Source organism: Streptomyces sp. NPDC001315, from assembly GCF_042896175.1.
GTDB lineage: Bacteria > Actinomycetota > Actinomycetes > Streptomycetales > Streptomycetaceae > Streptomyces.
Map to the genome: position 1 here is coordinate 283,548 of NZ_JBIAWZ010000006.1, position 107,887 is coordinate 391,434.

At 70.4% G+C, this 107,887-nt stretch carries 135 protein-coding genes and 2 pseudogenes (2 of these 137 only partly in view); 95 read left to right on the forward strand and 42 right to left on the reverse strand.

All coding sequences use genetic code 11. The features are described from left to right. The 3 genes from ACFY16_RS19930 to ACFY16_RS19940 all read right to left on the reverse strand — a co-directional run. Nucleotides 1-166: the beginning of a response regulator gene (locus ACFY16_RS19930; RefSeq protein ID WP_390648441.1), read on the reverse strand. The gene continues 500 nt to the left of window position 1, outside the view; 166 of the gene's 666 nt are visible here — the first part of the coding sequence; it begins with the start codon at nt 164-166; the stop codon falls past the left edge of the window. Continuing rightward, on the reverse strand, nt 163-1,389 hold the full coding sequence (locus ACFY16_RS19935; protein ID WP_390648442.1) for a sensor histidine kinase: 1,227 nt from the start codon (nt 1,387-1,389) through the stop codon (nt 163-165). The genes ACFY16_RS19930 and ACFY16_RS19935 overlap by 4 nt, the downstream gene beginning before the upstream one ends. Nucleotides 1,390-1,556: 167 nt before the next feature. Continuing rightward, entirely contained in the window at nt 1,557-2,282 is a 726-nt protein-coding gene (locus ACFY16_RS19940) for a TetR/AcrR family transcriptional regulator (RefSeq protein WP_390648443.1), read from the reverse strand. A gap of 201 nt (nt 2,283-2,483) precedes the next feature. Here ACFY16_RS19940 and ACFY16_RS19945 point away from each other — a divergent pair, with 201 nt between their 5' ends. After that, entirely contained in the window at nt 2,484-2,933 is a 450-nt protein-coding gene (locus tag ACFY16_RS19945; RefSeq protein WP_390648444.1) for a nitroreductase family deazaflavin-dependent oxidoreductase, read from the forward strand. Nucleotides 2,934-2,940: 7 nt separating this feature from the next. Here ACFY16_RS19945 and ACFY16_RS19950 read toward each other — a convergent pair whose 3' ends face one another. After that, the gene (locus ACFY16_RS19950) at nt 2,941-4,221 is read right to left on the reverse strand and encodes a geranylgeranyl reductase family protein (protein ID WP_390648445.1); all 1,281 of its coding nucleotides are present in this window, start codon (nt 4,219-4,221) and stop codon (nt 2,941-2,943) included. Between the two features lie 181 nt (nt 4,222-4,402). Here ACFY16_RS19950 and ACFY16_RS19955 point away from each other — a divergent pair, with 181 nt between their 5' ends. Next, nucleotides 4,403-5,758, forward strand: coding sequence for a dipeptidase (locus ACFY16_RS19955; RefSeq protein WP_390648446.1), 1,356 nt, complete (start codon nt 4,403-4,405; stop codon nt 5,756-5,758). A gap of 407 nt (nt 5,759-6,165) precedes the next feature. On the opposite strand, the gene ACFY16_RS19960 is transcribed toward ACFY16_RS19955, so the two are convergent. The 3 genes from ACFY16_RS19960 to ACFY16_RS19970 all read right to left on the reverse strand — a co-directional run bounded on the left by ACFY16_RS19960 (nt 6,166) and on the right by ACFY16_RS19970 (nt 9,457). After that, nucleotides 6,166-7,209 carry an NUDIX domain-containing protein gene (locus ACFY16_RS19960; RefSeq protein WP_390648447.1) on the reverse strand — a complete coding sequence of 348 codons (1,044 nt, stop codon included), beginning with the start codon at nt 7,207-7,209 and terminating at the stop codon, nt 6,166-6,168. Next, on the reverse strand, nt 7,206-8,579 hold the full coding sequence (locus ACFY16_RS19965) for an integrase (RefSeq protein WP_390648448.1): 1,374 nt from the start codon (nt 8,577-8,579) through the stop codon (nt 7,206-7,208). The genes ACFY16_RS19960 and ACFY16_RS19965 overlap by 4 nt, the downstream gene beginning before the upstream one ends. Before the next feature lie 449 nt (nt 8,580-9,028). Further along, complete coding sequence (locus tag ACFY16_RS19970) at nt 9,029-9,457, reverse strand: helix-turn-helix domain-containing protein (RefSeq protein ID WP_390648449.1); 429 nt, start codon at nt 9,455-9,457, stop codon at nt 9,029-9,031. A gap of 175 nt (nt 9,458-9,632) precedes the next feature. Between ACFY16_RS19970 and ACFY16_RS19975 the strand changes: the two genes are divergently transcribed. From ACFY16_RS19975 to ACFY16_RS20135, 33 genes are all read left to right on the forward strand, one after another. Continuing rightward, a complete protein-coding gene (locus ACFY16_RS19975) occupies nt 9,633-9,878 on the forward strand; it encodes a helix-turn-helix domain-containing protein (RefSeq protein ID WP_390648450.1) in 246 nt (81 codons plus the stop codon). A gap of 3 nt (nt 9,879-9,881) precedes the next feature. Then, the gene (locus ACFY16_RS19980; RefSeq protein ID WP_390648451.1) at nt 9,882-10,181 is read left to right on the forward strand and encodes a DNA-binding protein; all 300 of its coding nucleotides are present in this window, start codon (nt 9,882-9,884) and stop codon (nt 10,179-10,181) included. Between the two features lie 84 nt (nt 10,182-10,265). Next, nucleotides 10,266-10,661, forward strand: a complete 396-nt coding sequence (locus ACFY16_RS19985) for a hypothetical protein (protein WP_390648452.1) — start codon at nt 10,266-10,268, stop codon at nt 10,659-10,661. Then, complete coding sequence (locus ACFY16_RS19990; protein ID WP_390648453.1) at nt 10,658-11,056, forward strand: hypothetical protein; 399 nt, start codon at nt 10,658-10,660, stop codon at nt 11,054-11,056. The genes ACFY16_RS19985 and ACFY16_RS19990 overlap by 4 nt, the downstream gene beginning before the upstream one ends. Then, the gene (locus ACFY16_RS19995) at nt 11,053-11,400 is read left to right on the forward strand and encodes a hypothetical protein (protein WP_390648454.1); all 348 of its coding nucleotides are present in this window, start codon (nt 11,053-11,055) and stop codon (nt 11,398-11,400) included. The genes ACFY16_RS19990 and ACFY16_RS19995 overlap by 4 nt, the downstream gene beginning before the upstream one ends. Before the next feature lie 8 nt (nt 11,401-11,408). After that, nucleotides 11,409-11,696, forward strand: a complete 288-nt coding sequence (locus ACFY16_RS20000; protein ID WP_390648455.1) for a hypothetical protein — start codon at nt 11,409-11,411, stop codon at nt 11,694-11,696. Next, nucleotides 11,693-12,136, forward strand: a complete 444-nt coding sequence (locus ACFY16_RS20005; RefSeq protein ID WP_390648456.1) for a hypothetical protein — start codon at nt 11,693-11,695, stop codon at nt 12,134-12,136. Before ACFY16_RS20000 ends, ACFY16_RS20005 begins: the two co-directional genes overlap by 4 nt. Further along, nucleotides 12,133-12,525, forward strand: a complete 393-nt coding sequence (locus ACFY16_RS20010) for a hypothetical protein (RefSeq protein ID WP_390648457.1) — start codon at nt 12,133-12,135, stop codon at nt 12,523-12,525. Before ACFY16_RS20005 ends, ACFY16_RS20010 begins: the two co-directional genes overlap by 4 nt. Next, nucleotides 12,522-12,719, forward strand: a complete 198-nt coding sequence (locus ACFY16_RS20015; RefSeq protein WP_390648458.1) for a hypothetical protein — start codon at nt 12,522-12,524, stop codon at nt 12,717-12,719. Before ACFY16_RS20010 ends, ACFY16_RS20015 begins: the two co-directional genes overlap by 4 nt. Then, on the forward strand, nt 12,719-13,261 hold the full coding sequence (locus ACFY16_RS20020; RefSeq protein WP_390648459.1) for a hypothetical protein: 543 nt from the start codon (nt 12,719-12,721) through the stop codon (nt 13,259-13,261). Before ACFY16_RS20015 ends, ACFY16_RS20020 begins: the two co-directional genes overlap by 1 nt. Continuing rightward, entirely contained in the window at nt 13,258-13,599 is a 342-nt protein-coding gene (locus ACFY16_RS20025; protein WP_390648460.1) for a hypothetical protein, read from the forward strand. The genes ACFY16_RS20020 and ACFY16_RS20025 overlap by 4 nt, the downstream gene beginning before the upstream one ends. Beyond that, nucleotides 13,596-14,402 (forward strand): hypothetical protein, encoded by an 807-nt coding sequence (locus ACFY16_RS20030; RefSeq protein WP_390648461.1) that lies wholly within the window; start codon nt 13,596-13,598, stop codon nt 14,400-14,402. Before ACFY16_RS20025 ends, ACFY16_RS20030 begins: the two co-directional genes overlap by 4 nt. Before the next feature lie 72 nt (nt 14,403-14,474). Next, complete coding sequence (locus ACFY16_RS20035) at nt 14,475-15,155, forward strand: hypothetical protein (RefSeq protein WP_390648462.1); 681 nt, start codon at nt 14,475-14,477, stop codon at nt 15,153-15,155. 94 nt (nt 15,156-15,249) lie between these two features. Continuing rightward, on the forward strand, nt 15,250-15,609 hold the full coding sequence (locus tag ACFY16_RS20040) for a hypothetical protein (protein WP_390648463.1): 360 nt from the start codon (nt 15,250-15,252) through the stop codon (nt 15,607-15,609). A gap of 2 nt (nt 15,610-15,611) precedes the next feature. Next, nucleotides 15,612-16,427 carry a DUF2303 family protein gene (locus ACFY16_RS20045; RefSeq protein ID WP_390648464.1) on the forward strand — a complete coding sequence of 272 codons (816 nt, stop codon included), beginning with the start codon at nt 15,612-15,614 and terminating at the stop codon, nt 16,425-16,427. A 102-nt stretch (nt 16,428-16,529) separates the two neighbouring features. Then, entirely contained in the window at nt 16,530-19,049 is a 2,520-nt protein-coding gene (locus tag ACFY16_RS20050) for a phage/plasmid primase, P4 family (protein WP_390648465.1), read from the forward strand. Next, entirely contained in the window at nt 19,046-19,321 is a 276-nt protein-coding gene (locus tag ACFY16_RS20055; protein ID WP_390648466.1) for a hypothetical protein, read from the forward strand. The genes ACFY16_RS20050 and ACFY16_RS20055 overlap by 4 nt, the downstream gene beginning before the upstream one ends. Then, entirely contained in the window at nt 19,318-19,662 is a 345-nt protein-coding gene (locus tag ACFY16_RS20060) for a hypothetical protein (RefSeq protein ID WP_390648467.1), read from the forward strand. Before ACFY16_RS20055 ends, ACFY16_RS20060 begins: the two co-directional genes overlap by 4 nt. Beyond that, nucleotides 19,659-20,135: a hypothetical protein gene (locus ACFY16_RS20065; RefSeq protein WP_390648468.1), complete on the forward strand. Its 477-nt coding sequence runs from the start codon at nt 19,659-19,661 to the stop codon at nt 20,133-20,135. Before ACFY16_RS20060 ends, ACFY16_RS20065 begins: the two co-directional genes overlap by 4 nt. Beyond that, entirely contained in the window at nt 20,132-20,845 is a 714-nt protein-coding gene (locus tag ACFY16_RS20070) for a WhiB family transcriptional regulator (protein ID WP_390648469.1), read from the forward strand. Before ACFY16_RS20065 ends, ACFY16_RS20070 begins: the two co-directional genes overlap by 4 nt. Further along, nucleotides 20,842-21,093, forward strand: coding sequence for a transcription factor WhiB (locus tag ACFY16_RS20075; protein ID WP_390648470.1), 252 nt, complete (start codon nt 20,842-20,844; stop codon nt 21,091-21,093). Before ACFY16_RS20070 ends, ACFY16_RS20075 begins: the two co-directional genes overlap by 4 nt. Next, nucleotides 21,093-22,835 carry a DNA cytosine methyltransferase gene (locus ACFY16_RS20080; RefSeq protein WP_390648471.1) on the forward strand — a complete coding sequence of 581 codons (1,743 nt, stop codon included), beginning with the start codon at nt 21,093-21,095 and terminating at the stop codon, nt 22,833-22,835. Before ACFY16_RS20075 ends, ACFY16_RS20080 begins: the two co-directional genes overlap by 1 nt. A 57-nt stretch (nt 22,836-22,892) precedes the next feature. Further along, on the forward strand, nt 22,893-23,279 hold the full coding sequence (locus tag ACFY16_RS20085; RefSeq protein WP_390648472.1) for a hypothetical protein: 387 nt from the start codon (nt 22,893-22,895) through the stop codon (nt 23,277-23,279). Further along, complete coding sequence (locus ACFY16_RS20090) at nt 23,276-24,019, forward strand: hypothetical protein (RefSeq protein WP_390648473.1); 744 nt, start codon at nt 23,276-23,278, stop codon at nt 24,017-24,019. The genes ACFY16_RS20085 and ACFY16_RS20090 overlap by 4 nt, the downstream gene beginning before the upstream one ends. A 77-nt stretch (nt 24,020-24,096) precedes the next feature. Further along, nucleotides 24,097-25,317: a hypothetical protein gene (locus ACFY16_RS20095; protein WP_390648474.1), complete on the forward strand. Its 1,221-nt coding sequence runs from the start codon at nt 24,097-24,099 to the stop codon at nt 25,315-25,317. Nucleotides 25,318-25,320: 3 nt separating this feature from the next. Next, a complete protein-coding gene (locus ACFY16_RS20100; protein ID WP_390648475.1) occupies nt 25,321-25,494 on the forward strand; it encodes a hypothetical protein in 174 nt (57 codons plus the stop codon). Beyond that, nucleotides 25,491-25,757, forward strand: coding sequence for a hypothetical protein (locus tag ACFY16_RS20105; RefSeq protein WP_390648476.1), 267 nt, complete (start codon nt 25,491-25,493; stop codon nt 25,755-25,757). Before ACFY16_RS20100 ends, ACFY16_RS20105 begins: the two co-directional genes overlap by 4 nt. Next, nucleotides 25,754-26,005, forward strand: a complete 252-nt coding sequence (locus ACFY16_RS20110; protein WP_390648477.1) for a hypothetical protein — start codon at nt 25,754-25,756, stop codon at nt 26,003-26,005. Before ACFY16_RS20105 ends, ACFY16_RS20110 begins: the two co-directional genes overlap by 4 nt. Before the next feature lie 57 nt (nt 26,006-26,062). Then, nucleotides 26,063-26,275: a hypothetical protein gene (locus ACFY16_RS20115; protein WP_390648478.1), complete on the forward strand. Its 213-nt coding sequence runs from the start codon at nt 26,063-26,065 to the stop codon at nt 26,273-26,275. After that, complete coding sequence (locus ACFY16_RS20120) at nt 26,272-26,619, forward strand: hypothetical protein (RefSeq protein ID WP_390648479.1); 348 nt, start codon at nt 26,272-26,274, stop codon at nt 26,617-26,619. The genes ACFY16_RS20115 and ACFY16_RS20120 overlap by 4 nt, the downstream gene beginning before the upstream one ends. Then, nucleotides 26,616-26,786 carry a hypothetical protein gene (locus tag ACFY16_RS20125; protein WP_390648480.1) on the forward strand — a complete coding sequence of 57 codons (171 nt, stop codon included), beginning with the start codon at nt 26,616-26,618 and terminating at the stop codon, nt 26,784-26,786. The genes ACFY16_RS20120 and ACFY16_RS20125 overlap by 4 nt, the downstream gene beginning before the upstream one ends. Further along, a complete protein-coding gene (locus ACFY16_RS20130; RefSeq protein WP_390648481.1) occupies nt 26,783-27,184 on the forward strand; it encodes a hypothetical protein in 402 nt (133 codons plus the stop codon). Before ACFY16_RS20125 ends, ACFY16_RS20130 begins: the two co-directional genes overlap by 4 nt. After that, the gene (locus tag ACFY16_RS20135) at nt 27,177-27,761 is read left to right on the forward strand and encodes a DUF6221 family protein (RefSeq protein WP_390648482.1); all 585 of its coding nucleotides are present in this window, start codon (nt 27,177-27,179) and stop codon (nt 27,759-27,761) included. The genes ACFY16_RS20130 and ACFY16_RS20135 overlap by 8 nt, the downstream gene beginning before the upstream one ends. Before the next feature lie 128 nt (nt 27,762-27,889). On the opposite strand, the gene ACFY16_RS20140 is transcribed toward ACFY16_RS20135, so the two are convergent. The 4 genes from ACFY16_RS20140 to ACFY16_RS20155 all read right to left on the reverse strand — a co-directional run bounded on the left by ACFY16_RS20140 (nt 27,890) and on the right by ACFY16_RS20155 (nt 29,336). After that, nucleotides 27,890-28,240 (reverse strand): hypothetical protein, encoded by a 351-nt coding sequence (locus ACFY16_RS20140; RefSeq protein WP_390648483.1) that lies wholly within the window; start codon nt 28,238-28,240, stop codon nt 27,890-27,892. 94 nt (nt 28,241-28,334) lie between these two features. After that, nucleotides 28,335-28,580: a helix-turn-helix domain-containing protein gene (locus ACFY16_RS20145; RefSeq protein WP_390648484.1), complete on the reverse strand. Its 246-nt coding sequence runs from the start codon at nt 28,578-28,580 to the stop codon at nt 28,335-28,337. Beyond that, nucleotides 28,577-29,044: a DUF6221 family protein gene (locus ACFY16_RS20150; RefSeq protein ID WP_390648485.1), complete on the reverse strand. Its 468-nt coding sequence runs from the start codon at nt 29,042-29,044 to the stop codon at nt 28,577-28,579. The genes ACFY16_RS20145 and ACFY16_RS20150 overlap by 4 nt, the downstream gene beginning before the upstream one ends. Then, nucleotides 29,037-29,336 carry a helix-turn-helix domain-containing protein gene (locus tag ACFY16_RS20155; RefSeq protein WP_390648486.1) on the reverse strand — a complete coding sequence of 100 codons (300 nt, stop codon included), beginning with the start codon at nt 29,334-29,336 and terminating at the stop codon, nt 29,037-29,039. The genes ACFY16_RS20150 and ACFY16_RS20155 overlap by 8 nt, the downstream gene beginning before the upstream one ends. A 196-nt stretch (nt 29,337-29,532) precedes the next feature. Between ACFY16_RS20155 and ACFY16_RS20160 the strand changes: the two genes are divergently transcribed. From ACFY16_RS20160 to ACFY16_RS20205, 10 genes are all read left to right on the forward strand, one after another. After that, entirely contained in the window at nt 29,533-29,727 is a 195-nt protein-coding gene (locus ACFY16_RS20160) for a hypothetical protein (protein ID WP_390648487.1), read from the forward strand. Further along, nucleotides 29,724-29,957 carry a hypothetical protein gene (locus ACFY16_RS20165; protein WP_390648488.1) on the forward strand — a complete coding sequence of 78 codons (234 nt, stop codon included), beginning with the start codon at nt 29,724-29,726 and terminating at the stop codon, nt 29,955-29,957. Before ACFY16_RS20160 ends, ACFY16_RS20165 begins: the two co-directional genes overlap by 4 nt. Beyond that, on the forward strand, nt 29,957-30,193 hold the full coding sequence (locus ACFY16_RS20170; RefSeq protein ID WP_390648489.1) for a hypothetical protein: 237 nt from the start codon (nt 29,957-29,959) through the stop codon (nt 30,191-30,193). Before ACFY16_RS20165 ends, ACFY16_RS20170 begins: the two co-directional genes overlap by 1 nt. Before the next feature lie 97 nt (nt 30,194-30,290). Beyond that, nucleotides 30,291-30,500 (forward strand): hypothetical protein, encoded by a 210-nt coding sequence (locus ACFY16_RS20175; protein WP_390648490.1) that lies wholly within the window; start codon nt 30,291-30,293, stop codon nt 30,498-30,500. A gap of 281 nt (nt 30,501-30,781) precedes the next feature. After that, entirely contained in the window at nt 30,782-31,621 is an 840-nt protein-coding gene (locus ACFY16_RS20180) for a protein transporter Sec31 (RefSeq protein WP_390648491.1), read from the forward strand. Next, nucleotides 31,621-32,136 (forward strand): hypothetical protein, encoded by a 516-nt coding sequence (locus ACFY16_RS20185; RefSeq protein WP_390648492.1) that lies wholly within the window; start codon nt 31,621-31,623, stop codon nt 32,134-32,136. The genes ACFY16_RS20180 and ACFY16_RS20185 overlap by 1 nt, the downstream gene beginning before the upstream one ends. Before the next feature lie 14 nt (nt 32,137-32,150). Next, a complete protein-coding gene (locus tag ACFY16_RS20190) occupies nt 32,151-32,678 on the forward strand; it encodes a hypothetical protein (protein WP_390648493.1) in 528 nt (175 codons plus the stop codon). After that, nucleotides 32,678-33,373 carry a hypothetical protein gene (locus tag ACFY16_RS20195; protein WP_390648494.1) on the forward strand — a complete coding sequence of 232 codons (696 nt, stop codon included), beginning with the start codon at nt 32,678-32,680 and terminating at the stop codon, nt 33,371-33,373. The genes ACFY16_RS20190 and ACFY16_RS20195 overlap by 1 nt, the downstream gene beginning before the upstream one ends. A 13-nt stretch (nt 33,374-33,386) precedes the next feature. After that, a complete protein-coding gene (locus ACFY16_RS20200) occupies nt 33,387-33,638 on the forward strand; it encodes a hypothetical protein (RefSeq protein ID WP_390648495.1) in 252 nt (83 codons plus the stop codon). A gap of 159 nt (nt 33,639-33,797) precedes the next feature. Next, nucleotides 33,798-34,286 (forward strand): hypothetical protein, encoded by a 489-nt coding sequence (locus tag ACFY16_RS20205; RefSeq protein ID WP_390648496.1) that lies wholly within the window; start codon nt 33,798-33,800, stop codon nt 34,284-34,286. Between the two features lie 49 nt (nt 34,287-34,335). Here the strand turns inward: ACFY16_RS20205 and ACFY16_RS20210 are convergent, their stop codons facing one another. The 4 genes from ACFY16_RS20210 to ACFY16_RS20225 are packed head-to-tail and all read right to left on the reverse strand — an operon-like array spanning nt 34,336 to nt 35,187. Continuing rightward, the gene (locus tag ACFY16_RS20210) at nt 34,336-34,620 is read right to left on the reverse strand and encodes a hypothetical protein (RefSeq protein WP_390648497.1); all 285 of its coding nucleotides are present in this window, start codon (nt 34,618-34,620) and stop codon (nt 34,336-34,338) included. After that, nucleotides 34,617-34,793 carry a hypothetical protein gene (locus tag ACFY16_RS20215; protein ID WP_390648498.1) on the reverse strand — a complete coding sequence of 59 codons (177 nt, stop codon included), beginning with the start codon at nt 34,791-34,793 and terminating at the stop codon, nt 34,617-34,619. Before ACFY16_RS20215 ends, ACFY16_RS20210 begins: the two co-directional genes overlap by 4 nt. After that, the gene (locus ACFY16_RS20220) at nt 34,790-35,011 is read right to left on the reverse strand and encodes a hypothetical protein (protein WP_390648499.1); all 222 of its coding nucleotides are present in this window, start codon (nt 35,009-35,011) and stop codon (nt 34,790-34,792) included. Before ACFY16_RS20220 ends, ACFY16_RS20215 begins: the two co-directional genes overlap by 4 nt. Beyond that, on the reverse strand, nt 35,008-35,187 hold the full coding sequence (locus tag ACFY16_RS20225; RefSeq protein ID WP_390648500.1) for a hypothetical protein: 180 nt from the start codon (nt 35,185-35,187) through the stop codon (nt 35,008-35,010). The genes ACFY16_RS20220 and ACFY16_RS20225 overlap by 4 nt, the downstream gene beginning before the upstream one ends. A gap of 106 nt (nt 35,188-35,293) precedes the next feature. Between ACFY16_RS20225 and ACFY16_RS20230 the strand changes: the two genes are divergently transcribed. The 29 genes from ACFY16_RS20230 to ACFY16_RS20370 all read left to right on the forward strand — a co-directional run bounded on the left by ACFY16_RS20230 (nt 35,294) and on the right by ACFY16_RS20370 (nt 59,683). Beyond that, complete coding sequence (locus tag ACFY16_RS20230) at nt 35,294-35,638, forward strand: DUF6011 domain-containing protein (protein WP_390648501.1); 345 nt, start codon at nt 35,294-35,296, stop codon at nt 35,636-35,638. Nucleotides 35,639-35,669: 31 nt separating this feature from the next. Then, complete coding sequence (locus ACFY16_RS20235; RefSeq protein WP_390648502.1) at nt 35,670-36,047, forward strand: hypothetical protein; 378 nt, start codon at nt 35,670-35,672, stop codon at nt 36,045-36,047. A gap of 162 nt (nt 36,048-36,209) precedes the next feature. Beyond that, nucleotides 36,210-36,758 (forward strand): hypothetical protein, encoded by a 549-nt coding sequence (locus tag ACFY16_RS20240; RefSeq protein WP_390648503.1) that lies wholly within the window; start codon nt 36,210-36,212, stop codon nt 36,756-36,758. Beyond that, entirely contained in the window at nt 36,755-38,092 is a 1,338-nt protein-coding gene (locus tag ACFY16_RS20245) for a phage terminase large subunit (protein ID WP_390648504.1), read from the forward strand. The genes ACFY16_RS20240 and ACFY16_RS20245 overlap by 4 nt, the downstream gene beginning before the upstream one ends. 257 nt (nt 38,093-38,349) lie before the next feature. Next, entirely contained in the window at nt 38,350-39,840 is a 1,491-nt protein-coding gene (locus tag ACFY16_RS20250; RefSeq protein WP_390648505.1) for a phage portal protein, read from the forward strand. Next, nucleotides 39,837-40,106 carry a hypothetical protein gene (locus tag ACFY16_RS20255; protein WP_390648506.1) on the forward strand — a complete coding sequence of 90 codons (270 nt, stop codon included), beginning with the start codon at nt 39,837-39,839 and terminating at the stop codon, nt 40,104-40,106. Before ACFY16_RS20250 ends, ACFY16_RS20255 begins: the two co-directional genes overlap by 4 nt. Then, nucleotides 40,103-41,185, forward strand: a complete 1,083-nt coding sequence (locus ACFY16_RS20260; RefSeq protein ID WP_390648507.1) for a head maturation protease, ClpP-related — start codon at nt 40,103-40,105, stop codon at nt 41,183-41,185. The genes ACFY16_RS20255 and ACFY16_RS20260 overlap by 4 nt, the downstream gene beginning before the upstream one ends. Before the next feature lie 11 nt (nt 41,186-41,196). Further along, nucleotides 41,197-42,558, forward strand: a complete 1,362-nt coding sequence (locus ACFY16_RS20265; protein ID WP_390648508.1) for a phage major capsid protein — start codon at nt 41,197-41,199, stop codon at nt 42,556-42,558. A 98-nt stretch (nt 42,559-42,656) separates the two neighbouring features. Continuing rightward, nucleotides 42,657-43,097 (forward strand): hypothetical protein, encoded by a 441-nt coding sequence (locus ACFY16_RS20270; RefSeq protein ID WP_390648509.1) that lies wholly within the window; start codon nt 42,657-42,659, stop codon nt 43,095-43,097. 1 nt (nt 43,098) lies between these two features. Continuing rightward, entirely contained in the window at nt 43,099-43,476 is a 378-nt protein-coding gene (locus tag ACFY16_RS20275) for a hypothetical protein (RefSeq protein WP_390648510.1), read from the forward strand. Between the two features lie 38 nt (nt 43,477-43,514). Continuing rightward, nucleotides 43,515-44,228 carry a hypothetical protein gene (locus tag ACFY16_RS20280; protein ID WP_390648511.1) on the forward strand — a complete coding sequence of 238 codons (714 nt, stop codon included), beginning with the start codon at nt 43,515-43,517 and terminating at the stop codon, nt 44,226-44,228. 11 nt (nt 44,229-44,239) lie between these two features. Then, entirely contained in the window at nt 44,240-45,619 is a 1,380-nt protein-coding gene (locus ACFY16_RS20285; RefSeq protein ID WP_390648512.1) for a hypothetical protein, read from the forward strand. A 2-nt stretch (nt 45,620-45,621) separates the two neighbouring features. Next, nucleotides 45,622-45,996, forward strand: a complete 375-nt coding sequence (locus ACFY16_RS20290) for a hypothetical protein (protein WP_390648513.1) — start codon at nt 45,622-45,624, stop codon at nt 45,994-45,996. A gap of 6 nt (nt 45,997-46,002) precedes the next feature. Continuing rightward, nucleotides 46,003-46,461 (forward strand): hypothetical protein, encoded by a 459-nt coding sequence (locus tag ACFY16_RS20295; RefSeq protein ID WP_390648514.1) that lies wholly within the window; start codon nt 46,003-46,005, stop codon nt 46,459-46,461. Nucleotide 46,462: 1 nt separating this feature from the next. Further along, nucleotides 46,463-47,221, forward strand: a complete 759-nt coding sequence (locus ACFY16_RS20300) for a hypothetical protein (RefSeq protein ID WP_390648515.1) — start codon at nt 46,463-46,465, stop codon at nt 47,219-47,221. After that, nucleotides 47,221-47,670, forward strand: a complete 450-nt coding sequence (locus ACFY16_RS20305) for a hypothetical protein (protein WP_390648516.1) — start codon at nt 47,221-47,223, stop codon at nt 47,668-47,670. The genes ACFY16_RS20300 and ACFY16_RS20305 overlap by 1 nt, the downstream gene beginning before the upstream one ends. A 6-nt stretch (nt 47,671-47,676) precedes the next feature. After that, nucleotides 47,677-48,078 (forward strand): hypothetical protein, encoded by a 402-nt coding sequence (locus ACFY16_RS20310; protein WP_390648517.1) that lies wholly within the window; start codon nt 47,677-47,679, stop codon nt 48,076-48,078. Between the two features lie 64 nt (nt 48,079-48,142). Then, complete coding sequence (locus tag ACFY16_RS20315; RefSeq protein ID WP_390648518.1) at nt 48,143-48,520, forward strand: hypothetical protein; 378 nt, start codon at nt 48,143-48,145, stop codon at nt 48,518-48,520. 144 nt (nt 48,521-48,664) lie between these two features. Next, nucleotides 48,665-52,480, forward strand: coding sequence for a phage tail protein (locus ACFY16_RS20320; protein WP_390648519.1), 3,816 nt, complete (start codon nt 48,665-48,667; stop codon nt 52,478-52,480). 9 nt (nt 52,481-52,489) lie between these two features. Beyond that, nucleotides 52,490-53,002: a hypothetical protein gene (locus tag ACFY16_RS20325; RefSeq protein WP_390648520.1), complete on the forward strand. Its 513-nt coding sequence runs from the start codon at nt 52,490-52,492 to the stop codon at nt 53,000-53,002. Between the two features lie 3 nt (nt 53,003-53,005). Next, nucleotides 53,006-55,861 carry a hypothetical protein gene (locus ACFY16_RS20330; RefSeq protein WP_390648521.1) on the forward strand — a complete coding sequence of 952 codons (2,856 nt, stop codon included), beginning with the start codon at nt 53,006-53,008 and terminating at the stop codon, nt 55,859-55,861. Nucleotides 55,862-55,876: 15 nt separating this feature from the next. Beyond that, on the forward strand, nt 55,877-56,434 hold the full coding sequence (locus ACFY16_RS20335) for a hypothetical protein (RefSeq protein WP_390648522.1): 558 nt from the start codon (nt 55,877-55,879) through the stop codon (nt 56,432-56,434). A gap of 10 nt (nt 56,435-56,444) precedes the next feature. Then, complete coding sequence (locus tag ACFY16_RS20340) at nt 56,445-56,876, forward strand: hypothetical protein (protein ID WP_390648523.1); 432 nt, start codon at nt 56,445-56,447, stop codon at nt 56,874-56,876. A 2-nt stretch (nt 56,877-56,878) separates the two neighbouring features. After that, nucleotides 56,879-57,142, forward strand: coding sequence for a hypothetical protein (locus tag ACFY16_RS20345; protein ID WP_390648524.1), 264 nt, complete (start codon nt 56,879-56,881; stop codon nt 57,140-57,142). After that, on the forward strand, nt 57,142-57,522 hold the full coding sequence (locus tag ACFY16_RS20350; RefSeq protein WP_390648525.1) for a hypothetical protein: 381 nt from the start codon (nt 57,142-57,144) through the stop codon (nt 57,520-57,522). The genes ACFY16_RS20345 and ACFY16_RS20350 overlap by 1 nt, the downstream gene beginning before the upstream one ends. A 13-nt stretch (nt 57,523-57,535) precedes the next feature. Continuing rightward, on the forward strand, nt 57,536-58,453 hold the full coding sequence (locus tag ACFY16_RS20355) for an N-acetylmuramoyl-L-alanine amidase (RefSeq protein WP_390648526.1): 918 nt from the start codon (nt 57,536-57,538) through the stop codon (nt 58,451-58,453). A 19-nt stretch (nt 58,454-58,472) separates the two neighbouring features. After that, nucleotides 58,473-58,730: a hypothetical protein gene (locus ACFY16_RS20360; protein WP_390648527.1), complete on the forward strand. Its 258-nt coding sequence runs from the start codon at nt 58,473-58,475 to the stop codon at nt 58,728-58,730. Between the two features lie 33 nt (nt 58,731-58,763). Beyond that, the gene (locus ACFY16_RS20365; protein WP_390648528.1) at nt 58,764-59,030 is read left to right on the forward strand and encodes a hypothetical protein; all 267 of its coding nucleotides are present in this window, start codon (nt 58,764-58,766) and stop codon (nt 59,028-59,030) included. Further along, nucleotides 59,027-59,683, forward strand: coding sequence for a collagen-like protein (locus ACFY16_RS20370; RefSeq protein WP_390648529.1), 657 nt, complete (start codon nt 59,027-59,029; stop codon nt 59,681-59,683). The genes ACFY16_RS20365 and ACFY16_RS20370 overlap by 4 nt, the downstream gene beginning before the upstream one ends. A gap of 51 nt (nt 59,684-59,734) precedes the next feature. Here ACFY16_RS20370 and ACFY16_RS20375 read toward each other — a convergent pair whose 3' ends face one another. Then, nucleotides 59,735-59,869, reverse strand: a complete 135-nt coding sequence (locus ACFY16_RS20375; RefSeq protein WP_390648530.1) for a hypothetical protein — start codon at nt 59,867-59,869, stop codon at nt 59,735-59,737. Between the two features lie 109 nt (nt 59,870-59,978). Here ACFY16_RS20375 and ACFY16_RS20380 point away from each other — a divergent pair, with 109 nt between their 5' ends. Then, nucleotides 59,979-60,641, forward strand: coding sequence for an HAD family hydrolase (locus ACFY16_RS20380; RefSeq protein WP_390648531.1), 663 nt, complete (start codon nt 59,979-59,981; stop codon nt 60,639-60,641). Here ACFY16_RS20380 and ACFY16_RS20385 read toward each other — a convergent pair. After that, nucleotides 60,622-61,857, reverse strand: coding sequence for a helix-turn-helix domain-containing protein (locus ACFY16_RS20385; RefSeq protein WP_390648532.1), 1,236 nt, complete (start codon nt 61,855-61,857; stop codon nt 60,622-60,624). The two genes, ACFY16_RS20380 and ACFY16_RS20385, sit on opposite strands and share 20 nt — an antisense overlap. 191 nt (nt 61,858-62,048) lie before the next feature. Between ACFY16_RS20385 and ACFY16_RS20390 the strand changes: the two genes are divergently transcribed. Beyond that, entirely contained in the window at nt 62,049-62,438 is a 390-nt protein-coding gene (locus ACFY16_RS20390; RefSeq protein ID WP_390648533.1) for a hypothetical protein, read from the forward strand. 446 nt (nt 62,439-62,884) lie between these two features. Here ACFY16_RS20390 and ACFY16_RS20395 read toward each other — a convergent pair whose 3' ends face one another. The 3 genes from ACFY16_RS20395 to ACFY16_RS20405 all read right to left on the reverse strand — a co-directional run bounded on the left by ACFY16_RS20395 (nt 62,885) and on the right by ACFY16_RS20405 (nt 65,171). Next, nucleotides 62,885-63,103, reverse strand: coding sequence for a helix-turn-helix domain-containing protein (locus tag ACFY16_RS20395; protein WP_390648534.1), 219 nt, complete (start codon nt 63,101-63,103; stop codon nt 62,885-62,887). An 805-nt stretch (nt 63,104-63,908) separates the two neighbouring features. Next, on the reverse strand, nt 63,909-64,103 hold the full coding sequence (locus tag ACFY16_RS20400; protein ID WP_390648535.1) for a hypothetical protein: 195 nt from the start codon (nt 64,101-64,103) through the stop codon (nt 63,909-63,911). A gap of 114 nt (nt 64,104-64,217) precedes the next feature. Then, entirely contained in the window at nt 64,218-65,171 is a 954-nt protein-coding gene (locus ACFY16_RS20405) for an ROK family protein (RefSeq protein ID WP_390648536.1), read from the reverse strand. A 167-nt stretch (nt 65,172-65,338) separates the two neighbouring features. Here ACFY16_RS20405 and ACFY16_RS20410 point away from each other — a divergent pair, with 167 nt between their 5' ends. Together ACFY16_RS20410 and ACFY16_RS20415 are read left to right on the forward strand one after the other, a co-directional pair. After that, entirely contained in the window at nt 65,339-66,403 is a 1,065-nt protein-coding gene (locus ACFY16_RS20410; protein WP_390648537.1) for a LacI family DNA-binding transcriptional regulator, read from the forward strand. Between the two features lie 7 nt (nt 66,404-66,410). Continuing rightward, entirely contained in the window at nt 66,411-67,205 is a 795-nt protein-coding gene (locus ACFY16_RS20415; protein WP_390648538.1) for a hypothetical protein, read from the forward strand. Between the two features lie 316 nt (nt 67,206-67,521). On the opposite strand, the gene ACFY16_RS20420 is transcribed toward ACFY16_RS20415, so the two are convergent. Then, nucleotides 67,522-68,826, reverse strand: coding sequence for a DUF6986 family protein (locus ACFY16_RS20420; protein ID WP_390648539.1), 1,305 nt, complete (start codon nt 68,824-68,826; stop codon nt 67,522-67,524). Nucleotides 68,827-69,008: 182 nt separating this feature from the next. Here ACFY16_RS20420 and ACFY16_RS20425 point away from each other — a divergent pair, with 182 nt between their 5' ends. Further along, nucleotides 69,009-69,923 (forward strand): endonuclease/exonuclease/phosphatase family protein, encoded by a 915-nt coding sequence (locus ACFY16_RS20425; protein WP_390648540.1) that lies wholly within the window; start codon nt 69,009-69,011, stop codon nt 69,921-69,923. Nucleotides 69,924-69,978: 55 nt separating this feature from the next. Here the strand turns inward: ACFY16_RS20425 and ACFY16_RS20430 are convergent, their stop codons facing one another. The 4 genes from ACFY16_RS20430 to ACFY16_RS20445 form a co-directional block, all read right to left on the reverse strand. Next, nucleotides 69,979-70,941 (reverse strand): electron transfer flavoprotein subunit alpha/FixB family protein, encoded by a 963-nt coding sequence (locus ACFY16_RS20430; RefSeq protein ID WP_390648541.1) that lies wholly within the window; start codon nt 70,939-70,941, stop codon nt 69,979-69,981. Nucleotides 70,942-70,993: 52 nt separating this feature from the next. Further along, complete coding sequence (locus ACFY16_RS20435) at nt 70,994-71,782, reverse strand: electron transfer flavoprotein subunit beta/FixA family protein (protein ID WP_390648542.1); 789 nt, start codon at nt 71,780-71,782, stop codon at nt 70,994-70,996. A gap of 219 nt (nt 71,783-72,001) precedes the next feature. After that, nucleotides 72,002-72,511, reverse strand: coding sequence for a flavin reductase family protein (locus ACFY16_RS20440; protein ID WP_390648543.1), 510 nt, complete (start codon nt 72,509-72,511; stop codon nt 72,002-72,004). A 208-nt stretch (nt 72,512-72,719) separates the two neighbouring features. After that, entirely contained in the window at nt 72,720-73,133 is a 414-nt protein-coding gene (locus ACFY16_RS20445; protein WP_390648613.1) for a thioredoxin family protein, read from the reverse strand. A 76-nt stretch (nt 73,134-73,209) separates the two neighbouring features. Between ACFY16_RS20445 and ACFY16_RS20450 the strand changes: the two genes are divergently transcribed. Beyond that, entirely contained in the window at nt 73,210-73,626 is a 417-nt protein-coding gene (locus ACFY16_RS20450) for a DUF4395 domain-containing protein (RefSeq protein WP_390648544.1), read from the forward strand. Between the two features lie 187 nt (nt 73,627-73,813). After that, the gene (locus ACFY16_RS20455) at nt 73,814-74,542 is read left to right on the forward strand and encodes a lysophospholipid acyltransferase family protein (RefSeq protein WP_390648545.1); all 729 of its coding nucleotides are present in this window, start codon (nt 73,814-73,816) and stop codon (nt 74,540-74,542) included. Nucleotides 74,543-75,074: 532 nt separating this feature from the next. Here ACFY16_RS20455 and ACFY16_RS20460 read toward each other — a convergent pair. The 5 genes from ACFY16_RS20460 to ACFY16_RS20480 all read right to left on the reverse strand — a co-directional run bounded on the left by ACFY16_RS20460 (nt 75,075) and on the right by ACFY16_RS20480 (nt 79,690). Continuing rightward, the gene (locus ACFY16_RS20460) at nt 75,075-75,770 is read right to left on the reverse strand and encodes a B3/4 domain-containing protein (RefSeq protein ID WP_390648546.1); all 696 of its coding nucleotides are present in this window, start codon (nt 75,768-75,770) and stop codon (nt 75,075-75,077) included. A gap of 8 nt (nt 75,771-75,778) precedes the next feature. Beyond that, nucleotides 75,779-76,351, reverse strand: a complete 573-nt coding sequence (locus tag ACFY16_RS20465) for a transglutaminase family protein (RefSeq protein ID WP_390648547.1) — start codon at nt 76,349-76,351, stop codon at nt 75,779-75,781. Between the two features lie 83 nt (nt 76,352-76,434). Continuing rightward, nucleotides 76,435-77,505 (reverse strand): threonine aldolase family protein, encoded by a 1,071-nt coding sequence (locus ACFY16_RS20470; RefSeq protein ID WP_390648548.1) that lies wholly within the window; start codon nt 77,503-77,505, stop codon nt 76,435-76,437. Further along, nucleotides 77,502-78,251: an SDR family NAD(P)-dependent oxidoreductase gene (locus ACFY16_RS20475; protein WP_390648549.1), complete on the reverse strand. Its 750-nt coding sequence runs from the start codon at nt 78,249-78,251 to the stop codon at nt 77,502-77,504. Before ACFY16_RS20475 ends, ACFY16_RS20470 begins: the two co-directional genes overlap by 4 nt. Before the next feature lie 41 nt (nt 78,252-78,292). Then, complete coding sequence (locus ACFY16_RS20480) at nt 78,293-79,690, reverse strand: DUF6421 family protein (RefSeq protein WP_390648550.1); 1,398 nt, start codon at nt 79,688-79,690, stop codon at nt 78,293-78,295. A gap of 429 nt (nt 79,691-80,119) precedes the next feature. On the opposite strand from ACFY16_RS20480, the gene ACFY16_RS20485 reads away from it, so the two are divergent. Next, entirely contained in the window at nt 80,120-80,803 is a 684-nt protein-coding gene (locus ACFY16_RS20485; RefSeq protein WP_390648551.1) for a glycerophosphodiester phosphodiesterase, read from the forward strand. Between the two features lie 29 nt (nt 80,804-80,832). On the opposite strand, the gene ACFY16_RS20490 is transcribed toward ACFY16_RS20485, so the two are convergent. Beyond that, nucleotides 80,833-81,372 (reverse strand): GNAT family N-acetyltransferase, encoded by a 540-nt coding sequence (locus ACFY16_RS20490; RefSeq protein WP_390648552.1) that lies wholly within the window; start codon nt 81,370-81,372, stop codon nt 80,833-80,835. Between the two features lie 71 nt (nt 81,373-81,443). Here ACFY16_RS20490 and ACFY16_RS20495 point away from each other — a divergent pair, with 71 nt between their 5' ends. Further along, complete coding sequence (locus ACFY16_RS20495) at nt 81,444-81,836, forward strand: VOC family protein (protein WP_390648553.1); 393 nt, start codon at nt 81,444-81,446, stop codon at nt 81,834-81,836. Nucleotides 81,837-81,925: 89 nt separating this feature from the next. Then, a complete protein-coding gene (locus ACFY16_RS20500; protein WP_390648554.1) occupies nt 81,926-82,690 on the forward strand; it encodes a VOC family protein in 765 nt (254 codons plus the stop codon). Nucleotides 82,691-82,833: 143 nt separating this feature from the next. Here the strand turns inward: ACFY16_RS20500 and ACFY16_RS20505 are convergent, their stop codons facing one another. Together ACFY16_RS20505 and ACFY16_RS20510 are read right to left on the reverse strand one after the other, a co-directional pair. After that, nucleotides 82,834-83,787 carry a M56 family metallopeptidase gene (locus ACFY16_RS20505; RefSeq protein ID WP_390648555.1) on the reverse strand — a complete coding sequence of 318 codons (954 nt, stop codon included), beginning with the start codon at nt 83,785-83,787 and terminating at the stop codon, nt 82,834-82,836. Nucleotides 83,788-83,935: 148 nt separating this feature from the next. Beyond that, nucleotides 83,936-84,475: a DUF5134 domain-containing protein gene (locus ACFY16_RS20510; RefSeq protein ID WP_390648556.1), complete on the reverse strand. Its 540-nt coding sequence runs from the start codon at nt 84,473-84,475 to the stop codon at nt 83,936-83,938. 201 nt (nt 84,476-84,676) lie between these two features. On the opposite strand from ACFY16_RS20510, the gene ACFY16_RS20515 reads away from it, so the two are divergent. The 5 genes from ACFY16_RS20515 (at nt 84,677) to ACFY16_RS20535 (ending at nt 89,441) form a co-directional block, all read left to right on the forward strand. Continuing rightward, nucleotides 84,677-86,350, forward strand: coding sequence for an FUSC family protein (locus ACFY16_RS20515; protein ID WP_390648557.1), 1,674 nt, complete (start codon nt 84,677-84,679; stop codon nt 86,348-86,350). Next, complete coding sequence (locus tag ACFY16_RS20520) at nt 86,347-86,919, forward strand: MarR family winged helix-turn-helix transcriptional regulator (RefSeq protein ID WP_390648558.1); 573 nt, start codon at nt 86,347-86,349, stop codon at nt 86,917-86,919. Before ACFY16_RS20515 ends, ACFY16_RS20520 begins: the two co-directional genes overlap by 4 nt. 90 nt (nt 86,920-87,009) lie before the next feature. After that, nucleotides 87,010-87,702 carry a phosphatase PAP2 family protein gene (locus ACFY16_RS20525; protein ID WP_390648559.1) on the forward strand — a complete coding sequence of 231 codons (693 nt, stop codon included), beginning with the start codon at nt 87,010-87,012 and terminating at the stop codon, nt 87,700-87,702. A gap of 179 nt (nt 87,703-87,881) precedes the next feature. Next, nucleotides 87,882-88,571 (forward strand): HAD family hydrolase, encoded by a 690-nt coding sequence (locus ACFY16_RS20530; RefSeq protein ID WP_390648560.1) that lies wholly within the window; start codon nt 87,882-87,884, stop codon nt 88,569-88,571. A 195-nt stretch (nt 88,572-88,766) separates the two neighbouring features. After that, nucleotides 88,767-89,441 (forward strand): TetR/AcrR family transcriptional regulator, encoded by a 675-nt coding sequence (locus ACFY16_RS20535; RefSeq protein WP_390648561.1) that lies wholly within the window; start codon nt 88,767-88,769, stop codon nt 89,439-89,441. On the opposite strand, the gene ACFY16_RS20540 is transcribed toward ACFY16_RS20535, so the two are convergent. Further along, nucleotides 89,429-90,931, reverse strand: coding sequence for an LVIVD repeat-containing protein (locus ACFY16_RS20540; RefSeq protein ID WP_390648562.1), 1,503 nt, complete (start codon nt 90,929-90,931; stop codon nt 89,429-89,431). The two genes, ACFY16_RS20535 and ACFY16_RS20540, sit on opposite strands and share 13 nt — an antisense overlap. A 203-nt stretch (nt 90,932-91,134) precedes the next feature. On the opposite strand from ACFY16_RS20540, the gene ACFY16_RS20545 reads away from it, so the two are divergent. Next, the gene (locus tag ACFY16_RS20545) at nt 91,135-91,794 is read left to right on the forward strand and encodes a DUF305 domain-containing protein (protein ID WP_390648563.1); all 660 of its coding nucleotides are present in this window, start codon (nt 91,135-91,137) and stop codon (nt 91,792-91,794) included. 9 nt (nt 91,795-91,803) lie between these two features. Here the strand turns inward: ACFY16_RS20545 and ACFY16_RS20550 are convergent, their stop codons facing one another. Continuing rightward, nucleotides 91,804-92,388 (reverse strand): DUF6214 family protein, encoded by a 585-nt coding sequence (locus tag ACFY16_RS20550; protein ID WP_390648614.1) that lies wholly within the window; start codon nt 92,386-92,388, stop codon nt 91,804-91,806. Nucleotides 92,389-92,597: 209 nt separating this feature from the next. On the opposite strand from ACFY16_RS20550, the gene ACFY16_RS20555 reads away from it, so the two are divergent. Both ACFY16_RS20555 and ACFY16_RS20560 read left to right on the forward strand, forming a co-directional pair. Continuing rightward, nucleotides 92,598-93,992, forward strand: a complete 1,395-nt coding sequence (locus tag ACFY16_RS20555; RefSeq protein ID WP_390648564.1) for an FAD-dependent oxidoreductase — start codon at nt 92,598-92,600, stop codon at nt 93,990-93,992. A 122-nt stretch (nt 93,993-94,114) separates the two neighbouring features. Next, entirely contained in the window at nt 94,115-95,503 is a 1,389-nt protein-coding gene (locus tag ACFY16_RS20560; protein WP_390648565.1) for a nucleobase:cation symporter-2 family protein, read from the forward strand. On the opposite strand, the gene ACFY16_RS20565 is transcribed toward ACFY16_RS20560, so the two are convergent. Beyond that, nucleotides 95,423-95,785, reverse strand: a complete 363-nt coding sequence (locus ACFY16_RS20565; protein WP_390648566.1) for an ArsR/SmtB family transcription factor — start codon at nt 95,783-95,785, stop codon at nt 95,423-95,425. The genes ACFY16_RS20560 and ACFY16_RS20565 overlap by 81 nt on opposite strands. 119 nt (nt 95,786-95,904) lie before the next feature. Here ACFY16_RS20565 and ACFY16_RS20570 point away from each other — a divergent pair, with 119 nt between their 5' ends. Next, a complete protein-coding gene (locus ACFY16_RS20570) occupies nt 95,905-96,984 on the forward strand; it encodes an NADH:flavin oxidoreductase/NADH oxidase (RefSeq protein WP_390648567.1) in 1,080 nt (359 codons plus the stop codon). Between the two features lie 20 nt (nt 96,985-97,004). Here ACFY16_RS20570 and ACFY16_RS20575 read toward each other — a convergent pair whose 3' ends face one another. The 4 genes and pseudogenes from ACFY16_RS20575 to ACFY16_RS20590 form a co-directional block, all read right to left on the reverse strand. Further along, nucleotides 97,005-101,315 carry an HAD-IC family P-type ATPase gene (locus ACFY16_RS20575; protein ID WP_390648568.1) on the reverse strand — a complete coding sequence of 1,437 codons (4,311 nt, stop codon included), beginning with the start codon at nt 101,313-101,315 and terminating at the stop codon, nt 97,005-97,007. Between the two features lie 13 nt (nt 101,316-101,328). Then, nucleotides 101,329-101,880 (reverse strand): hypothetical protein, encoded by a 552-nt coding sequence (locus ACFY16_RS20580; RefSeq protein WP_390648569.1) that lies wholly within the window; start codon nt 101,878-101,880, stop codon nt 101,329-101,331. Between the two features lie 280 nt (nt 101,881-102,160). Beyond that, a pseudogene (locus ACFY16_RS20585) lies at nt 102,161-103,224 on the reverse strand (alpha/beta hydrolase family esterase); the annotation flags it as partial. Between the two features lie 285 nt (nt 103,225-103,509). Next, a pseudogene (locus ACFY16_RS20590) lies at nt 103,510-104,085 on the reverse strand (non-reducing end alpha-L-arabinofuranosidase family hydrolase); the annotation flags it as partial. A gap of 206 nt (nt 104,086-104,291) precedes the next feature. Between ACFY16_RS20590 and ACFY16_RS20595 the strand changes: the two are divergent. Further along, nucleotides 104,292-105,098: a pectate lyase gene (locus tag ACFY16_RS20595; protein WP_390648570.1), complete on the forward strand. Its 807-nt coding sequence runs from the start codon at nt 104,292-104,294 to the stop codon at nt 105,096-105,098. A gap of 58 nt (nt 105,099-105,156) precedes the next feature. On the opposite strand, the gene ACFY16_RS20600 is transcribed toward ACFY16_RS20595, so the two are convergent. After that, the gene (locus ACFY16_RS20600; RefSeq protein WP_390648615.1) at nt 105,157-105,921 is read right to left on the reverse strand and encodes a PaaX family transcriptional regulator C-terminal domain-containing protein; all 765 of its coding nucleotides are present in this window, start codon (nt 105,919-105,921) and stop codon (nt 105,157-105,159) included. An 82-nt stretch (nt 105,922-106,003) separates the two neighbouring features. Here ACFY16_RS20600 and ACFY16_RS20605 point away from each other — a divergent pair, with 82 nt between their 5' ends. Continuing rightward, nucleotides 106,004-107,674, forward strand: a complete 1,671-nt coding sequence (locus tag ACFY16_RS20605) for an acyl-CoA dehydrogenase family protein (RefSeq protein WP_390648571.1) — start codon at nt 106,004-106,006, stop codon at nt 107,672-107,674. 59 nt (nt 107,675-107,733) lie between these two features. Here the strand turns inward: ACFY16_RS20605 and ACFY16_RS20610 are convergent, their stop codons facing one another. Further along, a protein-coding gene (locus ACFY16_RS20610; RefSeq protein ID WP_390648572.1) for a hypothetical protein crosses the window boundary here: on the reverse strand, nt 107,734-107,887 show its 3' portion. It continues 431 nt past the right edge of the window; the window shows 154 of its 585 coding nt (coding positions 432-585); its start codon lies off the right edge, out of view; its stop codon occupies nt 107,734-107,736.

The following is a 107,887-nucleotide window of genomic DNA, read 5'->3' on the forward strand; positions in this document are numbered from 1 at the left end:
GGATGTCCATCAGGACGACGTCGGGGCGCAGTTCACGCACCGCGTGCAGCGCCTCCTCGCCGTCGGCGGCCTCCCCGGCCACCTCGATGTCCGACTGCGCGTCGAGCAACGCCCGGAAACCGGCCCGGACCAGGGACTGGTCGTCGGCGAGCAGTACACGGATCACCGGTCCTCCTCGGCCTTCAGCGGCAGTACGGCGAGCACCCGGAAGCCGCCGTCCGGGCGCCGCCCCGCCTCGATCGTGCCGCCCAGCGCGGCCGCCCGCTCCCGCATTCCGGCCAGGCCGTTGCCACTGCCTCCCACGTCGGCGCCGGTCGCGGGCCCGTCGTCGTCGATGCACAGTCGCAGCGCCCCTCCACCGTGCTCGAGGTGCACGCGCGCGTGCCGCGAACCCGAGTGCCGTACGACGTTGGTGAGGGCCTCCTGGACGATGCGGAACGCGGCGAGATCCGCGCCGGGCGGAAGCCCTGGCGGCTGCCCCTCGACCTCGACCGTGAGGCCCGCGCCCGCCGCCTGTTCGACCAGCTCGGGCAGCCCCTCGAGGCCGGGCGCCGGCGCGCGCGGCACGTCACCCGGTGTACGCAACGTGTCGAGCACCTGACGGACCTCCCCGAGCGCCTCTTTGCTCGCGGCCTTGATGGTGCTGAGCGCCGTGCGCGCCTGCTCCGGGTCCGTGTCCAGGAGCGCGAGGCCGACGCCCGCCTGGACGTTGATCACGGAGATGCTGTGCGCGAGGACGTCGTGCAGTTCCCGGGCGATCCGCAACCGCTCCTCGTCGGCGCGCCGACGTGCGGCCTGCCCGCGCTCGGCCCGTTCCCGGGCCCACTGCTCACGTCGTACCCGGGCCAGTTCGGACACCGCCACGATCGCCACCACCCAAGTGGCGCCGCCGACCTCCTGCCACCAGGAGGCGGACGAGTCACCGGACGGCGGCAACCACCGGTAGAGCCAGTGGGCCGCCAGCACGTGCCCGGCCCAGAGCATTCCCACCGCCGACCAGGCGGCCCGGCGGTGCCCCGCGACGACCGCGCTGAAGCACGCGACGGCGACGGTCAGGAAGACCGGTCCGTACGCGTATCCGGCGCCCAGATAGATCATCGCGGCCGCGGCCGTGCCGAACGCGACGGCCACCGGATACCGTTTCCGCCACAGCAGCAGGGCTGAGCCCACGAGCAGCAACACGCGCGCGAAGACGTCGAGAGAGGCCCGCCCGCTTTCCTGTGCGTGGGCCGCGAAGTTCGACCCGACGAGCACGAACACGGTGACCAGCACGGTGGAGCGCCACGGCCACCGGGCGCCCCACTGGCCGCCGTCCCGGAGGTTCCCCCACGGAGGCCCGTGCCACCACCACCGGGGCGGGCCACCGCCGGGTACGCGCTGCTCGTCCATGCCCGCCACGCTAGACGCCGCGAACGGCGGCGGGCGTCCGCCGGGCGGGGCGATCACGCGTACTCCCCGCGGAGTACATCCCGTGTTCCGACTTGTGTGCCGCCCTACCCCAGGCCGGAGACAAGGGGAGAAGGCGACAAGGCGACAAGGCGACCTAAGGCACGTTCTTAATCAGCCCGCCCCTGCTGCGGGTACACCAGCCCCACACCATGCGCGAGCTGGGTCACGGCGTGCCGGAAGAACGGCTCCCTGTCCTCCACGACCCGGTTGAACTGCCCGAACAACTCGAATCCGATCAGCCCGAACAGCTGAGCCCAGGCCGCGGCCAGTGCTGTGACCACCCCCGGGGGCAGATCTGGCGCGAGGTCGGCCGCCATCCGCTCGGCCTCGGCGCGCAGCTCGGCCGGCAGCGGCGGCTTGGCCACACCGAGTCCCCGGTGCGCGTCCCGCACGATGCCGATGAAAACGGTGCCGACACGGGCGGCGGCCGGAACGGTCGTCTCGGGCGCGGAGTATCCGGGCACCGGAGATCCGTAGATCAGCGCGTACTCGTGCGGGTGTGCGAGCGCCCACCCGCGTACGGCCTCGCAGACCGCGGTCCACCGGTGCGCCGGACCGGCCTCGGCAGCCCCGGCCTCCGCCGCCTCCGCACTCTGGCCCAGGGAGTTGTAGGCGTCGATGATGAGTGCGGTGAGCAGGTCGTCACGGCTGGGGAAATAGCGGTACAGCGCGGAGGAGACCATTCCGAGCTCGCGGGCCACGGCCCGCAGCGAGAGCTTGGCGGCACCCTCCGCCGCGAGCTGTCTGCGCGCCTCGTCCTTGATGGCCGCTGTCACTTCGATCCTGGCGCGGGCTCGGGCTCCGTGCGTGGCGCTGCGTGCGGTGTTGCTCATACGGGCGAGTGTCCCACGCTTTGGGAGCAGTGCACACATTCAAGAGCAGCGGACACAATCAAGAGCATCGCCCAAAAAAGAGAGCGGTGCTCTTGATTTGGGTCGCCGATCTCCATCACACTGTTCTCAAGCGAGAGCACTGCTCACACAGTCCGCATCCCGGGCCCTCTGCGCGCCCAGGACTTCCAGGAGGAAGTTGCCATGTCCACGCACGTCAAGAAGCCCGGCTGGTTCACCGTCAACGTCTTCAACCGTGCCGTGGCCTGGATGACCCGCCGCGGCATCAGCATCTGGGGCTCCCGGGTCCTGGCGGTCCGCGGCCGCAAGAGCGGCGAGTGGCGGACCACCCCCGTGAACCTCCTGACGGTGGACGGCCTGCAGTACCTGGTCGCCCCCCGCGGTCACGTCCAGTGGACACACAACATGCGCGCGGCGGGCGGCGGCGAACTGCGCCTCGGCAAGAACGTGGACACGTTCACCGCGACCGAGGTCGCCGACGACGACAAGGTCCCGCTGCTGCGCGCCTACCTCAAGCGCTGGAAGGCCGAGGTCGGCGCCTTCTTCAACGGAGTCGGCCCCGACTCCCCCGACGACGACCTGCGCCGGATCGCCCCGGACCACCCGGTCTTCCGCATCAGCGTCAAGAACTGAACCAGCATCAAGAACCGGCCTCGCCAGCCTCGCGGACCTCGGCGACCCCACCGTCCGAGGCACCCGCGGCCGCCGCGGCGGGCCGACGGTCCAGCGCGGTCAGGGCGCGCTGGGCGAAGGGGCGGCTGCGCACGAGCTCACCCAGCGACGTCGCACCTCGCGTGATGTCCGTGAACGCCCGCCAGGCGGGCCGGAACCCCGTAAGAGCCGCGTGGAAGACACCCGGACGCCGCTCGAACGCCGTCAGCAGCCGCTTGCCGACGCTCATCTCCACACCCAGCCCGGCCTTGATCGCGAACGCGTAGTTCAGGGCCTGCCGACGTGCGTCCACGGCGTCGTGCGCCTCGGCGATCCGGACCGCCCACTCCCCCGCGAGCCGCCCCGAGCGCAGCGCGAACGAGATGCCCTCGCGCGTCCACGGCTCGAGGAGCCCCGCCGCGTCTCCACACACGAGGACCCGCCCGCGCGACAGCGGCGAGTCGTCGGCCCGGCAGCGGGTCAAGTGGCCGGAGGAGATGCTCGGTTCGAAGCCGGCGAGGCCGAGCCGGGCGACGAAGTCCTCCAAGTAGCGCTTGGTCGCCGCGCCTTCACCACGGGCCGAGATCACCCCGACCGTCAGCGTGTCCCCCTTGGGGAACACCCAGCCGTAGCTGCCGGGCATCGGCCCCCAGTCGATGAGGACCCGCCCCTGCCAGTCCTCGGCGACCGTTTCCGGCACCGGGATCTCCGCCTCCAGGCCGAGGTCCACCTGGTCGAGCTTCACCCCGACGTGCGCCCCTATGCGGCTGGCGCTGCCGTCCGCGCCGACGACCGCCCGCGCGAAGAGCGTCTCGCCGCCCTGCAGCACGACGGCGACCGTGCGCCGGTCCGGCACGGCCGACCCGTGCTGCTCCACCCGCTGCACGGTGACGCCCGTACGCAGTTCGGCGCCCGCCTTCTGCGCGTGCTCGACCAGCTGCTGGTCGAACTCGGGCCGGTTGATCAGCCCGAACAGCATCTGCTTGGAGCGGCGGGTACGGGTGAAACGGCCGTTGTTCGAGAAGGTCACCGCGTGCACACGGTCCCGCAGCGGCAGCTCGAAGCCGGGCGGCAGGGAGTCACGCGACGGACCGATGATGCCGCCGCCGCACGTTTTGTAGCGGGGCAGCTCCGCTTTCTCCAGCAACAGGACGCGGCGCCCCGCGACCGCCGCCGCGTAGGCGGCCGAGGCCCCCGCGGGTCCCGCGCCCACCACGACGACGTCCCACACCTGCCGCACGTCGTCCGCCGAAGAGTTCTCGCTGCTCACGATGGTCTTATGCTCCCGATCAAGCCGCTGCCGCACCTGTCCCCCGCATCCTACGGCTGCTGTCGCCGCAGGCCACTGTGGGAGGATCGGCAGCGTATGCGCCCTGTACACCAGGCGCGCATAAGCTGACACGATCATCCGTACTCACCAGTACAACGTCGCACCTACAAGGAGCGTGCCCATGTCGTCGAATCCGGTCGCCGAGACCGTCGCCTCGCTGATGCCCAGGGCGAAGGCGGAGCTCACCGAGTTGGTGGCCTTCAAGTCGGTGGCGGACTTCGACCAGTTCCCGAAGAGCGAGAGCGAGGGCGCCGCGAACTGGGTCGCCGACGCGCTGCGCGCCGAGGGCTTCACGGACGTGGCGCTGCTCGACACCCCCGACGGCACGCAGTCGGTGTACGGCTACCTGCCCGGCCCGGAGGGCGCCAAGACCGTCCTGCTCTACGCCCACTACGACGTGCAGCCGCCGCTGGACGAGGCCGCGTGGACCACGCCGCCCTTCGAGCTGACCGAGCGCGACGGCCGTTGGTACGGCCGCGGGGCCGCGGACTGCAAGGGCGGCGTGATCATGCACCTGCTCGCCCTGCGCGCGCTGAAGGCGAACGGCGGCGTCCCGGTGCACGTCAAGGTGATCGCCGAGGGTTCGGAGGAGATGGGCACGGGCGGCCTGGAGCGGTACGCCGAGGATCACCCGGACCTCCTGGCGGCCGACACGATCGTCATCGGCGACGCCGGCAACTTCCGCGTGGGCCTGCCGACCGTCACCTCCACGCTGCGCGGCATGACGCTGGTCCGCGTGCAGGTCGACACGCTCGAAGGCAACCTGCACTCGGGCCAGTTCGGCGGTGCCGCACCCGACGCGCTGGCCGCCCTGATCCGCGTACTGGACTCGCTGCGTGCCGAGGACGGTTCGACGACGGTCGACGGGCTCGCCCCCGAGACCCGGTGGGACGGACTCCAGTACGACGAGGAGCAGTTCCGCAAGGACGCCAAGGTGCTCGACGGCGTCGGACTGATCGGCTCCGGCACGGTCGCGGACCGCATATGGGCCCGCCCGGCCGTCACGGTCCTCGGCATCGACTGCCCGCCGGTCGTCGGCGCGACCCCCTCCGTGCAGGCGGGCGCCCGCGCGCTGGTGAGCCTGCGGGTGCCGCCGGGTGTCGACGCGATCGAGGCGACGAAGCTGCTCCAGGCCCACCTGGAGGCGCACACGCCGTGGGGTGCGCGGGTGCGGACCGAGCAGATCGGCCAGGGGCAGGCGTTCAGCGCCGACACCACCAGCCCGGCGTACGCGGCGATGGCCGAGGCGATGGCGGTGGCGTACCCGGGTCAGGAGATGCAGTACGCCGGCCAGGGCGGCTCCATCCCCCTGTGCAACACCCTGGCGTCGCTCTACCCGCGCGCGGAGATCCTCCTCATCGGCCTGAGCGAGCCGGAGGCGCAGATCCACGCGGTGAACGAGAGCGTGTCACCCGAGGAACTGGAGCGGCTGTCGGTGGCGGAGGCCCTGTTCCTGCGCAACTACGCCGGCGGCTGATCCGTTCCGCCCGCAGCAGAGGGCCCCTCGTCACACGGTGGGGGGCCTCCCGCGGCACGATGTGCTGTTCACCGGCGACACGGTGGCCGCGTCCCGGTCGACGGCAGCATGATGCCCGGCGTGTTCAACCTCGACCGCCTTCGAGGCGCGCGCCGCGGGTCAGATGAACCGGCTGGTCACCGCCCTCACCGGCTGCGGTCGCAAGGACCGCGAGGCCTTCGTCCACGTGTGCGCCGACGGCGCGCGGCCGAAGGGATCCCGCGGGCCGCGGCCGGGATCATCACGCGGAACGCGCCGGTCACCGCCAGGACGGCGGGGTTCGTCCGGCAGCTGGAACAGGGGAGCGAACTGACGCGCCTACCCGTTCGAGACGCTCCGCGCTGCCGCACGGTTCATCCCGTCAGGTGTCAGCCGCCTACCGGTGTGCCCGCCTCCAGATACAGCGCCGCCCCGCGTTCCTTCGCCCGCAGAGCCCAGCGCAGACGTTCGTAGCGGACGGGCGGAAGCAGGTCGGCGGCCTCCTGTTCGGTGACGAAGCGCCACTCGCGCAGTTCGGGTCCGGGCAGCAGCAGCCCGGCGGTCCGCGCGGAGTCGAGGCGTCCGCCGTCGAAGAGGAGCCGCAGGCCGCCGAAACCGGGCGGTACGGGCCGCTCCCAGTCGACGACGAGCATGCGCGGTATGTCGTCGAGGCGTATCCCGGTCTCCTCCGCCACCTCGCGCATGCCCGCCTGCGCGGGGGCCTCGCCGGGTTCGACGACACCGCCGGGAAACTCCCAGCCGGCCTTGTAGGTCGGGTCGACGAGCAGCACCCGGTCCTGCTCGTCGAAGAGCAGCACCCCGGCGGCGACCGTCTCGGCCGTCGGCTCCGGGGTCTGCACGATGTCGCAGGTGGCCACGGCACCGCTGCCGACGGCCTCGGCGATACGGACGGCCGTCTCGTACGGGGTGAGAGCGCTGGTGTCGACGGGGTGCGCGTCGGCGGTCAGCCAGGAGGCGAGGGCGGTGCGGTACGGCTCGATGTGGTCGTACGACCACTGGCGTACCCGCATTTCCCCGTCAGGCAGGTCGGGCGGGATCTCCCGCCCGGCTATCCGCTCGCGCAGGATCGTTTCCGCCGGGGCGAGAAGTACATGGCGCACGGCGATCCGACGGGCGGCGAGGCCACCGAAGATCTCGTCGCGGTACTCCTGGCGCAGCAGGGTCATCGGCACCACCAGGGTGCCGCCCAGCTCGGCGAGCATCGCGGCCGTGGTGTCGATCACGAGCCGTCGCCAGATCGGCAGGTCCTGGAAGTCGCCGACCTCGGCGAGGTGTTTGGGCGGCAGCAGGTGCGTGAGTGCCGCGCCGATGACCTCGGGGTCGAAGAGCGTGCTGTTCGGGATCAGTTCGATCAGTTCCCGTGCGGTGGTGGTCTTCCCCGCACCGAACGCACCGTTGATCCAGACGATCATTCATACTCCAGAACAGGAAGGCCGCTGAACAGCGGCGGAGCCGCTTTCACAAGGTCATCTGGGAGAGGGATGGGAAAAACAGGAGTCCACAACCCGGCACCCACTACTTCCTTCTCCCACACGCCCTGGAGGTACTCCACGATCCGCTCCTCCATCGCGACCGTTACCTCGCTGTACACCCCCTCCACCCCAGGCAGCTCATGCCCCAATCGACCCTCAACCGCCACACGCGGGATATCCCCCGCCTCATCCAGCTTCGCCTTGTGCCAATGCCGCAGGCGGTAGATGTCCTCCCCCGCCATCTCAGGAACGGCCGGCATCGCAGGCCGCGCCCATCGCGCGTACCGCGGCCCTGAGTTCCGCTCCTTCGCGCCGTCGCGGATGGGATACCAGTAGTCGCGGTCGAAGTCCGTCCCCAGCAGCGGCTTGCCCATCACGGACAGGAACGCCCACGGCTTGTCGTGAGAGGCGAGCAGCGCCCCATGCATCTCATGGAGGAACGGCGGCATCACCAGTGTCCTCCAGCTGTCGTACTTCGGCGCCGCCAGGACCGGCTTCTGATCCGCCACGTAGGTCTGGTACTGGACCCGCATCGCGTGCAGCGCCTCATACCGCTGCATCGCTTCCTCGCGCAGCTCCTCATCCGGTTCGGACTGCGGCCAGTACGGAGAGCAGTAGCCCCTCTGCAGGCCGAACATCTCCCCAGGCGGACGGGCCCCGGTGAAGGCGATGGTCCAGATGTACGTCCAGCCCGTGAACCCCCACACCGTGTGCGCGTTCACGGCCACCTGGTGCACGGCCTCGATAGGAAGCCGCTTCTTGACCCGCCGCGTCTGCCGCTTCTTGTACAGACCCCGGCGCCGCTGCTCGACGATCGGGCTCTCCTCGCGGAGCTTGTACTTCACCACGGCGTCGTCCATCAACATCTTGAACAGGCCGAGGACGTTCTTGCTGTAGTTGTGCGAGTACTTCCCCGTCACGTACCTGCGGAAGGCGTCGTAGTCGACGGGAGTGATCTCCTCCACCGTCCACTGCGCCCAGTACGGCTTGATCACCGAGTTGAGGCGAGACTTGTTGGTGCGGTTCGAGTTGACCCGCAGCCCCGCTTCCTCGAACCACCGGTCGACGTAGTCGACCATGCCCAACGGGGCATCAGGCTTACGCCGGTTCCGCTTGTTGCGGACATCGGACTCACGGTCCAGACCGTAGGTGTACGCCTCGCCCTCGTCGGCGAAGGGGACACCAGGCTCGGGGCCTGATGCAGATTCGTAGCGCTTCTTCTTCGTCGGCTTACCGTCGGCGTCGAGCTTGTATTCGCCACTCCACCACTTGACGCGGATCGAGTTGCCCCGGACTTCAACGTAGGGCATGTAGTCATCCCCCCAGATGATCGGTGAGTTGGTGCGGGGGCGCCGGCGGGTACCCCTACCGCCGACTCCTCCTCAGGCTGCTTCACCTACTACAACGATGCCCGTCCAACCGGGCAACCGCGGCAGGTTCTGCAGTCCCGGCCCTGGCCCTTCATGAACCGCCTCACGCGTGCCTGAATACGCGCTTCTGTAGCGGCCCTTGGGGTCAGGACACACACCATTTCGCCGTTTACCTGGGTCGGGTATCCGAGGAATTCGGACTGCGGCCCAAGATCAAGAGTGATGACATGACTCACCGGTCCACCTCTTGTCGCCTGTGGAACCTCCCTGGGTGGATCGTTAGCGTTACATGCCGAACGTTTGGACGGGAGGGGGTTACTGAGGTTTCGTCAGTACCGGAAGGTCACAATCAGATTACGGCGAAAAGGTTGTACGGCGATCGCTGCTGATCAGTCCCCGTTACCAACCTCCCCCGCCCTTCGCAAAACCTCCACAAGTTCGTCCACGAAGGCGTCCGCCTCACCGATCGGCGCGCTCGGCATCGTCGAGCGAACCGCCTCATAAGCCGCCTTCCGCACCGCCTCCGCACTCAGTCGCCCAGTCGGCGCGGGCGTGAGCGCAGGAGAAGCATCGTCGGCGGCATCAACAAGCACAGGCTCGCCGCCCTCGGCAATCGCGACGCAACTGCCGACCGCCCAGCCGAGCGCACGGTCGATCCCCGCGTACGACACCTCGCGGGCCGGCCTGCCCTCCTCGACGCGCTGCCAGGTGTCCTTGGTGACGCCCGCCACGTCGGCCGCAGCCTTGCGCGACGGATACAGCTGCAGGCGATGCGCTTTGACGCGCCGCCCGAGCCGGTCGAGATCACGAGTAGCCATGTCGACATGGTGCCAGGACCCGCCAGTTCCCAACAGTTCCACCGAGGTAAACGGCCGGTTTTTGTTGAGGTAGGGCTAACTAAGACGATCTTGTTCCGACGTCTCTAGGCGAACTCGCGCGAACTAAAGCGAACCAGTACTAGACATGAGGACGAACTAAGGCTAACTTCGAAGCATGCACCAACCCCAGACCTTCGTGGTCGACGGGGACGCGATCCGCGAGGAACGCATGCAAGCGGGGCTCACACGAACCGAGCTGGCCAGACAAGCGGGAATCACCCGCCGCTACCTCTGCCACCTCGAAAGAGGCACCCGCAAGCGTCCGAGCCCCCCGGTCTACATCGCACTCCGCCAGGCCTTGAAAGCGACCGACGCACGTCTCCTCGCCCCACCGAGGCCGAATCCCCCGGAAAGGAACTAACCCGTGCTCACCAAGTCCCAGCGGTACGGAACTCCCGTCCCCCCTGCCGACCCGGACCAGGAGTACATGAACGCCCAGGAAACGGCCTACGTCCTGCGCTGCAGCCTCACCTGGCTGCGTCGGCTTCTGGCCGACCAACCCGAGCTCTGCGGCCGCAACGGCAGCCGCGGCCGGATCGTGACGGACCGCGAGCAGCGGGCCGCGATCCACAAGGCCCGCAGCGCCGGCGACCCGCGCACGGGTCGGACCATGCCGCGCCAGCGCCGCCGGACCGCCTCGCGGCCGGCCCGCGCCGCCGCCTGAGCAAACGAAGCGGGGCCGCCCGGACGGCCAGGTCCGAGACAGCCCCTCGCAACCCACTGAAGCAAGAAGCAAGGAGTGGATCACGTGAGCAACAACCCTACCGGCCTTCCCGGCGCAAGCGTCCTCGTGATGACGCTGCCGAAGGCCCCCCTGCCGTCGCCCCTGGCGATGATCCGCGACAACCGCGACGCCGTGCAGGTCCTCATCGACCGCACCGGGCTGCCGGCGCCGACCGTGGTGCCGACGCCGGACTACGTGCACGTGATGCTCGCGGACATCGACGACATGGCGCCGTGGCTGGCTGAGTTGGACGGCCGGGTGACGATCGACTCCACGCCGGGGATGCGGACGTGGACGCTGCACACGGAGCTCGCGGCGACGCGGCGCCGGGGTGCGGTACGTATCGAGGTCCACGCGCTCGCGGTGCAGGGGCAGGACGTCCTGCCGTCCCTGCGTGATGCGGCAGGGGTGGCGGCGTGAGCGCCCCGGTGTCGAGCGACCCGCTGGTCGTGAACACGCAGGACGGATCCTGCTGGCGGCAGTTCGGGGTGAACCCGAAGGGTCGCGGGCTGTACGGGCTGGCCGACGTCAAGGGCCCGGTGCCGGAGCTGGTGCTGTGGACGCTGCGGGAGTTGGCGGACGGGCACGGCGGGTTGTCGTCGATGGTGATGGACGCGCTGCCGATGCCGGTGGGCCCGGAGCCGAAGGCTCTCCGGGAGGACGCTGCTGAGGATGCGGTGCGCCGGTCGGTGGATGCCCGCTTCCCCAAGGTCGCCGAGTTCCTGCGTGAGGCGGTGGACGGCGAGCACTACGCGTCGACGCATCACGACTACCGCGTGGGCCGGGACCAGCCCGAGACGGGCGGTGCCCGATGAAGAAGACGATCCGTGAGAACTACCGCGTCGAGATCACCCCGGACCCGTGGCGTAGTGGGCGGAGCCACGAGCAGATGCGTGGCCTGCTGGCCGATCTGGAGAAGGCGGTACGGCGGCACGTCGACGGCGTCGGCGACATGGTGCAGCGCTGGGACACCCGCGAGGAGTGCTCGCACTGCGGTTACGCCTGGGAGGTGCTGACCGCCAGGGAGGCGGCGGACCCGCGTAACCAGCAGGACGAGCACAGCGTCGAGGGCGAGCCGGTCTGCTGCGAGAAGGCGATCGCCGAGTTCCGCGCTGAGCGTGGCATCCCGGCGCTGGCTGAGACGGGCGGTGCCAAGTGACCGGGCACGTGACGTCCCCGCAGGAGTGGGCGCAGATGGCCTCCCTCGCCATCGGGATGTACGGGGCGGCGTCGGCCGTCTGGTTCCTCACCGTCGACGCCGACCTCGCCGACTTCGACCCGCGGCCGGCCGTGTCGCGGGTGGTGGAGTCCGGGGCCGCCGATCGGCTGCTGGTGGCGGTGGCCAACGCGAAGTGGGACGTCTGCGCGTTCGTCCTTTCCTCCCTGCGTGATGCCGCGCTGACCGCGGCCGCGCTCCTCGCTCTTCTCCTTCCCGCCCACGGAGGCACCCGATGAACGACAACCGCAGCGTGCGCGGTCCGATGCACATCGACGCCACGCCCCTGATGGTCACCGCGGACGTCGAGCCCCTCGTTCACGCGAACGTGGGTGAGCTCCTCGACCTGCTCTGCTCCGACGAGTTCTTCCAGGACTTCATGGAGATCGCCGACCCCGCCGAGAACGGCGGGCAGCCCGCCGACCGGTACGCGTTCGAGCAGCTGCAGGCCCGCCTCGTCGAGCGCATGTCGACCCGGGTGTCGCTGACCGGGCCGGAGGCGATGCGGGTCGCTGGGCGGATGGCGAAGTTGGCGAAGCCGCTGGCGGACCGGTCGGCGCAGACGGCGGCGGTGGTGATGCGGGGCGCGTCGCTGATCAAGCACCCGTCGCACGCGTCGACACGCCGTCACCTCGCGGCCAACCCGCTGCCGGAGCAGGACGGGAGGCGCACCGCATGAGCGCCCGCACCGTCATTGAGCACGCGCTCCGCAGCTACTACGCGGACAGCGTCGACCCGCAGCGCGTCGCCGCGCAGGTGCTCGCGAACTACGACGCCGAGCGCGACGAGGAGAAGGCCACCGCTGCGGCGGCGACGGCCACTCCCGACTTCTTCCAGCCCGGCCACACCTACGCAGCCCGCGCCGGCTGGCCCGGTGGCCGCGAGCGCTTCCGCTTCCTCTGCGAGTCCGTCACCACGGACCCGGAGACCGGAAAGCCTCGCGCGATCGGCCAGCACGGCAGGCGTGGTACCGCCGACGGCGAGTGGATCTGGACGCCGAACCCCCGCACATACGACGACTGGCGCAGTGGCGCCTGGACCGACATCACCAGCGAGGTGACCGCATGAGCGCCCGCCGTACCGCCTCCGCCATCCACACCCTCACCGTCCTCGCCCTCGCACTCGCCGCGACCTGGACAACCAGCCTCCTCTACCTCCCCCCGGCACTCAGGCAGCCCGTCGCCATCGCGGTCGGTGTGACCGCCGCGTTCCTGGCGCTCCTGCTGCCCTGCCCCTGCCACCGAAAGGACCGCTCCCGTTGATGTTCGTCACCCGCCGCCGCTACCGCGAAGAACTCGCCGCCGCGAACGCCGAGGCCAACCGGCAGCGCGAGCGCGCTGAGAAAGCCATCGCCGACCAGGCCACCGCCGCGTTCAACCGAGAGCAGGTCGTCCGACAGTTCGCCGAGGCTGACAAGCAGCTCACCGCGGCCCGCAAGCAGATCGCCGACCCCGACGTCCACCGCAAGGCCCTCGCCATCGCGCTCGGCGCCGGCCCCGACCGGACGTGGGAGCAGCTCCTCGACGACACGGCCCGCCTCACCAAGACCGCAGCCCAGCGGGCGGCCGAGATCGCCGGACTGAACACGCATCTCGCCCGGGCCCGCGCGGACGTGGTCGCCCTGTCCGGGGAACTGGCCGATGGGCGGGAGGCCCGCCGCCCGATTGACGGCGGCAGCAGCAAGCCCCGCACCGAGTCGGACGAGTTGCGCCAGGCCAAGGCGCACGCGAGCGCTCTGGCGGCGCAGCTCGCCACGATCACCACCGCGAACCTGGCCTGCACGTGTGGTGGGGGGAAGAAGTGATTCCCGAGATCACCATCGGCGCCGCCTCCGTGATGGGCGCCCTCGTTCTGGCCGTGGCGACCATCCGCTGGGCCATCACCCCGCCCGCGGCCGCCGGACGACACCGCGCCCGCAGATGCACGGTCCTCGAGGACGCGTCCCTCGACGAACTCCTCGGTTCCTGGCCGCAGCCGGCGCATGGCGCCGCGGTTGTGCAGGCGTGGCGGGACTGCCCCACCTGCGAGCACGCCACCCCCGGAGTCGTCACGGAGACAGGCGTCTGGTGGTGCGGCGAATGCCTCACCGCGCACGACCACACACCCGTCCACACCACCACCACGGGGGAGGTTCTCGCATGATCGCCACCGGGAACGACGAGTTCAGCCAGGTCCTCGCCGAACGCATCGGCCAGTTCATCATCGACGCGGACAAGAACTCCGACCGCACCATGCAGAAGGCCATCGGCCCGTCCGAGGTCGGGGAGCCGTGCGAGCGGCAACTCGCCTACAAGATCCACGACTGGCCCGAATCCAACGACGCACGCGACCCGATCGCCGCGATCATCGGCACCGGATTCCATCTCTGGATCGGCGAGAAGTTCGAGGCCCGCAACACCGCGCTCGGCGGTCAGCCCTCCCGCTACAAGGTCGAAACCCGCGTCACCGTCCGCGACAGCCCCATCGAGACCGCCCGCCTCACCGGAAGCGCGGACCTGTACGACCGGCTGATCCGCGCCAACCTCGACTGGAAACTCGTCGGGACGTCCAGCCACGACAAGTACCGCAGGCAAGGCCCCGGGGAGAAGTACAGGGTGCAGGCCCACCTCTACGGGCTCGGCCAGGAGAACGCCGGCGAACACGTCGACCGCGTCGTCATCGTCTTCATCGCTCGGTATCACGAGCTGAAGGTCCACGTCTGGTCCGAGCCGTACGACCGGACCATCGCCGAGACCGCGCTCGCCCGACTGGACCGCATCCGCGACCGTGTGCTCGAGCTCGACCCGGAATCCCACCCCGAACGGTGGGCCGAGTTCCCCACCCCGGACAAGCCCAACTGCCGCTTCTGCGCCTACCTCAACCCGGGCAGCAGCGATCTCTCCCAGGGATGCCCCGGAGTGCAGTCCTCGAACGCGGGCGCCTCCCTTCAGGCACTCATCGCCTGACACCCCATAGACCCGCCGCTCAACCGCAGTCGGCGTGAACCACCAAGCAACCAAGCAGAAAGCAGTCAGCAGATGACCACTCCGCAGCAGCAGGACCCGACCGCCGACCAGTTCCTCATGGGTGGTGGTGGAGCTCCCACCGCCAAGTTCCCGTCGATCGGCGCATCCATCAGCGGCCGGATCACGGAGAAGCCCGTCGTCGAGCAGCAGCGCGACATCAAGGACGGATCGCTCAAGTTCTGGAAGGACGGCGGCAAGATGATGCAGCTCGTCGTCACCGTCCAGACCGACCAGCGTGACCCGTCCATTGAAGAGGACGACGGCCGCCGCCGGATCTTCGTCAAGGGCGCGATGAAGAACTCAATCGCCGACGCGGTCCGCGCCGTCGGTGCCCGCGGACTCGAGGTCGGCGGCATCCTCACCGTCACCTACACCCACGACGGGCAGAAGACCAACCCGGCGTTCGACCCGCCGAAGCAGTACTCGGCGCAGTACATCGCCGCAGCCGTCGCGGAACTCAACACCCCGGACCCGACGCCCCAGCAGCAGTACATGCCGCAGGCTCCGGCACCGCAGCAGTACGCGCAGCCGGCCCCGGCCCCGGTGCCGCAGATCCCGGGCCTCACCGCGGAGCAGATCCAGGCGGCCATGGCGAACCCGGCGACCGCGGCGCTCCTCCAGCAGCAGCAGGCCGCGGCCGCCGCGGGCCACGCGCCGGCGCCCGCGGCTCCGGCTGACGTCCCGCAGTTCTAACCGGCCGCAACCCACCAGCACCGCCCGCGGCCACTCGCACTTCCCCCCTGGGGGTGGCCGCGGGCGGGCCAACCGACCAAGACAGGAACAGCACATGAGCAGCACCGAGGCGCAGCCCGCGGAGTTCGCCGCGTTCTTCGTCCAGCACTCCCGCGGCGAAGCCCACGAGCAGACCAGCGAGGAGTTCCACCAGCTCCTCGCCGCCGTCAACGAGCACGGCAAGAAGGGGACGCTCACCATCACCGTCACCGTGGAACCGCCGAAGGGCGGCATGGACGGGGCACCCGTCGCGATCTCCATCGACAGCGCCCTCAAGGCCCCCAAGGCCTCCGCCCCTCCGTCCATCTACTTCGTCGACGAGCAGGGCAACGCCACCCGCAACGACCCGAGGCAGACGTCCGCCTTCGACGTCCGCGACCTGCCCACCACCAAGACCGAGATCAAGGACATCTGACCGTGACCAACACCGACACCAACGTCCAGGCCGTCGCCGCCCTCGCACAGCAGGCCGTCGCCCCCAAGGACGTCGAACCCGGCGGGATCTACCTCGTCGCCACCGCCGACGGTGGCGTCCAGACCATCGACCTCACCAGCTCCCGCTACACCGGCCACCTCGACCGCAAGACCGGCACCACCACCGTCCGCGACGCCGCCTCGTTCCTCACCTACTACGCCAAGCACCACGACGACGCCAGCGAGGTCTACTCCGACGTCGAGGCCCTGACCGTCACCGCTGTCCTCAACGCCCACTCCGCCGACGAGCCCGACTTCGGCGACCACCGCCTCGTCCTCGGCCTGCGCCGCACCAAGGCCTGGACCGAATGGCTCGCCCTCGACGGGAAGCTCGTCGACCAGGACCGGTTCGCGAACTTCCTCGAGGACCAACTCCCCTACCTGGAGACCCCGGACGCGGCGACCATGCTCGAGATCGCCCAGTCCATCAAGGCGACCACGAAGGCCGAGTTCCAGAGCAGCAGCCGACTCCAGTCCGGAGAGCGGAAGTTCGCCTTCGTCGAGGACACCAAGGCCTCGGCCGGGGCAAAGGGCGATCTCGCCATCCCCGAGACGTTCATCATCGCCGTCCCCCCGTTCGAGGGCGCGGGCGCCTACCGGATGACGGCCCGCTTCAAGTACCGGCTCGGCGGCGGACAGCTCGCCCTCGGCTTCAAGCTCGAGCAGCCCGAGGAACGAGCGCGCGCCGCGTTCGCCGACGTCCTCAACGCGATCGCGGAGGGCATCGACACACCGATCCTCAACGGCACCCCCGCGTAGCACACCTGCCCGTCTCGGTACCCACGCCGGCGGCCCTGGTGCAACGCCAGGGCACGGGCCTCCACCCCAGCTTCACCGCAGGTCCCAGAACAAGGAGCGACATTGGAAGCCACCACGGACACCCTCGCCGCAGCACTCGAGTTGCACGCGGCTGGCTGCTCCGTCGTCGCAGTCCGCGCCGACGGAAGCAAGCGCCCCCAGGGGTCCTGGCAGGCCCTCCAGACCGAACGCGCCACCAAGGAGCAGCTGCACGCCTGGCTCGCAAACGGACACCCCGGGATCGGCATCATCTGCGGCGCCGTCTCCGGGAACCTCGAGATGCTCGAGCTCGAAGGCCGCGCCGTCGACGAGGGCGTCCTCAACCAGCTCGCAGAAATCTTCCTCGGATCCGGGCTCGGAGAGCTGTGGCAGCGCCTCGCCACCGGGTGGCTCGAGCGCAGCCCGAGCGGCGGCCTCCACTTCCACTACAGAGTCGACGAGACCCCCGTCCCGGGCAACACGAAGCTGGCCTCGCGTCTCGCGTTCGAGCACGAGCTCACCGACGCCGAGCGGGAGCTGAAGGCCAAGCACCCGAACAAGAAGATCGTCCGCCCGCTCATCGAAACCCGCGGCGAAGGCGGCTTCGTCGTCACCGCGCCCAGCCACGGCCCCGTCCACTCGAGCGGCAAGCCCTACGAGCTGCTCTCCGGCGGCCCGGACACCATGCCCATCCTCACCGCGGAAGAGCACCAGGCCCTGCACGCGATCTGCCGCATGGTCGACGCGATCCCCGTAGACGAACCCATGCAGCCGGCCGCCCGCGCCGACCCCACCCCCCTCGACGACGCGGACGCGTTCCTCATGGGCGGCGCCAGCGACTTCCCCGAGGGCGGAATCAGCCCCCTCGACGACTACGAGGCCAAGACCTCGTGGGCAGACATCCTCACCCCGCACGGGTGGAAGCTCATGTTCGTCTCCGGGCAGACCCACTACTGGCAGCGCCCCGGGAAAGACGGGCGCGAGCCCTCGGCCACCACGGGCCGGGCGATGGACCGCGACCGCCTGTACGTGTTCACCACCAGCACCGAGTTCACGCCCGAGACCCCCTACACCAAGGCCGGGGCATACGCGCTCCTCAACCACGGCGGCAACCACTCCGCAGCTGCGAGCGCCCTACGCAGGCAGGGCTACGGAGCCCCCGCGCCGGAACCCGTGCGCCACCTCACCGCCGTCCCCAACCCGGCCCCGCTTGTGGACGGAACCGCCGCCCTCAACATCGCCCAACACCCCACCGCGCAGCAGGACAACGGGCCCGAGACGTACACCCGCACCGACGACGGGAACGCACTGCGCCTCGTCGACCTCCACGAGGACGAGATCCGCTACGTCCCCCAGCGCGGCCGCTGGCTCCACTGGAACGGGCACCGCTGGGAATGGGACGAAGCCGGGCACGTCCGTGAGATGTGCCGCGCCATCGCCCGCGCCCTGCCCAACGGAGAAGGCGAAGCCAAGCACCGCGCCCGCAGCCTCTCCACCGCGGGCATGGCAGCGATGGTCACCATGGCCCAGACCGACCCGCGGATCGTCGCCCACGCGGCCGAGCTCGACGCGCACCGCATGCTCCTCAACACCCCGGCCGGCGCCGTCGACCTCACCGACGGATCCGTCATCGCTCCCGACCCCGCGCAGATGCACACCCGATCCACCAGCGTCGCCCCCAATGCCGAGGCTCCGACCCCGCGGTGGGACCGCTTCCTCGAGCAGACCTTCGGCGGAGACGAAGAACTCCTGCGCTACGTCCAGCGCATGGCCGGATACTCCGCAAGCGGCAGCGTGAAATGGCACGTCCTGCCCTTCCTCCACGGGCCCGGCGGCAACGGCAAAGGCGTCTTCCTCAACGTCCTGCGCAACCTCCTCGGCGACTACGCGGCCACCGCACCGAACGCCTTCCTCATGGCCGGCGGACAACGCCACGAGACCGAGATCGCACGCCTGCACGGGCTGCGCCTCGTCATCGCATCCGAGGTCAACCAGGACGCGAAGTTCGACGAGGCCAAGGTCAAGGAACTCACCGGAGGCGACGGACTCACCGCGCGCTTCATGCGACAGGACCACTTCACGTTCGAGCCCACGCACAAGCTGTGGCTGATGGGCAACCACCAGCCCCGCGTCTCCGCGGGCGGCCAGTCGTTCTGGCGGCGCCTGCGCCTCATGCCCTTCACCCGCACCCCGGATGAGGTCATCGAAGACCTCGACCTCCTCCTCATCTCCGAGGAAGGCCCCGGGATCCTCGCATGGGTCGTCGCCGGAGCAGTCGACGTGTTCCGCGACGGGCTGCGCGACCCGGACTCCGTGAAGGCCGCGACCGCGCAGTACGCGGCCGAGGAAGACGCGCTCGCACGGTTCCTCGAGGAGGCGTGCACGGTCGGCGGCGGCGCCCAGGTCCGCACCGTGACCGAGGTGTTCCGCAGCGCCTACGAGAAGTGGTGCCGCGGCGAGGGTGAAGAGCCGATGCCGAGCCGCCAGTTGGGCCGGGAGTTGAAGGACCGCTTCAACATCATCCGCAAGGGATCGAACGGGACGTACTCGTACATCAACGTCGCGCTGATCGCGCCTGCTGATGATCGGTGGGACGACCAATGACCAAGATCAAAGTGCCGTTGCAGTTCCATCAAAGTGCCGTTGAAAGTGCCGTTAAAAACACTCGTCTTCGCAGGTCAGGCAACGTCAGTTCCATCAGTGCCGTTGAAATCCAACTTCCAGCTCCACACGCGCACACGCACACGCGCTTTGACGCTCATATGCAGGAAACGGCACTGACGGAACTGCACCCCATCAATAGCGCGCTGACCTGCAAGTTCGTCAGTTTCATCAACGGCACTGCAACGGAACTGCCCATGCGAGGCACGCGATGACAGACGCCACACGCCCCGCATGGCTCACCGAGCTCATCAACGAACGCAGCGACCACGCGAAGCCAGGCACCTGCACCCGCTGCCACGCACCCGTCCTCCGTGCTCGAGCCGGTCGCATCGCAGCCCTCGACGTGGTTGCCGACCCGCAACCGCTCGACGCGGTCGAGGAACTCCTCGCCCGCCTCGAAGGCCGCCTCACCTGGCACCTCGTCACCAACCGCTTCGGCACCCAACGCATCACCTGGCGAGACCAATTCCACATCCGCGCCGGACCCGCGAAACACCCCGTCATCGGCGACCACCACTGCCCACCACACCCCACGCAAGGAGTGCTCCTGTGACCACACCCGCCCGCGTCTTCACCCTGGCCCTCCCGCCAGGGCTGAAGCTCCTCAACGCAAATCAGCGCATCCACCACCGAGTCCGCGCGGAACTCACCAGCGCCATCCGGGGCGCCGCGCAGGCCGCCTGCTCGGAGAACGAGCACATGCGAGCAGCGCTCGCCGCGGCCAACCCCGGCGTTGTCCTGCAGAAGGCGTACATCCTCGGCGTGCTGAACCCGGGGAGCCGCCGCCGGCTCGACCCCGCGAACTTCTACCCGTCCTTCAAAGCCTTCGTGGACGGGCTCGTTGACGCCGGAGTCCTCGAGGACGACGACCACACCCGCGTCATCGGACCCGACATGCGCCTCGGCCCCGTCATCAAGGGCGGGCGCCTCGTCCTCATCGTCCAAGAACTCACCACGGAACAGCACGAAGCGTTCCAGATCAGCACAGAGCAGTGGACGCAGCCCCTCACGGCGGTGACCGCATGAGCCACTATCAAGGCTCCGTCCCCGAGACTCTCCGCCCCATCGACTGGCGTGCAACCGCAGCATGCGTGGGCGCTGGCGAGGACATGTTCCCGGGCGGCGACGAGAGTGAGATCGAGCGCGCCAAGAGGTACTGCCGAGCCTGCCCGGTGACCGCAGCCTGCCTCGAGCAGGCCCTCGACAACCGCGAACCGCATGGCGTCTGGGGCGGCACCACCGACGCCGAACGCCGAAGCATCCTCCGACGCCGCGGCACCCGACTGCCCGTCCCAGAGGAGGAGCAGACCCCAGAGCGCACCCTCGAAGGCGTCTGGGCACAGCGCGTCGTCCCGCTCGACGACGGCCACCTCGGCTGGAGCGGCTCCATCCCCGTCTCCATCGGCGGCAAGTACTACACCCCCACACAGCTCGGCTTCCGCATCGACCGCAACCGACCGCCAGTCGGAAAGATCAAGCGAACCTGCGACGTCGTGGGCTGTGTCCTCCCGGCGCACATCGCGGACCAAGAGGAGCGAGACCAGAAGCGGGCCGCAGCCGCGCCTCCCGCCATCGTGTACGCCGCGAACGGGCGCGCCCTCGCCCCATGCGGCACCCGCTCCGCCTACCAGCGGCACGTGAACCGCGGCGAGCCCATCGACGCAGCGTGCCGACAGGCAAACACGGACGCGAGCGGCCAGTGGCGTCAGACCGACACCACCAAGGAGCTCGTATGACCAGCCCGTGGACCGCAGGCCTCCAAATCCGCGGCCTCGACGACACCCCGATCGCCGACTTCCTCTGCGGCCACTGCGGCGCCCACAAACGCGTCACCGGGCGCATCGAGGTCGCCAAGTTCACCGCAACGAACCCCGCTGTGGATCACGCGACGCGCTGCAACCCGAGCGCCGAAAGCCACCCCGAACCGCCAGCCGCCACCGCATCCGCCGCCCGCCACGCCGCCACCGAGAAAGCAGCCGCCTGATGTCCCGCCCGTCCAAGAAGCTGCCCCGTACCGCCACGCACCGGCCGGCCACCAGGCGCCGCAGGTTCCGCCACGACACGCTGACCGCGGTCGACCTGTTCACCGGGTTCGGTGGCTTCACCCTCGCCGCCGAGATCGCCGGGTTCACCGCAATCTCGTGCGCCAACCACAACCCCTACAAGATCGAGGTCCACGAGGCGAACCACCCCCACGCCGAGCACTGGATCGCCGACCTCGTCGACCCCGAGGCAGCCGACTACCACTCCGCCCGCGACCTCCCCGCCGCCGATCTGCTGCTCGCAGGCGTGAGCTGCGTCAACCACAGCCAGGCCAACACGATCAAGGCCTACGAGCAGGGCAGCACCCTGTTCGACCTGGAGGACCCCGACTACGAGGCACGGGTGACCCGCTCCGAGCGCGACCGGGCCACCGCGAACTGCGTCCTCCACTACGCGGCGGCACACCACCCCCGCCTGATCCTCGTCGAATGCACCACTCAGCTCACTTCATGGGGGCCAGCGCTTCCGAACAAGCCGAAGGTCGGCGACGGCAGCACATACCGGTGGTGGCTCAAGCAGTTCGACCTCCTCGGCTACGACCACAAGGTGCTGTACCTGAACTCGCAGTTCTTCGGCGTGCCGCAGTCACGGGACCGGGGCTTCTGGGCGTTCTGGAAGAAGTCCCTGCCTGCCCCCGACCTGGAGCACCGGCCGGTGTCGCGCTGCCACCACTGCGACAAGGACGTCGAGGCCGTGTGGACCTGGAAGACCGGGATCCCGGACACCGGGTTGGTGACCTACGGCAAGCAGTACAACTACCGGTGCCCCAGCTGCCGCCGCGAGGTCATCCCGCCGATGACTCCGTCGCTCGCCGCACTCGACCTCAGCGACCTCGGCATCCGCATCGGTGACAAGCCGATCAAGACCTTCGCGGACGGCTTCGTGGGGCCGCTCGCCCGCTCGTCGATGGCCCGTGCGGAGCGCTGCCGCCAGAGGTTCGCCGAGTTCCCCGCGGTGCTCATGCCGGCGAAGGGCGTGCACGGTTCGGAGCGGCTTCTGCTGCAGCCGATGGCGACGCAGACCAGCCGGCAGGAGACCGCGATCCTGTCGACCGGCCCGGTCGTCGAGCCGCTGTGGACCCAGCCCGCAGGCCAGACCATGGCGCCGGCCGCGCTCGCGGTGGCCAACTATCAGGGCGCACCGCGCAGTGCGCACGAGCCGCTGCCCACCCAGGTCGGCTCGGAGACCCTCGCGGTGGTGTCCTCTGGTGTCATCCCGTACCGGAAGAACACGGTGCCCACGGTGCACGGCGAGGCGATGCCGACGTTCACCTCGGAGCAGATCCCGGGGCTGCTGACGGCCGCCGGGTGGTACAAGCAGAACGGAACCAGCCCCAACCACGGGACCGCGCCTCACCCGGTCACGGACCCGCTCGGGACCCTCACCGCCACCGACACGACCGCGCTGCTCATGGCCCAGTGGCGGGCCACGCTCGCCGAACTGCCGCTCGAAGACTGCTTCTACCGAATGATGGCCGCGCACGAGATCGGCCGCGGCTGCGGCTTCGACGTCCCCTTCCTCGACCACAAGGGCACCTTCAAGGTCTGGGGCAGCAACCGCAACCAGGTCGACGGATTCGGCAACGCCGTATCCCCGCAGGTCGGCGCCTGGATCGGCGCCCGCCTCCGAGCCGTCATCCACACCCACCAGGACCGCGGCCCCGAGCTCGCCGCAGCCGCGTAACGGCCCCGGCACCACCCACACCCAACCCGAACCACCCCAACCCGCCAGGAGCAGACCATGACCGACCAGCCCAACCACCTCGAAGCCGCCGCCCGCCGAGCACTCCAAGCCCTCGGCGATCTCATCCTCGACAGCTCAGACCCCGGCGTCGAAGCCCTCGGCGCACAGTACGAACTCCGGCAAGCGCTGCTCGGCACGACCCCGGAGATCCCGACCGAGCGCGTCTGGAAGATCGAAGTTCGGCGGGCCAGCGGCGTGTGGACGACGTGGCTCGGAGCCACCGTCGACGGAGACGACGCCCGTGCCGACTACGAGGAGACCGTCGCCCAGTACGGCGAGAAGCGCCCGCACCGCCTTGTCTGCGCGGTCACCACTCACGTCATCGAGGCTCAGCACCAGCCCGAGCCCGAGGACGCCGCCGCCAACGACAAGGCCGACCAGTGAACGCGCCGACCGTCGTGGCCCACGGCTACACGCTCCGCGACCTTGACCGCCTCGCCGCATCCGCCTGCACCTACGACCGGTCGATGGCCTCCGACGCCACCACCCGCTACAACGTCGCCTGGTCCGCGATCGCCGAAGCCCTGTGCGCGGCCACCGAACCGCCCGAGTGGCACGACCTGTTCACCATCGGCTGGCGCGCCATCTACGCCGAAGTCCGCGAGATGCGGCACCTGTACGGCCACCGCGACAAGGACGGCACCAACGAGGTTGCCTCCTCGCAGCGGTTCCGCCAGTACTGGACGCTGCCCCCGGAGCGGCCCGAGGAGGGCATCGCGGAGCGCATGGCCGTGCCACAGGTGCTGGCTGTGCTGACGGAGACGGAGCGTGCTGCGGTCGTGGCGCTCGCCGTACACGGCGACTATCAGGCCGCCGCGGACGCGCTCGGCCTGAAGTACTCGGCGTTCACCGTCCGCATGAGCAGCGCTCGTAAGAGGTTCCGTGCCCACTGGTACGCCCCTGAGACGGCCCCGCCGATCAAGGGCACCGACCGCCGTATCGGATCCCGCACACAGGAGCTGTCGAAGTTCTGCCGCGGCGGCAAGGGTCCGCACGAGATGACGCCGGAGAACACCTACCGCCGGCCGAACCCGAAGCCCGGGAAGCGCGGCGAACGCGTGTGCCGGGCCTGTGAAGCCGAGCGCAGCAAGGCTCGCTGGGCTGAGAAGCAAGCCGCCGCGTGACCACCCGACGCGGGACCGGCTGCCCCTGTCGCAATCAGGGGCAGCCAGCCCGCTCACCTCACCACGGAAGGACCACCATGACCAACACCCCTGACCCGCAGGCCCTCCGCTACCGTCAGCGCCCCATCGAGTGCGACGCGATCCAATGGACCGGCAGCAACGCCGACGCCCTGCGCGCGTTCGCCGGGCCCGACTTCGACACCATCGACCCTGAGGACCGCATCGACGACCCGGACCAGGACGCGCAGCTCCTCGTCGAGGCCAGCCACTGGGTGGGCATCCGGCCCACGGACTGGGTGCTGAAGTTCGAGGGCTACTTCGTGGCCAAGCGCGATGAGACGTTCCGCGCCGTGTGGGAGCCCGTGCCTGCCGCCGAGACCACCAACCGGGCCGCGCTGCGAGAGCAGATCGCCGAGACCCTCGCCCGCGCCGACGGCTGGGAGTACGGGCCCGGTCTCGGGCTGCGCGACATGGCCCCGTCCACGGTCGAGCACTACGACAAGCTCGCCGACGCGGTGCTGGCCGTGCTGCCCGCGGCCGCCGACCGGGCCGCGATCCTGCGGGAGGCCGCCGACGCGGTGATGCGGCTGGACTACATGGAGCTGCGCGCCGACTTCGAGTACGACAGCCAGCGCGACGCCTGGGATGGCGGCACCATCGACGCTGCCGCGCTGCTGCGCCGCATGGCCGACGATGCGCCCGCCCCGAGCCGTGTGGCCGCCGAGGAACAGCCCGAGACGCAGGCCGTCGACCGCCCGTCATGCACGTGCCAGTACATCGCCGAGTCGTGGATCAAGATGGATCACGCCTCCGACTGCCCGGTCCGGCCTGTGACGCCGATGGACCCGGTGCACATCCTCGGTATCGGGGCCACGACGGAGCGGCCTGTTGTTGGGGAGCAGCCCGACACCCACACGCACGCCACCGCCGACACCACCATCCGGGCCGCCGAACTCGACGACACCGCCCGCCTCCTGTATGCGGCCGGCAACCCGGACGGCGCTGAGATCCTGCAACGGCGGGCGGAACTGATCCGCGCCGTCGGGAAGCCGCGGCCCGAGGTTCCCCGCCGTGGCGACCCGGTGGAGGCGTGGCTGAAGACCCAGCGGGACCGGTACGACCGCGACGGCGAGAGCAGCGAGTTCTGGCACGAGTTCGACGCCGCACTGGACCTGTACCGGCTGCACGCCGGCACCGGCACCCCGCTGACGCAGCACGTGTGCGAGGGCCAAGCGGTCGGGGACTGCGAGTGCCTGGAGCAGCCCGCCGCCGTGTCCCAGCCCGGCAAGGAGGCCTGACCCATGGCCACGAGTAGCGGCGGCTTCACCGGGATCAGCCTGGCGGGCCAATGGGAGTGCGGCAACTGCGGAGCGTCCGGCGATGGCTGGTACGACGAGGACGACGGCCTCGTCCTGCACGACGAGGACGGACAGCCCTTCGCACCCGGCGAGCACGTGTGCGGGGACCCGTCGTGATCGGGGAGGCGGTGGACACGCTGCGCGCCCTCGGCTGGGCGCTCGCCGTGTGGATCGTCCTGCTCGCGCTGACGGGCGCGCTCGCCCTGCATGCGGTGGTGGTGGTCGTCGCGTGGGCACCACTGGCCGCACGGGAGGCCCTCAGCGCCGCTCTCGCAGCCTCACGGGCCCTCAGGGCACTCCCGGAGGTTCGCGCCGCTCTCAGCGCCGCACACGCCCGCACGCGCCCCTCGTGGGCACAGGCCGAACAGGAAGCCGCATGACTCACACCCGAGTTCACGTCTACGTCGAGTTCGCCAACCCCTACCTCGTCTGCGACCTCTGTCGACAGCCCGTACCCCGCTGGCACAACAACGACAAGTGCGGCTGCGACGAGGAGTGCTGGAACGACCCGTGCAGCCACAACGCCGGGATCACCAGCGTCTGCCCGTCCTGGAACCCGGTCGACAGCTGCTGCTGCCAGGAAGCCCTCGGCACGGTCGACCACGGCCCAGCACCCACACCCGCCTGACCCCGTCCCTTCGGCCGCCCCGCACCCCGGGGCGGCCCCCACCACCAGGAGCAACACATGACCAACATCCACGCCATCCTCGTCGGGCTCCTCTCCGTGGCCCACACCCCCGAACAGGCAGACCACGCGGCGCGAACGGTTCTGGACCAGCACGCCCACGAACTCGCCGAACAGATCCGCAACTCGGAACAGCTCCGCGACGCAACCGACGACCACATGAGCGACTGCCTCATGGCCGCCGACCTCATCGACCCGAAGGCGCAGCGATGACCCGCACCCTGCACTACGCCCACGCCTGCACCACCGGCGCCCTCATCCTCACCGCCGGCGCCTGCTACACCGCCATCGACCACCCGTGGCTGGCCGGGTCCGGCCTGTACACCGCCTGCTTCCTCGCCTGGTGCGCCGGCAGGTTGCGGGCCGACCACCGCCGCACCGTCGCCGAGTGCGAGTGGGCCAGACGCCGCGCGCTCGGCGAGGTGCCACCGCCGCTCACCCCGTGCTGCCGACTCAGCGAACACGCCAACGGCACTGTCCACGACCACCGGTGCACGGACCCGTTCCACGGGATCGTCGCCCAGCTGCACGCCGAACCCGAAGAGCACACGTCGTGACGGGGCCGAGCAGCGGACCCCGCGGTGAGCACGCGCCCGCCCCGGGCGTCACCTGGCAGACCGAACTCGTCCGCACCGAGCAGCTGGTGAACGACGACGCACCCGACCCCCAGCCGAACCGCGCCACCCGACGCGCCCTCAAACGCGCAGCACGGAGGAACCGATGACCAGCGACAACGCCCCGATCCTTAACAAACCCCGTGAAGAAATCACGGACGGAATTAAGGCTCCCGACCAGCGCCAGCCCGCCACCGAGATCGACCTGCGCCGCCAACTCGCCACCGCCACCTACGCGCTCGAACATTCCGAGGCCGCGCTCGCCCGCATGCGCGCCCGGGCCGAGACCGCCAACGCCCGCCTGGAACGCGTACAGGCCCTCACCGCCGAGCACCCCGTGACCATCGACACCGCACTCATCTCGGAAGCACTCGACATACCGCCCGCCCCGGCAGCGACCCAAGCGACCGAGGCCCGGAAATCCCGGTGCGACTGCCCACCCACGAATGCCGGACTGGAACTCTGCCCCGCCTGCCCCGGCCGCATCAAGGAGCAGCACGGTGCCTGACCTGCACGGCTGGATCACCCAACAGATCGACGCCACCGAGACCACCGCACGCAAAGCCGCAGCCCTGTGCGGCTGCCACCCGCCCGCCCCGTCCTGGTCCTTCCGCGACGGAGACGAGCCGACGGACGGGCGGATCCTCATCGTCAACGACCCGCACCCCACCCTGAAGCGGAAGATCGGCCGACGCTGGAACAGCTCCTACGAGGGCCTGTTCATGGCCGAACACATCGTCCGCCACGACCCGGACGCCGTCCTCCGCCGCTGCGAAGCCGACCGCCGCATCCTCGCCCGCCACACCCTCGACCCCGACGCCATCTGGTACGAGGCCCCCATGTGCAAGGGCTGCGGCACCTACGGCTACGACGACACCCCCAACGTCGACAACCTCAACGACTGCCCCGAGCTGCTCGACCTCGGCCACGCACACGGCCTCACACCAGAGATCCTCGCCACGCTGGACCGGCCGCAGGAAGGCGAACGCCCCGAGCCCCGCGCCTTCCGCATCGGACCGCCCGCGAGGCCGACGTCCAGCGTCCCGCCTGCGTTGCGCGGCCCCAACTGGCCCGGCCCGACCTGACTGCTGTGGCATCCTGGCCGTGGCAGTGCGGTCCCCTGGGGCCGACCGATCGGCTGCCACAGTGCCGGCCTCATGACCCGGCGCAATCGTCGTCCGCCCGCCCTCGCTGATGGGGGCGGGCGGTCGTGCTACCAGTCGTAGCTCACCGACTTCAGCAAGATGTCCTGCCCCGGGAACATGACCTTCAGCCGGCGCTCCAAGCGCGTCTCCATATCCCGGGCAGCGTCCGAAGCTGCGGCATCGCCCGACCCCAGCAGGTGCGCGACGAACAGCAACGCGCGTGCTTCCCCGAACGTCAGCAGCGGCAGCAAGTCGCCGCGCTCGTCGAGCAGCTCCGACAGTTCCTCGTCTACCGGTTCCATGCCGTGCCAACGCTGGGCCATCCGCAACGGCACGGAGGTGGTGGGCATGTCACCCGCTCGGCGCACCGTGCTGTCGGTGCCGGCGCGTACGATTCGTGTGCGGGTTGTGGTTTCCATGCTGCTGGACCACCGGCCCGTGTGCTGAAGTCTTCTTGATCAGCAAAACGCCCCGCCGGACCAGGATGCCGGCGGGGCGCTGCTGTGTGCGGGGCTAGTCGCTGGCCACCGCTTGGCGCGCGGCGAACGCAGCCTCTCCCTCGATGCGGTACCGGCTCACCGTCTGCTGCGACATGCCCAGCTCGGCGGCAACCTCCCGTGTAGTGAGGCCCTGCTCAACGGCGATATAGATCCGAATCTTGAAGAGGGTTTCCGCGTGTTGCGCTGCTTCGTAGGTGAGCCGCAGGTCCGCTTGCAGGGCTGCACGCACCTCTGGTGACCACTCGGCCTTCCGCGTCACGGCCGCCACTCCTCGCGGTAGCCGGGTCGGTCGGCGTAGATCGCGGCGAAACAGAGGACGCAGGATTGGAGAGCGCCCGCCACCTGCACCCGCGTCTCACGCTCCTCCTCGCTGATGCCGAGGACGGCAGCTTCCCCGCACGCGAACTCGTACCGGGCAACGATGCCCCGCTTCGCTTCGGTCTCCTGCAGCACCCGAGCCGGATCGTGCGCCGCGATGAACGCCGCGTCCTTCATCCCCTGCATGTTGCTCGCCGGGCCTGTCGATGCGACGGCGCCCGTGAACGGGTGCGGCCCGCCGTAGCCCACGAACTCCTCGCCCTGGCGCAGGTCGTACTTCTCGAACGCATCGGGCCCGAGCCACTGCTTGCCCGGGTTGTGCCACCACGGGCCGGGCGTGGCTGCACGTGCCTGCTCCTCCTCAGCGTCGAGGATCGCGCCGAGCCACCGCAGCAGATCATCCATCGCCAGCCTCCTCCGCGCGCGGCCGGTCCTTGCCCGATCCCTTGTAGCCGCGCAGCAGATCTTGAACGGTGCTCGGCTTGACACCCAGACGCTTAGCGATCCCCCGGACCGACTCCCCCTCGGCCTTCATCTGGTGAGCCAACTCGGCCCGCTCCGCCGTCCACTTGGCCGCTCGCTCCCTGGTCGCTGCCGTGATCTGGACTTGAGCACGCGACCGCGCCTCCGGGTCCGCGATGCGCTCCACGTCGTCAAGGGCGTCGAACACTCGCTGCACCTCCTCGTCGTCTGCCATGCCCGCACCTTCCTGATTCAGGCGGGCTATTTCCCCGAGGGCGTATGGTGACCGCACAACATGGGGTATGGTCACCATACAGCCCCGGGTGAACACCCGCGCTGCGCTCAACAAAACAGCCCCCGGCCCGGCGCTGGAACGCCATATGGGCCGGGGGCGGACCCACCCACAACCGTGACGAAGGAGCAGGTCCGCCATGGAGCGTACCGATCAGCAGCCCACGCAGCCCAGCCCGCGCGCCATCGCGGTCCGCAACGCCGCCGACGCCGCCGACGCTTACCAGGCCGCGCCGGACACGTACACGCTGCACCGCATGCAGTCCGCCGTGCAGTCGGCGCAAAACCTCGGCGCCAGCCTCCAGGACATCCGCGCCGCGAGGGGGCAGCAGTGAGCAAGCAGCCCAGCCCCGCCACCGAGCCGTGGGAGCCGGGCATCATCGCCCGCTACCTCACCGTCGCCGGCGCCACCGTCGACGTCCGAGGCGGCGGCGACCACGCCTCCATGACGTGCCTCGGCTGCTCCCTGCACTACTCCGCGTTCGGCGAGCAGCGCACTCGCGAGCTGGCCCAAGGCCACGCGGAGAAGTGCCGCGCCCTGCCCCGCCCGGCGGTGACCCCCTGATGGCCCGCATGTCACGCCGCGAGATGAACGAACTCGCCGACGACCGCGAGAAGTGCGCCGCCCGCGCCGAGCGGAACGCCCAGTCCGGACGCGAAGCCGCCGCCGACGTCACGCTCCCGGACACAACCCGCAAGCAGGCCGCAACCGCCGCCCAGTTCGCCACGAGCCACGCCCGCGAGTACCGCGAGGAAGCCGCCGCCCTCCGCGAGGGCCGGATCCCCGGGGAGGACTGGTGACCCGGCCCAGCCGCTGGCCCGTCCGCATCCTGTTTGTCGCCGGCCTCGCGCTCAGCCTCCTCGCCCTCGCCCTCACCATGCACACCGGGGGGCACTGATGGCCTGGAACCCGTTCCGCTCCGGTGGCGACCGGCAGCTGGCCGAGACGCGATACGCCGGCCGCGAGTCTGCAAGCGAGACCGCCGCCAAAGCCCGCCGCCAGGCCTACAAGCGCAACGTCACCAAGACCGCCCGCAAGGGCCAGGCATGGGAAGACCGCGACCGTCAGCAAGACCGACGCGGCCGCTGGTACCGGCCCGCCAACTGAGGAGAACGCCATGGAGCGCTTCCTGTACGCCCTCGGTATCGCCGCCAGCATCGCGTCCGGTGTCTTCGCCGTCGTGTGGATGTCCACCCACTGACCCAGGAGCAGCCATGCCCGACAACCTCGCCGTCGGCCTCGTCATCGCCGGAGCCGTCGGCCTCGTCCTCGCCGCCTGGCACGGCTGGAAAGCCCGCCGCCGATAACCCCACCCGAGACCGCCGGCCCCCTCGCGCTTCCGCCCCCACGGCCGCGAGGGGGTCGGCTTCCGCTCCCGGAGGAGCACCGTGAAGACCCGTCGCATCACCCGCGAGCGCCTCGTACCCCACACCCTCGACGGCAAGACCCGCATGGTCCCCGACGAGGAGACCATCGACATCCCCCTGCCGCCCCGCGACTGGGACCAGATCGGCATCAACGTCGTCACCGGCATCGTCGCCCTCGCCCTCCTCGGCTGCATGGGCTTCTCCACCGCCTCCATCGGCGACCTCCTCAGCCGAGTCACACCCGCCCCCGCCGCATACGGCGCCGCCGCCCTCTTCGACCTCGCATGGATCGGCTGCTCCATCATCGAATGGCTCGCCCGCTACACCCCCGACCGAGCCACGAAGGCCCGCGCCGGCGGATACGTCGCGCTCGCCGTGGCCATGGGCGCGGTTGCCGCACACGGCTGGATCGCAGGAGGCGTCGCCACAGGTCTCGTGGGCGCAGCCGCGTCCGGTCTCGCGAAGGGCCTGTGGGCGGTCGCCCTCGACTACCAGGCCGCGCCCCTGAGCAAGCGCGACGCCGCGTTCTTCGATCAGGAACTCTCCGAGGCCGCGGTCGAGCTGGCCCGCATCCCCGTTCGGCGCCGCGTGAACCGTGCCCGCGCGCTCGCGGAAGGGGAGCGCCGCGCCCTGGAGGTGGACTCCGGATCCGCGGATCCGGACCAGTCCGGACCGGATCCGCAGTCCGGATCCGCGGATCCGCTCCCGACCCTCACGGGGCCGATGACCGTGAAGGACGCGGTCCGGACCGCCAAGGATTCCGGGATCACCGATCCGGATGCCGTCCTGCGGTACGTCCACAAGGTCGCTGACGCCAACGCCAAGCCGGACACCGTCAACCGCTACCTGCGGGGGGCGTGATGACGGAGCAGCCCGGAGCCGACGAGCTCCGCATGCGCGCGATCCTCCGCAAGCGCCACGTCGGCCCCAACGCCGACCCCCCGCCCGCGGAGGAGTGGTGGACCGAGCCGGCCGACGACGAGACCGAGGAGCCGGAGCAGTCGGACCGGCCCGCCCCGTTCGCGGCGCAGCCCGACTACTGGCCCCGCCCCCACATGCCCGCAGTCCTCACCAGCGTTCCGGACCGGGCCGCCGCCGCGATCAGCCCCGGCACCCGACGGCTCCTGTACAACGCGTCCGCGGCCGGTGCCGGTTGGGGTCTCGGCCTGTACGACCAGCTCGCCGGGGCGATCGCTGACTGCGGGCAGACCAGCATCGGTGGCGCCTTGGTCCTCGGTGTCGGCGGCTGCCTGCTGATCGCTCACGTGTGGGACCGCCGCACCCGTCACTGGTGGCCCGGCATTGCCTGGGTTGCCCGTATCCCCCTTGCCACCGCCGTCGTTGCGCTTGCCCTCTGGGCACCCGCGTCCACCTGACCAGGAGATTCACCGTGATCACGCAGTTCATGGCCGCCGCCCCCGCGATCAGTGTCGAGGGTGGCCGCATCCTCGGCAGTGTCGGCGCCGGAGCCATCGCTACCGTCCTCACCCTCATCCTGTGGATCGGCATCCGCGAACCCAAAGGCAGCGGAGGCGGAAGCGGCGGCAAGGACGGCGCAGGCGGCGGAGGCGGAGGAGGCAAGAAGAGCCGCATCCGCAAGCGCCTCACCAGCGACCAAGCACAGTGGACCGGCGTCGCCGCAGGCACCTTCTACATGGTTGCCGGATCGATCTGGACCGTCGGCGAGAACCTGAGCACCGCGTTCGCCAGCGTCTTCACCAACGGCGGCTTCGGCGCAGCAGGGATGGGCGGGGTCAGCCTGCTCCTTGCCGCGCTCATGTACTTCCGGGAGCTGGCCCCGGGCAAGGCCGCGCTGACGGGGATCATCGCGGCGGGGGTGTGGGCGCAGGCAGGCGGGATCTGGGGCCTGCCGCAGGCGCTGATCCTGACCGGGGCGCACGCGGTCGGAGCAGCCTGATGCGGCCGCGCCTGCCCGCGTGGCTTGTCGCGGAGGTGCGCCCGGTCCTCGCCGTCGCGGGGGCCGGGGCCTCCCTCGTTTCAGGGTCGGTCGTCCTTGCGGCCCGCGGCTGGGCGTGGCTCAGCGAACGCCTCAGCCTGGGGGAGCGCCTCGCTGCCCTCGCGGCCGGCGGGTATCTCGCCGTGTACGGGTGCGCGCACGCCCCACACACGGCCCGGTTCGCGGTCCCGGGGGCGGTCGTTGCCTGGTGCGTGGCCGCATGGTGGGTTGCCCCCAACACGGTGGACGAGGAGGAGGGCGAGCCTGCCGAGGACGAGCCCAGCGAGCCCGATCCGCAGGACGTCGCCGACCTCGTTCGCGACCTCATCGGCGACGACCGAGGCGTCCTCCTCACCGCCCTCCGCGCACCGTTCCACGCCGCTGACACGCGGGCCGTGAGGGAGCTGCTGGCGGGGGCCAGCATCGCGGTGCGGCCGGGGGTGCGCACGGCGGCCGGGAATGGGCCGGGCGTGCACCGCGACGATCTGCCCGCCGCGCCCCCACCCCCTGTCGCCCCCTCTGCTGAGGTTGTTGCCGCAGGTGAGGACGCCAACACCAACACCAACAACAAGCTGCGCGTGCATTCCCGAGAGGGGATGACGATCATCAATGATCCGGCCGACCGGCACCGCACACACTCGCTGAAGAAGCCCTGAGCCGGAGGCCCTGATGCCGTACGTCTACCGCTGCCGCCGATGCCGCGCGAGCAGCCCGCCCGACACCAGACGGACCGCTGAAGCGTACCGGCAGCAGCACCGCGACACCGAGCATGGAGGCCTCGCCCCGGACGGTGAGTCGATCGTGCGAGTGCCCGGGAGTACCCCGGATCCGGACGGCCGGTACGTCAGCACGGGTGCGATGCTTGGCGGCCTGGCGCTGCTCGCTGTTGCGGAGTTCGTGGTCCGCCTGTGGGGGCGCTGACGCCCTGCCACACTGGAGTCTCGCGCCGGGTGGTGACCGGCACGGCCCTGAAGAAGCCCCGCCGCGTTCCCCCGTCGCGGCGGGGTTTCGCCGTTTCCGCCCCGTGTTGTCGGTGGCCGGCGCTACGATCCGGCGCACCGATCCACGCTGGGGGGAACCATGCGTCGTACCGCCACCACTGCCGTCCTGCTCGCCACTGCCGCACTCGCGCTCGCCAGCTGCTCCAACGGAAGCAGCACCGCAGACGCAAAGCCTGAAGCCAAGACCACGGCGCCGACAGCCTCGGCGAGCCCCGAGAAGCTGGAACCCATCTGGGGTCCCAAGCTTGAGGCGGCCGGCGGCAACGAGGGCGAGGGCACATCCGCATGTCAGATGCCGTCGAGCAACGCCTGTGCCAGGTACGTCAACGACATCATGGAAGTCGTCGCTGGCCTGGAGAATGCGATCAAGGAGACGGGGCGGGAGTACCCCAAGGCTGAGGCTCAGATCGCGTCGATGAGAGACGCCGAGTCGGAGTACGTGGCCAACGGATGTCAGGGAGACATCACGGCGGACGACCCGAACTCGCAGTGCCACGGCGTGGTGGGCGTGACCATTGGGACGATGACGCTGGACATGACGCTGATGACTGACGAGTACGCCTTCTAGTTGGGCACAGCACAGCCCCGCTCGGATCTCGGTCCGGGCGGGGCCTTCGTCATGCGGTGGGGAGTTCAGCCTCGGGCGTGAGCTGGAGTCCGGTGCGCTCACAGAACTCAGCGAGATCCATGTCGCCGTCCAGGCGGTCGCCAGTGTCGAAGCGGGCGACGGCGCCGTCCGGAATACGCGTCCACTGTTCCGAGTCGTGGGTGTCGTAGGCGTCGACGGTGCCGATGCCGGACCGGTATCGCAGGTAGAGGTACTGGCCGTCGGTGGTCCAGGCGGACCATTGGGAGGGGCAGGCGCAGCAGGTCTCGACCACGCGCGCGAGCGTCAGGCTCATGTGGTGGGCTCCTCGCCCGGGCGCACCGGGCCCACGTCCGGGAGCAGCCCCGCGAACGGGCGGCCGATCGGCCGGACTTGCTCCCTCGGCTCCAGCGGCCGCGTCTCGGCGGTGAGCGCGAAGTGTTCGGCATCCAGGTACAGCGCGTCGACGGCGGTCGGCTGCTCGCTCATGCGCTCGGCTCCTCGCTGCTCGCCGGGCGCTCCGAGGCAGCGCGCACCCTGTTGAGCGAAGCAGCAAGAGACGAACCGAACTCCTGCACAGCAGCAGCGACACCAGCGAACAGCTGCGCAGTGGCGGGCGACGCGAAGTGCAGCGGCCGAGGCGCGGCGGTGTGTCGGTCGATCTGGTGCAGGGCGCGTTCGGCGTTCGGGTACGGGCGGTAGGTCATGCGCTCTTCTCCTCAGGCCTGTCCGGCAGTTCTGCGTCCGGGCGCCGCAGGTACCAGCGCACCAGGTCCTTGATGATGGCGGACCGGTCGCCAGCGGGTGCCTGTTTGGCGAGGTCTGCCCAGTCTTGATCGTCGATGCGGACAGATCGGTGCTTGGTCTTGGGGGCGTTCGGCATGGGTCCACGGTATCGCGGGTGTACGGACACCGGTAGTGCCAAACCCCTTGCGGTGTACGTACACCTAGGGCTACGGTGTACGTACACCAGGAACGAGGGGGACCACATGAACGCCGCAGCCACCACCGCAGACCACACCAACTGCCTTCGCTGCGGCAGGGCTCTTCGGTCCGCCAAGTCGAGGGCCACCGGATATGGAGCGAAGTGCGCCGCCAAGGTCCGCAACGCCCCCGTCGACCTCACCGACTACAAGCCCCACCAGATCGCCAGCGCCCAGGAACTCATCGAAGACGGCGCCATCATCCTCATCCGCGGCAACGTCTTCGCCGCCGTCTCCACCGACGGCACCGAAACCCACCTCGTCCACCCCGCCGCCTGCAACTGCAAGGCCGGCCTGAAGGGCACCCGCTGCTACCACCAGCTCGCCGCCCGCCTGCTGCTCGCCGCCTGACCGCCCGCCGACACCCGTACAAGGAGAGACCATGGACTACGGCATCCGCTCGCCCCAGGGACAGATCTGGTCCTGCGACAGCCTGGAGACCGCGAAGGAGAACGTCGCCGAGGCGCCGCACATGGAGATCGTCGCCCGCGAGGCTGGCGGTGAGTGGCAGACGGTACCGGCTGGCCCGATCGTCTGGGTCCTCTCCACCGGCGAGGACTACGAGGGCGGCAGCGTCCTCGGTGTCTACGCCAGCAAGGACGCCGCGCGCGGCCCGTTCGTCGAGGCCGCGAAGCGGATCCCGTTCGACCTCGACCAGGCGTGGCAGGACGAGGAGAGCGGAGCCGTCCACGCACACGGCGGCTGCGACTGGGTGGCCCTCGAACCGCACCCGCTGATCACGGCCACCCAACTCACCTGACCCCACGCACGCCAGAGGGCCCGTCCCCGGTTCGCCGCGACCCGGGGACGGGCCCTCACCCACGCACCGAACACCTTGCCTCGGTCATCAGTATCCATGATGACCAGCCGCCGTATCATCACAGAACACGAACACCACAACGGCCGGCGAGGAGGGGGATCCGTGGCCAACCCCCCAGGCAACCCCAACCAGCACCACCGCGGCGGCAACGGCAAATACCAGCCCAGCCTCGAAACCGCCCAACGCAACGCGGAAGCGGCGCGGCTCCGCACGCAGGGCTACAGCCATGCGCAGATCGCCGAGCAGCTCAACTTCCCCAGCGTGAAAGCCGTCAGCGACGGGATCCGCGCCCTCCTTCAGGAGGTCATCCGCGAGCCGGGCGAGGAGCTCCTGAAGATCGAGCTGGCCCGCCTCGACGCCGCCCTCGTTCGCCTCGCGGGTCTCGAAGCCGCCGCCCTGAAGGTGCTTGAGGCCCGGCACATCACCGTCAACAACGGCAAGGTCATCCTGCACCCCGACACGGAGCAGCCCCTCGACGACGACGGGCCGGTCCTTCAGGCCGTCGACCGCCTCATCAAGATCGAGGACGCCCGGCAGCGCAACGCCGAACGGCGCGCCAAGCTCCTCGGCCTCGACGCCGAGCAGAAGGTGAATCTGTCCGGGAGCGTGAAGTACGAAGTCGTCGGCATCAACTCCGAAGACCTCACATGACCACGGCGGCCGACATCGTCGTCCGCTACGAACCCCGCGGCGCCGCCCTCGACGTCTTCAAGAGCCGTGACCCGGAGCTGGTGATCGCAGGCCCGGCCGGCACCGGCAAAAGCCTGGCCTGCCTGTGGCGCGTCCACCTCGCCGCCCTCAACAACCCCGGTGTCCGCTGCCTGATCGTCCGCAAGACCGCCGTCAGCCTCGGCAGTACGACGCTGGTGACGTACGAGAAGAAGGTGGCCGCCGCTGCCATGGCGTCCGGCATCGTCCGCTGGTTCGGCGGCAGTCCCCGCGAGGCGCCGTGCTACCGGTATGCGAACGGCAGCGTCATCGTGGTGGGTGGTCTCGACAAGCCCGAGAAGATCATGTCCGCCGAGTACGATCTCGTGTTCGCGGACGAGGCAACCGAACTCACCGTCACCGACTGGGAGTCCATCGCTACCCGCCTCCGCAACGGGATCCTGTCCTGGCAGCAGCAGATCGCCGCCTGCAACCCCGCCCACCCCACCCACTGGATCAAGCAGCGATGCGACCAGGGCCAAGCTCGCATGCTGCTCTCGCGACATGTCGACAACCCCGCATACATGAACGCCGACGGCACGCCCACCGAAGTCGGCGCCGCGTACTTCGCCAAGCTCGACGGCCTCACCGGCGTCCGCAGGCTTCGCCTCCGCGACGGGAAATGGGCGGCTGTCGAAGGGCAGATCTACGAGGCGTACGACGAGGCAGTCCACCTCGTCGACGAGGTCAAGCCCACCGCGGCCTGGACCCGGTGGGGCGCAGTGGACTTCGGGTACACGAACCCCTTCGTGTACCAGGACTGGTGGGAAGACCCAGACGGCCGCCTCTACCTTGCGCACGAGATCTACTACACGCGCCGCCTCGTCGAGGACCACGCCGAGAGCATTAGGCGCCTGCTGTTCTACCCGTCCGGGCAGCCGCGCCAGCAGCTACCGCGCGCCATCTACGTCGACCACGACGCCGAGGACCGGGCGACGTTGGAGCGGAAGCTGGGGCTGTCGACGAAGCCGGCGCACAAGAGCGTGTCGGACGGGATTCAGGCGGTGCAGTCCCGGCTGAAGGTGCAGCCCGACGGCCGGCCGCGGCTGTTCATTGCGCGCGGTGCGCTCATCGAGCGGGATCCGGAGCTGGATACGGCGTCGCTGCCGATGTGCACGGCGGATGAGATCACGGGCTATGTGTGGGCGGTGAAGCCTGGGAACAAGGGCGGGTTGAAGGAGGAGCCGGTGAAGGAGCACGACCACGGCTGCGATGCCCTCCGGTATATGTGCGCGGCGCGGGATCTGGTGGGACGGACGCGGGTGCGGTGGCTTTGAGCCACTACTTTGTAGGGGTTCGACAACAGGGCTCGACAGGTGACGGAGGGGTGCAGATGGCCAGGAAGGTGCCTGTGCGCAGGTGGATACAGGGATTGAATAGGGCTATGCCGGTTGTGCTTGACACGTCTGGGGTTATTCTGTTGTCGGGATCCGCCATGATGTTCCTCGGAGCAGCAGCGGGAGTCGCCGCTCTCGGCGTCGGCTGCATCGTCCTGAACTGGCGGTTCTACAGCGGCACGTGATCGGAGGGGTAGGTGGCCAGAACCCTCCTCGGCGCGATCCTCAACCGCGCCAGCACGGCCACACAAACCCCCGTCCCCTTCGCCTCCCGCTCGCAGTCCTACGGGCGTGGCCTCTTCGGCAGCAGCCGCGGCACCACTGCCCAACTCGATGCGATGGGCGCCGTCTCCACCCTCTTCGCCATCGTCAACCGCACCGCGAAAGCCGAAGCGGGCGTTGAGTGGGGCCTGTACCGCAAGGCCAAGTCCGGCAAGAAGGAAGACCGCACCCCCGTCACTTCCCACGCCGCGCTCGACCTGTGGGACCAGCCGAACCCCTTCTACACGCAGTCCGTTTTCGTCGAAGCCGGGGCGCAGCACAAGCAGCTGACGGGTGAGACGTGGTGGGTGATCGCCCGCGATGAGCGGTCCACGCTGCCGTTGGAGATGTGGGTGGTCCGCCCGGACCGGCTCACGCCGGTCCCGGATGCGGAGCGGTTCCTCAGCGGCTACATGTACACGGGCCCGGACGGGCAGGAGGTCGCGCTCCGCAAAGAAGACGTGATCTTCATCCGGACCCCGCACCCGACCGACCCGTACCGCGGTATCGGACCCGTGCAGGCGTTGCTCACCGACCTCGATGCCGTCCGCTACTCCGCGGAGTGGAACCGGTCGTTCTTCCTCAACAGCGCTGAGCCCGGCGGGATCATCGAAGTCCCCAACGGCCTGTCCGACCAGGAGTTCGACGAGCTTCGCGACCGGTGGAACGAGCAGCACAAGGGCGTCGCCAACGCGCACAGGGTCGCCATCCTGGAGCACGGGCAGTGGAAGGACCGCAAGTTCACGCAGCGGGACATGCAGTTCGCTGAACTGCGCAACCTCTCCCGCGAAGTGATCCGCGAAGCGTTCGGGTTCCCCAAGCCGATGACCGGGGCTGTTGACGACGTCAACCGCGCCAACGGCGACAGCGGTGAGCGAATGTTCGCCCGCTGGCTCCTCGTCCCCGACCTCGAAGCCATCCGCGACGCCCTCAACCACCAGCTCCTCCCGCTGTACGGAGCGACGGGCAACGGCCTGGAGTTCGACTTCGTCAACCCCGTCCCGGACGACGTCGAGAGCGAGGCCACTCAGCTCACGGCGCGAGCGAACGCAGCGAAGGCGCTTGGCGAAACCGGCCTTTGGGACGCGGACGACATCCTCTCCGCGGTCGGCCTTCCGGAGATGCGGCGTGCGGCGGTCACGGTGCCGGCCCCGACTGCCGTCCCTGCGGCGTCGTGGGATGACGCGGTCGCCGGGCTGCTCGGGACCGAGGTGGAAGCGGCGCAGCGCTGGGTGGCGGTGTGCGTGGACGACGAGAACTCGTGCCAGCCCTGCAAGGACAACAACGGCCAGCTGTACCGCAACCGGGCGCAGGCCTACGAGGACTACCCGGGCGGGTCGGGCTACATCCACTGCGTCGGCGCGGAGTACGGCAACGACTGCCGCTGCAAGGTCGTCAAGCGGCGCAAGACGGGAGACGACGAGTGAGCGAGCGTCAGCCGCGCACACTGCGGATCAGCAAGCCGGAGGACCGGGCGGGGTGGGTCGTCGAACTCGATGGCCATGACATCGCCCGCTCACTCATCGGCCTTGACCTCCGGGTCGACTCGGAGCCGATGGCCAGGGTCACCCTCGACATCCTCGCCGAGGAACTCCCGGGCGAGATCGGCCAGGTCCATGCCTACCTGCCGGATGCGACGAAGGAACTGCTGGTCCGGCTCGGCTGGACCCCGCCCGCCGAGGAGGCGTCATGAACATCGTTCTCCCGGGTAAGGCGGCTGCTTTCGCCGCCAGCCAGCGCGAGCAGTCCGACAAGCTGCGCGCCCTGCACGGCATCGAGGCCCGGTCCTGGTATCGCATCACCAACGCCGCCTCCGCTGATGAGGCGGAGGTCATGCTGTACGACGAGGTCGGCGGCTGGTACGGGGCGACTGCCGATCAGTTCATCGCGGACCTGCGCGGGGTGACGGCCCCGAACCTGCGGGTGCGGATCAACTCGCCCGGCGGCAGCGTCTTCGAGGGGATCGCGATCGCCAACGCGCTGCGCTCCCACCCCGCGAGCGTGACCGTGCAGATCGACGGGATCGCCGCCTCCATCGCGTCCGTCATCGCGATGGCCGGGGACCGCATCGAGATGGCTCCGAACACGATGCTCATGATCCACGACGCTTCCGGGGTCTGCCTCGGCAACGCCTCCGACATGGAGGAGATGGCCGAACTCCTCGACCTCATCAGCGACAACATCGCCGACGCCTACGCGGCACGCGCGGGCGGAACCCGCGGCGAGTGGCGAGCCCGCATGCGCGCGGAGACCTGGTATCTCCCCGAGGACGCCGTCACCGCCGGACTCGCCGACGAGGCGACCAGCGTGCCCAAGCAGGGCGAGCCTGCGGCGCCGGACGAGGAAGACGAGCCGGACATGGCGCGCGCCTGGGACCTGGCTGCGTACGGATACGCCGGCCCGGGCGAGCCGGAGGCGCCGAAGCCTGGCCCGCCCCCGGCGGCCGAGGCGCAGCCGACCCTCGTCATCAGCATCGCGGACCTCCTCGACGAGGATGCGGTGGCCCGACTTCGTGCTGCTGTCCAGCCGCCGGCCGTCGAGCTGGAGCCCGAGGCTGCCGTTGCGGCAGATCCCGAAGACCCTGCCGTGCCCGAGCCTGTGGCCACGGCTGAGCCCACCGAACCCGCGGAGCCCGGTACCCAGCCGGAGCCCACCCCCGACGACTGGACGGCCATGGTCGCCAGCCTCATCTCCGACGACGGCGACGACTGGTCGGCGCTCGTCTCCAACCTGATCGAGCCCGACACGTCGTCCAGCGCGGCGACGGCCTGAAGGAGGCAACAGTGGCACCCACGATGACCATCCCGCGCAACGCCGACGAGCTGGCGGAGATGCTCGCCGATGGCGCGAAGCTGAAGGAGGTCATGGCCTCCCGCGAGTCCCTGACCGAGTTCATCACCGCCTACGGTGAGGCGCTCCAGGGCGAGGGCACCGACCTCAACAGGCTCGTCGCCGAAGAGACGCAGCGCGTTTTCGCGCAGATGATGCGCGACAACGGCATGACCGACGCCAAGGACGGCATCAAGCGCCTCGACCTCGACCCGCAGGCCAAGGGCAAGCGCGGCGGCGGCATGCTCACCTCGCACAAGCAGGGCACCGCCTACAACGCGAACGCGGTCGGCGCGCAGGTCGACTCCCACTTCACCGACAGCATCGACTACGTCCGCAACATCTGGCACAAGAACGCCAGCGCGGACGCCGACAAGCTGGCCGCGCTCCGCAACGCCGCCTCATCGGTGTCCCCCGCGGACGGCGGGTTCCTCGTCCCGGAGACGCTCCGCTCGCAGCTGCTGCAGCTCGCGCTGGAGCAGTCCGTCGTACGCCCGTTGGCGACCGTCGTCCCCATGGACAGCGCTCGGGTCCCGTTCCCGATGATCGACACCACCACCAACAGCGGCAGCGTGTTCGGCGGCATGGTCGCCTACTGGGGTGAGGAAGGCGCAGCGCTCACCGACTCCAGCCCCAAGTTCGGCCGCGTGACCCTCGACGCGAAGAAGCTCACCGGGCTCAGCGCCGTGCCGAACGAGCTGCTTCAGGACTCCATCGTCTCGTTCTCCGCGCTCATCGAGACGCTGTGGCCTCAGGCCCTGGCGTTCGAGGAGGACGCGAAGTTCCAGGTGGGCAGTGGCACGGGCGAGCCGCTCGGCTTCCGTGGCGCCGGCAACCCGGCTGCCATCCCCGTCAACCGCGGTACCGCCAGCACGATCAAGTACCCGGACGTGGTGAACATGTTCGCCCGGATGCTGCCGTCGTCGCTGTCCCGCGCAGTGTGGATGTGCTCGCCGGACGCGCTGCCGCAGCTGCTGCAGATGTCCCTCACTGTCGGCACCGGCGGTAACTCGGTGTTCGTGGTGAACGCGGCGGCTGGGATGCCGATGTCCATCTTCGGACGGCCGCTGATCATCACGGAGAAGGCGTCCGCGCTCGGTACCCGTGGCGACCTCGCGTTCGTCGACCTCTCCTACTACTTGGTGGGTGATCGTCAGATCATGACCGCCGACAGCAGCACCGACTACAACTTCGGCTCCGACAAAACCACGTTCCGGATCATCCAGCGCGTCGACGGCCGCCCGTGGATCCAGTCCGCGATCACCCCGCAGAACGGCAGCTCCAACACGCTGTCGCCGTTCGTCGAGCTGAACTAACCCCCCTGGCCGCCGTCGGCATTCACACCCCGGCGGCGGCTTCCACCCGATCCGGCAGTGTCGCCCCGGCGCGGCCCCCAGACAGAGAGGTACACCCGATGTCTCAGAAGGCACTCGGCAGGCTCATCAACTCGACTCCGGCTGCGGATGGCGTGTGGATCGCGCTGAAGGGCGCGGCTGCGGGCGTCGACTTCTCCTGCTACCTCGCGGGCGCGGTCGGCGACACGTACACGCTCACACAGGCCAAGGACAACGCTGGGACGGGGTCAAAGAACCTGGCGATCATCACCGAGTACCACACGTGCACCGGGAACGGCTCGGACGCGTGGACTCGGCAGTCGCAGGCGGCCGCGGCGACGATCGTGACGACGGCAACGGCGGCGCAGAACGCAATGGTCGTCGCGGTCGAGGGCACGTCGCTGGACGACGGCTACAAGTACGTGAAGTTGACGTCGACCGGTGCGGGCACCGTGAACGCGCTCACCCGCGACCTGCTCGCGCAGCGCGCCCCGCAGAACCTGCCCGCCACGGGGGCCTGACGTGGCCGTGTGGCAGTGCGCGGAGTGCACCGCCGTCTACTCGGTGGGCGCCCCGGCGTGCCCGCAGTGCGGGTCGGTGATCCGCGTCAACGAGACAACCCGGGAGCCCGAGGAGGGCGAGGACATGGCGAAGGTGACCGTGCACGGCGGCCCGTCCAACGCGGCCGCCGACGAGGGTGGTGAGGACGTATCAGCTGGCAGCAGCTCCTCGACATCGTCCGAGAAGGAGCCGAGCTCGCCCGAGCTGAGCGAGCAGCCCAGCCCGTCGCGTGCCCGAACGACGGGGAGCCGCTCAAAGAAGGCGGCGACGGCCAAGGCCTCTACTGCCCCTTCGACGGGTGGCGACCAGGCGGCCGATACGTCGGCTGCTGACAAGTAGATCCACAGCGTGACGAGTTCGGAGAGGAGGACGGCAGGATGACGGCAACCGGCTATGTGAGCGCCAGCGGTGACACCCGCAAGGTCAACAAGAGCGGTGACACGATGACGGGCGAGCTCGTACTGCCCGACGCCTCTCCGGACACGTCGCTGACGGCAGCACCCAGGCAGTACGTCGACACTGCCGTCATCCTCGCCGTGCCCGAACAGCCCGGGGACCAGAACCTGTTGGCGTGGACGTACGACCCGAACCAGGCCGGGCACGTGACGGCGCAGTCGAACGCGGGCGTGGCGGGCCGGGTCACCCTGTCGCGGATCATCCTGCGTAAGCAGGTCACGTGGTCGAACGTGTGGCTCGGCCTGTCGGGGATCGACGCGGCGGCCGTCCTGGCGAACTGCTACCTCGGCGTGTACGACAACACGGGCACGCTGAAGGGCGTCACGGCGGACATCTCGTCGTCGTTGATGACGAACGCGATTGCGAAGCCCTTCGCACTCAGTACTCCGTTCACCGCGGCGGCCGGCACGTACTACATCGCGATGCTGCTCAACGGGACCTGGACCACCAACAGCCTCACCTTCAAGTGCAGCGGCGCGGGCATCAGCGTCAACGCCGGGCTCAGCGCGCCGAACCTCCGCTACTCGAACATGCTCACCGGGCAGACCAGCTTGCCTTCCACGCTCGCCCTGTCCGGGCAGACCACCACGATCATCTCCACCGGCTGGGCCAGCCAGTGGTACGGCGTGAGCTGAAGGGGGCGACGATGACCGACGTAATCGCAGGCCAAACTGTCGCCTTGCTGTCGCAGTGGTACCCCTACGACGGGGGCCCGCTCACCGACCTCGACGCCACCCCGTCGATCACCATCACCTCGGTGGCCACCGGAGCGACAGCACTCGCAGCCACCACATCCGGCGTCACACACCCGGGCACCGGCTCCTACGGCTACGCCTGGACCCCGTCGGCCGCACTCACCCCCGGCCTGTACCTCGCACTGTGGACCGGGCTGAAGTCCGGTTCCCCGGTAACTGCGACGGAGACGGTTACCGTCGTTGCGCCGGCCGCTGCGTCGGCCACGAACACCTCGCCTGAGGGGATCTGGTACGCGACCCGCGAGGAGATCAAGAGCGAGCTTGACGTCAAGGAGACCGCGAGGAGCAACGCGCGGATCGATCGGGCGATCGAGGACGCGTCGCGCCGTGTCGAGGGCCTGTGCCACCGCCGGTTCTTCCCGGTGCAGGCGACTCGGTTCTTCGACTGGCCGCCCCGGGCCGGGATGACGCCGTGGATCTTGCGGCTCGATGACCAGGAACTGATCAGCGTGAGCACGCTCGCGTCGGGCGGAACGGTCATCACGAGCAACGAGTACAACCTGGAGCCCGTCAACTTCGGCCCCCCGTTCAACCGTCTCGAAGTGAAGATCTCCACCGACGCCTCGTTCGGCGGCGGCAGCACCTATCAGCGTGATGTGCAGGTCACCGGCCTGTGGGGCTACCGCAACACCGAGGCCACCGCGGGCGCGCTCGCCGAGGTACTCGACGACTCCGAGACCAGCGTCGACGTGGACGGGCCCACCTCGGCCGCGGTCGGTGTCGGCTCCATCGTGCGCGTCGACTCCGAGCGGATGCTCGTCCGCGAGCGCCGCCAGCTCGACACCGGACAGACCCTCGGCGGAGCGGGGCTCACGAACCAGAACAACGCCGTGACGGTCACCGTCGCAAGTGGTGCCGCGTTCTCGCCGGGCGAGGTCATCCTCATCGACGCCGAACGCATGCTCGTCGAGGACATCACCGGCAACAGCCTGCTCGTCCGCCGCGCCTGGGATGGTTCCACGATCGCCGCGCACACCGCAGGCGCCACCATCTACGCCCCCCGCACGCTGGTCGTCACCCGCGGCGCGCTCGGCACTATCGCGGCCGCGCACGCCAACGGGTCGACGGTCGCCCTGTGGGTGCCGCCCGGCCCGGTGCGTCAGCTCGTCCTCGCCGAGGCGCTCACCGACCTGCTGCAGGGCCGGTCCGGGTACGCGCGCACCGCCGGGTCTGGGGAGAACGAGCGGGAGACATCAGGCCGCGGCCTCGCAGATCTGCGGGCCAGCGCCTACACCGAGTGCGGCCGCAAGGCCCGGATGCGGAGCGTGTGACCATGCGCCTCGACGTCTCCACCAGCAGCCGCGGTCCGATCTTCGACGGGCGGGCGCAGCGTGTCGCCAACGCTTTCGTTGACCGCTACGAACGGCAGCTCGCCGAGGAGGGCCTCAACATCCTCAAGCGGGAGATGCGCGCCGTCTTCCGGAACCCGACGGGCTACTACGAATCCCGGTGCGTTGTGGTCGACGGCCACACCATCACAGACTCCCGGGTCGTGTACGGGCCGTGGCTGGCCGGCGTCGGCAGCAGGAACTTCCCGGTGACCCGCTTCAAGGGTTACGACCACTGGATCAAGACGCGGCACGAGCTCAACCGGCGCAAGCGCGGCATCGGTGAGCGGCTGCTGCGCCGGTACACGGGACGGATGTGATGCCCCGTGTCTCTTGACCTCCTCACCTACCGCAGCGCGGCCATGTCCCACGCACAGAGCCTCGGCCTGTTCGAAAGCGTCCTCGGCCACGAACCCGTATCGGCGCCCGGGAGCGGCCTGGTCTACGCGATGTGGGTCACGGACATCGCCCCTATCCCGGCCCGCTCCGGCCTGGCCAGCGTGTCGGTGCGGCTGGAGCTGACCGGGCGGGTGCTCATGCCGGCGGACACGGAGCCGCAGGACGACGTGGATATCGCGGTGACGGGTGCGGTGGATGGGCTGATGCACGCGTACAGCGGCGACTTCGAGCTCGGCGGGACGGTCGCGAACGTCGACCTCCTCGGCATGCACGGCGCCGGCCTGCGGGCGCGGTTCGGGTTCACGCGGTTCGACTCGACGACTTACCGGGTGGCCACGCTCACCATTCCCTTGATCGTGAACGACGTGTGGACGGAGGCGCCCTGACATGGCCAAGGCTTCGGGGCTCGGCGACAACCTGTACATCCAGGGCTTCAACGCCTCGGGCGACATCCAGCAACTCGGATCAATCGGCGGCGGTCCGGCGCTGCTGAACTTCACGGGCATCGACAAGAGCGCCTACGAGCGGCAGGGCGGGGCCCGCAGTGGAGCCGTTGAGTTCACCGCGTTCTTCAACCACGTCGCGGTCACCGGCGGTACGCACGAGAAGCTCGCCGCGCTGCCGCGCACGGACGTGATCCTGACGTACTGCCGCGGCACCACGCTCGGCGACCCCGCAGCCAGCGTCGTGGCCAAGCAGGTCAATTACGACCCGAGCAGGGGCGACGACGGCATGCTGACGTTCGGGGTGTCGGCGCAGTCGAACGGGTTCGGGATCGAGTGGGGGCAGCAGCTCACCGCGGGGATCCGCACCGATACGGCGGCGACGAACGGCACAGGCATCGACACCACGGCGTCCCTATCGTTCGGCGGGCAGGCGTACCTACAGGTCTTCTCGCCGTTCACCGGCACCGATGTGACGGTGAAGATCCAGGACTCGGCCGACAACGTCACCTTCGCGGACGTCGCCGGGTTCTCCTTCACCCAGATCACGGGCGGTGCCCCGCTCGCGGAGCGGATTGCGCTGTCGAACACGGCGACGCTGCGCCGCTACCTGCGCGTGGCGACTGTGACCACGGGCGGCTTCTCGGCGCTGTCGTTCGCCGTGAACGTGATCAAGAACGAGGCGGCGGGAGTGGTCTTCTAGTGAACGCGAACCTGTCGAGGATCCAGCCCCTGATGGGGCCCGAGGCCTATAAGACCTACGCCGTGGTGTCGCCGCTCTCGACGCACTTCCGGCCCGCAACCTGCGCCGAAGCGAACTGCACCTACTACCGCGACGGCTTCCAGGTCCGCGTCGAGGGCCTCGCCCCTCAGGTACTGCACGCGGTGCAGAACTCGGGCCGCAAGTACACGGTGCAGAAGCCGGCCGAGGGCGAGACGTACCTCGTGTTCGAGCCGGGCCAGCCGTGCCTTCGGTCGTCGCTGCACCGGGTGCGGGTGGAGGACCGGCCGCCGCTGTACGTGGTTCGCGATGGCGACTACCGCGGCAACCCGCGCGGCACGAAGGCGCGGGTGCATCACAGCCCGGACAACTGGCTGGACGACTTCGCCACGCATCAGCAGGCGATTGCAGACGAGATCGAGAAGGGGTGATCGGCCATGGCGAAGGCTAGCGGCCTCGGCCAGACAGTTCTGTCGGTGGACACCAGCGCGGGTGCGCCGACGGACATCCGTAACGACGTCACGAACTGGCAGATGGCCACCCCCAGGGGTGTGCAGGACACCACGGGTGTGGACAAGTCGGCGAACGAGCGGCTGCTGCTGCTCGCGGACATGTCCGTGACCTACAACGGCGTGTTCAACGCCACCGGGAGCCACCTCGTGTTCCGCACGGTGCCGTCCACCAGCGTGGCCCGGACCTGCACGAACACGGTGAACGGCGTCACTCTCGCGGGTGAGCTGCTGTTCTCGGACTATCAGCTGTCGCGCTCCGACTCGGGCGAGCTTACGTGGTCGGCGCCCGGGGCCCTCGCGGACGGAACCGTACCAACGTGGGCGTAACGGTCAAGTCGGACATTCAGAGAAAGGCGGCCTGACCGTGGGATTCAAGGCAGGCGTCCGCACGGTGACGATCAAGTTCGCCGAGGGGCATCAGTACCACGGCGCCGAGGCGCGCGTCCGTGGCATGGCCATCGGCGAGTACATGGCCGCGACCGGACTCGATGGCGGCGACGGCGACAACGCGGCCGCCAGCATGAAGCGCTTCAGCGAGCGGCTCCTCTCCTGGAACTTGGAGGACGAGGACGGCACGCCGATCCCCGCGACGCCGGAAGGGCTGGCGCAGGTTGACCAGGGTCTGGCCCGCGCCCTTCAGAACGCCTACGTCGAGTCGATCATCGGGGTGCATTCGGCTGACCCTTTGCCGGAGAGCTCGCCCTCTGGCGAGCCGTCCCTGGTGGAGTCCGTCCCGATGGAAGCACTGTCGGAGAGCCTGGCGAGCTGAAGAAAGCCCGGTTCCTGCTTGGCCTGCTGGAGAGATTCGGCGGCTACACCCTGTCCTCGCTGATGGCCGAGGACACCGAGCTGCTGCGCCTCGTCGCGATCGAGGAACTCGGCGGCGGACGCGAGACGAGAGAGGAGGGGGACGATGTCTGACGACGTAACGATCACAGTCCGGGTCAACAACCAGACCGCAGCCGGATTCCGCGACGTCAACGGCCGCATCCGCGACATGAACGGCCGGTTCGCGACCGCGGCCGGCGACATGCAGCGGTCATCGGCACGGACCACGGCGTCCATCAACGGGCTGAAGGCCACGCTCCTCTCTCTCGCGCCGGCGGCGGTGCCGGTGGCTGCGGCGATGGCGCCGATCGTCACGCAGGCGGGCGCGGCGGCGCTGGCGGTGGGTGCGTTTGGTGCGGCGATCGTGCCGCAGATCTCGAACCTGTCCGATGCGGCGAAGGCTCAGACCAAGTACACGGACGCGGTCCGCCAGTACGGGCGAGGTTCGGAGCAGGCAGCGAAGGCCGCGTTGGCGCAGCAGCAGACACTCGCGAGCATGCCCGCGGCGACGCAGCACGCGGCGGCCGCCTGGTCGAACCTGAGCGAGCAGTTCAAAGGCTTCTCGGACAGCACGGCGAAGTTCACGATGGCGCCCGTCGAGAAGTCGTTCGCGATCCTGGGGCAGATCATCCCCAAGCTGACGCCGATGGTGCAGGGCACGTCGACGCAGCTGAGCCGCCTGATGGACGTGGCCGGCGGTGGGGTCAACTCGGCCGCGTTCGACACGCTGTCGAAGAAGGTCAGCGACTTCTCGAACACCGCGTTGAAGGGGGCTACGGACCGGGCGATTCACTTCATGCGGGTGTTGTCGGAGGGCAACGCGTCCGGGCCGATCGCGAGCTTCTTCGAGTACGCCCGCAAGCAGGGCCCCGCGGTGAAGGAGCTGCTGGGCAACGTCTCGGAGGCGGTGTCGAACCTCATGCAGGGTGCGGCGCAGGCCGGGCCCGGGCTCCTTACTCTCGTCAACGCGATGGCCAAGCTGGTGGCGTCGATGCCGCCGGAGTTGGTCGGCACGCTGATGCAGATCTATGCCGCCTTCAAGCTGATCAAGCTGGCGGGTGCGGGGATCGGGGTCATTGGCGACGGCTTGCAGTCGGTTGCCACGCGCATGGCCGCGCTCAGGGCGGCGTCGGTCGCGGCGGGCGGCGGCGTCGCGGGCTTGCGTGCGGCGTTCGCCTCGCTCGGTGCGGCGGCGAAGGCGTCCGTTGTGGTGGCTGGGATCGGCCTGCTGGCCGTCGGTGTGCAGAAGCTCGCGGAGAAGGCTCGGGGGGCGCCGCCGGACGTCGACAAGCTGGCGCTGTCCTTGAAGAACCTTGCTGCCACGGGTAAGGCCACGGGTGAGCTGAAGGCGTCGGTCGGTGACGTCGGCGACTTCGTGAAGAAGCTGAACTCGCTGAAGCAAGAGCAGGCCAGCCTCGACAAGGGTCTGTCGTGGGCGAAGGGGATCGCTGGCATCGGCCCGATCATCGACGCGGTCACCCCGAAGATCGATGACCTGGTCAACGGGTCGAAGTCGATGGGCGCGGCAAAGGACGACTTCGCTGCCTTCGACAAGGCGCTCGCGCAGAACGCGTCCAACGGACATGCAACCGAGATGGCGGCGCAGTTCAAGCAGTACGAGACGGCGCTGAAGAAGGCCGGTTACACACAGAAGGAGATCAACGCCCTCTTCCCCGCGTACACGTCGGTTGTGGCCGATGCGAAGTACGAGCAGCAGATGGCTGCGCAGTCGATGGGCTTGTTCGGGTCCGCGGCGCAGGCGGCTCAGGCGAAGTTGGACGCGCAGAAGTCCAGCGCGGATGGCTTGCGGCAGAGCATCGTCGCGTTGAACGACGCGCAGCGCCAGGGCCTCGGCGGCATGATCGGTTTCGAAGCGGCGATCGACGCCGCGGCGAAAGCCGCGACGGACAATGCGGGCGCGTTGTCGATGACACATGGGGTCCTCGACCTCAACTCGGAGAAGGCGCGGTCGGCGGCGAGCGCGCTGCAAGACCTCGCGGACAAGACGGATTCGGCTGCCTCGTCGGCACGGGAGTCCAATGCGTCGTGGGAGACCGTCAACGGGATCTACTCCCGGGGCCGCGAGGAGCTGATCAAGCAGGCGCACGCGATGGGCCTGACCACAGATGAGGCGAAGATCCTCGCGGATCAGATCCTTCAGATCCCGGATAAGACGACCACGGTCAAGATGAACACCGAGGACGCGCTCGCCGGGCTGACGGCCTTCAACGAGGCGGTGACGAAGACCCCGAACGCCAAGAGCGTGACGCTGAAGACGCTGTCGTCATCGGCCGAGGCGATCCTCGAATCATTCGGGCTGAAGGTGAAGCGCCTCCCGGACGGCTCGGTGACCGTGTCCGCGAAGACGGGGGCTGCTCTCGGCGGGATCGCCGGTGTGGCTGCTGCGATTGCACGGCTGAAGGACAAGACGGTCACCCTCACCACGGTCACCAGGTTCACCACGCAGGGCACATCGAGCAAGGTCGCGCCCGCGCACCGCGACTACGCGGCTGGCGGCCGAGTCCGGGGCTACGCGAGCGGCGGCGACGTACAGGCCTACCCTGACGGCGGTTACATCGAGGGGCCGGGCAGCGGAACGAGCGACAGCATCCTCACCCTCCTCGGGTCCGGGAACGTGGTGCGCTCCAGCAACACCGAGTTCATCGTGAACGCGCAGCAGACGCGGAAGCACCGCCGCCTCCTGGAGCTGATCAACTCCGGCCAGTTGCCCCGGTTCGCGAAGGGCGGTCTGACGGACGCGGAGAAGTCCGCACGCTCCAGCCTGCGCGGGCAGATGTCGATCAGCGCACTGGGCAGGTCGGCAGGCTACTCGCGGACGTCGATGGAGAAGGCGCTGGGCGCGCCGTCGGATCTGTCGTCGCTGGTGTCCGCGCTGAACTCGCTGAAGACGGACGTGCGCTCGGCGACCCGCGGCAAGAGCGAGTCGTCCCTGCTGCGCACCCTGGACTCCGTCGGGAAGCGGCTGATCGGGCAGGAGAAGGCCCTCGCCAAGGTCAACAGCGCGTTGGAGAAAGCGAAGTCGAAGCTCGACGACCTGAAGAACTCAGCGTCGCAGCTGTCGAGCAGCGTGCGCGGCGGGGTCCTCTCCGCGGCGAACATCACCAAGGGCGCGTCCGGTACGAACGTCACCGCTGGCACCGTGATCCAGGGCCTCACCGACAGCCGCGACAAAGCGACGGCCTTCGCGGACGCGCTGAAGGGCCTGAAGGGCAAGGGCCTCAATGCGTCGCTGATCCAGCAGATCGCGGAGGCCGGCATCGAGGGCGGCGGGCTGGAGACTGCGGGCGCTCTGATGTCCGCGTCGGCCGGTGACATCAACGCGATCAATAGCCTGCAAGGTCAGATCAACTCGGCGGCGGGCGCGGCAGGCAAGGCGACGAGCGATGCGGTGTACGGGGCGGCGATCAAGGCGCAGACCGCGGCCACGAACAAACTCCAGGCGTCGCAGGACCGACTGGAAAAGACCATGGCCAGCCTCGCCAAGAGCCTGGAGAAGGCCATCTCCCGGGCGATCGGGAAGAAGGCGGCCGGCGGGATCGTCGGCGCGGCCGCGTCGGGCGGCATCCGCGGTGGCCTGACGTGGGTGGGCGAGCACGAGCCCGAGCTGCTCGATCTGCCGGTCGGCAGCCGGGTGTGGTCCGGGCCGGACTCGCGGCGGAAGGCCGCAGCGCCGTGGGACTCGATGCTCAACACCCCCCGCCGGGCTGGCCCGTCGGGCGGCGGGTCCGTGGGTGGCGGTGCGGTGCAGCCGGTCGTCGTGCACCAGACCATCACGCTCGACGGACGCGTGGTCGCCCGGCAGATCTTCGAGCCGCTGCGCGAGGAAGTCCGCGGACGCGGCGGCAATGTTCAGGACGCCCTCGGGCAACGAGGCAAGTAGGGAGATCAAGTGCCGTACACGGTATGGAACGGGCCCGCCCCGACCACGGCTGCACAGCAGTCGGTGACGACCGGGACCGCGATCAAGACGATGCTTCAGCTGGCCACGCCCAGCTCGACGCAGATTCAGATCCTGGAATGGGGCTTCAGCCTCGACGACCCGCCCGGCGCGGACGGCGTCGTCGAGCTGCTGCAGACGGACGTCGCGGCCACGGTCACCGCGCACGTCGCGGCCACCGGTGTCGTCAACCTCGACCCGAACGGGCCGACGACGCTCCTCACGGTGGGCACGTCGGCGACCGGATACACGGCGTCCGCCGAGGGCTCGACAACGGCGACGCGCGTCTTCGACACGGTGTCCCTCAGCTCGGTGTCCGGCGAGTCCGGCCTCAGCTACGTGCGGACGTTCATGCCCGACGACCGGCCCATCATCGCCGTATCGCGGTTCCTCCGGGTCCGCGCCACCACGCCCACCACGGCCAGCGACATGCGCTGCTTCATCACCTTCCAGCAGGTGGGCTGACCGATGCCGACCCCGATCGCACCCTTCGTCTCGGCATTCCGCCGCCGCCTCGCCAACCTCCCGGGCCCTGGCGCCCGCGCAGGCGGCGAAGCGTCCAACGACCAGCCGGTCGTCATCGAGATGTGGGTACGCGGCGCATGGGTCGACATCACCTCCTACTGCATGGTCCGCGACGACTCCGGCCGCGTGGACATCACCACGGGGATCCGCACCGAGGGCCAGCAAGCGGACCAGGCCGAGGCCCGACTCCAGCTGAAGAACGGCGACGGCCGGTTCTCCCCGCGCAATCCGGCCGGCCCGTACTACGGGGCGATCGGCCGGAACACGCCGATGCGGATCAGCGTGCCGGACGGCAACGGCGGCAAAACCTATGTGATCTGGGGTGACGTCACACAGTGGGCCCCGAACTGGGACACCACTGGCAACAGCGTGTGGGTCGACATCACCATCTCCGGCCCGATCCGGCGTCTGGCTCAGGCTCCGGCTCCGGCGCGGTCGGTGCTGTACCGGTCGATCGCGGAACCGGCCGGGGCGAGTCTGCGGGCGTACTGGCCGGTTGAGGATGCGTCCGGGTCGAAGACGATCGTGAGCCCGTTGACGAGCGGGTCGCCGATGACGTTCACGGGGACGCCGACGCTGGCGGGGTTCGACGGGTTCGCAGCGTCGGACCCGGTCGTGTTGATGGCGGGGAACGTCCTGACCGGGGGTGTCGCGAACTACTCCAACCCGACCATGACGCAGGTGCGGTTCCTGTGCACGATCCCCGCGGAAGGCCTGTCCGACGGCAAGGTGATCTGCAGCATCGACCAGGAGGACTACGCCGCCGGGTCGCCGCAGTTCTGGGAACTCTTCTACACGACGACCGGCAATACGCTGTGGCTGCGGCAGAACGACAGCGACGGCAACTTGCTGGGCATCGAGCTTCAGCACACCCTCGACGTCCGCGGCCGCCGCCTCTACGTCAGCGTGGAGATGCAGGAGTCCGGCGCCAACATCTCCCGGGCGATCCGCCTGTACGACCTCACCGACCAGATCCAATACGACGCGAGCGATACGGCGTTCGTGTCCGCCCTCACCCGCGTCACCCGCGTCCAGTTCGGCCCGGCGTCCCGGTCGGCGGTCGGCCCGACCGGCACGTCCGGGCTGACCAACGTTGCGATCGGGCACGTCACTGTCGAGGACACGATCACCCCGCTCACCGTCCTCGGCGTCCACCTCAACCCGGTTGGCGAGCGCGCGGGGCGGCGTATCCAGCGGGTGTGTGCCGAGGCCGCGATCCCGTTCCAGTGGATCGGCGACCTCGACGACACCACCGCCATGGGCAATCAGGGCAAACTCAACCCCCTGGAGTTGATGCGGGAGGCGGAGGCCGCTGACGGCGGCATGCTGTACGAGGCGGCCGGAGGCCTCGCTTACCGGACTCGGGTCTCCCTGTGCAACCAGGACCCGCAGCTGGTGCTGGACTACACCGCGTTCAACCTGTCGGAGATCCCCACCCCGATCGAGGATGACCGCTACATCCAAAACCAGGTGAGCGTCACGGCCGGGGACGCCACGGCAACGTACTCGCTCGACGAGGGCAGCCTGTCCATCGAGCAGCCGCCGACCGGTGTGGGCGTGTACGGCGCGAACATCACCCTCAACCTCGGCACATCCGAGAGCCCCCTGTCGCATGCGGCGTGGCGGGTCCACATGGGCACGGTCGACGAACCCCGCTACCCGCAGATCAGCGTCAACCTCGCCCACACCAGCTTCGTGAACAACCCGGACCTGGAGCGCGCCGTCCTCAACTTGCGGCAGGGCGATCGGATTCTCGTTCAGAACCCGCCCACCTGGCTGCCTCCGGGGGCGATCGACCAGGTCATCCTCGGCGTCGAGCGGGCCCTCACGCACTTCGAGCACCGGATCACGTTCGTGTGCGCGCCGGCATCCCCGTACCGGGTGGGCGTCACGGACACGGTGCTGGCCGTCATCGACACGGACGGCTCTGCGCTCGTCGAAGACGCGACCCCTACTGCAACCGCGCTGACGGTGGCTCCATCGGCCGGACAGTCCGGACTGTGGACCACAGACAGCGCGAACCTGCCTCTCGATGTCCGCGTGGGCGGGGAGGTCATGCGGGTCACCAACATCACCGACTGGCTCACCGACACCGCTACCCGCACGGTGGCCAGCAGCTGGGGTACGCCGGATGTGGGGCCGGCGTGGAGCACGGTGGGCGGCGGGTCGGCGTCGGACTACGCGGTGAACGGCAGCGCGCTGATCCAGACTCTGTCCACGGTGGACGTGACCCGCCGCACCGCGGTGACCGCGGTGAGCCCGGATTACGACGTGTACTGCGACATCACGACCAGCGCGCTGGCCTTGGGGGACAGTCTGTATGGGGCGGTCACGGGGCGGATGCTGGACGCGGCGAACATGTACATGGCCCGCCTCGAATTCACGACGTCGAACACCATCATTTTGGTCGTGCGGAAGCTGATCGCGGACACCGGCACGGACCTCGGCACGTACATGCTGCCAGTCACCCACGTCGCTGGGCAGTTCGTCAGGGTCCGGTTCCAGGGCGTGGGCACGCAGTTCAGGGCGAAGGCGTGGCTGGCGACGGATCCTGTGGAGCCTCCGGACTGGCATGTCACGGGGACGGACTCGTCGATCTCGCCCGCGTACACGATCGGCACCAGGAGCATCCGCGTCACCGGCAATACGAACGCGGCGACGGTGGCGATCCAGTACGACAACTACCGCGTGGTGAGGCCGCAGACGTTCACCGTCACCCGCTCCGTCAACGGCGTCGTGAAAGCGCAGCTCGCGGGCGAGGATCTGCGGCTGGCCTATCCGACGATCGTGTCACTGTGAAGGGGGTGATGGATCATGGGTGAGTCGTATCCGGCGTTCCTCGCCGGGCAGCGGATCACCGCATCGATGCTCGCATCCGCGCAGCCAGTGGTTGCACGCAAGACGGCGGATACCGCGCGGGCCGCGGTGGCGACGGTGAGCCCAGACCCGCACCTTCAGTTCGATGTTGTCGCGGGCGGCGTGTACACGATGGACGGCTGGATCAAGTACGACGGGCCGACGGCCGCTGACCTGCTGCTGGACTTCTCCGCGCCGTCGGGGACCGAGGGCGAGTGGCTGGGCTGGGGTGTCGGCCACAGCCCGATCATCTCCTTCAGCACGGGCGCGGCGATCGTGACGGACTCACAGCAGTCCCGCGGCTACCCGGTCCGCGTCGAAGCGAATGACGTGACCTCAGCAAAGTCGTTCGGCTGCCTGGGTGTTGGGGCCGCGCTCACGATGGTCCTCATGTCGACGGTCCGCGTCGGCCCGGTCGGCGGCGTGTACTCCCTGGACTGGTCCCAGCAGACGTCCGACGCATCCCCCGTGACCTTGTTCACCGACTCGTGGCTGCGCCTGCAGCGGATTGCCTGAGGAGGCATCGATGGCTTTTCTCGCAGGGGAGCGGGTGACCGCAGCCCGCCTCAACCGACTCCAGCCCAAGACATACCGGGCCGCCGCCACGGGCCTACTGAACGGCCCGCAGACAGCGGCGGATGTGCCGGGCGCCACGGTCACGTTTACGACCGAGGCCGCGAACGCGGTGTATGTGGTGGACGCGTGGTTCGACTACGACTTGAGCGGCTCCACGACGCTCCTTGGTTCGGGAAACATCCACGTGGACGGCGTGATCCAGGCCGAGTACGCGGTGTTCCAAGCGAACGTCGTCAACGACCGGAGCTCCGTGGGCCACACCTACCGCGGAACGCTCGCCACGGCGGGCTCGCACACGATCAAGCTTGTGGGGTCACCCGTCGCAAACCAGACGATCAACACCTATTCGAGCGTCACTATCACGATCTACGAGGTGGTTTGATCATGACGTATCCCCTTGAGGTTCCGACACGACTCCCCCTTCACGACTTTGGGATATCCCTCTCGAACGGGAACAACTTCGGCGTTCGCGTGTACGTCAGCCAGGTGTCCCAAGCCCTGGGCGATGTCGACAATCCGCACGAGGCAGGCCTCGTTGAGGTCGTTCTTGACTACCTGAAGGCGATCCCCGCGGTCTCCCAGATCAATCACATGGCCCTCGCGGCGCCGGTCCAAACCGTGACCACCATCAACCTCCCGGAGGCCTGATGACGCCGCACGTGCTGGTGACGGAGGCCGGGGCGCGGCTGGCAGTGATCGCGGGCACGATCCGCAACACCGGCTCCGGCTGGCAGCTGCTCGACGACGACGCGCACGAACCGTCCGGGATCACCGGGGTGACGGAGCAGGCGGGCTACATCGAACTCCAGCACGCCGTGGGCGCGGCCCAGGTGGTCGCGCTCACCGTGACTGTGGATGAGACCTACGCCAAGTCGGGGCTGCGGTGCGGGGCGAGCGTGGGCCTGGACCACTCCTTCATCTACCTGTACTCCGGCGCCGCCGGGTCGGCCGCCCTCAACCCGGCCACCGTGTCGGCGGCGAACGGCAACCTCTGGGTGCTGGGCTACCTCGCGTTGGCCACCCCCTGACAGAAGGAACGCTATGGCGACACCACTGACGGCCGCGCAGATGCTCGCCGCGCTGAGGGGCGAGGGCCTCACGGTGCACGAGCACACGGGCTGGACCACCCACAACCGCGACTCGGCGACCGGCAAGACGTTCGGCCCGGTGGTCGGCGTGCTCATCCACCACACCGCCGGGCACGGCGACAAGGAACTCTGCTACAACGGCAGATCGGGTCTGCCGGGCCCGCTGTGTCACGCGTGGCTGGGGAAGACAGCCGGTCTGTGGATGATCGGCCACGGCCGCGCCAACCACGCAGGACTCGTCGACGGGGACGTCGTGCGGGCGCTGATGGCCGAGACCGCACTGCCCCACGACGACCACGCGGACACCGACGGCAACGACTGCCTTTACGGCCTGGAGATCGAAAACCTCGGCGACGGCCATGACCCGTACCCGGCCGAGCAGTACCGGGCCGCGGTGCTGTGGGCAGCCGCCCTGTGCCGGGCACACGGCTGGTCCGAGAAGTCGGTGGCCGGGCACAAGGAAGTCCAGCCGGGCAAGATCGACCCGTCGTACGACATGGATGTCTTCCGCGCCGACGTGCGCGCGCAGCTGGCGAAGACCGTCGGGACGAAGACCGCGCCGGCGCCGACCCCGAGCAAGCCCCGCGTGGACCTGTCCCGTCTGGTGGCCGCGTCGCGAACGGACCCCGGGGCGAGGCAGGGCCACGTGACGTACATGGCTGGCACGAACCTGGTCGAGGCCGCGCTCGTCGCGGAGGGCCTGCTCGGCAAAAAGTACGCGGGCGACGGCAGCTTCGGCGAGCTGACCCGCGACGCCTACGCCCGCTGGCAGCGAAAGCTCGGCTATTCGGGCAGCGCAGCGGACGGCATACCCGGCAAGACCTCACTCAAGAAACTCGGCGCGAAGCACGGCTTCGACGTCGTCGCCTGAACCAAAAGGAGAACTGACCATGTCTGAGATCAGCCTGCCCGACACGGAGACCGTCCTGAAGACGGCCGGGGCCTACGGCCGCGACCTGCTGGAGCGCGTCCTCGTGACGTTCCTTCAGGCGTTCATCGGCGGCATCGCCATCACCCAGCCCCTCGACGGCAGCATGTGGTACGCCGCCGGAGCGGGCGGTGTCGGCGCCGTCCTCGCCCTGGCGAAGGGCCTGTTCGCGAGACTGCGCGGGGTGACGAATTCGGCGTCGCTCGCCAAGGGCGTCTGAACTGCCCCGTGAGCGCGTCGGGAAGGTGGTGGCGTGGACGCGGCCATGGTCACAGCGATCGGCGCGCTGATCGCCGGACCCGTGGCCGCGGCGGCCGCCATGTACGGCAACCGCGGCGCGACCAGGGCGGCCAGGGAGGCCAGCGCGGTGACGGGATACGACAGCCTGACGCAACGCCTGGTGGCCGAGCGGGACAAGGCGGAGGTCGACCAAGCGAAGGCAGAGCAGCGGGTCGACGATCTCGAACTGGAGGTCGCGCGGCTCCGGCTGCTGGTGAGGGAGCTCGGGGGGACGCCATGACGCGGACCGAGCTGGTGCTGTACCGCTCCCGCTATCTGCTTTGGACGACGGCCGCGCTGCTCATCCTCGGCGGAGGCGTGGCCCTGAGCCTGCTCCTGATTCATCGCGAGGCCGACGCACGGCACGAGCTGGCGACCGAGGCGAACCTGCGAGGTACGGCCGTATCGACCCTCGCCAGTGACGTGCGCGCACTGCGGGCGCAGGTACAGGCGAAGGGCGAAACGCCAGTCGCGCCCGATCCAACAAAGGCGGTGGAGGACCTTCCTGCACGGGCGGAGGTTCCGGTGCCGATCCCGGGCCCGCCTGGCCCGTCGGGCAGTCCGGGATCGTCGGGACCGCCCGGTAAGGACGGCGCGACTGGAAGCCCGGGACCGTCCGGCGAGCCCGGTGCGGTCGGCCCGTCCGGGCCTGCCGGCCCTCAGGGCGAGCAGGGACCCGCTGGCCCGGCGGGGCAGGACGGCCAGGACGGGGCCGACGGGCGGGACGGCGAGGATGGGCAGGCCTGCCCGGACGGCTATTCGCTGCAGGCTCCGTCGTGGGATCCGAACGCTCTGGTGTGCCGGGAGGATGGTGCGCCGGATCCGGAGCCGTCGGACAGGCAGGGCCGGTCGCTGCTGTTGGCGTTGGATCCGCGGCGGACTCAGTACGTATAGGTGTGGCCCCCGCTGCCTTCGGGCGGCGGGGGCCACTTCGTGCGTCCTGGCTCAGGCGGCGGTGGTCATCTCCGCCTGCTCGGCCGCCACCCACTCATCCACCAACAACTGATACAAGGCCTGCTCCGCCGTCGTCCACTGCCTGCCCCGGGCACGCCACACAATGGCCCTGATCGCCTCGTTCACGACCGCAGCAGGACGCACGACGCCAGAGGCAGAAGGGGACGGGGGCATGCCCTCAAGGGTAGGGGGAGTACCCACACGCGTCCCCTGTCTGGCTGGGTACGCTGCCCACATGATTCGCGCTGTGATCTTCGATGTTGGCGAGTGCCTCGTGGACGAGACGACCGAGTACAGCACCTGGGCCAACTGGCTCGGCGTGCCCCGCCACACCTTCCACGCTATGTTCGGCGCGGTCATCGCCCAAGGCCGCGACTACCGCGAGACCTTCCAGGAGTTCCAGCCCGGCTTCGACCTGTACGCCGAGCGAGAGCGACGCGCCGAGGCCGGCAAGCCAGAGACCTTCGGCGAGCAGGACCTCTACCCGGACGTCCGCGACGCGCTCGCCGCCCTGAGCGCGGACGGAATGTGGCTGGGCATCGCAGGAAACCAGACCGTGCGCGCCGGCCGGATCCTGCGCGAACTGTTCTCTACCGACGTGGACCTGATCGGCACCTCTGACGACTGGGGCGCCAGCAAGCCGGACCCGGCGTTCTTTCGCCGTGTCGCCGAGGTCGTCCCGGCCGAAGCCGACGAGATTCTGTACGTCGGCGACCGCCTCGACAACGACATCCGCCCGGCCGTCGCCGCAGGGATGCACACAGCGCTCATCCGCCGGGGACCGTGGGCGACGATCCAGTGGCACAGCGAGGAAGCGGAGAAGCTCCCGACCTTCAGGGTCGAGAGCCTCCTCGAACTGCCCGGTCTGATCCGTGACTTCAACGAGCGAGCGCGCTGACCGTCGTCGACCACCCGTACAGCCGGTCATCCAGCTCCCGCACGCACCGTTCGTGCTGGTGCGGCACCAACGCGCGCCGCACCTCACGGACCCGGTCCATGCCCATTGCGTACCAGGTGCGCTCCAGTTGGTCGAGGGCGCGCACGGCGTAACCGCATGCCGCCTCAGGCTCGCCAGCCGCTGCCTCAACGGCGGCCAGATCGCCGAGGACGACCGTCCGCTGCTTCTCCTCGCTTGGCTCGAGAGCATCGAGGACCTCGAGGAGCGTCTCGCGGGCCTGCGGCAGGTGCCCTGCCTTCAACTGGGTGTTGCCCTTGAAGGCGGCGAGCCGGACCAGGGAGAACCAGTCGAGCCACTCGGGACACTCAGGTGAGCCGTACTCGCTGCCCTCGGCAATCACGTCCTCGGCATGCTGGATAAGGTGCAGTGCTGTCCGCGTGTGACCGCAGCGGGTTTCGCATTCGGCCTCGACAGCGTCCAGCCACGCCAGCAGCTCCACCGAGGCCGGCCCGCGCCGGGCATAGGTCCGCGCGGCCACCATCCGCTCGACGGCGGCGTCCCGGTCGCCCGCCCAGCCTGGGATGAACGCGGTGTGTGCCAGGACTGCAGCACCCAGCAGCGGGTCGTCGGCCTCGCCGGCAGCCTGAAGCGCACGGAGGAGAGTCTGCTGGGCGCGGGCGGCGTCGCGCAGGTCGAAGAACTCGATACGCCCGGCGAGCAGCCACGTCTCGGCGAGGGCCGCCGCGGTCCGCTGCCGCGTCTGCCCGGCCGTCTCCGGCAGCAGCGCGCAGCCGAGGGTGGCGTGCGATAGGGCGGCCGGGTGCAGGGTCGCGGGAGCGACAGACCAGTACAGCCGTCGGTGCGAGCGCGTGACATTCTCGAAGTCGGCGGCAACCGAGGCAGGCTGCACTGCGACGGCCTGCGTCGGCACAGCGGCAAGGCCGACAGCGGCAGCTGTGGCCGCAAGGACGGTACGGCGGCCGCGGTCGACCTGGGCGCCGCCCGGTGGGGGAAATCCCAACGATTCGAGGTCCTGGCCGAGGATGCGTGTGAGAGCCTGTCCCACCTCGGGTTGTGGCCACGGCGGCGTGTCCGACTCCCATCGTCGCACCTGTCGCACACCGACACCGAGCGCGTCCGCGAGGGCCTGCTGCGAGTGGTAACCGGCGGCCACGCGGGCGGACTTGAGGCGGGTGTTCCCTGGGGGTCGTACCACTGGTGCACCTCCGTTTTGAGCGCTGCGGCAAGTGTCGCCGTAAGCCCTCGTCTTGGCCACCCGTCACCCCAAGGCACCAACGAAAGTCCCATTCTCGGCAGCGAAAAGACCTCTCGAAGTCCTCGGCATGGGGCGTCAAGCGGACGACCCTTGTACGCATCCGATCACCCCTGGTGCCAAGGAGTGCCGCTATGCCGACCACCCGCTTACCGTCCGCCGCAGGGTGCGCCCTGCACGACGCAGGGCAGGACTGGGACGCCATCCGGGTCCCCCGCAGCGTCGGCCTTGCCTCGATGGTCATCCTCGGTACTCGCTGCGGCGCAGTCGTCGAGGACCCGGTGGGCATGGCGGTGTACTTCTTCACCCCGGTCGGCACAGCCCGCGAGTGGGACGTGCAGAACACCCGCCCACTCGGCGCCGGATCCTCGGTGACAATCCCCCCGGTAAGGCGCACGGAGGGCCCGGGCCCGCACTGGCGTATGTGCCCGGGCGAGGACGGATGGCTGACCGATCCGGCCGCGCTGGCCGCGGCGATCGGCGACGCGTTCGGGCCGCCGCTGGGCGAGGAGCGAGCGGGATGAGCGCCGCGGAGAAGATGCGCCACCTCGCCAACCAGGTGCAGGTCCGCTACCAGGCGTTGATGGATCACTGCCTCAGGTGCGAGTGCTGTCGGTCGGATACGAAGCAGGCCTGTCCGGAGGCCGTGATCCTGAGGCGAGCGTGGTCGGATGCGCGAAGGAGGTCAGCGACATGAAGACCTGCGACCGCTGCGGGCAGCCGATCCGGCCGTATGAGGCGTCGGACGAGATCATCACTGACTCCATCTCGGGCGCCCGACCGAACACGATCCGGCACGTGTTCCGGTGTCCGCCGAAACCGCGATTGCAGTCGGCGCCGATATCCCGCTGATCCCCTCACCCTGCTGCCGTTGCCGACGGCGGGGTGAGGATGCGGCCGCCTCGCCGACGTCCTAATGGCGGCCGCGGGCCCGTCGCCGGGCTCCCCTTGACTCCCGGCGGCGGGCCTCTTATCGGACGAGGTCGGCGAGCTCCACGTCGAGGGCGTCGGCGAGGAGGAGCAGGTCGGTGATGCTCATGTTCGTGGCCGCGGTTTCCCACCGGTGGATGGTCTTGTGGTCGCGGCCGACGTGTTCGCCGAGCTCTTCCTGAGAGAGGCGGAGTTCGCGGCGTCGGGTGCGGATGCGTTCCCCGATGACCCGGCGGTGGGTGAGTACCCAGTCGGGCATGGGGTCGAGTGGCACCCGTCCACGCTGGATGGATCTTGCTGGGAAGTCTTTACCATCGCTGGTAAATCTCCGAGCATGGGGAAGTCTCGTTAGATATATGCACCCGCCACCAAACAGCGTGTAGCCAGAACCGACCTCGGTGTGATCAGATGGGCATATGCGAATCGCACATGCGTTCGCATGATCCTTGCTAACCGAATAGCCACCCCCCACAACAGCCCGGCGCGGTCCCTGAATTGCCAGCGCCGGAACCCCGCCCGCCTGCCGTGAGTACCCCCTCGTCGACAGGCGGGCGGTTCCACCTATCCCATTGACTACGAGTCAAAACTCCCTCGATTGGGGGAATGCCCTGTAGGCGATCATCGCGTTAGATGTATCGGCCAGGGTGGGGCACAGTCATCCCTCCCTGGGTGGCAGCCTCACCCTGGTCTCCCAAAGAACGGCCCCCGGCATGCGTACCGCCGGGGGCCGTTCCGTATCCCATGGGAGATGGATGGGAGAAAGATCTTGTGCACTCAGGCGAACTCAGACGAACTCACGCCGACTGAGACGAACCCGCCTCACGCCAACCTCGCAGGTAACCCGCTGACCTGCACCTACGCGGGAAACACAATTGATCCAGACGATCACGGTTCCCCCTCTTCTGTTGGCCCCCTGTGGCTTGCCCGCTCCACCCTGCCTCGGAAACCAGCCCCAGTTGAGGGTGCGTGTACTGAGGCGCCGGCGCCCCTGGATCGGGGCACCGGCGCCGTATGCCGAAGCCGGGCTGATCCGAGAGACAGGCCCTGCCGGCCTGCCGCGGTCCTCAGTCGCTCTGCCCCAGGGCGCCCTGGTCGGCATCCAGGCTGCCGCCGGCGGCGGTGTGGTCGGGGGTGCTGACGCTGTCCTTCGTGGTCGGTTCACCGAGGTCATCGGCGCCCGCCCCGTGGGACGGGGTGATCGCGGCGACCACGAATCCGGTGGCGAGGGAGGCGAGGGCAAGCATGCTGCGCTTCTTCATGCCCCGCTCAACTACGCAAAGGGGTACGGGGTCACGCCCGTGCCTCGGACAGCGCGCCCGGGGACCGCCGCGCGAAGCCGGCTGCCCCGCGTCGACATTCCTGCGACCAGCGCCTCAGACGCCCGCCGTCGTCGTGCCCGCCATCCCCGCGAGGGCGGCCGCGGCCGCTCCCACCAGACCGGCGTCCGTGCCCATCTGGGCCGGCGCCACGGTCAGGCGCTGGACGAAGGAGAGGGTCGCGTAGTCGCCGAGGGCCTTGCGCAGCGGTGCGAAGAGCACGTCTCCCGCCTTGCCCACTCCCCCGCCGACAACGGCGATGTCGATCTCCACGAGCGTCGCGGTGGCCGCGATTCCGGCGGCCAAGGCCTGCGCCGCCCGCTCGAAGGAGGCCACCGCGACCGGGTCTCCGGCCTGGGCGGCGGCGGCGACCGCGGCGGCGGAGGTGTTGCCGTCGGGGCCCGGACGCCAGCCGTTCTCCAGGGCTCGGCGGGCTATGTTGGGGCCGCTGGCTATGCGCTCCACGCACCCGCGCGCACCACACGGGCAGGGGTCGCCGTCCAGGTCCACGCTGATGTGGCCGATGTGCCCCGCGTTCCCGGTGGGGCCGGGGTGGAGCTGGCCGTTGAGGACCAGCCCGCCGCCGACGCCGGTGGAGACCACCATGCACAGCGCGTTGGCGTGACCACGGGCGGCGCCCTGCCAGTGCTCGGCCGCCGTGATCGCCACGCCGTCGCCGATGAGCTCGACGGGCAGGCCTGCGGCTGCGGCCCGGACTCGCTCGACGAGCGGGAAGTCGCGCCAGCCCGGCACGTTCACCGGGCTCACCGTGCCGGCGGAGGCGTCCACCGGGCCCGCGCTGCCGATCCCGATGGCCTGCGCGCGCCCCCACAGCGGCGCCGCGCGCAGCTCGCCGAGCACCTCCTCGACGGCCCGCATCACGGTGTCGCCGTCCTCCCGCGCGGGCGTCGGGCGCTGCGCGCGCACCAGGATCGTGCCGTGGCCGTCGACCAGCGCTCCGGCGATCTTGGTGCCGCCGATGTCGAGCGCTGCCACCAGGTCGGTGTGCATCAGTGTCGGATCTCCCCGTCAACCGTGGAAAGGGCTGGCCGGTCCAGCGGTGGGGGACGTGGGCCGGAGATTGCGGTGCACAGTCTCTCCCGCATCTGACAACGTTGTCCAGGCCCTATGCTCGAAGCCACATCCTCATACATGCCCGTGGACCGACGCATCCCCCCGTGGCCGACAGGACAGGACACCGCACCGTGCCCGACACGCCCCGCCGATCCGAGAACCGCTACGGCAACCGTCCGACCATGAAGGACGTGGCCGCACGAGCCGGGGTAGGACTGAAAACGGTCTCCCGTGTCGTCAACGGTGAGCAGGGCGTCACCCCGGAGACGGAGCGTCGCGTCCACGAGGCCATCGAGTCCCTGGGCTTCCGCCGCAACGACAGCGCGCGAGTGCTGCGCAAGGGCCGCACCGCGAGCATCGGCCTGGTCCTGGAGGACCTCGCCGACCCGTTCTACGGCCCCCTCAGCCGCTCGGTCGAGGAGGTGGCCCGCGCCCACGGCGCCCTGCTGATCAACGGCTCCAGCGCGGAGGACCCGGACCGCGAGCAGGAGCTGGCGCTCGCGCTGTGCGCGCGCCGGGTGGACGGGCTGGTCGTCATCCCGGCGGGCGACGACCACCGCTATCTGGAGCCGGAGATCAGAGCGGGCGTCGCGACGGTCTTCGTCGACCGGCCGGCCGGGAAGATCGACGCCGATGTCGTCCTGTCCGACAACTACGGTGGTGCCCGCGACGGCGTCGCCCACCTGATCGCCCACGGCCACCGCCGGATCGGCTTCATCGGCGACATGCCGCGTATCCACACGGCGGCCGAGCGGCTGCGCGGCTACCGGGCCGCCATGGAGGACGCGGGCATACCCGTGGAGGACTCCTGGATGTCCCTGGGCGTCACCGACCCGCAGCGGGTGCGCAAGGCGGCCGCGGACATGCTCTCCGGCCCCTCCCCCGTGACCGCGGTCTTCGCGGGCAACAACCGGGTGACCGTCACGGTGATCCGTGTCCTCGCCGAACAGACCCGCCGCGTGGCCCTCGTCGGCTTCGACGACATCGAGCTCGCCGACCTGCTCCATCCGGGCCTCACCGTCGTCGCCCAGGACGCGGCGGCCCTCGGCCGCACCGCCGCCGACCGGCTCTTCCGCCAGCTGGACGGCTCCCTGATCGTCCCGGAGCGCATAGAGCTGCCGACCCGTCTGATCACCCGCGGCTCGGGCGAACTGCCGCCGGCGGACTGAGCGGCCCGTGGACGACCGCACCCTGGAGGCCCTGGGCCTGGCCGAGGCACCGCGCGACCACCCGCTGAGCTATCCCGGCGCGTGGCCCGAGGCCTCGGGACTCCTCGTCGGCGACCGGCTGCTGCCGCTGGACCGCCTCACCCACGACGACCGCACCCCGGTGCTGGCTGTCGGCTCCAACGCCTGCCCGGGCCAACTCCGCCACAAGATGGCCGAGTTCGGGATCACTTCCCCCGTCCCGATGGTGCGGACGCGGGTCACGGGCATCGACGTCGGCGTCTCCGCGCACGTCAGCCGCCTGGGTTACATCTCCGCGTCACCGTTCGACGCGCCGGGCACCGTACGGGATTTGTTCGTCATCTGGCTGGACGCCGAGCAGCTCGCCGTCGTCGACGCGAGCGAAGGGGTGCCGCTGCCGGACGGCAACTTTCACCGCGCGTGGCTGCCTGGACCCGAGGTGCGGATCGAACTGGAGACGGGCGAGCCGCTCCCCGGCGCGTACGTCTACGTCAACCGCCACGGCGTTCTGCACAACGGCACGAATGCCCCGCGCCGGCATCCCGGCCAGCGTGAGCTGATCACCGAACTCCTGCTGGACTCGGCCCGATTGCGGAAGCTGTTCGGCGTCACCGCAGAGGACTTCTGCGCCCGGGCCCGCGCCGACGCCGCGCTCTGCGCGCGGGGCACGCGGCTGCTCGTGGAGGAGCAGCTGGTGACGGCGTCCGGTCTGGAAAGGTTCGTACGGCCGCAGCAGACCGGAGGTCCGGGAACGGAAGCGCCGTTGTCGCCGCCCTCGACGTAGACGTCGCCGACGTGGACGCCGGTGTGGCCGCCGCCGTCCACCACGCGTGGATCCACTCGCACGCCCCCTTGCCGCCACCGCGGCCATGTCGTGCACGGTGACGACTCCGGGGTGGCGCACCCGGGCCGCCACACGGGCGTCGCGCCGCATTCGCGGCCGACCGGTTCGGGCGCGTCGGCGTCGATGCGGGCGCGAAGTGCCCGGGCGGCGACCTGACGACCCAGGACCTCGTCGAGGCTCGCCTGACGATGCCCACGCCTGCGTCCTCGAGTCGGCCCGAGACCGGGTTCGGCGGCTGACGGCCGCGGCGGCCCCGCTACTTGGCGGATGCCGTCAGGCCGCCCTGCCTCGGCGCGGCGAAGCCCTCCAGGTCGGCGCGGGTCAGTCCGGTCGCGGCGGTCACCTCGGCGAGGTCCAGCGCGCCGCAGTCGAGGCCGCGCAGCAGGTAGCCGCTCAGGGCCTTGGCGGTCGCCGGCTCGTCCATGACGTCGCCGCCGGCACGGTTGGCGTAGCGGGCGAGCCGGGCCGCCGCCTGCTCGAAGCCCTCGCGGTAGAAGGCGAAGACGGCCGCGTACCGGGTGGGGATGTGGGCGGGGTGCATGTCCCAGCCCTGGTAGTAGGCGCGGGCCAGGGCGCGCCGGGTCAGGCCGTAGTGCAGCCGCCAGGCGTCGTGCACCTGCTGCGTCGGGCCGACCGGCAGGACGTTGGTGGAACCGTCCGAGACGCGTACGCCCGTGCCCGCCGCCGCGACCTGCATGACCGCCTTGGCGTGGTCGGCGACCGGGTGGTCGGCGGCCTGGTGGGCGGCGGAGACACCGAGGCAGGCGCTGTAGTCGAAGGTGCCGTAGTGCAGGCCGGTGGCACGGCCCTCGGCGGCCCGGATCATGCGGGCCACGGTGGCGGTGCCGTCGGCGGCGAGGATCGACTGGCTGGTCTCGATCTGGATCTCGAAGCCGATCCGGCCGGGCTCGAGGCCGCGCGCCTTCTCGAAGGCCTCCAGGAGCCGCACCATGGCGGTGACCTGCTCGGGGTACGTCACCTTGGGCAGGGTCAGCACGAGCCCGTCGGGCAGGCCGCCGGCCTCCATCAGGCCGGTGAGGAAGATGTCGAGGGTGCGGATGCCCCGGTCGCGCACGGCGGCCTCCATGCACTTCATGCGGATGCCCATGTAGGGGGCCGCCGTGCCGTTCCGGTACGCCTCGGCGATCAGCCGGGCCGCCCGGGCGGCCGCCTCGTCCTCCTCGGCGTCCGGGCGGGGGCCGTAGCCGTCCTCGAAGTCGACGCGCAGGTCCTCGATCGGCTCGCGCTCCAGCTTGGCGCGTACGCGCGCGTACACGGGCTCGGCGAGTTCGTCGCCGAGCCCGAGGACGGCGGCGAAGGAGGCCGCGTCGGGAGCGTGTTCGTCGAGGGCTGCCAGCGCCTGGTCGCCCCAGGAACGGATGGTGTCGGCCGCGAAGACGTCACCGGGGACGTAGACGGTGTGGACGGGCTGACGGGTGCCGGGGTCTCCCGGGTAGTTCCGCTCCAGTTCGGCGTCGACCGGCGCGAGGGAGGCGCTGATCTCCTCGCTGACCGCGCCCGCGAGACTCGTCGCCACCTTCTCCTGCTGGCCCTGACCCATCCCACACCCTCCTGTTTTCCGCTTTACGGAATCAACAATCCGTAGAATGAAGTTATCCGCCGATCTTCCCGCTGGTCAACACCCCGTCCACGCCCTGGTCCCTCGCGGTTCACCGCGCCCCGACACCCTCTTCCGCACAGGCGTTCCCCCCTCCATCCTGGCCCCCAAGGGGAGGGGAACACATGGCGAGCACCCAAGGGCCCACCCGGCGGGCGGGGCTGAGAACCCTCGTGGCCGCCGTGGCCGCCGTACCGCTGCTCGGCACGGTACGGGCCTCCGAGGCCCAGGACGAACGCCACACGCGCGTGCGGCCGTCGCCCGTCCCCCCGCTGGAGGTCATGACGTTCAACCTCCGCGTCGCCGGCACCAGCCGGCCCAACAGCTGGGCGGACCGCCGCCCCGTGATGCGCGCGCTCCTGCGCGGGGCGGCCCCGCACGTCATCGGCACCCAGGAGGGCCGGCTCCCTCAGTTGAGCGACATCGAGGCCGACCTCGGGCCGCACCACGCCTGGATCGGCACTGCCGGAGGCGGCCGCGAGGAGTCGGTGGCCGTCTTCTACGACACCCGTCGACTCACCCCGGTCGAGCACACCACCTTCCGGCTCTCCGACACCCCCGACGTGCCCGGCTCCAACACCTGGGGCGGCGCCTACCCCCGCCTGGTCACGCAGGTCCGCTTCCGCGACCTGCTCGACGCCGGACGGCAGTTCCACGTCCTCAACACCCACCTCGACCACAAGAGCGAGTACGCACGCGCGCGTGCCGCCACCCTCATCGCCGAGCGCATCACCGTCCTCGGCCGCTCCCTGCCGGTCCTGCTCACCGGCGACTTCAACGCCGTCGCCCACGACAGCCCGGCCTACGACACCCTGCTGGGCGCCGGTCTCGTCGACACATGGGTCACCGCGCGGCGGCGCGGCCCCGCCTACGGGACGTTCCACGGGTACGGGGCGCTGACGCCGGACGGTGACCGCATCGACTGGATCCTGGCGACGCCGGATGTCACGGTCCGCCAGGAGTCGGTCGACACGTTCCGGGTGAACGGCCAGTACCCGAGCGACCATCTGCCGGTGCTGGCCTCACTGAGCCTGGGATGAGGCGAGGCCCCCGTGACCGGTGCGGTCACGGGGGCCTCGTACAGCCTGGCGGTGATCAGCCCTTGCGGGTCTTGACCTCTTCGGTGAGCTGCGGGACGACGTCGAACAGGTCGCCGACGACGCCGTAGTCGACCAGGTCGAAGATCGGGGCCTCGGGGTCCTTGTTGATGGCCACGATCGTCTTCGAGGTCTGCATGCCGGCGCGGTGCTGGATCGCGCCGGAGATGCCGGAGGCGATGTACAGCTGCGGCGACACGCTCTTGCCGGTCTGGCCGACCTGGTTGGTGTGCGGGTACCAGCCCGCGTCCACCGCGGCACGCGAGGCGCCGACGGCGGCACCGAGGGAGTCGGCGAGCGCCTCGATGATCGCGAAGTTCTCCGCGCCGTTGACGCCACGGCCGCCGGAGACCACGATCGCCGCCTCGGTCAGCTCCGGACGGCCCGTCGACTCACGGGCGGTGCGGCCGGTGACCTTGGTGCCGGTGGCCTTGTCGGAGAAGGACACGTTCAGGGCCTCGACGCTGCCGGCGGCCGGGGCGGCCTCGACGGCCGCGCTGTTGGGCTTGACCGTGATGACCGGGGTGCCCTTGGAGACACGGGTCTTGGTGGTGAAGGACGCGGCGAACACCGACTGGGTGGCCACCGGGCCCTCGTCGCCGGCCTCGAGGTCGACGGCGTCGGTGATGATGCCGGAGCCGATGCGCAGCGCCAGACGGGCGGCGATCTCCTTGCCCTCGGCTGAGGACGGGACCAGCACGGCGGCCGGGGAGACGGCCTCGTAGGCGGCCTGCAGCGCCTCCACCTTCGGTACGACCAGGTAGTCGGCGTACTCGGCGGCGTCGTGCGTGAGGACCTTCACCGCGCCGTGCTCGGCGAGCGCGGCGGCGGTGTTCTCGGCACCGGCGCCCAGGGCGACGGCGACGGGCTCGCCGAGGCGGCGGGCCAGCGTCAGCAGCTCGAGGGTGGGCTTGCGGACGGCACCGTCCACGTGGTCGACGTAGACGAGGACTTCAGCCATGGGATTGCTCTCCTGCGTGGATAAGTTGAGGGGCGGTCAGCGACTGCGGGCCTTAGATGAACTTCTGGCCCGCGAGGAACTCAGCGAGCTGCTTGCCGCCCTCGCCCTCGTCCTTGACGATCGTGCCGGCGGTGCGCGCGGGGCGCTCGGCCGCGGAGTCGACCGTCGTCCAGGCACCCTCGAGGCCGACCTCCTCGGCCTCGATCTCGAGGTCCTCGAGGTCCCAGGACTGAACCGGCTTCTTCTTGGCCGCCATGATGCCCTTGAAGGACGGGTAACGCGCCTCGCCCGACTGGTCGGTGACCGACACGACGGCCGGCAGGGAGGCCTCGAGCTGCTCGGAGGCGGCGTCGCCGTCGCGGCGGCCCTTGACCGTGCCGTCCTCGACCGACACCTCGGACAGCAGGGTGACCTGCGGGACACCCAGGCGCTCGGCCAGCAGCGCCGGGACCACGCCTGCGGTGCCGTCGGTCGAGGCCATACCGGAGATGACCAGGTCGAAGCCGGCCTTCTCGATGGCCTTGGCCAGCACCAGGGAGGTGCCGATGACGTCCGTGCCGTGCAGGTCGTCGTCCTCGACGTGGATGGCCTTGTCGGCGCCCATCGACAGCGCCTTGCGCAGCGCGTCCTTGGCGTCCTCGGGGCCCACCGTCAAAACGGTGATCTCCACGTCGTCGTCGGAGTTCTCGGAGATCTGCAGCGCCTGCTCGACCGCGTACTCGTCGAGCTCGGAGAGCAGACCGTCCACGTCGTCCCGGTCGACGGTCAGGTCATCGGCGAAGTGCCGGTCGCCAGTGGCGTCGGGCACGTACTTCACAGTGACAACGATCCTCAAGCTCACGCCGGCTCTCCTACTGCATCGTCTCTATTTCGGCTGCCTACTTGCAGGCAGCATAGGCGCCCCAAGCGGCCGATCCCGGTCGGGGCGGCCCGCGCTCCGACCGAAATATTACTCGTCAGTACACCCAGTTCGTTCCCGCTAAGCAAGCGCTTTGAACTGTGACCTTTGCAACGCAGCGTAATCGGAACTCGACGGTTTCGCAGGGGCAGGGCGACGTGATCAGTCACGCAGAGCGTTGAAGCGGCCCTGGTGGTATACGAGCGGACGGCCAGGGCCGGCGGGATCGCCGAGGACGACCTCGCCGAGAACGATGCGGTGGTCGCCCGCGGGCACCCGGGTGACGACCCGGCACACCAGCCAGGCGGAGACGTCGTCAAGGACGGGAACGCCTTCGGGGCCCGTGCGCCAGCCCGTCGCGGCGCCGAACCGGTCGGCGCCGCTGCGGGCGAAGGTGGCGGCCAGCTCCTGCTGGTGCTCGCCGAGTATGTGGACGCCGACGTGGGAGGCCTCGGATATCGCCGGCCAACTGGAGGCCCCGGTGCTGATGCCGAAGGAGAGCATCGGAGGCTCGGCGGAGACGGAGCTGAGGGAGGTGGCGGTGAAGCCGACCGGACCCGCGTCGCCGCGGGCGGTGATCACGGCGACTCCCGCCGCATGCCGCCGGAAGGCGGAGCGCAGCAGGTCGGGAGAGGCGAGCTGAGAGGTGCCGAGGTCGGGCGTGGCCGTCATGGAGTTGTCCTTCTGCGGGAGGGGGACGAGCGGGTTCGTGGCTGCTCAGCAGCCCGGACAGCGCGCGCTCGCGGTGCGGGCGAGGTCCACGTGCACCCGCCCGAAGAGAAGGAGTTCCGTAGGCATACGGTCAGGCTGACGATAGGTGGTACACACAGTCAAGTGCGTCCCGGCATATGGGAGCTGCCTCACCGTTCGCTCACAGGCGTCAAACCGCCTCCCCGAGCGCCGCGATGACGTCCGCCTTGCGCGGCTGACCGGTGGCGCGCCGTACGACCCGTCCGTCCGCGTCGAGGACGAGCACGGTCGGGGTCTTGAGGATGTCGAGTTCGCGTACGAGGTCCAAGTGGGCCTCGGCATCGATCTCGACGTGGGTCACACCCGGGACCAGTCCGGCGACCTCGCCCAGGACCCGCCGGGTGGCCCGACAGGGCGCGCAGAAGGCGCTGGAGAACTGCACGAGCGTGGCACGCTCACCGAGTTCCTCGCCCAACTGGGCGGCCCCCAGCCGCTTTCCGTCGTCGCGCCCGCGCACGCGTACTCTCCCGCTCCGCCGCCGATGCAGCACTCCGTAGGCGCTCGCCGCCGCGAGCACCACCACGCACACCACAAGTCCGGTCATCACCTGCACAAGCATTCATCGGACTGCAAAGATTCCCGACTTCCCGGAAGACTTCGCCTTGCGGAATGCTTGACTCATGGACATCGATGTGAGGGGACCGCGCTTCGGGGCGGCCTTGACGACCGTCGTACTGGCGGCCGTTCTGGTAACGGGGAGCACCTGGCTGCTGGCCTGGCAGCTGCTCGCGTTCGCGCTCGGGGCGGTCGGCGGGGTGGGCCGCTCGCCGTACGGCTGGCTGTTCCGTACGTTCGTACGGCCGCGAATCGGGCCGCCGACGGAGTTCGAGGCGCCCCAGCCACCGCAGTTCGCGCAGGCCGTCGGGCTCGCTTTCGCCGTCCTCGGACTCCTGGGATTCACGGCGGGTCCGCAGTGGCTGGGGCTGGCGGCGACCGGGGCCGCGCTCGCGGCGGCCTTCCTCAATGCGGCGTTCGGGTACTGCCTCGGCTGCGAGATGTACCTGCTCATCCGGCGCGTCACGGTCCGCGCGGAGTAAAGGCGGGTTAAAAGCGCAGGTGGATCATGCGGCCGAAGTGACGAGGATCTCGCCGCACCCGGGCACCAGGACTGGCTCCCCGGCCGTTCTTCGGGCACGATCTGCGAGATGCCGTAAACCTACGGCTGCGTAAGTTGCCCGCCGGGAGATCCCTTCCCAGGCAGAGAAGGAAGGGTCCACTCCGTCCATGGCTGAACTGGTCTACCGTCCCGTCGTCGGTCTCGCGCGCACGTTGTTCAAGGTGTGGGATCTCAAGATCGACTGCAAGGGGTCGGAGAACATCCCGCGCTCGGGCGGCGCCGTGCTGGTGAGCAATCACATCAGCTATCTGGACTTCATCTTCGACGGTCTGGCGGCGCTCCCGCAGAAGCGTCTCGTTCGCTTCATGGCGAAGGAGGCCGTCTTCCGGCACAAGATCTCCGGTCCGCTGATGCGCGGTATGAAGCACATCCCCGTGGACCGCAAGCAGGGGGAAGCTGCGTACGCGCACGCCCTGGACTCGCTGAAGTCCGGTGAGATCATCGGGGTCTTCCCGGAGGCCACGATCTCGCAGTCGTTCACGCTGAAGAGCTTCAAGTCGGGTGCCGCCCGGCTGGCTCAGGAAGCGGGCGTCCCGCTGATCCCGATGGCGGTGTGGGGCACGCAACGGCTGTGGACGAAGGGCCATCCGCGCAACTTCAAGCGCAGCCACACCCCGATCACCATCCGGGTCGGCGAGCCGGTGGAGGCTCCCCGCGACCAGTACGCGGGCGCCATCACCCGACGGCTGCGCGAGCGCGTCCAGGAGCTGCTGGAGGCCGCCCAGCGCGCCTATCCCGTACGCCCGAAGGGTCCTGAGGACACCTGGTGGATGCCGGCCCACCTGGGCGGCACGGCGCCGACGCCGGAAGAGGTGCGGGCGGCCGAGGCGCGCTGACGGCCGGGCGCCGCCGCGGACATCGCGCGACGGACCAGCGACGACTGCTGCGTCCACTGCCCCGAGCAATGATCCTCACGGCGTCCGTGGCGGGCGACCTCCGTGCCCTCGCCGTCCGGGCCGACGCCGCCCGCCGCGGTTACGGCGCGTTTCGCGTCGTGGAGTGCGACCGGATCGGCGGTCGGCGCGGCCTGGCATGGACTTCCCACACCGATGCGTCCGCCACGGCCCTGACGTCCGAGGGGCTCGCACTGCCCCTTGAGACGTCGCGGTGCTGTGGTGGCGGAGGATGCGAGCGAACCAGCACTTTCCAGGCGGACGGCAGGACTCCGGCTGGACACGCAGGACGACCGGAGGCGCCGTCGCCCGGGAAGAGAACTTCGTCAGCCCTCCCTGCCGCTCTTCTCCCACGGGTTCGCCGAGCTTGAAGGCAGCCGTCGCGACCCGCTCCGCAGATTGCCCGGTTCGCCGATCGCCCTCTCGCCGTCACAGCACGGCGGACTGATGGCCGCATCCTGGATCAGCCGCGGGATCAACTTCCTTGCGGGCGGATCGTGATACGCGCTCCCGGGCTGAACTTCTCCAGCAGTTCGGCGAGTTCGGCCGCGGCCGCCTCGACGTCGGGGACCGGCATCGGGGCCATGCCCTCCAGCAGGAAGATGCCCGAGGTCGTCGCCTCGGTGAGCCTGGTGCGCGGGCCCTGGCGCCAGTTCCAGCGGCGGCACGTCACTCCCGCCTCGTCGCGCCACACCACCTCGCCCGCGTCGGGGTGTTCCACGGCCTCCTCGCCACCGGCGACGGTCGCGAAGTCCTCGTCGCCGACGGCGCGCACGAGGCGCATTCCGCCCTGGATGAGGTCCATGTCCTCTCCGCCGACGGGAATGAGATGGGCGACGCTGATGGCGTTGTAGAGGTCGACGAGCAGGTTGATGCGCGGCAGCCCCGCCTCCGACAGCGCCCTCTTGGCCAGCGCCTCCGCCGAGTTGCGCGTACGCGACGGCTTCGATCCGAACGCCGTGTACACCTCGCGCCAGGCGGCCATGTGCGGGTCCTCGTGCGGGGCGCGTCCGTCCAGCCGGGCGGCGAGCCGACGGGCCGCGTCGTCGAGGAGTGCCGCACTGCCGTCCGTGCTGGGCCCGTTGACGAGTCCGTGCGCCTCGATGGCGAGGTGCGTGAAACCGGGTGCGAGGGCGCGCACTTCGTCGGACACTGTCAAAGAGAGGGTCATCGCCTGCCTCAGAGTGCGTTGGGGAGCGTCTTCCAGAGGTACGGCCGGTCGGGGGCGGCCTTGAGGACGCTCAGCACGACCGGGTGCGGTTCAGAGTACAGGACCGGCCAGTCCAGCTCGTTGGACTCCGGATCGGGAACGAAGGCCAGGCGCTCACCGTCGAGGGAGAACTGGGCGTTCACGCCCGGCTTGTTGCCGCGCGGGTCCTGCCGGTGCCAGGCACCGTTGAACCGTACGGCGACGAGACCGTGCACCACATCGAACTTCTGGTAACAGAGCGCCGTGGGGATGTCCTCGGCCCGCAGCAGCGCGGCCAGCGCGTGGGACTTGGCGTAGCAGATGCCGGTGCCCTGCTCCAGGACGTCGGAGGCGCGCCAGGTGACGCGCAGATCGCCGGAGTCCTGCGAGTGCGGAATGGTGTCGCGGACGAACTCGAACGCCGCTCGCGCATAGGCATACGAGTCGACCGCTCCCTTGGCGAGGCGGCCGGCCGTCTCCCGTACCAGCGGATGGTGATGGTCGACTACGTCATCTGCGGCCAAGTAGGCGGACAGGTCAGGGGTTTCCTGGATCAGCTCCATGACCGCAGAGCATAGGAATGCGATCACCCAAGAGTCAATGACTTTTCAGGTGACCGCATATCTATGCATCAGTGGGGCTGGTCCTAGCGGGCCATCTCCTCCTTGAGGGCCGCGATGAACGCGTCCACGTCCTCCTCGGTCGTGTCGAACGCGCACATCCAGCGCACGACGCCGGCGGCCTCGTCCCAGAAGTAGAAGCGGAAGCGCTTCTGCAGGCGCTCGCTCACGTCGTGCGGCAGCCGGGCGAAGACGCCGTTGGCCTGCACCGGGTAGAGGATCTCCACTCCGTGCACCGCGCGCACGCCCTCGGCCAGCCGCTGGGCCATCTCGTTGGCGTGGCGGGCGTTGCGCAGCCACAGATCCTTGGCGAGCAGGGCCTCCAACTGCACCGACACGAAACGCATCTTGGACGCGAGCTGCATGGACAGCTTGCGCAGGTGCTTCATGTGGCTGACGGCGTCCTGGTTGATGACGACGACCGCCTCGCCGAACAGGGCGCCGTTCTTGGTCCCGCCCAGGGAGAGGATGTCGACGCCGACGGCGTTGGTGAACGTCCGCATGGGCACGTCCAGCGACGCGGCGGCGTTGGCCATCCGGGAGCCGTCCAGGTGGACCTTCATGCCGTGCGCGTGGGCGTGGTCGCAGATCGCGCGGATCTCGTCGGGCGTGTAGAGGGTGCCCAGTTCGGTGCTCTGGGTGATCGAGACGACCTGCGGCATCGCACGGTGCTCGTCGTCCCAGCCGTACGCCTGCCGGTCGATCAGCTCGGGCGTGAGCTTGCCGTCCGGCGTCGGCACGGTGAGCAGCTTCAGGCCGCCCATCCGCTCGGGAGCGCCGCCCTCGTCGACGTTGATGTGCGCGCTCTCCGCGCAGATCACCGCGCCCCAGCGGTCGGTGACCGCCTGGAGCGCGACGACGTTCGCGCCGGTGCCGTTGAAGACGGGGAACGCCTCCGCCGAGGACCCGAAGTGACTGCGGACGATCCGCTGGAGGTTCTCGGTGTAGACGTCCTCGCCGTACGCGACCTGGTGACCGCCGTTGGCCAGGGCCAGGGCGGCCATCACCTCCGGATGGGCTCCGGCGTAGTTGTCACTGGCGAAACCGCGGACCTCCGGGTCGTGATGACGACGTGCGTCGGTCTTCGGAGGGTTCACGGCTTCTCGGTCAGCCACAGACGGTTTCCGTTCACTTCGGCGGCCGGCTTGCTCCAGACGTCGAGGATGGCCTCGGCCAGGTCCTTGACGTCCGTGAAGCCGGCGAACTTCGCGTTGGGGCGCTCGGCGCGCATCGCGTCGTGCACCAGTGCCTTCACCACCAGGATCGCAGCGGCGGACGTCGGCCCGCTCTCGCCCCCCGCCTTGCGGAAGTAGTCGGCCAGGGCCAGCGTCCACGCCTCGGCGGCGGCCTTGGCGGCCGCGTAGGAGGCGTTGCCGGCGGTGGGCTTGCTCGCGCCCGCCGCGCTGATCAGGACGTACCGGCCGCGGTCGCTGCGCTGCAGCGCCTCGTGGAAGGCCAGGGAGGTGTGCTGCACGGTCCGGACGAGCAGCAGCTCCAGGAAGTCCCAGTCGTCCAGGCTCGTCTTGGTGAAGGTCTCGCTGCCGCGCCAGCCGCCGACGAGGTGGACCACACCGTCGACACGGCCGAAGTCCTTCTCGACGTGGATGGCCCAGTCGCGGGTCTTCTCCAGGTCCAGCAGGTCGACCGTCTCGCCGACGACGCTGGCTCCGCCATGCCCGTAGCGGGCCGCGTCCACGGCCTCCGCCAGGCGCTCGGGGTCGTTGTCCGCGCCGACGACGGTCGCCCCCGCGTCGGCGAGCCGGATCATCGCCGCGCGCCCGGCGGGTCCGCCCGCGCCGGCCACCGCGATCACAGCACCGCTGAGAAGCCCGTTCCCCGTCATGTTCCTCGCCTCCTGAGCAGTGTTCTCGGTACCACGGTCGCTCACGCGGCGACCCGCTCGGCGCTGTCCGCCGTGATGCCCCGGGTGGAGGCGATCACGTTCTTCAGCTTCTTCGACAGTGCCTCATAGAACATGCTCAGCGGAAACTCGTCCGGAAGCACGTCGTCCACGAGCTTGCGCGGCGGCAGGGTCAGGTCCAGGGCGTCCGGGCCCTTGGCCCACTTGGAGCCCGGGTGCGGGGCGAGGTAGCCGGAGACCAGCTCGTAGCCGGCGAACCAGTGCACCAGCTTCGGGCGGTCGATGCCGTCGCGGTACAGCTGCTCGATGTCGGCGCACAGCTGGTTGGTGACCTGCGGGGCGCGCTGCCAGTCGATGTGCAGCTTGTTGTCGGTCCAGCGGACGACGTCGTGCTTGTGCAGGTAGGCGAAGAGCAGCTGGCCACCGAGGCCGTCGTAGTTGCGCTCGCGCTCGCCGGTGACCGGGAAGCGGAACATACGGTCGAACAGCACCGCGTACTGCACGTCACGGGCCTGCGGAACGCCGTCGGCCTCCAGTTTCACGGCCTCCTTGAAGGCGGTGAGGTCGCAGCGCAGCTCCTCCAGGCCGTACATCCAGAACGGCTGGCGCTGCTTGATCATGAACGGGTCGAAGGGCAGGTCGCCGTGGCTGTGGGTGCGGTCGTGGACCATGTCCCACAGCACGAAGGCCTCCTCGCAGCGCTTCTGGTCATGGACCATCGCGGCGATGTCCGCGGGCAGGTCGAGGCCGAGGATGTCGACGGCGGCCTCGGTGACCCGGCGGAAGCGGGCGGCCTCGCGGTCGCAGAAGATGCCGCCCCAGCTGAAGCGCTCGGGGGCCTCGCGCACGGCGATCGTCTCGGGGAAGAGGACGGCGGAGTTGGTGTCGTATCCGGCCGTGAAGTCCTCGAACTTGATGCCGCAGAACAGCGGGTTGTCGTAGCGGGTGCGCTCCAGCTCGGCCAGCCAGTCGGGCCAGACCATGCGCAGCACTACGGCCTCGAGGTTGCGGTCGGGGTTGCCGTTCTGGGTGTACATCGGGAAGACGACCAGGTGCTGCAGGTCGTCCTCGCGGTGCGCGGCGGGCTGGAACGCCAGCAGCGAGTCGAGGAAGTCGGGCACCTGGAAGCCGCCGTCGGCCCAGCGGCGCAGGTCCTTGACGAGGGCCTGGTGGTACGCGGCGTCGTGGGGAAGCAGCGGGGAGAGCTCCTCGACCGCGTCGCCGACACGCCGTACGGCGAGTTCGACGTCGGCCGGGTCAGGGGCGCCCTCGGCGTCGAAGTCGATCGATCCGTCCTTCGACTGCCATGGCCGGATCTGCTCCACGGCATCCTTGAGCACGGGCCACGCCAGGTGCTCGACCACCCTGGTCGCGGGAGGAACCCGCTCCTCCGTACCCACCTGCACAAGAATTTCCGTCATTTCCCATCCTCCACGGGAGAACCTCACGTATGAAGACCGTATACATACGAGGTTTCTCCCAGCAAGTGGATCGTCGGGAAATTATGCTGCGCTCCCCACATGTAACCGCACTTTTTCCTGCCGGGCATGCGGGCGGCACACACTTCCGCTACCCGCGTCCGGGCGACGCACACCTGCTCACCGGACGACCGGATCCGGCCACGCATCGAGGTCAATGCCCGCAGGACTCGCCCACGCGCGGGTGACCGCCCCGGGCGGCAGGTGCCAGGTGCGACACGCGCGCCACACCAATGCCCCGCGTACGAGCGGTTACATCCCGGTGCCGGGCCATTAGGCTGCGGCTCTGCTGTGTGGACTGTGCCGTCCGCTCCGGTCCGGCCCCTGGTCCACGCGTGCGCCGAGCCGCCGTCGACGGAAGCGAGTTGAACCTTGAACTTCCTTACCATCGGTCACCGCGGGGTCATGGGTGTCGAGCCCGAGAACACCCTCCGTTCCTTCGTCGCCGCCCAGCATGCGGGCCTCGACGTCATCGAACTCGATCTGCATCTGAGCAAGGACGGCGCCCTCGTCGTCATGCACGACGCCGACGTGGACCGCACGACCGACGGCTGCGGGCCGATCGCCGAGAAGACCCTCGCCGAACTGCGTGCCCTGGACGCGGGCCGCGGCGAGCGGATCCCGGTCTTCGAGGAGGTCCTGGACGCGGTGCGGTCGCCGCTCCAGGCCGAGATCAAGGACGTGGCGGCGGCTCGGGCGCTGGCCCAGGTCCTGACCGGGCGGGACCTGCTGGGACGCGTGGAGGTGTCCTCGTTCCACGACGAGGCGATCGCGGAGATCGCCCGGCTGGTCCCCGGCGTACGGACCGCGCTCATCGGCAGCCGCTACGACACCGACATCGTGCGGCGGGCCGTCGACGCCGGGGCCGCGACCGTCTGCCTCAACATCCGCCGCCTCACCCTGGAGATCGTCGAACAGGCGCGGGAGGCGAACCTGAGGATCATCGGCTGGGTGGTGAACACCCAGGACCACCTGCGGCTCGTACGGGCCCTGGGGCTGGACGGCGCGACCACCGACTACCCGGACATCAAGCGCACGGGCCGCTTCACGGCCTGACGGGCATCACGGCCTGGCGGGCGGAACGATCACGCGAGCTTCTTGACCAGCAGCTCGAACTCCAGGTCGTCGCGCTGCGGGACTCCGAAGCGCTCGTCGCCGTACGGGAACGGGCTCGTCTGTCCCGTACGGCGGTAGCCGCGGCGCTCGTACCAGGCGATGAGGTCCTCGCGTACGGAGATGACGGTCATGCGCATCTCCGTGACGCCCCAGACCTCGCGGGCCAGCCGCTCCGCCTCCGCGATGACCACCTTGCCGAGGCCACCCCCCTGCTGTGCGGGACTGACCGCGAACATGCCGAAATAGGCGTGGTCGCCGCGGTGCTCGAGCTGGCAGCAGGCGATCACCTGGTCGTCGCGCTCCACCGTCAGCAGCCGGCCGTCGGGCGACTTGATGACCTCCAGCACGCCCTCCGGATCGGTCCGCTGCCCTTCGAGGATGTCCGCCTCGGTGGTCCAGCCGGCCCGGCTGGCGTCCCCTCGGTACGCCGACTCGACGAGCGCGACCAGCGCGTCCACGTCGGCGTCGGTGGCGTCGCGGAAGGTCAGTCCGGTGGCGGCGGTGTCCATGGGTGGGTGTCTCCGATCTGTGGCGCGGCTCGGCAGGGACGAGGGTAGCGCTGCGAGTAGGCTCCGGGTGCATGGTGCATGTACTCAGCAGCCGGACGCTCCTGCGCCCCACCGACCCCGAGCGCTCGCGCGCCTTCTACGGCGAGCAGCTGGGCCTCGCCGTCTACCGCGAGTTCGGCACGGGCGCGGAGCGCGGCACCGTCTACTTCCTCGGCGGCGGCTTCCTGGAGGTCTCCGGGCGCTCCGACACCCCGCCGTCTCCGCCGCCGCGGCTGTGGTTGCAGGTCGCGGACGTGAGCGCGGCGCACGACGAGCTGCGGGCGAAGGGCGTCGAGATCGTGCGGCCGCCGCTGCAGGAGCCGTGGGGGCTGGTCGAGATGTGGATCGCGGACCCGGACGGCACGGGGATCGTGCTGGTGGAGGTGCCGGCCGAGCATCCGCTGCGGTACCGGCCGGGCATCTAGGACAGGCTCTGGGGGCCGGTTTCCGGATGGCCGCCGTCGGGGGCCGGGGCTAGCGTGCTGGAGGGGGGTCTCCTTCCGGAAGGAACGCGATGAAGCTCGACAAGCCGGTGCCCGGCGGGCCCTGCTGGACCGAACTGGGGACCAGCGACCTGGAGGGCGCGAAGCAGTTCTACGAGGAGCTGTTCGGCTGGCGTCCGGAGACGGATCCGCGACAGGAGGCGGGCGGGTACACGATCGCGCACCTCGGTGACGCGGCGGTGGCCGCGCTGTCGCCCCTCTACCAGGAGTCGCAGCCCGTCGCATGGAACGTGTCGTTCGCCGTGACGGACGCGGACGTCGCCGCACGGCTGGTGGTGGAGGCCGGCGGGAAGGTCCTGGTCGGCCCGATGGACGTGTTCGACGTGGGCCGCTTCGCGGTGGCCCTCGATCCGGGCGGCGCGGCCTTCCAGCTCTGGCAGGCGCGGGCGTTTCCGGGTGCGGGGCTGCTCAACGAGCCCGGCTCCCTCGGCTGGGTGGAGCTGCTGACCCGCTCTCCCGAGCGGGCCGAGACCTTCTACACCACGGTGTTCGGCTGGACGGTGAACGCCTCCGAGCACTACACGCAGTGGGGCATCCACGGCGCCGACTTCGGCGGAATGATCACGATGGACGACAAGTTCCCGCCCGAGGTCCCGCCGCACTGGCTGCCGTACTTCGCGGTGGAGGACGTGGACGCCACGGCGGCCACGTCGACGGGCGCGGGCGGCACCGTCCTCATGGAACCCACCTCTGTGCCCGACGGGCCGCGGATCGCGGTGCTGCGGGATCCACAGGGAGCGGTGTTCGGCGTGTACGTGGCGGGCCAGGAGGGTTGAGGCGCAACCTGCGTTCACATACGCCGCAGCTCCTGGGGTGATGCCCACGACCTGCCGGAGGGGGAGACCGAGGGCAGCCCGAAGGGCGTGGGAGGTGCCCCCAGCACCAGACGCCGCGGGCCCCGCCCTTCGGGCGGACGACGCTACTCTCGAAACACGCCCCAGCCCAGCACCCGCAGCGCCGGTACGAACGCCACCAGCAGCGGGACCACCGGCACCAGCGCGGCCGCCGCCGTCAGCCGCAGCCGGCGGGCCGCGGTGAGCCGGTCCGGGGGAGCGAGGAGTCGGTGGACGCGCTGCTGGACGTGGGCCTGCGGGGCCGGTGAGGGGCCGAACACGCCGCGGTCCTCGTTGAGTTCGACGAGGGCGAGGGCGGTCGTCAGGCGGCCGAAGCGGCGGGAGGCCATGTCGTCGGCGGCCAGTTCGACCAGGTGGTGCATCTCGGCACGGAACGCGGCGAAAACCGGCACTCGCGGAAACCCGTTGGCCAGCGCGGCCGAACAGTGCAGCAGCCAGTCGTGCCGGGCCTGTGCGTGGCCCTCCTCATGGGCGAGGACGGCGTCCAGTCGGCGCCCCTTGAGACGGCGCAACGCGGCCGTGGTGACGACGAGTCGGGGGGCGACGCCCGGCAGCCACCATGCGTCGGGGCGCTCGCCCTCCAGCACCACGAGCTGCCCAGGGGTGGGCTCCTCGCCCGGCAACAGCGGGGCTCGTACGAGGAGTTCGGCTCGACGGCGGCGGCGCCGGAAGTGGGCCCGGGAGACCTCCCGGACCAGCATCGCCGCGCTCCACAGCCCGCCGCACGCCAGCGCCACCGCGGTCGCCGCCGCCCATGGACCCGCCGCGCCGAGCGCATAGGCCTCCACCACCGCCCGGGGCGCGGACCCGAAGACATGGCCGCGCACGGCCTGCCAGGCCGCCGCGGCACTGAGCGTCATCGACAGCGCACAGCACAGGAGGACGGCCGCCACCACGCACTGCCACACCCACAGCGCGACCACCGGTTCCCGGTCCGCCCAGTCCGCGCGGGCGAGCAGCCGGGGGGCGAGTACGGCGGTCAGGGCGCCGAGCAGCAACAGTGCCGCGGGGACCATCATGGGAGCACCCTATGAGCGCCGTACGGCGCAGGGGTACGGCCTGCCTCGGCAAAGTGACGCAAGCAACGATTTCGTGCGGTGCGGGCATCGGTGGCCTCAGCGCGGATCACGCGCGGTGCGGGCACCTTCGGCGTCAGAGGGACAGGTGTCAGAGCGTCAGCAGCATCGCCACCATCCCGATCCCCATCGACAGCCGGCACGCCCGCGCCAGCTCCGGCCGGTCCCCCCACCCCCCGGCCACGGTGCCGGCTCCGGCGGGCAGCAGGCGGACCCCCGACAGCAGTACGTATCCCACGAAGTAGAGCAGCAACGCCCCCGTCACCGGCGGGAGTCCGGCCCCGCCGTGTCCCTGATGGTGTCCGGGGGAGGCCGCCATCACGACCGCCATGTAGACCATGGCCGACGTCCCCACCAGATGGTGCAGATGGTGGGCGTCGGCCCGTGCCGCCCACAGGGCGCGCAGTGCCGCCGCACCGAAGACCACCGCGTAGGCGGGCCAGGCCCAGGACGGCGGGGTGAACACCGCCGCCGGTACGGCCATCGCGGCCATGCCGAAGCCCATGAGCGCCTCGCCCCCCGCGGCCCGGCGCTGTTCCTCGACACTGCTGCGCATCCGCAGCAGACAGTAGGCCCCGGTCGCCGCGCACAGCGCGACCAGCAGCCAACCGGGCGAAGCCGGTCCGTGCACACGCACCTCCCCGCTCGACGGTCTCGGACGTCCGGGCAGCAGGGCGACGCCCGGCCGGTCCCGACGGTCAAGGGATGCCCGGGTCATGCGGGGCGTAAGCGAGCGCAAGGGTGTACACGGGGAGCATTCGGCGAAGCACAGCAGGTCACCGGACACGTCCGAAATTCATTTACTAGTAAAACACCTGCTAAACTTGTGTCCATGAGCAGTGCGCCCCCCACCCCCACCACCCCGCGCGTCCGGCGCCTCCCGCTCGCCGGCGTCCTCCGCCTCGGTCGACCCTCCGACATCTGGTTCAAGCCCGCCCTGAGCGCGGTCGCCTCGATGGCGCCGCCCAACCTGACCCTGCTGGCGCTCGGCCGGCTCGACCTGGCGATGTACACGATGGCCGGCTCCCTGTGCGCGCTGTACGCCCACAATCGCCCGTACGCCGCCCGGGCCCGCGTCCTGGCCTGGGTGGTGCTCGGCATGGTCGGCGGCCTCGCCGTCGCCCTCGTCACCGCCTCGTTGACCACGAACGCCATCGTCCTCGTGACCGTTGGCGCGCTCCTGGCCGCCGTACAGAAGGTGGTGTGCGACGCGACCCGGATCGGCCCGCCCGCCCACGTCGTCCTCACCTTCATCAGCTCCGCCTCCCTCTTCGCCCCGCAGACCCTCGGGCAGGTCCCCGGCCACCTCGCCCTGGCCCTGGCGGCGGGTGCGTGGGCCTGGCTCGTCGGCATGGGGCCCGGACTGGTCCGCCCGGACGGCCCGGAGCGCCGCGCCACGGCGCAGGCCCTCGACGCCGCTGCCACGTACGCCGCCACGGGTGGCTCGGGTGCCGCCCGGGCCCGGGCTGCGACGGCGGCCGCCGTGCAGGCCGCCTGGCAGTCACTGCTGGCCGCCGGCACCCGCTCCGAGCCCCGGCGCGCGCTCGAACGGCTCGTGGTCCGCGCCGAGGTCGCGCTCGCCGCCCCCGCCGACACGGAACCCGAGCAGCTGCGCGCCTGGGCCCGTGCCCTGCGCGGACGCGGCCCCGTGCCGCAGCCCGACGACCTGACCGGAGCCGCCGACGAACTCGTCGGCGTCGACGCCGAGCTCGCCGCCGGAACCCGGCCGTTGTGGACCAGGCTCGGCCCGCTGACCCCCCTCGCCGTACGCACCACCGTCGGCTGCGCCCTAGCCGGATACGCCTCCCTCGCCCTCGGTGTCGGCCGCCCCTACTGGGCCCTGGTCACCGCGGCCTCCCTCTATCAGGCCAACCTCACCCTCACCTGGAGCCGAGGTGTCCAGCGAGTCGTCGGCAACCTCGTAGGCGTCCTGGTCTTCGCCGCGCTCGTCCCGCTGGCGCACCTCCACGCGGCGGCCCTCGTGCTGTGCTGCCTCGCCCTCAACTTCGGGGCGGAGGCGTTGATCGGCCGCAACTACTGGCTCGGCAGCATCTGTGTGACCCCGATGGCGCTGCTCATCACCGAGTTCGCCCGGTTGCAGGACTCGGGCGAGCTGATCACCGAGCGGGTGGTGGACACCCTGGTCGGCGCGCTGGTCGGCTTCGTCGCCGCGGTCGCCGTCACCAACCGGCGCTCGGGTGACCGCCTCGAACAGGCGCTGACCGCCGCCGAGCGCGCCCGTGAGCACGCCGCACGCCTCGTTGCCGAGCCGTATTCCGCGCCCGGCGTCCTTGAGTCCGCCCGTCGCGCCCTCGCCGCCGCGCTCGTCGACCTGCGGGCCACCGCCGACGCCGCGTCCGGCGAGTGGTGGCAGCGCGCCCTGCCCCAGGAGCGGGTCGTGCTCGTCGAGCAGGCCGGACACCGTACGCTCGCGGCGACGGTACGGCGCCAGGGACTGTTCCTGGACCGGCGCACAAGCGGCAGAACGGAGGACGTACGGCCATGACGCCGACGCAGGGACGACCGACGGAGGGGGACGGTTCCACCGGAGGCGATGCCTCAGAGGCGTCGCGCGGGGACACCGTCGCCGCCGTCGTGCGGCAGTGGCGGACCGTGCACCCCGAGCTCGACACCGGGCCCATGGAGATCATCGGCCGCGTCAACCGCTGTGCGGCCCTGCTTCAGCAGGCCGAGGACGCCCCGCTGCGTCGGGCCGGTCTGAGCCGCCCCGAGTTCGACCTGCTCGGCGCGCTGCGCCGCACAGGGCACGAGCTGACCCCGAGCGATCTGGCCCGCGAGACGTTCTCCTCGGGCGCCGCCGTGACCAAACGCCTCAAGCAGCTGACCGAGCGCGGCCTGGTGGAACGCCGTGGCGACACACGGGACCGCCGAGTCGCCCACGTCCGCCTCACGGACGCCGGCCGTGACCTCGTCGACGCGATCCTGCCCGAGCAACTCGCCTACGAGACGGCTGTACTGGAGGTGCTGGACCCGCCGAGCCAGGGCGAACTCTCCGCACTCCTGGCGGAGTTGCTGAGCCGACTGGAAGGCCGCATGGGGGCGCTGCGCGCCTGACGGCCGGCTCCCGCCGCTCGAGGGGCGGAACGGTTGCCGCTTGACCGTGTTGGTTGACCCCACGCCCCACAGGTCGGCGAGGATCACTCCATGCACAACCCGCACGCGCCCTCCCCGCCCCGCCCGCCGGACCACCGCCCCGCCCCCGCCCGGGCCGCACTGGTCCTGGCTCTCTGCTCGGCGCTGCTGCTCACACTGGTGGCGACGCGATGGCACCCGCTGCTCGGCCTCGACGGCGACATCGCCCGCACCACCCACCGCTGGGCAATCGACGAACCCGGCCTCACGCATGCGTTCCGCATCCTGACGGACTGGGTCTGGGACCCGTTGACGATGCGTGTGCTGGCCGCGGCCGTGGCGGTGTGGCTGGTGTGGCGGCGCTCGGCCTGGTGGACGGCAGCGTGGCTGGCCGTCACGTGCGCGGTGGGCACGTTGGTGCAGCAGGCTCTGAAGGCGGCGGTGGACCGGTCCCGGCCGGTCTGGCGCGACCCCGTCGACTCGGCCCACTACGCGGCCTTCCCGTCCGGTCACGCCATGACCGCCACGGTGGTATGCGGTCTCCTCCTGTGGCTGTTCCACAGCCACGGGGCGGGCCGCGCCCTGTGGCGTACGGCTCTCACGCTGGCCCTGCTCTCCGTGGCCGGCGTCGGTCTGACCCGGGTGTGGCTCGGCGTCCACTGGGCCTCGGACGTCGTCGGCGGCTGGCTGCTCGGGGCGCTCGTGGTGGCGCTGGCGGTCTGGGCGTACGAGTGGCGACGGAACGGTCGCGCGCACCCTCACTAGCGGACGATCCCCTTCGGCGACTCCCGAGCGGCACTCGCCGATCCCGCGCTCAACGAGCCGCTCGTCCCGCACGGCCGGCCAGTCATCTCGTCCTACGGGACACCGAAGCCCACACCGCTGAACCGACGCCCCACCGGCGGCCGCCCGCACCGGACGGAGGCCCGGGTAAGGTCCCGCGCATGACTGCCGTTCTCTTCGACTTCTCCGGAACCCTCTTCCGTATCGAGTCCACCGAATCCTGGCTGCGCGCGGTCCTGGCCGAGGCGGATCTCGCCCTCTCCGAAGCGGAGTTGGCCAAGGCGGTCCAGGCGCTGGACGCGGCCGGAGCGCTGCCCGGCGGGGGCCCTCCCACGCACGTCCCGGAGGACCTCGCCGAGGTGTGGGCGACCAGGGACTCCAGCGCCGAGCTGCACCGGGCCGCGTACACCGGTCTCTCCCGCCAAGTACCACTGCCCGACCCCGCGTTGCACGACGCGTTGTACGACCGGCACAGGGCTCCGGCCGCGTGGGCGCCGTATCCGGACGCCGTCGAGGTGCTGCGTGCGCTGCGCGAGCGCGGGATCACCGTGGGCGTGGTGAGCAACATCGGCTGGGATCTGCGTCCGGTGTTCCGGGAGCACGGCCTCGACCCCTACGTGGACGCGTACGTCCTGTCGTACGAACACGGCATCCAGAAGCCGGACGCCCGGCTGTTCGCCGTCGCCTGCGAGGCGCTCGGCACCGATCCGCGGGACGCGCTCATGGTGGGAGACGACCGGCGCGCGGACGGCGGTGCGGCTGCCCTCGGCTGCGGTGTCCACTTCGTGGACCATCTGCCGGTGACCGAGCGCCCGGACGGCCTGCGTCCGGTACTGGACCTGGTGGGCTGATCTCCGGCGGTCACCCGGGCGTGGCGAACAGAACAGACATCGCCTCAGGCAACTATCAGTGTGAAGGAACGTCCGCCTCGGACGATCCCCCGCGTCGCCCGAGGCGGACAACAACCCGGCCGGGCCCCGCATAGGGGCCGGCCAGGTCGCGTTGAGTATAGTTGGCTGGCAGCCAGTCAACGCAGGAGTTCCAGAATGTCCCCGCGCAGCGCCTCGGTCAATGAAGAATTGCGGCGGCGTTCCCGGGAACGGCTGTTGCAGGCCGCGGTCGAGCTGGTCCGGGAGCGCGGGTACGAGGCGACGACGCTCGGCGACATCGCGGACCGGGCGGGCTCCGCACGGGGCCTGGTGTCGTACTACTTCCCCGGCAAGCGCCAGCTCGTGCAGTCGGCCGTGCACCGGCTGATGCACCGCACACTGGAGGAGTCGCTGGAGCGCGAGCCGCGCACCGAGGACGGCCGGGAGCGGATGGCGCGGGCCGTCGACGCGATCCTGGGACTGGCCCGGGACCAGACGGTGCTGATGCGCCAGCACATGGCGGGGCTGTTGCAGGCCGAGGGGTTCGTGCAGTGCCCCGAGCAGCAGCGGCTGGCCGAGCTGCTGCGGGACACCATGGCCCGGCACGGCTCGCAGGACGTCGACGCCGACTACCCGATGCTGCGCTCCCTGCTCATGGGCGCCGTCTACGCGATGGTCCTGCCGAACGTGCCCATGCCGATCACGGCCCTGCGCGCCGAGCTGTTCGAGCGCTACCGGCTGGACTGGGACATGGGAGTCCCGCCGGACACCGAGGCGTCCGGCGGGACGGGTGAGACGGATCTGTCACGTTTCTTCGCGACGGACCGGCGACCGGCCGATCAGTCGAAGTAGTCCGGCTGGGTCTGGACGTTGAGCTCGGGCAGGTGGACCCGCTTCGCCGGATCCGTGCGCCGGTCGCTCAGCTTCAGGACGTCAAAGCCCTTGGCGATGTCGTTGGAGTAGATGTAGCCGTTGTAGTAGTACGCCGACCACGAGCCGCCGACGGAGAGCGTGGTGGTGGACAGCGGTCCGCGCTCGAAGTAGGCGATCTCCTCGGGGGCGGCGGAGTCGGTGAAGTCCCAGACCGAGACGCCGCCCTGGTACCAGGCCTGGACCATGATGTCCTTGCCCTTGACGGGGATCAGCGAGCCGTTGTGCGCCACGCAGTTCTCGGTGTCGGCCTGGTGACGGGGGATCTTGTAGTAGCTGCGGAAGACGAGCTTGCGCTGGTCGCCCTTGCCGACGATGTCGTAGATGCCGTCGGCGCCGCGGTTCGGGCCGGTCGCCGCGTTGCAGGTGGCCGCACCGCCGCCGCCCAGCTCGTCGGTGAAGACGACCTTGTTCGCCTTCTGGTTGAAGGTCGCCGAGTGCCAGAACGCGAAGTTGACGTTGTCCTCGACCTGGTCGATGACCTTCGGGTGCTCGGGGTCCTTGATGGAGAACAGGATGCCGTCGCCCATGCACGCGCCTGCGGCCAGGTCCTTCTCCGGGAGCACCGTGATGTCGTGGCAGCCGGTCGTCTTGGAGACACCGGGGTTGGTGGGCGAGCCGGGGTTGCCGCCGCCGTCCGGCCCCTCACCGGGGAAGAGGACGGGGAAGCCGACCACCGCCGCCTTCTCGGGGGCGTCGCGCGGCACCTTGATGACCGAGATGCCGTCGTGCGGCGGCTGGCAGTCGGGATAGGCGGCGTTCGGCGAGTACGAGGAGACGTAGATGTAGACGTTCTTGCGCTCCGGCACCAGCGAGTGGGTGTGCGAGCCGCAGGCGGTCTCGACGGCGGCGACGTACTTCGGGTTCGCCTTGTCACTGATGTCGAAGACCTTCATGCCCTCCCACGAGGACTTCTCGGTCACGGGCTGCGTGGTGCTGTTGCAACTGCTGTCGCTGCGTGAGGAGTCGGTGGACAGGAACAGCAGGTTGCCTGAGACGGAGACGTCGTTCTGCGAGCCGGGGCACAGCACCTGGGCGACCGTCTTCGGTACCTTCGGGTTGCTGATGTCGAAGATGCGGAAGCCGTCGTAGTTGCCGGCGAAGGCGTACTTGCCCTGGAAGGCCAGGTCCGAGTTGAGGCCGGTGAAGGCCTCCTTGGGGACGTTGGCGAGGTGCTCGATGTTGGCGGAGTGGACGATCTCGTCCTGGCCGGGTATCTCGCCGTCGGCGATCGCCTCCGTCGCCTGGGCCTGCGCGCTTCGGGACACCGCCTTCTGCGCCGCCGGGTCGTCCCCCGGGTCGGGGGTGGCGGCCGCGGGCACCGCGGTGAGCAGCGCGGCCAGGAGCCCGGTCGCGACCGCGGCGACTCCGAGTCGTCTGCGCCGAGTTCGGGAATGGTTCAACAGGGTCACTGCATCCTCCCTAGTTGCCGTTCACACGGGAACGGTTCATGCTCCCCCGAAGTATCGTCTTCACCATGCACATATCAATAGAGGGCAATGCAATCGTCATGGCACGTCCTGTTCCCTGACGTGCGCGAACACGCCGGAAATCGTCGCCGGCACCCGCGTCGACCCACGAGGTCCCTTCAACACGCCTGCCACAGGAGGTCGTTGTGCTCTTCCGCCGTGCGTCCCGTACGTCCCTCGCCACGGCCTCACTGGCCGCCCTGGCCGTACTCACGCTCGGGGGCTGCGACTCGGGCTCCGGCTCCGAGTCCAAGTCGGCCGGGGCGAGCGGGCCTTCGGTGCTCGTGCCCGGTGAGCCCGGCGAGGCCAACCGCACCCTGTCCGCCGAGGAGGCGGCACAGCAGCGCGCCGACGACGACACGCCCAACGCCGCGGACCTCGCGTACGCGCGCATGATGATCGAACATCACACCCAGGCCCTGGAGATGACCGAGCTCGCCCCCGACCGCGCCGAGTCGACGAGCGTCAAGCGGCTCGCCGCGCGGATCTCCGCCGCGCAGGGACCGGAGATCACCACCATGGAGAGCTGGCTGAAGACCTACGCCAAGGACGACGACACCGGCAGGCACGAGCACACCACGATGCCCGGCATGGCGTCCGAGGCCCAGCTGACGAAGCTGCGCGCGGCCGAGGGCAAAGCCTTCGACGACCTGTTCCTCACCCTGATGATCACTCACCACGAAGGGGCGATCACCATGGCCACGGACGTGAAGGCAGAGGGCAACAACGTTCAGATCGAGGAGATGGCCGACGACGTGATCGCCCAGCAGACCAGCGAGATCACGCGGATGCGCGAGATGGGGTAGGAGATCCGGTCAGCGCCGTGCGTGGCGCGGCGCCAGGAACCCGGCGTCGCGCGCCTGCGCGATCAGACGCAGGGACCTGCGGCGGCTGCGCCCGGTCGCGCACATCACCGCGAGGACGGGGTCGATGCCCTCTTTCTGGGCCGCGCGGTACTCCCGGGCGACCAGTCGGCGCCCTTCGATGCCACGCGGCCACGCGGGTCGGCCACGGCGCGGTCCCGCAGGATCCTCGTCGGGCCCGGCGTCGGCCTCGGAGCTGTCGACCGGCTCCGCGGGCGGCTCCTCGACCGGCTCCGCGGCCGTTCCGTCGACCGCGCCCTCCGCCACGCCCTCAGCCGTTTCCACGGCCGTGTCCTCGGCCGCTTCGGTGTCGAGCCCGCACGCCTCGGACAGTGGTCTCTCGAGCCACACCGCGAGCACCGTCAGATCGCCGAGGGAGAGCGCCGGCTGGGCCCGTACGTCCTCGATGGAGACGCACCCCTCGGACACCACGGCGAGCGCGTCGACCCGGGCCCCGTCGGCGAAGGCCAGGCGGACGTTGAACCACGAGGTCACGTTCTCCCCCTCCCGCACCTTCCACGCGGGCCACACGGACACCGCTCCGTCCGCGGCGGAGCGGTCAGAAAGGTTGAGCAAGGATGCTTCCAGCACACGCGCAACGTAACCGCACGATCACATCCCGTACGAAGGAACACGCGCGTGCCCGACCGGCACGGCACCCTGTCAGCGGACCCCTTCCGGTGCCATTCTGGAGCCGTGGGCGATCCCTTCCGATCTCTCGCGACCCTCCGACAAGGAGTTCCGCCGTGCTGCGTGTCGCCGTCGTCGGCTCCGGGCCGAGCGGGTGCTACACCGCCCAGAGCCTCGTCCAGGAGGACTCCGGGGCGCATGTCGACGTCCTGGACCGGCTGCCGTGCCCGTACGGCCTGGTGCGCTACGGGGTGGCACCGGACCACGAGAAGATCAAGTCGCTCCAGAACAATCTGCGGACGGTCCTGGAGCACGAACGGGTGCGCTTCCTCGGCGGAGTGCGGGTCGGCGTCGGCGGTGTCGCGGCCGCCCGGCTGCGGGAGCTGTACCACGCGGTCGTGTACTGCGTGGGTGCCGCCACCGACCGGCACCTGGGGATCCCGGGCGAGGACCTGCCGGGCAGCTGGTCGGCGACGGAGTTCGTGTCCTGGTACAGCGCCCACCCCGACTCCGCGGCCGACACATTCGTGGCCGGCGCCCGCCCGGACTCCGCGGCCCACGCATTCGTGGCCGGCGCCCGCTCGGCCGTGGTCATCGGCATGGGGAACGTCGCCGTCGACGTCGCCCGGATGCTGGCCAGGGGCGCGGCGGAACTGAGCCCGACGGACATGCCGCAGGCCGCGCTGACCGCCCTGGCCGCGAGCCGGGTGACCGACATCCGGATGGTGGGCCGGCGCGGCCCTTCCCAGGCCCGCTTCACCACCAAGGAACTGCGCGAGCTGGGGTCCCTGCCCGACACCGAGGTCACCGTCGATCCCGCGGAGCTGGCCGCGGATCCGGCGTACGCCGACCCTTCGGCCCTGCCGGCCGCACAGCGCCGCAACGTGGAGGTGCTGCGCGGCTGGGCGTCGCTGCCACCCAAGGAGGCCTCGCGCCGGATCGGGTTGCGTTTCTTCCTGCGTCCGGTGGAAGTGCTCGCCGACGGCGGGCGCGTGGGCGCGGTGCGCTTCGAGCGTACGGAGCCCGACGGGCACGGCGGCGTGACGGGCACCGGACGGTACGAGGACGTTGAGGCGCAGCTGGTGCTGCGGTCGGTGGGCTATCGCGGGGTGCCGCTGGAGGGGCTGCCGTTCGACACGGAACACGGCACGGTGCCGCATCTGGCCGGACGCGTCCTGCGCGCGGGCGCCGTCGCACCCGGCGAGTACGTGGCGGGCTGGATCAAGCGCGGCCCGACGGGCGTCATCGGCACCAACCGGCCGTGCGCGAAGGAGACGGTGACATCGCTGCTCGCGGACGCCCCCGCGCTCGTCGGCAGGGACCTGCCCGAGGACCCCCTCGCGGTGCTGCGGGCCGAGGGGATCGAGCCGGTCGAATGGGCCGGCTGGCAGGCCATCGAACGCGCCGAGGCCGAACTCGGGGCCTCTTTCGGGCGGGGTGTCGTCAAGCTGCCGGACTGGGAATCACTGCTGACGGCGGCGCGGACAGGGGTTGGACTGGACCTGCCCTAGCAGGATGCGGTGGGCATGACACACGGTGGAAACACCCCAGAAATCAACAAACTGTTTAAGTCCCCTACGGTCTCGTGCTGTCCGGATGTTGCCGCCCCCCTCCCCGCCGCCCTGGAGTGCCCATGCCCACGACCGCCCCCATACATCCCGTAGACGAGGTCCCACCCGTACGCCGGCTGGCGGCCTTCGGGCTCCAGCACGTGCTCGCGATGTACGCAGGCGCGGTGGCGGTGCCGCTGATCGTGGGCGGCGCGATGAAGCTGTCGCCGGCCGACCTGGCGTATCTGATCACCGCCGACCTGCTGGTGTGCGGTATCGCCACGCTCATCCAGTGCGTGGGCTTCTGGCGCTTCGGTGTGCGGCTGCCGATCATGCAGGGCTGTACGTTCGCCGCGGTGTCGCCGATGGTGCTCATCGGCACGACGGGCGGCGGACTGCCCGCGATCTACGGCTCGGTGATCGTCGCGGGACTCGCGATCGTGCTGCTGGCGCCGGTCTTCGGGAAGCTGCTGCGCTTCTTCCCGCCGCTCGTCACGGGCACCGTCATCCTGATCATCGGCATCTCGCTGCTCCCGGTCGCGGGCAACTGGGCCGCGGGCGGCGCCGGCTCGGAGGACTTCGGGGAGCCGAAGAACCTGGCGCTCGCCGGCTTCGTACTGGCGGTGGTGCTGGGCGTGCAGCGGTTCGCGCCGGCCTTCCTGAGCCGGATCGCGGTGCTGAGCGGCATCGTGGTGGGGCTGGCGGTCGCGGTGCCCTTCGGCTTCACCGACTTCGGCGGGGTCGGGGACGCCGACTGGGTCGGGATCAGCACACCGTTCCACTTCGGCGCGCCCACCTTCGAGGCGTCGGCGATCGTCTCGATGCTGGTCGTGGCGCTGGTGACGATGACGGAGACGACCGGTGACCTGATCGCGGTCGGCGAGATGACCGGGCGCAAGGTCGAGCCGCGCTCCCTCTCGGACGGCCTGCGCGCCGACGGCCTGTCGACCGTACTCGGCGGCGTCTTCAACACCTTCCCCTACACGGCGTACGCGCAGAACGTGGGCCTGGTGGGGATGACCCGGGTGCGCAGCCGCTGGGTCGTGGCGGCCGCGGGCGGCATCCTGGTGCTGCTCGGCCTGCTGCCCAAGCTGGGCGCGGTGGTCGCGGCGATACCGGCGCCGGTGCTGGGCGGCGCGGGGCTGGTGATGTTCGGAACGGTCGCCGCGAGCGGGCTGCGAACCCTGGCCGAGGTCGACTTCGAGGACAACCACAACCTGACGGTCGTGGCGGTCTCGGTGGCCGTGGGCGTACTGCCGGTCGGCGTGCCGACGGTCTACGAGAAGTTCCCGGACTGGTTCCAGACGGTGATGAACAGCGGCATCAGCGCGGGCTGCCTGACCGCGATCGTACTGAACCTGCTGTTCAACCACCTTCCGGGGAAGGCCGGCTCACCCGTCACCGAGCCGGACGGCCTGGCGGGCGGCGGCACCGAGGAGCGCGTCGAGAAGGCCCGGGAAGAGATCGTCTAGGTCGGCCCGGCGCAGGCCGTTCATCTTGGCCGTACCCCGGTACACCTGCCGGATCAGCCCGCTCTCGCGCAGCACCCGGAAGTGGTGCGTGGTCGTGGACTTGGTGACGGGCAGGTCGAAGTGCGAACACGAGAGCTCGTCGCCGTCGGCGGCGAGCTCTCGCACGATCCGCAGCCGCATGGGGTCGGAGAGCGCGTGCAGCACGGTTTCCAGCCGGATGTCCTCCCGCGCCGGATGCGGAAGCTCACGACTGCCGGCGGCGGGGGCTGGGGCGGCGGTCACGGCGGCTCCCTTTCGTCGAAGAGCCCCATCGTACGACATTCATCGTAGTTTGACACTTGGCGTACTACGATGCCTATCGTACGAGACGACCGTCGGTCCCGTGATGAATGGAGCCCACCGTGACAGTGCTCTTCGAGCCGTACACCCTGCGCGATGTGACGATCCCCAACCGGGTGTGGATGCCGCCGATGTGCCAGTACTCGGCCGCGCCGGAGGGTCCGGGGACCGGCGCCCCCGACGACTGGCACTTCGCGCACTACGCGGCGCGCGCGGCCGGCGGTACAGGCCTGATCGTCGTCGAGTCGACGGCGGTGTCCCCCGAGGGCCGGATCTCCCCGTACGACCTGGGCATCTGGAACGACACCCAGGTCGAGGCGTTCCGCCGCATCACCGGTTTCCTCGCCGCCCAGGGCACGGTGCCCGCCGTCCAGCTGACCCACAGCGGCCGCAAGGCCTCGACCGACCGGCCCTGGAAGGGAGGCGCGCCGGTCGGACCGGAAGCGTACGGCTGGCAGCCGCTCGGGCCGAGCGCGCTCGCCTTCGACGACCGGCATCCGGTACCGAGCGAGCTGACCACGGCTCAGATCGAGGGGATCGTCGGTCAGTTCGCCGACGCCGCCCGCCGCGCCCTCGCCGCCGGCTTCGAGATCGCCGAGATCCACGGCGCCCATGGCTACCTGATCAACGAGTTCCTCTCCCCGCACTCCAACCACCGCACCGACGCCTACGGCGGCTCGTACGAGAACCGCACCCGCTTCGCCCTCGAGGTGGTCGACGCCGTACGGGAGGTGTGGCCGGACGGCAAGCCGCTGTTCTTCCGCATCTCCGCCACGGACTGGCTGGAGGACGGTGGGTGGACCGCCGACGACACGGTGCGCTTCGCGGCCGACCTGCATGCGCACGGCATCGACCTGCTCGACGTCTCCACCGGAGGCAACGCCTCCGGCGTTCGCATCCCGACCGGACCCGGCTACCAGGTCCCCTTCGCCGCCCGGGTGAAGGCCGAGACGCCGATGCCGGTCGCCGCCGTAGGGCTGATCACCGACGCCGAGCAGGCGGAGAAGATCGTGGCCAACGGCGAGGCGGACGCGGTGCTGCTCGGCCGCGAGCTGCTGCGCGATCCTTCGTGGGCGCGCAGCGCGGCGCGCGAGCTGGGCGGCCGGGTGCACGTGCCCGAGCAGTACCACCGGTCCGTCTGAGCCAGGTTTGAGCGACGGCGTCAGGACGCCGCGTGCGGCAGCAGGCCCTGGACCGTCTCCTCCAGGCGGGGCAGGGCCCGTTGGCCCGCCAGGCCCAGGGCGATCCCCGCGGCGACACCGGCCCAGGCGACCGGGCCCAGCGGAGTGCAGCCGAACAGCCGGCTGACGCCCGGAGTCTGCACCAGGACGACCAGGACGACGGCGGAGCCGAGGGACGTGACCCGGACCAGGGTGCTGTCGCGGCGGTCGAGCAGAGTCTGGGCGAGCTGGGTGCCGACCACACCGCACAGGGCCATCGTGCCCGAGCGGCGGGCGGTACCCGGCGTGAAGCGGCCGATCAACCAGGCTGCGAGGGCCCCCAGGCTGGTGGTCAGGGCGCGGTGGCGGATCTGCCGGATCAGCGACTCCCCCAGGACACCGCCTGCCGCGTCCTCCGGCGACCCGGCCTTCGCCTGCTCGGCGTCCTCGTTCGGCGTCACCGCCACCGCCATCGCCGGGAACAGGTCCGTGAACAGGTTCACCATGAGCATCTGACGGGTGGACAGCGGTGCGGTCCCCGACACCAGCGTGCCGAGGATGCCGAAGCCGACCTCGCCGGCGTTGCCGCCGATCAGGATGGCGATGGCGTCGGCCACGCTGTGCCACAGGGCGCGGCCCTCCCCCACCGCGTCGATCAGCACGGTCAGATCGTCGTCGGTGAGGACGATGTCGGCGGCATTGCGCGCGGCCGCCGAGCCACGGGCGTTGATGCCGACGCCGATGTCGGCGGCGCGGATCGCCGCCGCGTCGTTGGCGCCGTCGCCGACCATGCCGACCACCCGGCCCGCGTCCCGCAGCGCCTCGATGACCTGAAGCTTCTGCTCGGGCGCGACCCGGGCGACGACGCCCACGCCCCGCAGCATCCCCGCCCTGGCCGACCGGTCCGCGGCCGCCAGTTCGTCCCCGGTGACCACGGTCGTGTCCTCGGGCCAGCCCAGTTCGGCGGCGATCGCCCGGGCGGTCTGCGGATGATCGCCGGTCAGCATGACCGGTCGTACGCCTGCCTCGCTCAGACCGTGCACGAGGGCCGTGGACGTCTCGCGCGGTGTGTCCGCGAGCCCCAGCAGACCGGTCAACTCCAGGTCCCGCAGCGGCTGTTCGAATGTGACCGGCTCCTCCTCGCCGTCGCCGAGCCGCCGCTGGGCCACCGCCAGGACCCGTAGTCCGTCGCGAGCGAGCGCGTGCGCCGCGTCGGAGGCGTGCGGCGGAGTGCCGGAGCAGGCGGGCAGGACGGTTTCCGGCGCGCCCTTGACCACGAGTACGCGCGGACCGTCGCCGGCCCGGCCGACGGCGGCGGCGTACCCGCGGGCGGCCTCGAACGGCAGGCCTTCGAGCTGCCGCCAGTCCGGGTCGGGGCCGGCCGCGTCGAGGACGGCCTCGTCGGTGGCGTGCACCGGCCGGTCGGAGCCGCCGCCGTTCAGCCGCGGGCAGGCGCGCGCCGCGGTGCGCAGCGTGGCCGCGGAGTCCGGGTCGTCCGCGGCACGGACGCTGCCGCCGGCGTCGGACACCCGCACCAGGCGCAGCCGGTTCTCGGTCAGGGTGCCGGTCTTGTCGAAGCACACCGTGTCCATCCGGCCCAGCGCCTCCAGCGTGCGCGGGGTTCGGACGAGGACCCCTCGGCGGCTCAGCCGCCGGGCCGCCGCGAGCTGTGCCACCGTGGCCACCAGGGGCAGACCCTCGGGGACGGCCGCCACGGCGACGGCCACACCGCCGCTGACCGCCTCGCGGACGGGGGTACCACGCAGCAGCGCCAGCCCCGTCACCGCGGCCCCGCCCGCCAGTGTCAACGGCAGTGCCTTGCCGGTGAGTTCCTGCAGCCGGGCCTGCACCCCGGCGGCGGGCGGTGTACGGGCGGCGAGGTGGACGGCGCGGGAGGCTTCTGTGCGGTCGCCGGTGTCCACCACGACGGCCCGGGCCCGGCCGGCCACCACGGTGGTGCCCTCGAAGACCATGCAGCTCCGGTCGGCGACCGGAGCGTGCGGAGTCGGGTCCGTCTGCTTCTCCGCCGGCAGGGACTCCCCGGTCAGCGCGGACTCGTCGACCTCCAGGCCGTCCTCCCACAGCAGGCGGGCGTCGGCGGGCACCACGTCGTCCGCCACGAGCTCGATCACGTCGCCCGGCGTGAGCTTGACGGCGTCGACGGTGTGGGTCCCCGCCGACGCGTCCTCGTCCTCGGCGACGAAGCGCGCCTTCTGCTTCTGCTCCGCGAGCAGCCCGGACAACGCCCGCTCGGCACGCAGCCGCTGGACGCCGCCGACCAGCGCGTTCAGGTCGAGGGCGCCGAGGACGAGGAGGGCGTCCACGGCGGATCCGAGGATCGCCGACGCAGCCGAGCCGACGGCCAGGACCGGGGTGAGGGGGTCGTGCAGTTCGCCGCGCACAGCCTGCGCGAGGTGCAGTGTCCCCCGCGCCTGAGCCAGCACGGGGACCCGGGACACCGTTTCGAACGCCTTCCTCGTCCGGGCGCTCGCCTGCTCCACCGGAGTCGGCGCCGCGGCCGGTTCGTGCCGCAGCCGCTCCTGGGCCTCCCGCGGGTCCAGCTCGTGCCAGTGCACACGGGGGCGCGGGTGCGGAGCGCGGGCCGTCGCGACACCGAGTGCCGCCCGCGCCCCGGACAGCAGGGCGGTCGCCGCGGCGACGTCGACCGGTGCGTGCCGCAGCCCCGGCAGGACGGCGCGGCGCCCGCGTCCGCCACCGGACTGGCCGACGGCCACCAGCAGCCCGGACAGTGCGGCACCCGACCTTGCCAGGGTCTGTGCCCTCGTCCCGACCCCGCGGGCGGCCGGAACCGCGGTCAGCAGTCGCCACACGTCCGGCAGTCCGTGCAGGGCGAGGATGTCCGCGCCCCACACGACCGCGCCGGCCCGGTCGGTGAGGGCGACGGCGACATCGCCGGCGCGCAACCCGGCCAGGACGCCGTGGTCGTCGGCGGACCGCACACGGGCGACCGCGACGACGGCCCGCGAGTCGTCGCGCAGCCCGTACACCACGTCGTCCAGCGGGCGCCGTGCGTCCACCACCTGGTCGGCGAGGCCGGTGAAGTCCTCCAGTGCGGGATCGTCCACCACCACGACCCGCATTCCGGCCCGGCGCGCCGCGTCCAGCACGGCCTCGACCCACGGGTCGGCCTCCCCGTCCTCGGTGCGCAGCGCGCTCGGGTGCAGGACGACCGTGCCGGCCATCTCCAGCTGCCGCAGCCGCTCCGGATCGCGCACCAGCACGCCGGCCCGAGCCAGCGCGGCGCTGAGTACGGCGTGGAAGGCGGCGGGCCCGTACCGCGCGGCCTTGGGCGAGCCGGCGAGCACCGCCTCCGCCGCCTCGGTGACGTCGTGCTTGACCAGCAGCGTCGCCGCGGCGCCCACCACACTGCCGGTGGAGGCGTGGGCGGCGTACTCCTGAGCCGGGGAGACGCGCAGGTCCGGGCGCGGGCAGTCGTCGGTGGCGATGCTGACACGCTCGGGCGCGCACAACTCGTCGTGACACGCCTCGAAGGCGGCCGCGCGAGCCACCGTCTCGGCCAGCTGGCAGCCCCGCAATACCCCGTCGAGCAGCAACGACGTGGGGGTCTGGCCCGCGCCGTGGGCAGCCGCGTTCGCGCAGCACAACACCAGATCCATCCCGGACGCGCCCAGCCATGTGCGCAGCCGGGCGCGGAACGCCGGGTTCTCCCGCAGCAGCGTCACCGCCGCGGTCACCAGCCGGGGCGACGGCGGCAGACGCAGGGCGTACGTGGTGAGCGCGACGGCGGTGCCGACGGTGTCGGCCGCCAGCGTGGCCACCGCGGCGCGCACCCCCGCCGGGTCGGCCGGATGCGTGATCTCCTCCGGCTCGCCGCCCGCCAGGACCAGACCGTGCTGCGCCGCCAGATCGGCCGCGTGCTCCACGACCCGGTCGGCGGCGTCCGCCTCGGTCGCGGTCAGCACCAGGCGTGCGAGCCCTTGGTCCCAGTAGGCGAAGACCACATCGGGCCGCTCCGCCAGCGCTGCGGCCACCCGGCGCGCCGACTGCTCCGTCCCACCCGCGTGCCGCTCCCACTCCCCCTCCACGGTCCGCAGCGCGAGGTGCACCCGCGCGCCGGCCCGCCAGTGCCCTCCGGCGCTCGGCAGCGCGTTGCGCGCGACGCGCACCACACGCGCCGCGGCGTCCGCGCTCCGTACGCCGGCCCGAGCCGTCCCCGCCGCCGCGCCCGCGGCCAGCCCGACCGCGGGCGCGGCGGCCCGCGCGAGCAGTCGGGGAGCCGCGGGCAGCAGCCGGGCGGCGGCGGACGGAGCTGTCAGCAAGCCGAGTGCCATGGCGGGGCCGTCCTCAGAGAGTGGTACGGCTGGGCCGGGCCGTCGGGCCGAGGTGTCCCGTCGACGCCTGAACCGTCGCCGCCCTGCGCCGGCCGTGGCCGGACGCCCCGCTCTCCTCGGCGGGCTCGTGACCTCCGTGATCGGCGCCCTGCGTGGACGCCGGGCTCACCCTTACCGGGCCCGGGCCTTCCTTGGGCGCCCGACTTCCGGAGACGGTGTCGCCCGTCTCTTCCTTGTCCCCCTGGATCTCGGGGCCGACGTCCGGCTCCGACACCTGCCGCTGTTCTCCGGCGTCCGCCGACCGCTGTTCGGGCCGGGGCTGGGTGAGCCAGGCCACGGCCGCGCCCGTGAGCGCGACAGGCCACTCCACCACCCCTGCGACGCCGAGCACTCCGGCTCCTGTGTACACCGCCAGCCGCCGACCCCGCGGCGACACCGCACCGACCTTGTCCAATGCTCCGCCTGCGGCCCTGCTCACCACCCCCGCACCCGGCACCCTGCGCAGTGTCGAAGCCGCGCTCCGCACCGGCGCCGAAAGGGCCGACGACGACTTCTGCTCAGCCATGACTCTCCTCGCCTGGGTGAGATCTCCTTCCGTGCCCTCCGAGTCCCCATATCCACGCCGGCCATCCAGCTTTCCCAGAGACGTCACAAACCGCACCCACGCCGCCGCGCACCGGCCGTCCCAACCGGTCAGGGAGGCGCGTCCCCACCCGGTGAGGGGCCGCCTGAGGACCGGTGGCCGGCCCCGCTGGAACGGGCTGCGGCGAAGATCCGGACGCCCTCTGGGGGAAGAGACGTCGGCCCAGGGAGGGGAGAGGGGCCACGGCGGGGAGCGTCGGCGGCCCCGCCGGCAAAGTGGCCGGAGGCTTCGTGCCTGCGGCCACCGGGGCGGTCCCGCGAGTGGTCAGGCCGGTGTTCCACGCGTTGACGGTCGCCGTCACCCGGCAGCCGCCCGGCCAGGCTGGGGTGCCGGGCCCGGGCTGTCGAGGCCGAAGAAGGTCAGCACGCGGGCTGCCATGCCGTAGGAGTACAGGTTGTGGCCGACGCCCTGGAGGCTGATGGCCTCCACGGGAGCCTGGTCACCGGTGCCGCCGTAGCGGGTACGGGTCCAGCCGGTCTGGGGCGAGTCGGTGGCGGCCGGGGTCTGGCTCACGCCGAGCACGTTCGTCCACTCCTTGATCTCCTCCCCGAAGTCGGGGTAGCGCAGGACGTCGTCCTCGCTGCCGTGCCACACCTGCATGCGCGGCCGGGGGCCGGTGTAACCCGGGTAGGCGCCGCGGACGACGTCGCCCCACTCCTGCGGGGTGTGGATCACGGTGCCGCCCGAGCACGCGCTGTTCCACTCGGAGCCGTCAGTGGTGGCGAAGCAGCCGAACGGCACACCGGAGAAGGCGGCACCGGCGGCGAACACATCCGGGTAGTCGCCGAGCAGGACGTTGGTCATCATCGCGCCGGAGGAGATGCCGGTGGCGAAGATCCTGGTGGTGTCGGCGGAGTAGGTGCTGACGACCCAGTCGACCATCGACTTGATGCCGACGGGGTCGCTGCCGCCGCCGCGCTTCAGCGCCTGTGGCGAGGAGACGTCGAAGCACTTGCTTGCGCGGGTGACCGACGGGTAGACGACCACGAACCCGTACTGGTCGGCCAGCGTGTCGTACTCGGTGCCGTGGTACATGTCCGGGCCGGAACCCGTGCACCCGTGCACGGCGACCACGACCGCCGGGTGCGCGGTGACACTGGCCGGCACGTACAGGTACATCTGGAGGTTGCTGGGGTTGGTGCCGAAGTCGGTGACCTCGGTGAGCGTGGCAGTGGGGACGGCCTCGGTGCGGGCCGACGCGGCGGGAGCGGTGAGGACCGTGGCCGCGAGTAACGGCACGAGCGCGGCGAGGAGCACCACGATCAGCGAACGCAGCGGTCTCCTCGCGAAGGCTGTGGCGGTGATGGGAGCGGGGGTCGTAGGGGGCACGTCCTTGTCCCTTTCTGGTAGCGGCTCGGGCGACGTCGTACGCGAAAGGTCGTTCAGCAGGCGGAGTTCGTCTGGGTCAGCAGGCCCAGCCGCCACGGGAGTTGGGAGTAGCTGCCGCTCGCGTCCGGATCCATGCCCTGGTAGAGAGAGGTAGCGGAGCCGGCACGGATCGGTCGTGAGGGTCTGGTCGACGCCGTCACGGATCATCTCGCCGTGGCCGAAGTCCTTCGTCCAGGCGAATCGGCCCGCCTCGAAGGTCACGTTGTCGGCGCCGATGAAGGTGTTGGCCTCGCTGTCCGCCAGCGGGGTCCAGGCGCCGTCGAGGCTGTCGGCCGTCCAGGCGCGGAAGTAGCGCCGCCCGTCGGACCCGGTGGCCAGGGCCTCGACGAGCATGAGGTACTTACCAGTGTGACCCAGGCGGTAGACGTTGCTCGCCTCGAACAGGTCGAAGCGGTTGGCCTCGGAGAGCACGACCGAGGTGTCGCGGAACCTGTTCGGGAACTCGGCGAGCGTGGTCCGGGAGCGGTACCCGTGACCGTTGTCGTCCGCGAAGAACGGATAGCAGTCGGTCCGGTCGCAGACGGTCCAGAAGTCGAGCCAGAACCCGCTGCTGCCCTTGTTCTCCGTCACGACGGGCGGCTCGCTCGACCGAATCGAACAGCCCCGCCGTCGACCGGGACGGACGAAACGCGTGCTGCGCGAAGCGTTGACTAGAAAGCGCTTGCCCCCTACCTTCCGTTCAGAAGTGTGACCAGCCCGCCGGGCTTCAGTCCCAGAACGGCCACACCGACTGCGCACAGCGTTCTACATGGCGTACGTCATTCACACATACGTCCGACCAAGCCCTCCCGAAGGGACGCGCCCGCATGCGTACTCGCCCCCCACATGCACACGCGCAAAGATCCGTACCCCCGCAGGGGCCGCCACCGTCGTCGCCTCCGCGATGTCCGGCGCGGGCACCGGAAAGCCCTGACCACCCCCCCTCTGGAAGAAGGCATCGGGACATGACTTCACCAGCACGTCCGCGCGGCCGCCGGCGCGCCGTCAGCGGCTCCCTGGCCGCTCTCGGCCTTTCGGCTGGCATGATCATGGCAAATAGCGCCCTCACCCCGGCGAGCGCCGCCACCTGGCCCACCGCCAACGGCAGCCAGGCCGTCTCCGCCACCATCTCGGTCTCCGGCACCAAGGACTACGGGATGAAGCGCCTCTACGGCACCGGCGACCTGGGCAGCGACAGTCAGGACGAGGACCAGGGACCGATCCTCGAACTGGCCGCCGGCACCGTCCTGAAGAACGTCATCATCGGCGCGCCCGCCGCCGACGGCATCCACTGCCTGGGCAGCTGCACGCTGCAGAACGTCTGGTGGGAGGACGTCGGCGAGGACGCGGCGACGTTCCTGGGCTCCTCGTCGTCCAACGTGTACACCGTCTCCGGCGGCGGCGCCAAGGAAGCCGGCGACAAGGTGTTCCAGTTCAACGGCGCCGGAACACTCAACGTCTCCAACTTCGCCGTGCAGACCTTCGGCACCTTCGTCCGCAGCTGCGGCAACTGCAAGACGCAGTACAAGCGGACGATCAACCTCAACACCATCGAGGCGACCTACAAGGGCAGCAAGCTCGTCGGCATCAACACCAACTACGGCGACAGCGCGACCCTGAAGGGCATCACGATCGTCGGGGACTCCAGCAAGAAGATCATTCCCTGCCAGAAGTACATCGGCAACAACACGGGCGCGGAGCCGACCACGAACGGCACCGGCCCCGACAGCACCTACTGCAAGTACGCGACCTCGGACATCACCTACAAGTGACCCTCCGGCGGCGGTCGTACGACACCGGACTCACCCGGCGTCGTACGGCCGCCGCGTCTCATTCCCGGCCGCCTTCCCGGTGGCCGTGCTGCGGTACCGTGTCCGCCAACTCCCCCTGGTAGTCCGTGTACGCGGACCGCAGGGCCGCGCCCGGCCAGTCGTCCGGGAGCAGTTCGGGCGGCAGGACGGGGTCGGCGAGCAAGTGGCGCACGACGGCCGCGAAGGTGGTGAGACGGTCGGCCGGGCGGTCGGTGCGCGCCACATGGGCGAGCAGGGACCGGGCCGTGGCGGCCCAGGCATCCAGCGGCCACAAGCGCGCGGCCGACTCGGCCGCGGGCCGGTCGGGGCGCGCGATGTAGTGCTGGGCCACCTGTTCGAGGTCGCCAGGCAGAGATCGCCGCAGATTGGCGGGCCGGAGCCAGACGCCCTCACGGAGTTCGGCCAGACGCAGCGCGGTCAGCCGGGCGCGCAGGTCGGCGCGTTCGGCGGGGCCGCGCCCGGTCGCCGTGATCACCACCATCTCCCAGTCACCGTTCCACGCGCGCGTGCGGGGATGCACGGCCTCGTCCTGGCGGCGCTGGCGGGACAGCAGGCGGTCACTGAGGCCGTAGACGGCGTCCGTACGCCGCAGATCACCGGCGGCCACCATCCGGCTCAGTGCGGCACGGAGGGTGGACCCGCCGACACCGAACGGCTCGACGGCGCGGACGAGGTCCCGCACCGGCAGCTCGGGCGGGTGGGCGCCGAGCAGCAGGCTCAGCACGACCGACCGCGCGGACAGTGGCCGCAGGTCGACCTCGCCGGGCTGCGCCGGCCCGTTCATCGGCTTGGACACGGCACGTACTGTACGTGCGCCTTCTTGTTGCATCATTGCTGCGACCGTACAAAGAGTGCAACATGAGGCCATGGTCTCGACACTCGCGCACGCGCAGCCGAACGGTATGGACGACGTCACGCATGACGTCACCAACCAGGCCCCTCCCCTGACCCCGTACGACGCCTCCGACGACACGGCCCTGCTGGAAGGGCTGCGCCGGGAGGGCGCCGGATGGGCCGAGGACGGCGTCCGGCGGCTCGGCCTGCGGGCCGGCGGCGCCGAGGCGCAGGAGTGGGGCGAGCAGGCCAACCGCCACGAGCCGGAGCTGCGCACCCACGACCGCTACGGCAACCGCGTCGACGAGGTCGACTTCCACCCCAGCTGGCACCACCTGATGGGGGCCGCGGTCGCCGAGGGCCTGGCGGGCGCGCCCTGGGCGGACGACCGGCCCGGCGCCCACGTGGCCCGCACTGCGGGCGGACTGGTGTGGGGGCACACCGAGGCCGGACACGGCTGTCCCACGTCGATGACGTACGCCGCCGTCCCCGCGCTGCGCCGCCAGCCCGAGCTCGCGAAGGTCTACGAACCCCTGCTGACCAGCAGGGAGTACGAGCCCGGGCTGCGGGTGCCGACGCAGAAGCGCGGGCTGCTCGCCGGCATGGGAATGACCGAGAAGCAGGGCGGCTCGGACGTCCGTACGAACACCACCGCGGCCACGCCGACCGCCGAACCGGGCGTGTACACCCTGCGCGGGCACAAGTGGTTCACGTCGGCGCCCATGTGCGACGTGTTCCTGGTGCTGGCGCAGGCCCCGGACGGCCTGTCCTGTTTTCTGGTCCCGCGGGTCCTGCCCGACGGCAGCCGCAACCCGTTCCGCATCCAGCGGCTGAAGGACAAGCTGGGCAACCGGTCCAACGCCTCGTCCGAGCCGGAGTTCGACGGGACGGTGGCCTGGCTGGTCGGGCCGGAGGGGCAGGGTGTCAAGACCATCATCGAGATGGTCAACTGCACCCGGCTGGACTGCGTGATGATGTCGGCGACGCTGATGCGCAAGACGCTCGTCGAGGCAGGGCACCACGTGCGCCACCGCAGCGCGTTCGGCGCGCGGTTGGTGGACCAGCCGTTGATGCGCAATGTCCTGGCCGACCTCGCGCTCGAGTCGGAGGCCGCTACGACGCTCACCCTGCGGCTGGCGGGCGCGGCCGACCGGGCGGTGCGCGGGGACGCCGGTGAGCGGACGTTCCGCCGGATCGCCACGGCCATCGGCAAGTACTGGGTCACCAAGCGGGGCCCGGCCTTCACGGCGGAGGCGCTGGAGTGCCTGGGCGGAAACGGCTATGTGGAGGAGTCGGGCATGCCCCGGCACTACCGCGAGGCGCCCCTGCTGTCGATCTGGGAGGGCTCGGGGAACGTCAACGCCCTCGACGTGCTGCGGGCGCTCGGCCGTGAGACCGGCGCCGCGGACGCCCTGTTCGCCGAACTCGCCCTGGCCCAGGGCGCGGACGCCCGGCTGGACGCGGCCGTCACCCGGCTCAAGGGCCGGCTGGCCGACGCCTCGCCGTCCGGTGCCCGCCGGCTGGTGGAGCTGATGGCCCTCACCCTCCAGGCCTCCCTCCTGGTACGGCACGCCCCGCCCGCCGTCGCCGACGCATTCTGCGCGACCCGGCTCGGCGGCGACTGGGGGTACGCCTTCGGCACGCTGCCCGACACGGCGGACCTCGACGGAATCCTGGAGCGGGCGCTGCCGGGCGGGGAGTGAGCGGACAGGCGGCGCCGGGATCCGCTCGTTCGGGGCCGTGGCCACACGCGTCCGGGGGGTCAGCGCGTCTTGCGTCCCCAGAGCGGGTCGAACCGTGCCCAGTCGGTGTCCCACTGGTCCATGCGCCCGCGTTCCAGGCGGGCGCGCAGGGCGCGGCCGGCGATGAAGGGGACGGCCGCGGTACTCACGCCGGCCAGGCCGCCGACCAGGGAG

Coding starts and splice junctions, on each gene's coding strand:
- ACFY16_RS19935 (WP_390648442.1), bottom strand. CDS start 1,389: ATGGACGAGCAGCGCGTACCCGGCGGTGGCCCGCCCCGGTGGTGGTGG.
- ACFY16_RS19940 (WP_390648443.1), bottom strand. CDS start 2,282: ATGAGCAACACCGCACGCAGCGCCACGCACGGAGCCCGAGCCCGCGCC.
- ACFY16_RS19945 (WP_390648444.1), top strand. CDS start 2,484: ATGTCCACGCACGTCAAGAAGCCCGGCTGGTTCACCGTCAACGTCTTC.
- ACFY16_RS19955 (WP_390648446.1), top strand. CDS start 4,403: ATGTCGTCGAATCCGGTCGCCGAGACCGTCGCCTCGCTGATGCCCAGG.
- ACFY16_RS19960 (WP_390648447.1), bottom strand. CDS start 7,209: ATGATCGTCTGGATCAACGGTGCGTTCGGTGCGGGGAAGACCACCACC.
- ACFY16_RS19965 (WP_390648448.1), bottom strand. CDS start 8,579: ATGCCCTACGTTGAAGTCCGGGGCAACTCGATCCGCGTCAAGTGGTGG.
- ACFY16_RS19970 (WP_390648449.1), bottom strand. CDS start 9,457: ATGGCTACTCGTGATCTCGACCGGCTCGGGCGGCGCGTCAAAGCGCAT.
- ACFY16_RS19975 (WP_390648450.1), top strand. CDS start 9,633: ATGCACCAACCCCAGACCTTCGTGGTCGACGGGGACGCGATCCGCGAG.
- ACFY16_RS19995 (WP_390648454.1), top strand. CDS start 11,053: ATGAAGAAGACGATCCGTGAGAACTACCGCGTCGAGATCACCCCGGAC.
- ACFY16_RS20005 (WP_390648456.1), top strand. CDS start 11,693: ATGAACGACAACCGCAGCGTGCGCGGTCCGATGCACATCGACGCCACG.
- ACFY16_RS20010 (WP_390648457.1), top strand. CDS start 12,133: ATGAGCGCCCGCACCGTCATTGAGCACGCGCTCCGCAGCTACTACGCG.
- ACFY16_RS20015 (WP_390648458.1), top strand. CDS start 12,522: ATGAGCGCCCGCCGTACCGCCTCCGCCATCCACACCCTCACCGTCCTC.
- ACFY16_RS20020 (WP_390648459.1), top strand. CDS start 12,719: ATGTTCGTCACCCGCCGCCGCTACCGCGAAGAACTCGCCGCCGCGAAC.
- ACFY16_RS20030 (WP_390648461.1), top strand. CDS start 13,596: ATGATCGCCACCGGGAACGACGAGTTCAGCCAGGTCCTCGCCGAACGC.
- ACFY16_RS20035 (WP_390648462.1), top strand. CDS start 14,475: ATGACCACTCCGCAGCAGCAGGACCCGACCGCCGACCAGTTCCTCATG.
- ACFY16_RS20040 (WP_390648463.1), top strand. CDS start 15,250: ATGAGCAGCACCGAGGCGCAGCCCGCGGAGTTCGCCGCGTTCTTCGTC.
- ACFY16_RS20055 (WP_390648466.1), top strand. CDS start 19,046: ATGACCAAGATCAAAGTGCCGTTGCAGTTCCATCAAAGTGCCGTTGAA.
- ACFY16_RS20060 (WP_390648467.1), top strand. CDS start 19,318: ATGACAGACGCCACACGCCCCGCATGGCTCACCGAGCTCATCAACGAA.
- ACFY16_RS20070 (WP_390648469.1), top strand. CDS start 20,132: ATGAGCCACTATCAAGGCTCCGTCCCCGAGACTCTCCGCCCCATCGAC.
- ACFY16_RS20075 (WP_390648470.1), top strand. CDS start 20,842: ATGACCAGCCCGTGGACCGCAGGCCTCCAAATCCGCGGCCTCGACGAC.
- ACFY16_RS20080 (WP_390648471.1), top strand. CDS start 21,093: ATGTCCCGCCCGTCCAAGAAGCTGCCCCGTACCGCCACGCACCGGCCG.
- ACFY16_RS20085 (WP_390648472.1), top strand. CDS start 22,893: ATGACCGACCAGCCCAACCACCTCGAAGCCGCCGCCCGCCGAGCACTC.
- ACFY16_RS20095 (WP_390648474.1), top strand. CDS start 24,097: ATGACCAACACCCCTGACCCGCAGGCCCTCCGCTACCGTCAGCGCCCC.
- ACFY16_RS20100 (WP_390648475.1), top strand. CDS start 25,321: ATGGCCACGAGTAGCGGCGGCTTCACCGGGATCAGCCTGGCGGGCCAA.
- ACFY16_RS20110 (WP_390648477.1), top strand. CDS start 25,754: ATGACTCACACCCGAGTTCACGTCTACGTCGAGTTCGCCAACCCCTAC.
- ACFY16_RS20115 (WP_390648478.1), top strand. CDS start 26,063: ATGACCAACATCCACGCCATCCTCGTCGGGCTCCTCTCCGTGGCCCAC.
- ACFY16_RS20120 (WP_390648479.1), top strand. CDS start 26,272: ATGACCCGCACCCTGCACTACGCCCACGCCTGCACCACCGGCGCCCTC.
- ACFY16_RS20130 (WP_390648481.1), top strand. CDS start 26,783: ATGACCAGCGACAACGCCCCGATCCTTAACAAACCCCGTGAAGAAATC.
- ACFY16_RS20140 (WP_390648483.1), bottom strand. CDS start 28,240: ATGGAAACCACAACCCGCACACGAATCGTACGCGCCGGCACCGACAGC.
- ACFY16_RS20150 (WP_390648485.1), bottom strand. CDS start 29,044: ATGGATGATCTGCTGCGGTGGCTCGGCGCGATCCTCGACGCTGAGGAG.
- ACFY16_RS20155 (WP_390648486.1), bottom strand. CDS start 29,336: ATGGCAGACGACGAGGAGGTGCAGCGAGTGTTCGACGCCCTTGACGAC.
- ACFY16_RS20160 (WP_390648487.1), top strand. CDS start 29,533: ATGGAGCGTACCGATCAGCAGCCCACGCAGCCCAGCCCGCGCGCCATC.
- ACFY16_RS20170 (WP_390648489.1), top strand. CDS start 29,957: ATGGCCCGCATGTCACGCCGCGAGATGAACGAACTCGCCGACGACCGC.
- ACFY16_RS20175 (WP_390648490.1), top strand. CDS start 30,291: ATGGCCTGGAACCCGTTCCGCTCCGGTGGCGACCGGCAGCTGGCCGAG.
- ACFY16_RS20185 (WP_390648492.1), top strand. CDS start 31,621: ATGACGGAGCAGCCCGGAGCCGACGAGCTCCGCATGCGCGCGATCCTC.
- ACFY16_RS20195 (WP_390648494.1), top strand. CDS start 32,678: ATGCGGCCGCGCCTGCCCGCGTGGCTTGTCGCGGAGGTGCGCCCGGTC.
- ACFY16_RS20200 (WP_390648495.1), top strand. CDS start 33,387: ATGCCGTACGTCTACCGCTGCCGCCGATGCCGCGCGAGCAGCCCGCCC.
- ACFY16_RS20205 (WP_390648496.1), top strand. CDS start 33,798: ATGCGTCGTACCGCCACCACTGCCGTCCTGCTCGCCACTGCCGCACTC.
- ACFY16_RS20210 (WP_390648497.1), bottom strand. CDS start 34,620: ATGAGCCTGACGCTCGCGCGCGTGGTCGAGACCTGCTGCGCCTGCCCC.
- ACFY16_RS20215 (WP_390648498.1), bottom strand. CDS start 34,793: ATGAGCGAGCAGCCGACCGCCGTCGACGCGCTGTACCTGGATGCCGAA.
- ACFY16_RS20220 (WP_390648499.1), bottom strand. CDS start 35,011: ATGACCTACCGCCCGTACCCGAACGCCGAACGCGCCCTGCACCAGATC.
- ACFY16_RS20225 (WP_390648500.1), bottom strand. CDS start 35,187: ATGCCGAACGCCCCCAAGACCAAGCACCGATCTGTCCGCATCGACGAT.
- ACFY16_RS20230 (WP_390648501.1), top strand. CDS start 35,294: ATGAACGCCGCAGCCACCACCGCAGACCACACCAACTGCCTTCGCTGC.
- ACFY16_RS20235 (WP_390648502.1), top strand. CDS start 35,670: ATGGACTACGGCATCCGCTCGCCCCAGGGACAGATCTGGTCCTGCGAC.
- ACFY16_RS20245 (WP_390648504.1), top strand. CDS start 36,755: ATGACCACGGCGGCCGACATCGTCGTCCGCTACGAACCCCGCGGCGCC.
- ACFY16_RS20260 (WP_390648507.1), top strand. CDS start 40,103: ATGAACATCGTTCTCCCGGGTAAGGCGGCTGCTTTCGCCGCCAGCCAG.
- ACFY16_RS20270 (WP_390648509.1), top strand. CDS start 42,657: ATGTCTCAGAAGGCACTCGGCAGGCTCATCAACTCGACTCCGGCTGCG.
- ACFY16_RS20280 (WP_390648511.1), top strand. CDS start 43,515: ATGACGGCAACCGGCTATGTGAGCGCCAGCGGTGACACCCGCAAGGTC.
- ACFY16_RS20285 (WP_390648512.1), top strand. CDS start 44,240: ATGACCGACGTAATCGCAGGCCAAACTGTCGCCTTGCTGTCGCAGTGG.
- ACFY16_RS20290 (WP_390648513.1), top strand. CDS start 45,622: ATGCGCCTCGACGTCTCCACCAGCAGCCGCGGTCCGATCTTCGACGGG.
- ACFY16_RS20300 (WP_390648515.1), top strand. CDS start 46,463: ATGGCCAAGGCTTCGGGGCTCGGCGACAACCTGTACATCCAGGGCTTC.
- ACFY16_RS20310 (WP_390648517.1), top strand. CDS start 47,677: ATGGCGAAGGCTAGCGGCCTCGGCCAGACAGTTCTGTCGGTGGACACC.
- ACFY16_RS20320 (WP_390648519.1), top strand. CDS start 48,665: ATGTCTGACGACGTAACGATCACAGTCCGGGTCAACAACCAGACCGCA.
- ACFY16_RS20330 (WP_390648521.1), top strand. CDS start 53,006: ATGCCGACCCCGATCGCACCCTTCGTCTCGGCATTCCGCCGCCGCCTC.
- ACFY16_RS20335 (WP_390648522.1), top strand. CDS start 55,877: ATGGGTGAGTCGTATCCGGCGTTCCTCGCCGGGCAGCGGATCACCGCA.
- ACFY16_RS20340 (WP_390648523.1), top strand. CDS start 56,445: ATGGCTTTTCTCGCAGGGGAGCGGGTGACCGCAGCCCGCCTCAACCGA.
- ACFY16_RS20345 (WP_390648524.1), top strand. CDS start 56,879: ATGACGTATCCCCTTGAGGTTCCGACACGACTCCCCCTTCACGACTTT.
- ACFY16_RS20350 (WP_390648525.1), top strand. CDS start 57,142: ATGACGCCGCACGTGCTGGTGACGGAGGCCGGGGCGCGGCTGGCAGTG.
- ACFY16_RS20355 (WP_390648526.1), top strand. CDS start 57,536: ATGGCGACACCACTGACGGCCGCGCAGATGCTCGCCGCGCTGAGGGGC.
- ACFY16_RS20360 (WP_390648527.1), top strand. CDS start 58,473: ATGTCTGAGATCAGCCTGCCCGACACGGAGACCGTCCTGAAGACGGCC.
- ACFY16_RS20370 (WP_390648529.1), top strand. CDS start 59,027: ATGACGCGGACCGAGCTGGTGCTGTACCGCTCCCGCTATCTGCTTTGG.
- ACFY16_RS20380 (WP_390648531.1), top strand. CDS start 59,979: ATGATTCGCGCTGTGATCTTCGATGTTGGCGAGTGCCTCGTGGACGAG.
- ACFY16_RS20390 (WP_390648533.1), top strand. CDS start 62,049: ATGCCGACCACCCGCTTACCGTCCGCCGCAGGGTGCGCCCTGCACGAC.
- ACFY16_RS20395 (WP_390648534.1), bottom strand. CDS start 63,103: ATGCCCGACTGGGTACTCACCCACCGCCGGGTCATCGGGGAACGCATC.
- ACFY16_RS20400 (WP_390648535.1), bottom strand. CDS start 64,103: ATGAAGAAGCGCAGCATGCTTGCCCTCGCCTCCCTCGCCACCGGATTC.
- ACFY16_RS20405 (WP_390648536.1), bottom strand. CDS start 65,171: ATGCACACCGACCTGGTGGCAGCGCTCGACATCGGCGGCACCAAGATC.
- ACFY16_RS20420 (WP_390648539.1), bottom strand. CDS start 68,826: ATGGGTCAGGGCCAGCAGGAGAAGGTGGCGACGAGTCTCGCGGGCGCG.
- ACFY16_RS20425 (WP_390648540.1), top strand. CDS start 69,009: ATGGCGAGCACCCAAGGGCCCACCCGGCGGGCGGGGCTGAGAACCCTC.
- ACFY16_RS20430 (WP_390648541.1), bottom strand. CDS start 70,941: ATGGCTGAAGTCCTCGTCTACGTCGACCACGTGGACGGTGCCGTCCGC.
- ACFY16_RS20440 (WP_390648543.1), bottom strand. CDS start 72,511: ATGACGGCCACGCCCGACCTCGGCACCTCTCAGCTCGCCTCTCCCGAC.
- ACFY16_RS20445 (WP_390648613.1), bottom strand. CDS start 73,133: ATGACCGGACTTGTGGTGTGCGTGGTGGTGCTCGCGGCGGCGAGCGCC.
- ACFY16_RS20450 (WP_390648544.1), top strand. CDS start 73,210: ATGGACATCGATGTGAGGGGACCGCGCTTCGGGGCGGCCTTGACGACC.
- ACFY16_RS20455 (WP_390648545.1), top strand. CDS start 73,814: ATGGCTGAACTGGTCTACCGTCCCGTCGTCGGTCTCGCGCGCACGTTG.
- ACFY16_RS20460 (WP_390648546.1), bottom strand. CDS start 75,770: ATGACCCTCTCTTTGACAGTGTCCGACGAAGTGCGCGCCCTCGCACCC.
- ACFY16_RS20465 (WP_390648547.1), bottom strand. CDS start 76,351: ATGGAGCTGATCCAGGAAACCCCTGACCTGTCCGCCTACTTGGCCGCA.
- ACFY16_RS20475 (WP_390648549.1), bottom strand. CDS start 78,251: ATGACGGGGAACGGGCTTCTCAGCGGTGCTGTGATCGCGGTGGCCGGC.
- ACFY16_RS20480 (WP_390648550.1), bottom strand. CDS start 79,690: ATGACGGAAATTCTTGTGCAGGTGGGTACGGAGGAGCGGGTTCCTCCC.
- ACFY16_RS20490 (WP_390648552.1), bottom strand. CDS start 81,372: ATGGACACCGCCGCCACCGGACTGACCTTCCGCGACGCCACCGACGCC.
- ACFY16_RS20495 (WP_390648553.1), top strand. CDS start 81,444: ATGGTGCATGTACTCAGCAGCCGGACGCTCCTGCGCCCCACCGACCCC.
- ACFY16_RS20500 (WP_390648554.1), top strand. CDS start 81,926: ATGAAGCTCGACAAGCCGGTGCCCGGCGGGCCCTGCTGGACCGAACTG.
- ACFY16_RS20505 (WP_390648555.1), bottom strand. CDS start 83,787: ATGATGGTCCCCGCGGCACTGTTGCTGCTCGGCGCCCTGACCGCCGTA.
- ACFY16_RS20515 (WP_390648557.1), top strand. CDS start 84,677: ATGAGCAGTGCGCCCCCCACCCCCACCACCCCGCGCGTCCGGCGCCTC.
- ACFY16_RS20520 (WP_390648558.1), top strand. CDS start 86,347: ATGACGCCGACGCAGGGACGACCGACGGAGGGGGACGGTTCCACCGGA.
- ACFY16_RS20525 (WP_390648559.1), top strand. CDS start 87,010: ATGCACAACCCGCACGCGCCCTCCCCGCCCCGCCCGCCGGACCACCGC.
- ACFY16_RS20530 (WP_390648560.1), top strand. CDS start 87,882: ATGACTGCCGTTCTCTTCGACTTCTCCGGAACCCTCTTCCGTATCGAG.
- ACFY16_RS20535 (WP_390648561.1), top strand. CDS start 88,767: ATGTCCCCGCGCAGCGCCTCGGTCAATGAAGAATTGCGGCGGCGTTCC.
- ACFY16_RS20560 (WP_390648565.1), top strand. CDS start 94,115: ATGCCCACGACCGCCCCCATACATCCCGTAGACGAGGTCCCACCCGTA.
- ACFY16_RS20575 (WP_390648568.1), bottom strand. CDS start 101,315: ATGGCACTCGGCTTGCTGACAGCTCCGTCCGCCGCCGCCCGGCTGCTG.
- ACFY16_RS20580 (WP_390648569.1), bottom strand. CDS start 101,880: ATGGCTGAGCAGAAGTCGTCGTCGGCCCTTTCGGCGCCGGTGCGGAGC.
- ACFY16_RS20595 (WP_390648570.1), top strand. CDS start 104,292: ATGACTTCACCAGCACGTCCGCGCGGCCGCCGGCGCGCCGTCAGCGGC.
- ACFY16_RS20600 (WP_390648615.1), bottom strand. CDS start 105,921: ATGAACGGGCCGGCGCAGCCCGGCGAGGTCGACCTGCGGCCACTGTCC.
- ACFY16_RS20605 (WP_390648571.1), top strand. CDS start 106,004: ATGGTCTCGACACTCGCGCACGCGCAGCCGAACGGTATGGACGACGTC.